General features: G+C 31.9%; 118 protein-coding genes and 2 tRNA genes (1 of these 120 running past the window's edge). 85 read left to right on the top strand and 35 right to left on the bottom strand.

Going from position 1 to position 115,343, the window contains the following annotated elements:
• The 3 genes in view from radC to SLH33_RS04690 are tightly spaced (at most 24 nt apart) and all read left to right on the top strand, a layout consistent with a single transcriptional unit that may run on beyond the window.
• On the top strand, positions 1 to 655 hold the 3' portion of the coding sequence (gene radC, locus SLH33_RS04700) for a RadC family protein (RefSeq protein WP_320417911.1). Its footprint begins 32 nt before the window's first position; only the last 655 of its 687 coding nucleotides appear in the window; its start codon lies beyond the left edge, outside the window; it ends in the stop codon at positions 653 to 655.
• Between the two features lie 24 nt (positions 656 to 679).
• The gene (locus SLH33_RS04695) at positions 680 to 1,987 is read left to right on the top strand and encodes a polysaccharide deacetylase family protein (RefSeq protein ID WP_320417910.1); all 1,308 of its coding nucleotides are present in this window, start codon (positions 680 to 682) and stop codon (positions 1,985 to 1,987) included.
• Positions 1,984 to 2,889: a hypothetical protein gene (locus tag SLH33_RS04690; protein ID WP_320417909.1), complete on the top strand. Its 906-nt coding sequence runs from the start codon at positions 1,984 to 1,986 to the stop codon at positions 2,887 to 2,889. Before SLH33_RS04695 ends, SLH33_RS04690 begins: the two co-directional genes overlap by 4 nt.
• Here SLH33_RS04690 and SLH33_RS04685 read toward each other — a convergent pair.
• Positions 2,869 to 4,137: an oligosaccharide flippase family protein gene (locus SLH33_RS04685; RefSeq protein ID WP_320417908.1), complete on the bottom strand. Its 1,269-nt coding sequence runs from the start codon at positions 4,135 to 4,137 to the stop codon at positions 2,869 to 2,871. The two genes, SLH33_RS04690 and SLH33_RS04685, sit on opposite strands and share 21 nt — an antisense overlap.
• Entirely contained in the window at positions 4,134 to 5,240 is a 1,107-nt protein-coding gene (locus tag SLH33_RS04680; RefSeq protein WP_320417907.1) for a glycosyltransferase family 4 protein, read from the bottom strand. The genes SLH33_RS04685 and SLH33_RS04680 overlap by 4 nt, the downstream gene beginning before the upstream one ends.
• 64 nt (positions 5,241 to 5,304) lie before the next feature.
• On the opposite strand from SLH33_RS04680, the gene SLH33_RS04675 reads away from it, so the two are divergent.
• Genes SLH33_RS04675 through SLH33_RS04660 form a run of 4 tightly spaced genes read left to right on the top strand, consistent with a single transcriptional unit; the run spans position 5,305 to position 8,712 of the window.
• The gene (locus SLH33_RS04675; RefSeq protein ID WP_320417906.1) at positions 5,305 to 5,994 is read left to right on the top strand and encodes a YjjG family noncanonical pyrimidine nucleotidase; all 690 of its coding nucleotides are present in this window, start codon (positions 5,305 to 5,307) and stop codon (positions 5,992 to 5,994) included.
• Between the two features lie 33 nt (positions 5,995 to 6,027).
• Positions 6,028 to 6,570, top strand: coding sequence for a hypothetical protein (locus tag SLH33_RS04670; protein ID WP_320417905.1), 543 nt, complete (start codon positions 6,028 to 6,030; stop codon positions 6,568 to 6,570).
• A complete protein-coding gene (locus SLH33_RS04665; RefSeq protein ID WP_320417904.1) occupies positions 6,567 to 7,958 on the top strand; it encodes a DUF5723 family protein in 1,392 nt (463 codons plus the stop codon). Before SLH33_RS04670 ends, SLH33_RS04665 begins: the two co-directional genes overlap by 4 nt.
• A gap of 1 nt (position 7,959) precedes the next feature.
• A complete protein-coding gene (locus SLH33_RS04660; RefSeq protein WP_320417903.1) occupies positions 7,960 to 8,712 on the top strand; it encodes a hypothetical protein in 753 nt (250 codons plus the stop codon).
• 30 nt (positions 8,713 to 8,742) lie between these two features.
• On the opposite strand, the gene SLH33_RS04655 is transcribed toward SLH33_RS04660, so the two are convergent.
• Positions 8,743 to 10,014, bottom strand: a complete 1,272-nt coding sequence (locus tag SLH33_RS04655; RefSeq protein WP_320417902.1) for a replication-associated recombination protein A — start codon at positions 10,012 to 10,014, stop codon at positions 8,743 to 8,745.
• A 22-nt stretch (positions 10,015 to 10,036) separates the two neighbouring features.
• Here SLH33_RS04655 and SLH33_RS04650 point away from each other — a divergent pair, with 22 nt between their 5' ends.
• Positions 10,037 to 10,795 (top strand): rhomboid family intramembrane serine protease, encoded by a 759-nt coding sequence (locus SLH33_RS04650; RefSeq protein WP_320417901.1) that lies wholly within the window; start codon positions 10,037 to 10,039, stop codon positions 10,793 to 10,795.
• On the opposite strand, the gene rlmB is transcribed toward SLH33_RS04650, so the two are convergent.
• From rlmB to SLH33_RS04620, 6 genes are all read right to left on the bottom strand, one after another.
• Positions 10,792 to 11,529, bottom strand: coding sequence for a 23S rRNA (guanosine(2251)-2'-O)-methyltransferase RlmB (rlmB, locus tag SLH33_RS04645; RefSeq protein WP_320418153.1), 738 nt, complete (start codon positions 11,527 to 11,529; stop codon positions 10,792 to 10,794). The genes SLH33_RS04650 and rlmB overlap by 4 nt on opposite strands.
• A 76-nt stretch (positions 11,530 to 11,605) precedes the next feature.
• On the bottom strand, positions 11,606 to 12,472 hold the full coding sequence (locus SLH33_RS04640; RefSeq protein ID WP_320417900.1) for a hypothetical protein: 867 nt from the start codon (positions 12,470 to 12,472) through the stop codon (positions 11,606 to 11,608).
• A 12-nt stretch (positions 12,473 to 12,484) separates the two neighbouring features.
• Entirely contained in the window at positions 12,485 to 13,282 is a 798-nt protein-coding gene (locus SLH33_RS04635) for a hypothetical protein (RefSeq protein ID WP_320417899.1), read from the bottom strand.
• Positions 13,283 to 13,314: 32 nt separating this feature from the next.
• On the bottom strand, positions 13,315 to 14,763 hold the full coding sequence (locus tag SLH33_RS04630) for a SusD/RagB family nutrient-binding outer membrane lipoprotein (protein WP_320417898.1): 1,449 nt from the start codon (positions 14,761 to 14,763) through the stop codon (positions 13,315 to 13,317).
• Positions 14,764 to 14,777: 14 nt separating this feature from the next.
• Positions 14,778 to 17,921 carry a SusC/RagA family TonB-linked outer membrane protein gene (locus SLH33_RS04625; protein ID WP_320417897.1) on the bottom strand — a complete coding sequence of 1,048 codons (3,144 nt, stop codon included), beginning with the start codon at positions 17,919 to 17,921 and terminating at the stop codon, positions 14,778 to 14,780.
• A 124-nt stretch (positions 17,922 to 18,045) separates the two neighbouring features.
• Entirely contained in the window at positions 18,046 to 19,707 is a 1,662-nt protein-coding gene (locus SLH33_RS04620) for a hypothetical protein (RefSeq protein ID WP_320417896.1), read from the bottom strand.
• 176 nt (positions 19,708 to 19,883) lie between these two features.
• On the opposite strand from SLH33_RS04620, the gene rpsL reads away from it, so the two are divergent.
• From rpsL to SLH33_RS04420, 40 genes are all read left to right on the top strand, one after another.
• Entirely contained in the window at positions 19,884 to 20,264 is a 381-nt protein-coding gene (gene rpsL / locus SLH33_RS04615) for a 30S ribosomal protein S12 (RefSeq protein ID WP_320417895.1), read from the top strand.
• Between the two features lie 30 nt (positions 20,265 to 20,294).
• Complete coding sequence (rpsG, locus tag SLH33_RS04610; RefSeq protein ID WP_320417894.1) at positions 20,295 to 20,771, top strand: 30S ribosomal protein S7; 477 nt, start codon at positions 20,295 to 20,297, stop codon at positions 20,769 to 20,771.
• 5 nt (positions 20,772 to 20,776) lie between these two features.
• Entirely contained in the window at positions 20,777 to 22,894 is a 2,118-nt protein-coding gene (gene fusA, locus SLH33_RS04605) for an elongation factor G (RefSeq protein WP_320417893.1), read from the top strand.
• 5 nt (positions 22,895 to 22,899) lie between these two features.
• Positions 22,900 to 23,205 (top strand): 30S ribosomal protein S10, encoded by a 306-nt coding sequence (gene rpsJ, locus SLH33_RS04600; RefSeq protein WP_075342599.1) that lies wholly within the window; start codon positions 22,900 to 22,902, stop codon positions 23,203 to 23,205.
• A gap of 251 nt (positions 23,206 to 23,456) precedes the next feature.
• Positions 23,457 to 24,074 (top strand): 50S ribosomal protein L3, encoded by a 618-nt coding sequence (rplC, locus tag SLH33_RS04595; RefSeq protein WP_320417892.1) that lies wholly within the window; start codon positions 23,457 to 23,459, stop codon positions 24,072 to 24,074.
• A complete protein-coding gene (gene rplD, locus SLH33_RS04590; RefSeq protein ID WP_320417891.1) occupies positions 24,074 to 24,703 on the top strand; it encodes a 50S ribosomal protein L4 in 630 nt (209 codons plus the stop codon). Before rplC ends, rplD begins: the two co-directional genes overlap by 1 nt.
• 9 nt (positions 24,704 to 24,712) lie before the next feature.
• Positions 24,713 to 25,000, top strand: coding sequence for a 50S ribosomal protein L23 (rplW, locus tag SLH33_RS04585; protein ID WP_320417890.1), 288 nt, complete (start codon positions 24,713 to 24,715; stop codon positions 24,998 to 25,000).
• Positions 25,001 to 25,015: 15 nt separating this feature from the next.
• Positions 25,016 to 25,840, top strand: coding sequence for a 50S ribosomal protein L2 (gene rplB / locus SLH33_RS04580; RefSeq protein WP_320417889.1), 825 nt, complete (start codon positions 25,016 to 25,018; stop codon positions 25,838 to 25,840).
• 6 nt (positions 25,841 to 25,846) lie between these two features.
• Positions 25,847 to 26,125, top strand: a complete 279-nt coding sequence (gene rpsS / locus SLH33_RS04575) for a 30S ribosomal protein S19 (RefSeq protein ID WP_320417888.1) — start codon at positions 25,847 to 25,849, stop codon at positions 26,123 to 26,125.
• 6 nt (positions 26,126 to 26,131) lie between these two features.
• Positions 26,132 to 26,536: a 50S ribosomal protein L22 gene (gene rplV, locus SLH33_RS04570; RefSeq protein WP_320417887.1), complete on the top strand. Its 405-nt coding sequence runs from the start codon at positions 26,132 to 26,134 to the stop codon at positions 26,534 to 26,536.
• A 12-nt stretch (positions 26,537 to 26,548) separates the two neighbouring features.
• Positions 26,549 to 27,265 carry a 30S ribosomal protein S3 gene (gene rpsC / locus SLH33_RS04565; RefSeq protein ID WP_320417886.1) on the top strand — a complete coding sequence of 239 codons (717 nt, stop codon included), beginning with the start codon at positions 26,549 to 26,551 and terminating at the stop codon, positions 27,263 to 27,265.
• Positions 27,266 to 27,284: 19 nt separating this feature from the next.
• On the top strand, positions 27,285 to 27,716 hold the full coding sequence (gene rplP, locus SLH33_RS04560) for a 50S ribosomal protein L16 (protein WP_320417885.1): 432 nt from the start codon (positions 27,285 to 27,287) through the stop codon (positions 27,714 to 27,716).
• Between the two features lie 11 nt (positions 27,717 to 27,727).
• Positions 27,728 to 27,919: a 50S ribosomal protein L29 gene (rpmC, locus tag SLH33_RS04555; RefSeq protein ID WP_320417884.1), complete on the top strand. Its 192-nt coding sequence runs from the start codon at positions 27,728 to 27,730 to the stop codon at positions 27,917 to 27,919.
• Between the two features lie 18 nt (positions 27,920 to 27,937).
• A complete protein-coding gene (gene rpsQ, locus SLH33_RS04550; RefSeq protein ID WP_075342609.1) occupies positions 27,938 to 28,195 on the top strand; it encodes a 30S ribosomal protein S17 in 258 nt (85 codons plus the stop codon).
• A 1-nt stretch (position 28,196) separates the two neighbouring features.
• Positions 28,197 to 28,565 (top strand): 50S ribosomal protein L14, encoded by a 369-nt coding sequence (rplN, locus tag SLH33_RS04545; RefSeq protein ID WP_132793408.1) that lies wholly within the window; start codon positions 28,197 to 28,199, stop codon positions 28,563 to 28,565.
• Positions 28,566 to 28,578: 13 nt separating this feature from the next.
• Positions 28,579 to 28,887: a 50S ribosomal protein L24 gene (rplX, locus tag SLH33_RS04540; RefSeq protein WP_320417883.1), complete on the top strand. Its 309-nt coding sequence runs from the start codon at positions 28,579 to 28,581 to the stop codon at positions 28,885 to 28,887.
• Positions 28,888 to 28,889: 2 nt separating this feature from the next.
• A complete protein-coding gene (rplE, locus tag SLH33_RS04535; RefSeq protein ID WP_320417882.1) occupies positions 28,890 to 29,441 on the top strand; it encodes a 50S ribosomal protein L5 in 552 nt (183 codons plus the stop codon).
• Between the two features lie 3 nt (positions 29,442 to 29,444).
• A complete protein-coding gene (gene rpsN / locus SLH33_RS04530) occupies positions 29,445 to 29,714 on the top strand; it encodes a 30S ribosomal protein S14 (protein WP_320417881.1) in 270 nt (89 codons plus the stop codon).
• A gap of 391 nt (positions 29,715 to 30,105) precedes the next feature.
• Positions 30,106 to 30,504, top strand: a complete 399-nt coding sequence (gene rpsH / locus SLH33_RS04525; RefSeq protein ID WP_320417880.1) for a 30S ribosomal protein S8 — start codon at positions 30,106 to 30,108, stop codon at positions 30,502 to 30,504.
• Between the two features lie 15 nt (positions 30,505 to 30,519).
• Positions 30,520 to 31,065 carry a 50S ribosomal protein L6 gene (gene rplF / locus SLH33_RS04520; protein ID WP_320417879.1) on the top strand — a complete coding sequence of 182 codons (546 nt, stop codon included), beginning with the start codon at positions 30,520 to 30,522 and terminating at the stop codon, positions 31,063 to 31,065.
• A gap of 14 nt (positions 31,066 to 31,079) precedes the next feature.
• The gene (gene rplR / locus SLH33_RS04515; protein WP_320417878.1) at positions 31,080 to 31,430 is read left to right on the top strand and encodes a 50S ribosomal protein L18; all 351 of its coding nucleotides are present in this window, start codon (positions 31,080 to 31,082) and stop codon (positions 31,428 to 31,430) included.
• A gap of 11 nt (positions 31,431 to 31,441) precedes the next feature.
• Positions 31,442 to 31,963, top strand: a complete 522-nt coding sequence (gene rpsE / locus SLH33_RS04510) for a 30S ribosomal protein S5 (RefSeq protein ID WP_413818257.1) — start codon at positions 31,442 to 31,444, stop codon at positions 31,961 to 31,963.
• 13 nt (positions 31,964 to 31,976) lie between these two features.
• Positions 31,977 to 32,159: a 50S ribosomal protein L30 gene (gene rpmD, locus SLH33_RS04505; protein ID WP_320417877.1), complete on the top strand. Its 183-nt coding sequence runs from the start codon at positions 31,977 to 31,979 to the stop codon at positions 32,157 to 32,159.
• Between the two features lie 11 nt (positions 32,160 to 32,170).
• Positions 32,171 to 32,623 carry a 50S ribosomal protein L15 gene (gene rplO, locus SLH33_RS04500; protein WP_320417876.1) on the top strand — a complete coding sequence of 151 codons (453 nt, stop codon included), beginning with the start codon at positions 32,171 to 32,173 and terminating at the stop codon, positions 32,621 to 32,623.
• A 12-nt stretch (positions 32,624 to 32,635) separates the two neighbouring features.
• The gene (gene secY, locus SLH33_RS04495) at positions 32,636 to 33,958 is read left to right on the top strand and encodes a preprotein translocase subunit SecY (RefSeq protein ID WP_320418151.1); all 1,323 of its coding nucleotides are present in this window, start codon (positions 32,636 to 32,638) and stop codon (positions 33,956 to 33,958) included.
• Position 33,959: 1 nt separating this feature from the next.
• Complete coding sequence (gene infA, locus SLH33_RS04490) at positions 33,960 to 34,175, top strand: translation initiation factor IF-1 (protein ID WP_004568721.1); 216 nt, start codon at positions 33,960 to 33,962, stop codon at positions 34,173 to 34,175.
• Positions 34,176 to 34,187: 12 nt separating this feature from the next.
• On the top strand, positions 34,188 to 34,304 hold the full coding sequence (ykgO, locus tag SLH33_RS04485) for a type B 50S ribosomal protein L36 (RefSeq protein WP_010181906.1): 117 nt from the start codon (positions 34,188 to 34,190) through the stop codon (positions 34,302 to 34,304).
• 2 nt (positions 34,305 to 34,306) lie between these two features.
• Positions 34,307 to 34,672 (top strand): 30S ribosomal protein S13, encoded by a 366-nt coding sequence (gene rpsM / locus SLH33_RS04480; protein ID WP_320417875.1) that lies wholly within the window; start codon positions 34,307 to 34,309, stop codon positions 34,670 to 34,672.
• 33 nt (positions 34,673 to 34,705) lie between these two features.
• Positions 34,706 to 35,092, top strand: a complete 387-nt coding sequence (gene rpsK, locus SLH33_RS04475) for a 30S ribosomal protein S11 (RefSeq protein ID WP_068703467.1) — start codon at positions 34,706 to 34,708, stop codon at positions 35,090 to 35,092.
• Between the two features lie 81 nt (positions 35,093 to 35,173).
• Entirely contained in the window at positions 35,174 to 35,779 is a 606-nt protein-coding gene (rpsD, locus tag SLH33_RS04470) for a 30S ribosomal protein S4 (protein ID WP_320417874.1), read from the top strand.
• Between the two features lie 98 nt (positions 35,780 to 35,877).
• A complete protein-coding gene (locus tag SLH33_RS04465) occupies positions 35,878 to 36,870 on the top strand; it encodes a DNA-directed RNA polymerase subunit alpha (RefSeq protein WP_320417873.1) in 993 nt (330 codons plus the stop codon).
• A 62-nt stretch (positions 36,871 to 36,932) separates the two neighbouring features.
• A complete protein-coding gene (gene rplQ, locus SLH33_RS04460) occupies positions 36,933 to 37,430 on the top strand; it encodes a 50S ribosomal protein L17 (RefSeq protein WP_320417872.1) in 498 nt (165 codons plus the stop codon).
• A 100-nt stretch (positions 37,431 to 37,530) separates the two neighbouring features.
• The gene (locus SLH33_RS04455; protein ID WP_320417871.1) at positions 37,531 to 38,274 is read left to right on the top strand and encodes a hypothetical protein; all 744 of its coding nucleotides are present in this window, start codon (positions 37,531 to 37,533) and stop codon (positions 38,272 to 38,274) included.
• A gap of 74 nt (positions 38,275 to 38,348) precedes the next feature.
• On the top strand, positions 38,349 to 39,464 hold the full coding sequence (gene carA / locus SLH33_RS04450) for a glutamine-hydrolyzing carbamoyl-phosphate synthase small subunit (protein ID WP_320417870.1): 1,116 nt from the start codon (positions 38,349 to 38,351) through the stop codon (positions 39,462 to 39,464).
• A 127-nt stretch (positions 39,465 to 39,591) separates the two neighbouring features.
• Positions 39,592 to 40,878 carry a phosphopyruvate hydratase gene (eno, locus tag SLH33_RS04445; protein ID WP_320417869.1) on the top strand — a complete coding sequence of 429 codons (1,287 nt, stop codon included), beginning with the start codon at positions 39,592 to 39,594 and terminating at the stop codon, positions 40,876 to 40,878.
• Between the two features lie 189 nt (positions 40,879 to 41,067).
• Complete coding sequence (locus tag SLH33_RS04440) at positions 41,068 to 42,354, top strand: citrate synthase (protein ID WP_320417868.1); 1,287 nt, start codon at positions 41,068 to 41,070, stop codon at positions 42,352 to 42,354.
• Positions 42,355 to 42,414: 60 nt separating this feature from the next.
• The gene (locus SLH33_RS04435; protein ID WP_320417867.1) at positions 42,415 to 43,329 is read left to right on the top strand and encodes a dimethylarginine dimethylaminohydrolase family protein; all 915 of its coding nucleotides are present in this window, start codon (positions 42,415 to 42,417) and stop codon (positions 43,327 to 43,329) included.
• A complete protein-coding gene (gene ctlX, locus SLH33_RS04430) occupies positions 43,330 to 44,268 on the top strand; it encodes a citrulline utilization hydrolase CtlX (RefSeq protein WP_320417866.1) in 939 nt (312 codons plus the stop codon).
• 68 nt (positions 44,269 to 44,336) lie between these two features.
• Entirely contained in the window at positions 44,337 to 44,996 is a 660-nt protein-coding gene (locus tag SLH33_RS04425; RefSeq protein WP_320417865.1) for a PrsW family intramembrane metalloprotease, read from the top strand.
• A 165-nt stretch (positions 44,997 to 45,161) separates the two neighbouring features.
• Positions 45,162 to 45,530 (top strand): hypothetical protein, encoded by a 369-nt coding sequence (locus SLH33_RS04420; protein WP_320417864.1) that lies wholly within the window; start codon positions 45,162 to 45,164, stop codon positions 45,528 to 45,530.
• Between the two features lie 32 nt (positions 45,531 to 45,562).
• Here the strand turns inward: SLH33_RS04420 and pafA are convergent, their stop codons facing one another.
• Positions 45,563 to 47,203: an alkaline phosphatase PafA gene (gene pafA / locus SLH33_RS04415; protein WP_320417863.1), complete on the bottom strand. Its 1,641-nt coding sequence runs from the start codon at positions 47,201 to 47,203 to the stop codon at positions 45,563 to 45,565.
• A 135-nt stretch (positions 47,204 to 47,338) separates the two neighbouring features.
• Here pafA and SLH33_RS04410 point away from each other — a divergent pair, with 135 nt between their 5' ends.
• The 5 genes from SLH33_RS04410 to SLH33_RS04390 all read left to right on the top strand — a co-directional run bounded on the left by SLH33_RS04410 (position 47,339) and on the right by SLH33_RS04390 (position 50,759).
• Positions 47,339 to 48,079, top strand: a complete 741-nt coding sequence (locus SLH33_RS04410; protein WP_320417862.1) for an ABC transporter permease — start codon at positions 47,339 to 47,341, stop codon at positions 48,077 to 48,079.
• Positions 48,079 to 48,843, top strand: a complete 765-nt coding sequence (locus tag SLH33_RS04405; protein WP_320417861.1) for an ABC transporter ATP-binding protein — start codon at positions 48,079 to 48,081, stop codon at positions 48,841 to 48,843. Before SLH33_RS04410 ends, SLH33_RS04405 begins: the two co-directional genes overlap by 1 nt.
• A 125-nt stretch (positions 48,844 to 48,968) precedes the next feature.
• Positions 48,969 to 49,041 (top strand) — tRNA-Lys (locus tag SLH33_RS04400).
• 41 nt (positions 49,042 to 49,082) lie between these two features.
• A tRNA-Tyr gene (locus SLH33_RS04395) sits at positions 49,083 to 49,165 on the top strand.
• Between the two features lie 127 nt (positions 49,166 to 49,292).
• Positions 49,293 to 50,759, top strand: coding sequence for a DUF389 domain-containing protein (locus SLH33_RS04390; RefSeq protein WP_320417860.1), 1,467 nt, complete (start codon positions 49,293 to 49,295; stop codon positions 50,757 to 50,759).
• A gap of 100 nt (positions 50,760 to 50,859) precedes the next feature.
• Here SLH33_RS04390 and SLH33_RS04385 read toward each other — a convergent pair whose 3' ends face one another.
• From SLH33_RS04385 to pdxH, 4 genes are all read right to left on the bottom strand, one after another.
• Positions 50,860 to 52,953, bottom strand: coding sequence for an OmpA family protein (locus SLH33_RS04385; RefSeq protein WP_320417859.1), 2,094 nt, complete (start codon positions 52,951 to 52,953; stop codon positions 50,860 to 50,862).
• Between the two features lie 127 nt (positions 52,954 to 53,080).
• On the bottom strand, positions 53,081 to 53,974 hold the full coding sequence (locus SLH33_RS04380) for an exopolyphosphatase (RefSeq protein ID WP_320417858.1): 894 nt from the start codon (positions 53,972 to 53,974) through the stop codon (positions 53,081 to 53,083).
• Between the two features lie 8 nt (positions 53,975 to 53,982).
• Positions 53,983 to 54,471 carry a SixA phosphatase family protein gene (locus tag SLH33_RS04375; RefSeq protein ID WP_320417857.1) on the bottom strand — a complete coding sequence of 163 codons (489 nt, stop codon included), beginning with the start codon at positions 54,469 to 54,471 and terminating at the stop codon, positions 53,983 to 53,985.
• 32 nt (positions 54,472 to 54,503) lie between these two features.
• On the bottom strand, positions 54,504 to 55,151 hold the full coding sequence (pdxH, locus tag SLH33_RS04370; protein ID WP_320417856.1) for a pyridoxamine 5'-phosphate oxidase: 648 nt from the start codon (positions 55,149 to 55,151) through the stop codon (positions 54,504 to 54,506).
• A 150-nt stretch (positions 55,152 to 55,301) separates the two neighbouring features.
• Here pdxH and SLH33_RS04365 point away from each other — a divergent pair, with 150 nt between their 5' ends.
• The 6 genes from SLH33_RS04365 to SLH33_RS04340 all read left to right on the top strand — a co-directional run bounded on the left by SLH33_RS04365 (position 55,302) and on the right by SLH33_RS04340 (position 61,387).
• Positions 55,302 to 57,458 carry a TonB-dependent receptor gene (locus SLH33_RS04365; RefSeq protein ID WP_320417855.1) on the top strand — a complete coding sequence of 719 codons (2,157 nt, stop codon included), beginning with the start codon at positions 55,302 to 55,304 and terminating at the stop codon, positions 57,456 to 57,458.
• Positions 57,459 to 57,689: 231 nt separating this feature from the next.
• The gene (locus SLH33_RS04360; protein WP_320417854.1) at positions 57,690 to 58,109 is read left to right on the top strand and encodes a DUF2141 domain-containing protein; all 420 of its coding nucleotides are present in this window, start codon (positions 57,690 to 57,692) and stop codon (positions 58,107 to 58,109) included.
• Between the two features lies 1 nt (position 58,110).
• A complete protein-coding gene (locus tag SLH33_RS04355) occupies positions 58,111 to 58,731 on the top strand; it encodes a hypothetical protein (RefSeq protein ID WP_320417853.1) in 621 nt (206 codons plus the stop codon).
• Positions 58,732 to 59,225: 494 nt separating this feature from the next.
• Complete coding sequence (locus tag SLH33_RS04350) at positions 59,226 to 59,699, top strand: hypothetical protein (protein ID WP_320417852.1); 474 nt, start codon at positions 59,226 to 59,228, stop codon at positions 59,697 to 59,699.
• A 290-nt stretch (positions 59,700 to 59,989) separates the two neighbouring features.
• The gene (yaaA, locus tag SLH33_RS04345; protein ID WP_320417851.1) at positions 59,990 to 60,748 is read left to right on the top strand and encodes a peroxide stress protein YaaA; all 759 of its coding nucleotides are present in this window, start codon (positions 59,990 to 59,992) and stop codon (positions 60,746 to 60,748) included.
• Positions 60,749 to 61,387: a vancomycin high temperature exclusion protein gene (locus SLH33_RS04340; protein ID WP_320417850.1), complete on the top strand. Its 639-nt coding sequence runs from the start codon at positions 60,749 to 60,751 to the stop codon at positions 61,385 to 61,387. It abuts the gene before it with no gap.
• On the opposite strand, the gene SLH33_RS04335 is transcribed toward SLH33_RS04340, so the two are convergent.
• Together SLH33_RS04335 and SLH33_RS04330 are read right to left on the bottom strand one after the other, a co-directional pair.
• The gene (locus tag SLH33_RS04335; protein WP_320417849.1) at positions 61,388 to 62,815 is read right to left on the bottom strand and encodes an L-serine ammonia-lyase; all 1,428 of its coding nucleotides are present in this window, start codon (positions 62,813 to 62,815) and stop codon (positions 61,388 to 61,390) included.
• Between the two features lie 86 nt (positions 62,816 to 62,901).
• Entirely contained in the window at positions 62,902 to 63,243 is a 342-nt protein-coding gene (locus tag SLH33_RS04330) for a DUF2853 family protein (RefSeq protein WP_320417848.1), read from the bottom strand.
• Between the two features lie 252 nt (positions 63,244 to 63,495).
• Here SLH33_RS04330 and SLH33_RS04325 point away from each other — a divergent pair, with 252 nt between their 5' ends.
• Positions 63,496 to 64,842, top strand: a complete 1,347-nt coding sequence (locus SLH33_RS04325; protein ID WP_320417847.1) for a tetratricopeptide repeat protein — start codon at positions 63,496 to 63,498, stop codon at positions 64,840 to 64,842.
• Between the two features lie 4 nt (positions 64,843 to 64,846).
• Here SLH33_RS04325 and SLH33_RS04320 read toward each other — a convergent pair whose 3' ends face one another.
• The 3 genes from SLH33_RS04320 to SLH33_RS04310 are packed head-to-tail and all read right to left on the bottom strand — an operon-like array spanning position 64,847 to position 67,831.
• A complete protein-coding gene (locus tag SLH33_RS04320) occupies positions 64,847 to 65,527 on the bottom strand; it encodes a leucine-rich repeat domain-containing protein (RefSeq protein ID WP_320417846.1) in 681 nt (226 codons plus the stop codon).
• Positions 65,524 to 66,102 (bottom strand): hypothetical protein, encoded by a 579-nt coding sequence (locus tag SLH33_RS04315; protein ID WP_320417845.1) that lies wholly within the window; start codon positions 66,100 to 66,102, stop codon positions 65,524 to 65,526. The genes SLH33_RS04320 and SLH33_RS04315 overlap by 4 nt, the downstream gene beginning before the upstream one ends.
• A gap of 4 nt (positions 66,103 to 66,106) precedes the next feature.
• Positions 66,107 to 67,831 (bottom strand): sodium:solute symporter family protein, encoded by a 1,725-nt coding sequence (locus tag SLH33_RS04310; protein WP_320417844.1) that lies wholly within the window; start codon positions 67,829 to 67,831, stop codon positions 66,107 to 66,109.
• A gap of 126 nt (positions 67,832 to 67,957) precedes the next feature.
• Here SLH33_RS04310 and pfkA point away from each other — a divergent pair, with 126 nt between their 5' ends.
• From pfkA to SLH33_RS04295, 3 genes are read left to right on the top strand one after another with little or no spacing between them, the layout of a single operon-like run.
• Complete coding sequence (gene pfkA, locus SLH33_RS04305) at positions 67,958 to 68,944, top strand: 6-phosphofructokinase (protein ID WP_320417843.1); 987 nt, start codon at positions 67,958 to 67,960, stop codon at positions 68,942 to 68,944.
• Positions 68,945 to 68,964: 20 nt separating this feature from the next.
• Positions 68,965 to 69,957, top strand: a complete 993-nt coding sequence (gene gap / locus SLH33_RS04300; RefSeq protein WP_320417842.1) for a type I glyceraldehyde-3-phosphate dehydrogenase — start codon at positions 68,965 to 68,967, stop codon at positions 69,955 to 69,957.
• A gap of 50 nt (positions 69,958 to 70,007) precedes the next feature.
• The gene (locus SLH33_RS04295) at positions 70,008 to 70,370 is read left to right on the top strand and encodes a methylglyoxal synthase (protein WP_320417841.1); all 363 of its coding nucleotides are present in this window, start codon (positions 70,008 to 70,010) and stop codon (positions 70,368 to 70,370) included.
• 65 nt (positions 70,371 to 70,435) lie between these two features.
• Here SLH33_RS04295 and SLH33_RS04290 read toward each other — a convergent pair whose 3' ends face one another.
• Together SLH33_RS04290 and SLH33_RS04285 are read right to left on the bottom strand one after the other, a co-directional pair.
• Positions 70,436 to 70,816 carry a RidA family protein gene (locus SLH33_RS04290; RefSeq protein WP_320418150.1) on the bottom strand — a complete coding sequence of 127 codons (381 nt, stop codon included), beginning with the start codon at positions 70,814 to 70,816 and terminating at the stop codon, positions 70,436 to 70,438.
• A 10-nt stretch (positions 70,817 to 70,826) separates the two neighbouring features.
• On the bottom strand, positions 70,827 to 73,409 hold the full coding sequence (locus SLH33_RS04285) for a putative LPS assembly protein LptD (protein WP_320417840.1): 2,583 nt from the start codon (positions 73,407 to 73,409) through the stop codon (positions 70,827 to 70,829).
• A 208-nt stretch (positions 73,410 to 73,617) separates the two neighbouring features.
• Here SLH33_RS04285 and SLH33_RS04280 point away from each other — a divergent pair, with 208 nt between their 5' ends.
• The 11 genes from SLH33_RS04280 to SLH33_RS04230 all read left to right on the top strand — a co-directional run bounded on the left by SLH33_RS04280 (position 73,618) and on the right by SLH33_RS04230 (position 84,030).
• Positions 73,618 to 74,967 (top strand): N-acetylmuramoyl-L-alanine amidase, encoded by a 1,350-nt coding sequence (locus tag SLH33_RS04280; protein WP_320417839.1) that lies wholly within the window; start codon positions 73,618 to 73,620, stop codon positions 74,965 to 74,967.
• Positions 74,968 to 75,033: 66 nt separating this feature from the next.
• A complete protein-coding gene (locus tag SLH33_RS04275; protein ID WP_320417838.1) occupies positions 75,034 to 75,999 on the top strand; it encodes an MlaD family protein in 966 nt (321 codons plus the stop codon).
• Positions 76,000 to 76,004: 5 nt separating this feature from the next.
• Entirely contained in the window at positions 76,005 to 77,321 is a 1,317-nt protein-coding gene (locus SLH33_RS04270; protein ID WP_320417837.1) for a 4Fe-4S dicluster domain-containing protein, read from the top strand.
• A 58-nt stretch (positions 77,322 to 77,379) separates the two neighbouring features.
• The gene (locus tag SLH33_RS04265; protein WP_320417836.1) at positions 77,380 to 78,159 is read left to right on the top strand and encodes a (Fe-S)-binding protein; all 780 of its coding nucleotides are present in this window, start codon (positions 77,380 to 77,382) and stop codon (positions 78,157 to 78,159) included.
• A 20-nt stretch (positions 78,160 to 78,179) separates the two neighbouring features.
• A complete protein-coding gene (locus SLH33_RS04260; RefSeq protein ID WP_320417835.1) occupies positions 78,180 to 78,764 on the top strand; it encodes an SPOR domain-containing protein in 585 nt (194 codons plus the stop codon).
• A 17-nt stretch (positions 78,765 to 78,781) separates the two neighbouring features.
• On the top strand, positions 78,782 to 79,705 hold the full coding sequence (menA, locus tag SLH33_RS04255; protein WP_320417834.1) for a 1,4-dihydroxy-2-naphthoate octaprenyltransferase: 924 nt from the start codon (positions 78,782 to 78,784) through the stop codon (positions 79,703 to 79,705).
• Positions 79,706 to 79,736: 31 nt separating this feature from the next.
• On the top strand, positions 79,737 to 80,414 hold the full coding sequence (locus tag SLH33_RS04250) for a metal-dependent hydrolase (protein WP_320417833.1): 678 nt from the start codon (positions 79,737 to 79,739) through the stop codon (positions 80,412 to 80,414).
• Positions 80,415 to 80,417: 3 nt separating this feature from the next.
• A complete protein-coding gene (locus tag SLH33_RS04245) occupies positions 80,418 to 80,933 on the top strand; it encodes an SRPBCC family protein (RefSeq protein ID WP_320417832.1) in 516 nt (171 codons plus the stop codon).
• 20 nt (positions 80,934 to 80,953) lie between these two features.
• A complete protein-coding gene (locus tag SLH33_RS04240) occupies positions 80,954 to 81,991 on the top strand; it encodes an o-succinylbenzoate synthase (protein ID WP_320417831.1) in 1,038 nt (345 codons plus the stop codon).
• Positions 81,992 to 81,994: 3 nt separating this feature from the next.
• Positions 81,995 to 82,945 (top strand): CPBP family intramembrane glutamic endopeptidase, encoded by a 951-nt coding sequence (locus SLH33_RS04235; RefSeq protein WP_320417830.1) that lies wholly within the window; start codon positions 81,995 to 81,997, stop codon positions 82,943 to 82,945.
• Between the two features lie 35 nt (positions 82,946 to 82,980).
• Positions 82,981 to 84,030, top strand: coding sequence for an AMP-binding protein (locus SLH33_RS04230; protein WP_320417829.1), 1,050 nt, complete (start codon positions 82,981 to 82,983; stop codon positions 84,028 to 84,030).
• 12 nt (positions 84,031 to 84,042) lie between these two features.
• Here the strand turns inward: SLH33_RS04230 and SLH33_RS04225 are convergent, their stop codons facing one another.
• On the bottom strand, positions 84,043 to 84,645 hold the full coding sequence (locus tag SLH33_RS04225) for a zinc-ribbon domain-containing protein (RefSeq protein ID WP_320417828.1): 603 nt from the start codon (positions 84,643 to 84,645) through the stop codon (positions 84,043 to 84,045).
• Positions 84,646 to 84,838: 193 nt separating this feature from the next.
• On the opposite strand from SLH33_RS04225, the gene SLH33_RS04220 reads away from it, so the two are divergent.
• Positions 84,839 to 86,617 (top strand): vWA domain-containing protein, encoded by a 1,779-nt coding sequence (locus tag SLH33_RS04220; protein WP_320417827.1) that lies wholly within the window; start codon positions 84,839 to 84,841, stop codon positions 86,615 to 86,617.
• Positions 86,618 to 86,653: 36 nt separating this feature from the next.
• Here the strand turns inward: SLH33_RS04220 and SLH33_RS04215 are convergent, their stop codons facing one another.
• From SLH33_RS04215 to SLH33_RS04200, 4 genes are read right to left on the bottom strand one after another with little or no spacing between them, the layout of a single operon-like run.
• A complete protein-coding gene (locus tag SLH33_RS04215) occupies positions 86,654 to 87,376 on the bottom strand; it encodes a YebC/PmpR family DNA-binding transcriptional regulator (RefSeq protein WP_320417826.1) in 723 nt (240 codons plus the stop codon).
• Positions 87,377 to 87,384: 8 nt separating this feature from the next.
• Positions 87,385 to 87,987: a hypothetical protein gene (locus SLH33_RS04210; RefSeq protein WP_320417825.1), complete on the bottom strand. Its 603-nt coding sequence runs from the start codon at positions 87,985 to 87,987 to the stop codon at positions 87,385 to 87,387.
• A gap of 15 nt (positions 87,988 to 88,002) precedes the next feature.
• Positions 88,003 to 89,646: an acyl-CoA carboxylase subunit beta gene (locus tag SLH33_RS04205; RefSeq protein ID WP_320417824.1), complete on the bottom strand. Its 1,644-nt coding sequence runs from the start codon at positions 89,644 to 89,646 to the stop codon at positions 88,003 to 88,005.
• Positions 89,647 to 89,703: 57 nt separating this feature from the next.
• Positions 89,704 to 91,182: a helix-turn-helix domain-containing protein gene (locus SLH33_RS04200; protein ID WP_320417823.1), complete on the bottom strand. Its 1,479-nt coding sequence runs from the start codon at positions 91,180 to 91,182 to the stop codon at positions 89,704 to 89,706.
• A 134-nt stretch (positions 91,183 to 91,316) separates the two neighbouring features.
• Here SLH33_RS04200 and aceB point away from each other — a divergent pair, with 134 nt between their 5' ends.
• Together aceB and SLH33_RS04190 are read left to right on the top strand one after the other, a co-directional pair.
• Positions 91,317 to 92,912, top strand: coding sequence for a malate synthase A (gene aceB / locus SLH33_RS04195; protein ID WP_320417822.1), 1,596 nt, complete (start codon positions 91,317 to 91,319; stop codon positions 92,910 to 92,912).
• An 80-nt stretch (positions 92,913 to 92,992) separates the two neighbouring features.
• Complete coding sequence (locus SLH33_RS04190) at positions 92,993 to 94,624, top strand: isocitrate lyase (RefSeq protein ID WP_320417821.1); 1,632 nt, start codon at positions 92,993 to 92,995, stop codon at positions 94,622 to 94,624.
• A 106-nt stretch (positions 94,625 to 94,730) separates the two neighbouring features.
• Here the strand turns inward: SLH33_RS04190 and SLH33_RS04185 are convergent, their stop codons facing one another.
• Together SLH33_RS04185 and SLH33_RS04180 are read right to left on the bottom strand one after the other, a co-directional pair.
• Positions 94,731 to 98,684: a T9SS type B sorting domain-containing protein gene (locus SLH33_RS04185; RefSeq protein WP_320417820.1), complete on the bottom strand. Its 3,954-nt coding sequence runs from the start codon at positions 98,682 to 98,684 to the stop codon at positions 94,731 to 94,733.
• A 273-nt stretch (positions 98,685 to 98,957) separates the two neighbouring features.
• The gene (locus tag SLH33_RS04180; RefSeq protein WP_320417819.1) at positions 98,958 to 99,917 is read right to left on the bottom strand and encodes a bifunctional helix-turn-helix transcriptional regulator/GNAT family N-acetyltransferase; all 960 of its coding nucleotides are present in this window, start codon (positions 99,915 to 99,917) and stop codon (positions 98,958 to 98,960) included.
• A gap of 152 nt (positions 99,918 to 100,069) precedes the next feature.
• Between SLH33_RS04180 and SLH33_RS04175 the strand changes: the two genes are divergently transcribed.
• The 4 genes from SLH33_RS04175 to SLH33_RS04160 all read left to right on the top strand — a co-directional run bounded on the left by SLH33_RS04175 (position 100,070) and on the right by SLH33_RS04160 (position 103,898).
• Positions 100,070 to 100,600, top strand: coding sequence for an NADPH-dependent FMN reductase (locus tag SLH33_RS04175; RefSeq protein WP_320417818.1), 531 nt, complete (start codon positions 100,070 to 100,072; stop codon positions 100,598 to 100,600).
• Between the two features lie 2 nt (positions 100,601 to 100,602).
• The gene (locus SLH33_RS04170) at positions 100,603 to 101,040 is read left to right on the top strand and encodes a MarR family transcriptional regulator (protein WP_320417817.1); all 438 of its coding nucleotides are present in this window, start codon (positions 100,603 to 100,605) and stop codon (positions 101,038 to 101,040) included.
• Between the two features lie 4 nt (positions 101,041 to 101,044).
• Positions 101,045 to 101,767, top strand: a complete 723-nt coding sequence (locus SLH33_RS04165) for a pirin family protein (RefSeq protein ID WP_320417816.1) — start codon at positions 101,045 to 101,047, stop codon at positions 101,765 to 101,767.
• A 103-nt stretch (positions 101,768 to 101,870) separates the two neighbouring features.
• Entirely contained in the window at positions 101,871 to 103,898 is a 2,028-nt protein-coding gene (locus SLH33_RS04160) for an NADPH-dependent 2,4-dienoyl-CoA reductase (RefSeq protein WP_320417815.1), read from the top strand.
• On the opposite strand, the gene SLH33_RS04155 is transcribed toward SLH33_RS04160, so the two are convergent.
• Positions 103,899 to 104,867: a hypothetical protein gene (locus SLH33_RS04155; RefSeq protein ID WP_320417814.1), complete on the bottom strand. Its 969-nt coding sequence runs from the start codon at positions 104,865 to 104,867 to the stop codon at positions 103,899 to 103,901.
• Complete coding sequence (locus SLH33_RS04150) at positions 104,868 to 105,842, bottom strand: hypothetical protein (RefSeq protein WP_320417813.1); 975 nt, start codon at positions 105,840 to 105,842, stop codon at positions 104,868 to 104,870.
• 160 nt (positions 105,843 to 106,002) lie between these two features.
• Between SLH33_RS04150 and SLH33_RS04145 the strand changes: the two genes are divergently transcribed.
• From SLH33_RS04145 to SLH33_RS04135, 3 genes are all read left to right on the top strand, one after another.
• Positions 106,003 to 106,179 carry a CAL67264 family membrane protein gene (locus SLH33_RS04145; RefSeq protein WP_320417812.1) on the top strand — a complete coding sequence of 59 codons (177 nt, stop codon included), beginning with the start codon at positions 106,003 to 106,005 and terminating at the stop codon, positions 106,177 to 106,179.
• 19 nt (positions 106,180 to 106,198) lie between these two features.
• Entirely contained in the window at positions 106,199 to 107,890 is a 1,692-nt protein-coding gene (gene ettA, locus SLH33_RS04140) for an energy-dependent translational throttle protein EttA (RefSeq protein WP_320417811.1), read from the top strand.
• A gap of 217 nt (positions 107,891 to 108,107) precedes the next feature.
• A complete protein-coding gene (locus tag SLH33_RS04135; RefSeq protein WP_320417810.1) occupies positions 108,108 to 108,458 on the top strand; it encodes a hypothetical protein in 351 nt (116 codons plus the stop codon).
• An 18-nt stretch (positions 108,459 to 108,476) separates the two neighbouring features.
• On the opposite strand, the gene SLH33_RS04130 is transcribed toward SLH33_RS04135, so the two are convergent.
• From SLH33_RS04130 to SLH33_RS04110, 5 genes are all read right to left on the bottom strand, one after another.
• A complete protein-coding gene (locus SLH33_RS04130) occupies positions 108,477 to 110,039 on the bottom strand; it encodes a PepSY-associated TM helix domain-containing protein (protein WP_320417809.1) in 1,563 nt (520 codons plus the stop codon).
• 2 nt (positions 110,040 to 110,041) lie between these two features.
• Positions 110,042 to 110,338 (bottom strand): hypothetical protein, encoded by a 297-nt coding sequence (locus tag SLH33_RS04125; protein WP_320417808.1) that lies wholly within the window; start codon positions 110,336 to 110,338, stop codon positions 110,042 to 110,044.
• A 2-nt stretch (positions 110,339 to 110,340) separates the two neighbouring features.
• The gene (locus SLH33_RS04120; protein WP_320417807.1) at positions 110,341 to 110,673 is read right to left on the bottom strand and encodes a hypothetical protein; all 333 of its coding nucleotides are present in this window, start codon (positions 110,671 to 110,673) and stop codon (positions 110,341 to 110,343) included.
• Positions 110,674 to 110,753: 80 nt separating this feature from the next.
• Positions 110,754 to 111,476 (bottom strand): DUF4198 domain-containing protein, encoded by a 723-nt coding sequence (locus SLH33_RS04115; protein ID WP_320417806.1) that lies wholly within the window; start codon positions 111,474 to 111,476, stop codon positions 110,754 to 110,756.
• A 65-nt stretch (positions 111,477 to 111,541) separates the two neighbouring features.
• Positions 111,542 to 113,914 (bottom strand): TonB-dependent receptor, encoded by a 2,373-nt coding sequence (locus SLH33_RS04110; protein WP_320417805.1) that lies wholly within the window; start codon positions 113,912 to 113,914, stop codon positions 111,542 to 111,544.
• Positions 113,915 to 113,991: 77 nt separating this feature from the next.
• Here SLH33_RS04110 and SLH33_RS04105 point away from each other — a divergent pair, with 77 nt between their 5' ends.
• Positions 113,992 to 114,993 (top strand): AraC family transcriptional regulator, encoded by a 1,002-nt coding sequence (locus SLH33_RS04105; RefSeq protein WP_320417804.1) that lies wholly within the window; start codon positions 113,992 to 113,994, stop codon positions 114,991 to 114,993.
• Positions 114,994 to 115,343 lie beyond the last annotated feature (350 nt).

Here is a 115,343-nt window from a genome sequence, read left to right as displayed (position 1 = left end):
AAATGACAGGCCAAGAGAAAAGTTGTTAGAAAAAGGAAAGACTATTTTATCAGATGCAGAGTTAATTGCTATTCTTATTGGTTCAGGAAATAGAGAGGAAACAGCAGTTGAGTTAGCTAAAAGAATTTTAGCTTTTGTAGATAACAATTTAAATAAACTAACTAAACTTTCTGTAGAAGAATTAATGCAATTTAAAGGAATAGGGGAGGCCAAAGCAATCTCTATAGTAACAGCTTTAGAGCTAGGAAAAAGAAGGCATTTTGAAGAAGAAGTTATCAATCCTAAAATTTCATCATCTGCAGATGTGAGCAAATTAATGCAACCAATTATCGGAGATTTACCTCACGAAGAGTTTTGGGTGTTGTATTTAAATAATTCAAACAAGGTTTTAGCAAAAGAACAGATAAGTAAAGGAGGATTAACGTCTACTTTGGTAGACGTTCGTCCACTTTTAAAAAGAGCCTTAGAACTATCATCAATAGCAATTATAGTTTGTCATAATCATCCATCTGGGAAAACAAATCCGAGTAATTCAGATATACAACTCACTCAAAAAATTAAAGAAGCAGGAAACACTTTAGATATAAAAATTCTAGATCATTTAATTATTACTGAAAAAACGTATTTTAGCTTTGCAGATGAAGGAATGATGTAACACTTCTCGCTAACCAAAGCCTAAATGATTTTAGTTTATACACATAAAATTACTCCTAGAGTTCGATACATTTTTAAGCATATTTTTACCAGAATTTTGCTTGTAGATGTTGACTTTACCAATAAAGTAGAAGATTTTGTAGCATTTAATGGTCCCAAAATATCTTACACAACAGTGGCACTTGGTAAAGAGTTTTTTATAAAAAGTACTAGCTTACTTTTTGAACAAGGAATAAGCGATGTAGAAATAAACATGGGAAAATGGGATAAAGTACCTTGTTTCTTCGAAGTAGGAACAAAATCATCAATTCCTTATGACATTTTTTCAGCAAGTTTTTATTTAATTACTCGCTATGAAGAGTATTTACCACATATTAAAGATAAACATAGTCGTTTTTCAGCAGAACAAAGTTTAGCATATCAAAATGATTTTTTAGAAAAGCCTATGATAGATGTATGGGCATATAAGTTGCGTAAAACATTAAAAGAACGTTTTCCGGAATATGAATTTAAAACCAGAAAGTACAATTACATATCTACTATAGATGTTGACAACGCCTTTGCTTATAAATATAAAAGTTTTATTAGAACCATTGGAGGCCTTTTAAATGATGTATATAAGTTACACATACTCAATATTTGGGATAGACTTGCAGTACGATTTAATTTTAAAAAAGACCCTTTTGATACTTTTCAAGAGCTATTGAAATTAAAAAAAGAGTATAATGTAAAAACCATTTTTTTCTTTTTAATAGGAGATTATACTTCCTATGATACAAATATTTCTGCATCTAAGGACAAGTTTAAGTTACTAATTAAAGATATGGTAGATTATGCTAGAGTGGGTTTGCATCCATCTTATTATACCATGCAAAATCTTGATTTGTTAAAAAAAGAGAAAGAAAGATTAGAAGCTATTACCAATATGCCAATGATAAGATCTAGGCAACATTATCTGCGTCTTTCTTTACCGTATACCTATCAGAAATTAATTGATCTAGAAATAAAAGAAGATTACTCTATGGGATATGCAAGTCATGTGGGGTTTAGAGCAAGCACTTGTACACCTTTTTATTTTTATGATTTAGATTATGAGATTCAAACACCATTGAGAGTTTTCCCATTTGCTTTAATGGATACTACCTTAAATGATTATATGAAACTAACACCCAAACAATCTTTAGGAAAAATAAGAGAGTTGATGCATGAAGTTAAAAGAGTAAACGGAACGTTTATAACTTTATTTCATAACGAAAGTTTGAGTAATTATTTACGCTGGAAAGGTTGGCAAAGAGTGTACGGTTCTATGTTAAAAATGGCTTCTAATAAATGATTAGTTTAATTTCAAGAGAAAAACTTGATGTAGACAAGTATAATGCATGCGTAGAGAACTCTATGCAAGCTAATATCTTTGGTTTTTCTTGGTATTTAGATATAGCTTGTGAGAATTGGAGTGTGTTGGTTTTAGATAATTATGAAGCAGTGATGCCAATTCCATGGCGAAAGAAATTCTTTATAAAATATGTGTATCCGCCTTTTTGGGTTTTACAATTAGGAATTTATTCGAAAGTAGTTGAAGACGAAAATGAATTTTTAATTGAGTTGTTTAGTGAATTTAAGTTTGTTGAAAGTCGTTTAAATACCCAAAACTCATTTTCTATGTTTTTGAATTATAGATTTCAAAAGCATTTTCAAATATTAGGTTTAGAACAAGATTATATTCACATTTTATCAAAATATCGAAAGGACAGAAAAAAAGATTTACAACGAGCAAAAAAAGCTGACTTAACAGAAAGATGGAACGATCAACCACAAAATTTGATTAAATTATACCATCAAAACGTTGGAGCTAGGGTAAGGAAAATTAAAGAAAAGGATTATGAAAACTTACTTAAATTAATGCAAAGATGTATTGATAAAAAAGTAGGTGAAATTCTTTCAGTATATGATAAAAACGGTCAAATTGTAGCATCCGGTTTTTTTATTAAATACAAAGGAAGAGTTAGTATTTTAGTTTCTTCTACCGATTTTAAAAGAAGAAAAAATGGAGCCAATACATTTTTAATTGATAGAGCTATTTATAAATATCAACCTACTTATAAAATTTTCGATTTTGGTGGATCTTCCATGAAAAGTATTTCAAAATATTTCTTAAGTTTTGGTTCTCATAACGAGAGTTATTACTTCTTAAAATATAATAACTTGCCTAAGTTTTTAAAGTTTTTTAAAAGGTAGTTTTTTATAAAATATAAAGAATAATATAAACGATGCAATTCCAGTTAACCACATTAAAATTGCTGAGGTTAAAGCAGCTCCTTTTATTCCGTATTTTGGAATCAAAAACTGATTGCTTATATAATTTAAAATTAATGCAGATAAGGAAATATAGTAGTTTATTTTTACTAAGCCAATGGATGATAATAGGTTGCCAAATAATCCTCTAAAAATCAAAATTCCACAAACCCCTATACAAAGAATTTGAAAGCTATCTGAAAATTTTATAAAATCAGAATCAAATAAAGAAAGGAGTTCTTCAGAAAAGAAAAAAGTAATAAGAACAAACAATCCACTAATCATTAAAAACAAAAGAATGTAACTTTTAATGTAATTAAAAATGTAATTTTTGTTTAAAATTTGTTCTGTAAAAGTTACAAAATCAGTAGTTATAAACACTCTTGGTATAAATAATACACTAAAAGGAATTAGTGATACATATTTGTATGCAGTAACTAATTCAGAATTCATTAAAATATTACCAATTAACAACAAGTCTATTGAAAAAAGTAAAATAGTAGCTACATTAGATAAGCCTCCAAAAAAACCATATTTCCAAAGTTCTTTAGGCTTTACAGTAAGTTGGTTATTTCTTTTAAAGTGATTTATTCCTATTTCTTTAAAGAATAATATTGAAACTAAAGAAGGAGCTAATACTAATGCAAAAGCATATCCCATTTCTTTATAAATAAAACTCAGGATGAGAACTAATATAACAAGTGCTATGTTATAGCTAATCTCTATAAGTGAATATTTTTTGTTTTGATGCTGTAAACGAAGTTGAATTTTTATAGTCTCAAACAAAAAAAAAGGCACAAAACTTAATGATAATAAGGGTAAAAATATTTGTGTATTTTTAATTGTGAAAGGAAACAGTAAGCCAAAAACTGCTATTAAAAAAGTTAAAAAAATACTGGCAAAAGTACCATTTCTAATTACAAAATTGAGAAGATCATTTTTGCTTTCACTTGAATTTTCAATAGCGCCATATCTAATTAAACTTTGTGGTAATCCCATACCAACAAAAGGAATCAAAAAAGAAATGATTGTCCAAGCATATAAAACTTCTCCTAAAGCTTTATTTTCAATAAACTGAACTGCAATCCAAGAAGCTAGGAAAGATAAAATTCTAGATAAAACTGTAGCTAAAAAAACATAGCTTCCTGCTCTATTTAAAAAGTTATGTATGTAATTATAAATCAGTTTCAACTAAGTGCTTTTTTGTAAAGATTAGTAAATTGCTCTGCTATACTTTGTCTACTGAATTTTTGTTTCGCATAAATATGCATTTTCTCTCTAATAGAAACTCTATTATTAAATAAATAAGTGAGGTTTTTTATTAATTCCTCTTCATTGTTTTTTTCAATTAAGAATCCAAATTCTTTAGGAAAAAATTCACTAATTCCACCCACATTTGTGGAAATAACGGGAGTGCCACATGCAAAACTTTCTAAAATTACACAAGGTAAATTTTCATAATTACTAAAAAGAACAAATACATCCGAAGTATTAAAATAATTCGGAATTTCTATATGGCTTATATGTTCAACAAATTCTATACGATTATAAATGTTTAAATTAGTAGCGATATTCTTATATTTAATAGAATTTTCACCAATAAGGACTAGTTTATATTCAAAATTAAGGTTTGAAATTGCATTAAGTAAGCCTGAAACATTTTTATGAGCATCAACCATATTAGAAATATGAAGAATAGTAAAAATAGAATCTCTCTTTTTTTTATGAGGAAAAAATAAATTAGTATCAACTACATTCGGAACAGTTTTATAGTTTCCTTTCAGGCCTAAAAGATTCATAGATTTTTGTAAATCTTTAGTAACGGGGCATATAAACTTTGATTTTTTAGCAATGAATTTTGATAAAAAAAGCTGAGAATTACTAATGTGTTTTGATTGAGGATTATGGTATCCTGTCCAGTGTTCAGTTATTATATAAGGTTTTTTTATTAAAAATGTAAACAACCCAAAAGGATAAAGCTCGTGTAGATGAATTAGGTCAAAATCATCAATCATTGAAACAAGTTGTTTAAAAGCTGTAAAAAATTTAAGCCCCTTTAAAAAAACATTTTTTTGAGGTTGAAGATATGCTATATAAGTGTCAACTCCATTAATTCTGTCAAAAGTATATTCAGTATCTTTTTTTAAATTAGAATCTGTAATAATATGGATTACTGATACTTTATGTTGTAAACTAACAGCTTCAGCATGTCGCTGAATAAAATCGCCATTAGTTGGTAAAACTCTTGAAGGATACCAACCACATAGAAAAAGTATATGAAGATTTTCTGGCAAAATTTGATATTAAAATTAAGTACGAAAATAGCTTATATTATTCAATTACCATTACATTTGAAATATGAACGATATCAAACACATTTTTTTCGATTTAGATCATACCCTTTGGGATTTTAATAAAAATTCAAAACTAACCTTTCAACAAATTTTTGAGCATCAAAAAATAAATATTGATGTAAATGATTTTAAAAAAGTATATACCCCGGTAAATGATGAGTATTGGAAATTGTATAGAGAAGAAAAAGTATCTCAAACAGCACTTAGGTATGGTAGATTAAAGGACACTTTTGATAAATTAAAATTCAATATTACAGATGATTTAATTGATATAATTGCCTTAGATTATATTACTAATTTGGCTAATTATAACAATTTAATAGAAGGCACAATAGAATTACTTGAGTATTTAAAAAATAATTATAAGTTGCACATCATAACAAACGGTTTTGAAGAGGTTCAGCATTTAAAATTAAAAAATTCTAACATCAAAAATTATTTTGATGTAATTATTACATCAGAAAGTGTTGGGGTTAAAAAACCAAATCCGAAAGTTTTTGAGTTTGCAGTACAATCAGTTGGAGTACAACCTCATAATTGTGTTATGATTGGTGATAGTTATGAAGCTGATGTTTTAGGAGCGTTTAAAAGTGGAATGTTACCTATACATTTTAATGATCAAAATAGTTATTCAATACCAGATAAATCTTTTATTTCTGTAAGTAGATTGCTAGACATTAAACAATATTTATAAATAAATTATCGTTCAAAAGAAAACAAATTATAAATGAAGACGTTTTTAAAGTTATTACTTCTATTTTTAACAATATCTTGTGTAAAAGACTTAGATTTTAATCAAGCAGAAGACTTAGAATTATATCCTGAAGTAGCAGTATCATTAGTCAAATTTGATCTAACAGAAAGTGAATTGTCTCCAGCAGGATCAGGAGTTTATCAATTATCTCAGGAAGTAGATTTTACTGCTTTTGATAATTCAACAGCTCAAGAAGATTTAACAAGAGTTGATTTAGATTTTGAAATTAGTAATGAGTTCAATAGAGATTTTACACTTGAGTTTACTTTTCTTGATGATAATGATGTTGCCACTTATATGCCAATTGTTTTAAACGTAGATGCAAATCAAACTGATTATGCATATCAAGAGCAAATAATAATTTCTAACAATCCAAATTTTTTAAATTCTCAGAAAATTCAAATTACAGTAACTATTTTAGCAAGTACAGATGGTTCAACCATTGACCCTACAATACCCAAAACATTTACTTTCAAATCTGGTGGAACTTTTCACTTTACAATTGATTCACTATGAGAAGAATAATAATTTTAGTTATGGTTCTGAGCATTGGTGTGTTAAAAGCTCAAAATAAGCAAATTTTATACGGTTTTGATAAAATTCCTCAAGGATTGTTATTAAACCCTGGTGCTGAAACTACCTATAAATATCATGTTGGAATACCTTTTTTATCTGGAGCATCAGCAAATGTAAATATATCAGGTATGACTGTGGCGGATGTATTCCGAGATGATGGGGTAGGGGTGTTTGTCGGAACAGATTTCAATATTAAATTAAGAAATGCCATTGCAGGACTAGATAAAAGTGATTACGCATATGCAAATACACAAATAGAAATTCTAAATGGAGGCTATAAAATAAACAATAGAGATTATTTAAGTGTTGGTTTTTATACAGAAGCAGATGTGTTTTTCACACTGCCTAAAGACTTGTTTACTTTGATTGATGAAGGAAACGCAGCCTACTTAAACAAAGTATTTTCTTTATCAGATGTGAGTGTAAAAGCTGATGTATTAGGAGTTTTGCACGCAGGAATTAGTAGGAGATTAAATTCACAATTAACTGTAGGAGCTCGTTTTAAAATTTATTCAGGTTCAGCAAACATAACATCCACATATAACTCAGGAACATTCACTACTAGACAAGGAGAAGATAATATTTATGTTCATACATTAAATAATGTTGATGCTGAGGTGAACAGTTCTGGTATTTATAATGAAGATGATGAGGTGGATATAACTGCAGGTAGTGCTTTTGGAGGTACCTTTTTGGGAGGTAATTTTGGATTAGGTTTTGATGTTGGGTTTACCTATCATTATAATGAGCAAGTTGAATTTACAGCAAGTTTAGTAGATATTGGTTTTATGAGTTATTCTAAGAATATTAGAAATGGAGTGGTAAAAGGCAATTATACTTTTTCGGGAGTAGAGTTTCAATATGACGGTTCAAACCCCGATTACTGGGCCGATTTAGAAAATGATTTTAATGATAATGTAAATAGAGAAGAAAACAATGATTCCTATACTGTTATGCGTCCTATTAAGTTTCATAGCTCTACGCGATATAGCTTTGGAAAAAGTAGAAACAATGCAAATTGTCATGATATAACATTTAAAGATTTTTATGATAATGCAGTTGGAGTGCAATTATATTCGGTGTTAAGACCTATTGGTCCTCGATTTGCATTTACAGGTTTTTATGAGAGAAAATTCTCTAAAAATTTAAACACAAAATTTACCTATACATTTGATGATTTTTCAGCAACCAATATAGGTGTGGGTCTTTCATTGAATGTATGGAAACTCAATGTTTATGGAATGGTAGATAATATATTTAAACTTTCCGATATTGCAGATGCTAATAGAGCAACGGCTCAAATAGGAATTAATTTAATTTTTAATTAAAATGAAAAAAATAACAGTTTTATTACTTTTTATAAGTACAACCTTTTTTGCACAAAAAAAGAATATCAATAATTATAAATACATTATTGTTCCAAAACAATTTGAATTTGTAAAGGAAGCAGATAAATATCAAACAAGTTCTTTAACTAAGTTCTTATTTAACAAATATGGTTTTACAGCTTTTATGTCTGATGAGGTATTGCCAGATGATTTAGCAGTAAACAGATGTTTAGCACTAACTGCTGATGTAAACGATAAATCCAGTATGTTTACCACCAAAACCGTTATTGAACTTAAAGATTGTTATAACAATGTGGTGTTTACATCAAAAGAAGGAAACAGTAAAGTTAAAGAATATAAAAAAGCATATCATGAAGCTATTCGTGAGGCATTTAACTCGGTCAGAGCATTAGGGTACAAGTATGTTCCTTCAAAACCAGTGACGCCCGTTACTGTTAAGAAAACTGAAGGCAATCCTTCTGAAGCACCAAAGGCAGTTTTACCAACTTCTGTAGAAAAAGTAACCAATGTAGCTTCAACATCTAATGTTTTATATGCACAACCTATGGCTAACGGATTTCAGCTGATAAACACAAAACCAGAAGTTGTTTTCTTGATCTTAAAAACCTCAAATCCTAATTTATTTATTCTAAAAGATAAAAACGGAGTTTTTTATAAACAAGGAAATATTTGGATAGCTGAATATTATAAAGAAGGAAATAATAAAACAGAAAGTTATCAAGTAAAATTTTAAAAGAAAAGAGAGCTTTTTTAGCTCTCTTTTTTAATAATTATATTTATCCTTCCAGCGTTGTTTTAACGTTTCTCTAAAGCCGTTTTCCCGAGTATTATTTCCCGGTTCGTAGAGCTTGGTATTTTTGATTTCTTCAGGGAGAAATTCTTGCTCAACAAAATTACCTTGATAGTTATGAGAATATAAATAATCTTTTCCGTAGTCTAAATCTTTCATCAATTTGGTAGGCGCATTTCGCAAATGCAACGGGACCGATAAATCACCCGTTTTTCGCACTAAATTTTGAGCCTCTCCAATGGCCATATAACTCGCATTACTTTTTGGTGAATTGGCCAAATACACTGCGCATTGACTTAAAATAATTCTCGATTCAGGATTCCCAATTACAGATACCGCTTGAAAAGTATTGTTGGCTAATATCAATGCGGTGGGATTTGCGTTTCCTATATCTTCCGAAGCAGCAATTAACATTCTTCGAGCTATAAATTTTACATCTTCACCGCCTTCAATCATTCGAGCTAACCAATATACAGCTGCGTTTGGGTCACTTCCTCTAATTGATTTAATGAATGCTGAAATAATGTCATAATGCTGCTCTCCGGTTTTATCGTATTTAACTGTGTTTTTTTGAACCTTTTCTAACACCATTTTATTGGTGATTTCTACTTTATCTTCCGAAGCAACCAATAATTCAAAAATATTCAACAGTTTACGAGCATCGCCACCTGAAACTTGTAGCAAAGCATCTGTTTCTGTTAAAATGATTTCTTTTTTTGAGAGAATCTCATCTTTTTCCATCGCTCTGTGGAGCAGTGCTATTAAATCTTCCTTATCAAAAGAATTTAAAATATATACTTGACAACGAGAGAGTAGGGCGGGTATTACTTCAAAACTAGGGTTTTCTGTAGTAGCACCAATTAAGGTAACCCAACCTTTTTCAACCGCACCTAATAATGAATCTTGCTGAGATTTGCTAAAGCGATGAATTTCATCAATAAATAAAATCGGATTTTTCTGTGTAAACAATCCACCACTTTTCTTCGCTTTTTCAATAACATCACGTACATCTTTTACACCAGAACTTATAGCGCTCAATGTATAAAAAGGGCGTTCAGATTCGTTAGCAATAATGTTGGCTAAGGTAGTTTTTCCAATCCCAGGTGGCCCCCACAAAATTAAAGAAGGAATAATTCCTTGCTTAATATGATTGGTTAAAATACCGTTTTTACCAACTAAATGTTGCTGACTAATATAATCGCTTAATGTTTTCGGACGAATTCTTTCTGCCAAAGGTGCATTCATAAAGTAAAAATACTAAAGATTTATGACAGAACTTCTGTTATTTAAAAATGGATGCATTTTTGTTATTTTAGGTTTCATGAAAAATGATGAACAGCTAAAATTTTCTAATTCTGTTTTTCTAATTCCTTTTGTATTTGTTTTTCTAATTTGGTTTGTGTACTGGTTAGAGATCAAATTAGGATGGAATTTTAATAAATACGGAATTTACCCCAGAAATTTGATTGGTTTTAGAGGGGTTTTTACGTCACCTTTTATACATAGTGACACCAAACATCTATTTAACAATTCGGTTCCTTTATTCGTTCTAGGAATGAGTATTTTTTACTTTTATAAAGAAGTTGCTGTAAAAGTTTTAGTATATGGAGGTTTTTTTACAGGATTGTTAACCTGGATTATTGCCAGAGAATCCTATCATATTGGAGCAAGTGGGATAGTATATTTATTGTTCAGCTTTATTTTTTTTAGCGGAATTATAAAAAAGCACTATCGTTTAGTTGCCATGTCATTAATTACCATTTTTCTCTACGGAAGTATGGTTTGGTATGTTTTTCCTGTAAAGGATGGAATTTCGTGGGAAGGACACCTTTCTGGGTTTATTATTGGACTGATATATGCTTATATTTATAGAAAAAAAGGAATTGTAAGAGGGAAATTTCAATTTTCAAAAACTGAATTTGATGATATGTTTGATGAAAATGGTAATTACATTCCTCCAGTAATCGAAGAGGAGGAATTAGTTCAAGAATTAAATTATAAATATATTTATAAAGAAGAAGATTAATTTCTTTGTCTCACAGTCTCATATAAAATGGCTCCACAAGCTACCGATACGTTTAATGATTCTATTTCTCCTAATAAAGGAAGTTTTGCTTTATAATCAACCATTTTTAAAACAGAATTACTTACACCTTTACCTTCTGAACCCATTACAATAGCTATTGGTTGATTAAAATTAATATCATATACAGAATCTTCTGTTTTTTCAGTAGCCGCTACAAGTTTAATATCAGCAGCTTTTAGTTGAAAAATAGCATCTTTAATATGATCAACTTTACAAATAGGAACTTTAAATGCTGCTCCAGCTGAGGTTTTGATAGTTTCGGCATTTACAGGAGCACTTCCGCTTTTTTGAATGATAATTCCGTTAACTCCAGTACATTCAGCAGTTCTAATAATAGCTCCAAAATTACGTACATCAGAAAGTTGATCGAGTAGAAGGAATAGAGGAATTTTATTTGAGTCAAGAATTTCTTCAATTAAAATTTCTAAATCAGCAAATTCAATAGGAGAAATTTTTGCAACAGCTCCTTGATGGTTGTTATGTTTAGAAAGTCTGTCTAATTTTTCTGTCGGAACAACACTAGTAGATATCTTATTCTTTTTAAGTAGCTTTTCTAACTCAAAATAGAGGTCGCCACGCAACCCTTTTTGAATGTATACTTTATTTACAGAAGAACCACTTTCTATTGCTTCAATAATAGCTCTAATTCCAAAAATATTTGTGTTTTGTTCCATGTCGCAAATGTAGTTCATTTTATGGTATAAAAAAACCACCTCGTAAGAGGTGGTTTATATTTTATAAAATTTAATTTTATAGAGGAGTTACGGTGTATTGATAACCGTTTACAACATTAATTTCAGCAATAAGTACTTGTCCTGAAGTATCTTCTGTAGTGAATCCATTGTAAGTAAATGAGCTTTCTCCAATAAAATATTCTTGAGAATAAGTAATATTCAAAGGTAAATCTTGATTAGCTCCTATACCAGCAAACGGGTTTTCATATAAATCTACAAGTAAATAATATGTACCATCAGCTAAACCAGAAATAGTACCATGTTCTGGACAGCTAGCTGTAGCAGCTGTATAATCAACTAAATTCATAGATTCATCTAATAAGATTAAATCAAAATCAATACCACAATAATCTATTGTAGTTTGAGCACTACCTTGATCTATAGTGTAAGAACCAGACCAATCAACAGTTACATCTAATATTTCGTTAATATAATCATCTTCAATAGTAACAGGAATAGTAAAATCTGAATAAAAATTTCCTCTAGATTTAAATCCTAATACTAGATTTTCATTACCCTCTATATCACCAGTCTGTAATATAGTAATTTTAGATGTAACAGATGTTGCACCTGCTGGAATTGTAACTGGTTCAGCTTGAAAATCAGAGGCTTCTCCATTTCCAGACTTAATTACTACGTCTAAAACAGCATTTACAGGTTGTGGTTCAGGTATTGTAGCTGTTACTTCAATAGTATTGGTAGCTTCATCATCAGGATTAATATCTGATTCACTAAATGTATAGCTACTACTAGCAGTTGTAAATTGTACGGTAACTGGAGTAAAATCAATCATTGAAGCTCCTGTATTATCTTCATCATCACAAGAAGTGAATACTAAAGATGCAATGGCAAATAAGCCAAATGTTTTTAAAATATTTTTCATAAATAATTTCTTTTAAAGTTTAGTATATCTAACTTCTAACCCAACATACCAATCAACTCCAGCTACATCTAAAGAAGGAAATACAAGATTTCCATCTTCATCAACATAACCTGGTTCATTTTGAGTAATAGGATTACTTGAAGCATATTGCCAATCAGTAATTGTTAAAATTCCACATACATCCTGAAATTCTATCCAATAACTACTTGCAAAATTACCTAAATAAGGCATTCTATATACACCTGGAGAAATTTCCTCTAATGTTAAAAGAGGTTGAGAAGAACCCCATGAGTAATCACCAGCTAAATCAGAAGAGCAATTAACTACTAAACTATAATTACCCATGCTTGAGTTATAGTAATATACATCACCATCTTTTTGTGTTACTTTTGTTCTAAAAGACAATACATCACCAATTCTAAGATCAGATTCAACCACACCAGTGTTTGATAATAAATCATCTAAATTGTCAATAACTAAATTATATGGTAAAGTAGTTGATTCTCCAAGAACAATCTCTTCTCCTCCATTAAAAGATTTAACAATCTCTATTTTTTCAAGGTTATCTAAACTACCACCAGTTTTACTAACAGTCATATTTAAATAAGCATTTGTAATTGAAACAGTAGCATCTTCTAGATCAACACCTACTTCAGGGGAACCTAGAATAGAACTATTTGATGTAGCAGAAACATTAATTAAAAAACCAGCCTCATCTTTAATTTCAGCAACTGTATCTGCATTTGTCTCACATGATGCTATGGTTAGTACCCCAACCATAGCTAAAAATATGTTTTTAAATTTTTTCATTTTAATACTTTTTTAGTTTATATATAAAAAGATTATTGCCACCACAATGATGTGGTTAAGTTATCCGTACCTTGAGCAGATACTGCATCAGTATAATTTAAGCCATTAACAGACTGTTGAGAGATAGGATAATTAAACCTTGAAGGAATAGATGATTCAACAGCATCTTGAGCTAAAGGTAAATTAGGAATTCCTGTTCTTCTCCATTCTGCAAATGCTTCAAATCCTTGCATATATAAAGCAACCCATGATTGTTCAGCAATTTGTTGCAAACCAGCTGCACCTCCATTATATGTTATAGGGAAGGTAGCAACACCATTTGCAGCACATGAAGCAGCAACTCCTTCATTAAAAAATGTAGCTGCATCTACAGGAGTAGCAATATAACCTTTTTCTGCAGCTTCAGCCATTAATAATTTTAGCTGAGCATTACTCATAAAATAAGCAGGTGCAGTAGCTTCTAAATATGCTTCACCAATCAATGATACATTATTAGAATCTCCAAATGGAGAGTTTGCAATATCTTCAATACCTGCAGGTTTTCCAACGTATCCATTTCCAGAACCATTACCACCTACTTCTTGAGCATATACAGGTAATCTTGTATCACCAGTACTTTTCATAAATTCTACAAGTTCTTCTCCTAAACACCATTCATTTGTTCTACCTCCATTTACAATTCCTTCAAAATAAGGATTTGCATTAGGTTCAGCACCAAGATAAACCAATTTAGCTTCATCATCATTACTACCAAATAAATTACCAGAGTTAACTAAAGCTGATAATTGAGCAGGAATGTTTCCTAAAGCAGGATTGTTTGAAGAAGAAGCTCTCATTAACACTCTAAATTTTAATGAAGCAGCAAACTTTTTCCATTTAGTATAGTCTCCAGCATATAATAAGTCTTGACTTGGATCAATATCTCCATTACCATTAAGTAAAGTCATAGCATTATCTAACATACTAAGTAATGTTGGATAAACTTGAGTTTCACTATCATCATATACAGGAGTAATGATTCCTTGATCTCCTTTTAAAGCTTCAGACATTGGAATGTTACCAAAAGCATCTGTTAGAACTTGATATGCGTAAGCTTTCATTACTAAAGCAACACCTTGAAGATTTGAGTTTCCTTCTTCAGCAGCCAATTGTTGCATTACATCTGCATCTTTTAAAACTCTAGAGTATAAAATACTCCATAAATTTTCAATAGAGTTTTGTCTTGGAATATAAAGTTCATTGTCATTATACACTGGTTTACCTAAATGTTGTACCCAACAAGAACCAGCTTCACCAGCTAAAAATGGACTTTGCACTTGGTCTCCAGCATTATAGATAACACTTGCTAATAATAAACTTGCAGGAACTGCTGAAGGATCATTAGGGTTTGTGTTAACTTCTTCAAAATCATTATTACAACTGGTTATGGTAAATAATTGAGCCACAACCATTATTGCTAATATTATTTTATTTATTTTCATCTTTTAAATTTTTTTTAAAATTTAACATTAAGGTTAAACCCAATACTTCTTGTAGAAGGGATTTGAGCATATTCTAAACCTTGTTGTCCAGTGTTACTACTAAATCCAGTTTCTGGATCAATATGAGGAACTTTCTTATATAAAATAGCTAAGTTTCTTACGGTTAACCCTAAAGTTACTTGATCTACTCCAGTATCACTTAATAATTTGTTTGGAATAGAGTAATTTAAAGCTAATTGTCTCCATTTAACAAATGAAGCATCATAAACTGATGATTCAGCAATATTTTGTGAATAAGTAGTACCAAAGAAACTTTGAGCTGATGTAACTACAGTGTTAGGAACATAACCCCCGTTACCGTCAGACATAACTCCATCACCAACAATACCAGTTTCTCTACCTTGGATAGTCTCTTCTAATACTCCAGCTAATTTACCCCAAGAGTTTGTTTGAGAATATATTTCACCACCCATTTTAACGTCAAATAATGTACTTATACTAAAGTTTTTATAAGACATATTTAATCCTAAACCACCGGTCCAATCAGGATTAATATTTCCTAAAACTTTTGCTGTTGGATCTCTTTGAGGTAAACCATTTGAATAGATAATTTCTCCTTCATCATTTCTTAAGAAACCTGGACCTACGATAGCACCAACAGCTTCTCCTTCTTTAGCAACAATATCAACATTCCATAATCCACCAAGAACAACTTGCCCATTATTAGTAGTAGGATCATCATCAATATTACTAGCTTCGTTTGTATTTTTAGCAAAGTTAATATTCATGCCTAAGTTGAAATCTTCACTTTTAATAAGATCTGCACTTAAAGCCAATTCAATACCTTTGTTAGAAATATCAGCAACGTTATCCCAATACCCTGTGTTACCACTTGCAGCGTCAATGTCTTTAAGCATAATAACATCAGAAGTTAATTTATCGTAATAAGTTAAATCAAAACGTAATCTGCTTTTAAATAATCTAGCTTCAATACCAATTTCTTTTTCTTCAGTATCCTGATTTTTAATATCTGGGTTCCATAGAGTGGATGGATATATAGCCGCAGGAGTTGTACCCCAAGGAGTATCACTGTATGCATATGAAGGTTCTATAGAATATGGAGCTAATGGACCTGCACTACCAACTTTAGACCAACCTCCTCTTACTTTTAAATATGAAACAGCACTTCCTTGGATGTTAAATATATCGCTAAGAATAGCACTAGCAGTAACACTAGGATAAAAGAAGCTATTGTTGTCAACAGGTAATACAGATGCCCAGTCATTTCTAGCAGTAAAATCTAAGAATAAATAATCTTTATACGATAAGTTAACAAAACCAAACAAACTGTTAATTTTTTGATCTTCTTGGTTTTGTTCTAATACTGGAGCTACACCATCTCTAGTATTTGAAATATTAAATAACCCAGGAATTTGTAATTCAGGAGCAATCATTGATAATCTATGATAGTTATTACTCATTAAGTTTGTACCAAAACTAGCACCTAAAGTAAAATCTTCATTTAAGTTACCATTATAGTTTAACATTGCTTGTGTGTTAACCTCGTATCTTGTACGTTGTATTTCTCTATAATAACCTCTAACATTTTCATAAGTACCAAATGCTCTTCTATAAGTGTCTAAAGAAGATGAATAATCGATACCTGTTTGAGCTGATATATTAAAGTTATCATTTATTTTGTAACCTAAAGTTACATTACCTAAAACTCTATTTCTGTCAAAAGTGTTAGTATTAGTATCTAATGCCCAGAAAGGGTTGTTGTTATATGCCAAATTCCAGTTAATTGGAGTAGCAACATCGGCACCTGCAGCATATCCTAAAGGTAAATTTCTCCAATCTCTTAAGGCATTAATATCTACATTTCTACCAGCCCAAACTAATTGACCAATTTGGTTGTTTGAATCTCCATAACCGACAGTAGGTAAGTTATCACTTTCAGACTTAATATAATTTACGCTAAATCCAGCATCCCACTTGTCAGATAAATTAAAGTTTAAACGTCCTCCGACATTATATTTTCTTAAATCTGTATTGTAAACAATACCAGTTTGATCTGTTAACCCTAAAGATAATCTTCCACTGTAACCTTCGCCTCCTTTAGAAAAAGAGATATTATTATTAGTTGTTACACCTGTTTCATAAAAATCTTTAACGTTGTTAGGTTGAGAAACCCAAGGTAATGGCTCTCCATCTACAGAATTCCATTGAATAAATTCTAAGCCTGCATCAAGAGCAGGACCCCAACTTTCATCAATACCTCCATCTCCAGTTACACCATCTACATACTCAAAATACTGAGAAGAACCTCCTTGACCATATGAGTTTTGATAATCAGGTAAAATAAAAGCATTATCAAATGAAATATTAGTAGAAATTTCAATTCCTAACTTATCAGATTTCTTAGCAGACTTAGTTGTTACAACTAAAACACCATTTGCACCTCTCATACCATATAGAGATGTTGCAGCACCACCTTTAAGAACGTTAATAGATTCTATATCATCTTGGTTTAAATCAGCTAAACCATTTGGAGTACTGTTCCCTCCACCTGATGTAGAATTACCATATGATGTGTTATCCATAACAACACCGTCTACAACAACTAAAGGCTGAGCACTACCACTAATTGTAGAAATACCTCTAATTACAATTCTACTTTCTGCACCAACTGCACCAGATGAACTTGTAACATTTACACCAGCTATTTTACCACTTAAAGAGTTAACAATGTTAGCATCTCTTACTTTGGTTAAGTCTTCAGAGTTAACACTTTGAGTAGCATAACCTAAAGCCTTCTCTTCTCTTTTAATACCTAATGCAGTTACAACTACTTCTTCTAGTACGTTATCTCCTTGCAAAACAATATTAAGAGTATTGGAAGAGCCTATAACTCTTTCTGCTGTTTTCATTCCAACAAAACTAAAAACTAATACGTCGCCAGTTTTTGCTTGAATAGAGTAATTACCATCAAAATCAGTTTCAGTACCACTTGTTGTACCTTTTTTCAGTATACTAACCCCAGGAAGTGGGCCTGTTTCGTCAGAAACCGTTCCTGAAATCATTCTGTCTTGTGCAAAGGAAATTTGCACAACCAACGCCAATAGTAGCGTTAAAATTCCATTAAACTTTGTCTTCATTGTATAATTATTTGAATTAATTGCCGCTAAAATCTTAAATTAATCTTAAATCAACAACTTTTTTAACAAAAAAAAAGCTAAAAAAATTAAAGAAAACTAAAACTTTTTTAATTATTGTGTAAAGTTAGAAATATGATTTTAAACCAATGTTTATGTTTAAGTAGGTGAATTTAGAATCGTCTTGATTATAAGAGTTTGTCAAGTTAATTACAATATTTGAATTCTTGATTTTTTGATAATAACCTAAGCCAAGACTTATTAAATTTTTATTTTTATTTCTTTGGGTTTTAATAACTCCATAATCAAAAATTGTATATAAATAAGAATTTTGATTGTTGATATATCTATATTCGGTGTTTAGTAGGCTATACTTGTGGGTTGAAAGACTTTCTTCAACGTATCCCCTTATGTTTTTTATTCCTCCAATCCTAAAAGACTCATTAATTAATATGTTGTTAGAAAACAGGGCAGCAGTTTCGTTTCGAATATAGAATTGGTGTCTCTTGCTAAATTTATGTAAGTAGCTACTCTCAAATTTTAATTTTATTTGAAAATCTTTTAAGTTTTCTAGATTTCTTGTTCCAAATTCAGGGTTGAATTTTAATAGGAGTTTTTTATTGTAAAAACTATCATTATAGGGTATAAAGTAGCTAATATATGATCCAATAAAATAATTAGAAAAATTACTATTATTTGTCTTGTTTATATTTACAAAAGAACTTTCTGTATTGTAAGTAATGCCGACTTTTGTATTGCTTGTGAAATCATAAAATAAATTAAAATTAAACTTAGTGTTTAAAAAAGTAGAGTCCTGTTTGTATACATTAAATTGGATTTCTGATATGAAAGGGCTGTTGAAAATATATGGAAAGCAGGTTAGCAGTTTGAAGCTTTGTCTTTCGTTACCGTTAGCTTTCCAGTCAATTAAAAATTTCTCACCTGTATTTAGTATATTGTTGAGCTCTAAATTTAGGTGCCCGTTAAATATTAAATTATTTGTTCCTGATGAGTTGAAATTTATAAGTCCATCAAAAGCGCTTGTTTTTTTTTTCTTTAAATAAATATAAACAATAGTGGAGTCATTTGTAAAGAGTGTCTCAGGAGTTTTTGTTTCAGTTATGAAATCTAATTGTTTTAGTGAGTTTGAAGTTTTTCTTAGGAAATTGTGATTTATTTTAGTTTTATTTTTAATCTTCAGATAATGTTTTATATATGAATCTGGGAAGTTCTCATATCCTTTTACTATAATTTTATTAATAGTTCGTTGTTTTGAATTTGTTATTTTTAAGTTAGTGAAAAGTGTGTCGTTCTTAATTCGGATGTTTTTTAAACAAAGCTCGGAGAATGGTTTACCTTCTTCGTCTAAAAAGTTGTTGATTTTTAGTAAATAACCCTTTAAGTCTTCTATTTTAAGGGTTATTTTCCTGTTAAGATTTAAGTTTTTGTTTGATTTTATTGTTTTTTGTGAGGCACTTAGAATAGCATGATTGATCTTTTTGTTTAAGGTAAGGTATAGGTTGGTTTTGTTGTTCGCTGTTGTTACACTATCTATAGTGTTGGTGAAGTAGCCGATGTATTTTAGGTTTTCAACGATTAATTGAATTTCTTCACTAATAGATTCTGTTGAATTATGAATCTTTTTAAATGATAGTGTGTTAATGAAACTGTTTTTGTTAATAGAGTCATTTACAATTACGTTTAAAGAGATATTTTGAGCCTTAGTATTTGATATTGAAATAAAATAACAGATGCTCATACATGCATGGATGAATAAAAATCTAATCAAAGCCTGTTTTATTAATATTCAAAAATAGAATAAATCCTCAATTACAACCTGTAAAAACTGTTTTTTAAAAAATAACTCATTGATATTTGAATAATTGGATATTAATCGTACATTTGCACTCTCTTAAAATGAGAGTAAAATTTTTAATACAAACGAAAAATAGTAATTAATTTAGTATGCCAACTATTCAACAATTAGTTCGTAAAGGAAGAACCAAAATAACTAAGAAGAGTAAATCGGCTGCTTTAATGTCATGTCCTCAAAGACGTGGAGTTTGTACTCGTGTTTATACAACAACGCCTAAAAAGCCTAACTCAGCAATGCGTAAAGTTGCTCGTGTTAGATTAACAAATGGTAATGAGATCAACGCGTACATTCCAGGAGAAGGACATAACTTGCAAGAGCACTCGATAGTATTAGTTAGAGGTGGAAGGGTAAAAGATTTACCAGGGGTTAAATACCACATTGTTCGTGGTGCATTAGATACTGCAGGTGTTGAGGGAAGAACTCAACGTAGATCTAAGTACGGAGCAAAACGCCCAAAAGACAAAAAGTAGTTTATTAAGTAACTTTTTTAATGTAGAGACATGAGAAAAAGAAGAGCTAAAAAAAGAGTTTTGTTACCGGACCCAAGGTTTAATGATCAATTAGTAACACGTTTTGTGAATAACTTAATGTGGGATGGTAAGAAATCTGTAGCGTTTAAAGTATTCTATGATGCAATTGACATTGTAGATCAAAAGAAAACTGACGAAGAAAAGTCAGCTTTAGAAATATGGAAAGATGGTTTGTCTAACGTAATGCCACACGTAGAGGTTCGTTCTCGTCGTGTAGGTGGTGCTACATTCCAAATTCCAATGCAAATTCGTCCAGATCGTAAGGTTTCTATGGCGATCAAATGGATGATTTCATATGCGCGTAAGCGTAATGAAAAAACAATGGCACAACGTTTAGCGGCTGAAATTTTAGCTGCTGCAAAAGAAGAAGGTGCTGCTGTTAAGAAAAGAGTAGATACTCATAAGATGGCTGAAGCAAACAAAGCATTCTCACACTTTAGATTTTAATAGAAATGGGTAGAGATTTAAAATATACAAGAAATATTGGTATTGCTGCGCACATTGATGCTGGTAAAACTACAACTACAGAGCGTATCCTTTATTATACAGGAGTATCTCATAAAATTGGTGAGGTACACGACGGTGCTGCTACTATGGACTGGATGGAGCAGGAGCAAGAAAGAGGTATTACAATTACTTCTGCTGCTACAACTTGTACATGGCAGTTTCCTACTGAAAACGGAAAGCCAACTGCAGACGCAAAAGGATATCACTTTAATATTATTGATACTCCAGGTCACGTTGACTTTACTGTAGAAGTAAACCGTTCATTACGTGTATTAGATGGATTAGTATTCTTATTCTCTGCAGTTGATGGTGTTGAGCCTCAATCAGAAACTAACTGGCGTTTAGCTGATAACTATAAAGTACCTCGTATGGGGTTTGTTAACAAGATGGATCGTCAAGGTTCTAACTTCTTAGCGGTATGTCAGCAAGTAAAAGATATGTTAGGTTCTAACGCAGTCCCAATTGTTTTGAATATTGGTGATGAAGCTGATTTTAAAGGGATAGTTGACTTGGTAAAAAACCGTGCTATTGTATGGCACGATGAAACACAAGGTGCAACTTTTGATGTTATCGATATTCCTGAAGATTTAAAAGAAGAAGCTAGAGAGTTACGTGGTAAGTTAATCGAGGAGGTTGCTGCTTATGATGAAAACTTGCTAGAGAAGTATATGGAGGATGAAGACTCTATTACAGAAGATGAAATTCACGCTGCTTTACGTGCTGCTGTAATGGATATGTCTATTATTCCTATGGTTTGTGGTTCTGCTTTTAAGAATAAAGGTGTTCAGTTCTTGTTAGATGCTGTATGTCGTTACTTACCATCTCCATTAGATAAAGATGCAATTGTAGGAACAGATCCTAATACTGGTGAAGAAATTTCTCGTAAACCAGATGCTAAAGAACCGTTTTCAGCTTTAGCGTTTAAGATTGCTACAGACCCTTTCGTAGGTCGTTTAGCATTCTTCCGTGCATATTCAGGTCGTTTAGATGCAGGTTCATACATCTTGAACAACCGTTCAGGTAAAAAAGAGCGTATATCTCGTATTTACCAAATGCACTCTAACAAGCAAAATGCTATCGATTTTATCGAAGCTGGAGATATTGGAGCTGCTGTAGGATTTAAAGATATCAAGACTGGTGATACTATGTCTGATGAGAAGAATCCTATTATTTTAGAATCAATGGACTTCCCAGATCCAGTAATTGGTATTGCAGTGGAGCCTAAAACTAAAGCAGATGTTGATAAATTAGGTATTGCATTATCTAAATTAGCAGAAGAAGACCCAACGTTTACTGTTAAAACAGATGAAGCTTCAGGTCAAACAGTAATTTCAGGAATGGGTGAGTTACACTTAGATATTATTGTTGATCGTTTAAAGCGTGAGTTTAAAGTTGAAGTAAACCAAGGTCAACCACAAGTAGAGTACAAAGAAGCATTAACTGCAACAGCAGACCACAGAGAGGTTTATAAGAAGCAATCTGGTGGACGTGGTAAGTTTGCTGATATCGTATTTACTATGGAGCCAGCTGAAGAAGGTAAGCAAGGTTTAGAGTTTGTTTCTGAAATTAAAGGTGGTAACGTTCCTAAAGAATTTATCCCTTCAATTGAAAAAGGATTTAAAGAAGCAATGAAAAATGGTCCTTTAGCAGGATACGAAATGGATTCGATGAAAATTACACTTAAGGATGGATCTTTCCACCCTGTAGATTCTGATCAGTTATCGTTCGAATTAGCTGCTAAAATGGGTTACAAAGCTGCTGCAAAAGCTGCAAGAGCTGTAATCATGGAACCAATGATGAAGTTAGAAGTGTTAACTCCAGAAGAAAACATGGGTGATATCGTAGGTGACTTAAACAGACGTAGAGGTCAAGTAAACGATATGAGTGACCGTGCTGGATCTAAAGTAGTAAAAGCTATCGTTCCATTATCAGAAATGTTTGGATACGTTACTTCATTACGTACTTTATCATCAGGTAGAGCAACTTCAACAATGGAGTTCTCTCACTATGCTGAAACACCTTCTAATATTTCAGAAGAAGTAATTGCAAACGCTAAAGGTTAATTAAGATGAGTCAAAAAATTAGAATAAAATTAAAATCTTACGATTACAACTTAGTAGATAAGTCTGCTGAAAAAATCGTAAAGACTGTAAAGAGTACAGGTGCTGTAGTGAACGGGCCAATTCCTTTACCAACTCATAAAAAGATTTTTACAGTATTACGTTCACCACACGTAAACAAAAAATCTAGAGAACAATTTCAATTATCTGCTTACAAAAGATTATTAGACATTTATAGTTCTTCATCAAAAACTATTGATGCTTTAATGAAGCTTGAGTTACCAAGTGGGGTTGAAGTTGAAATAAAAGTATAAGTAATTGATAACTTTCGGTTTAATTTGTTTAAACCGAAAGTTTTTTATACATTTGCACGCCCAAAAGATTTTTTGGGTAGTGTATTTTTAGTTTTGAAAGACTAAAAAATAACATGTCCGGAGGGTTTCGCGAAGGAAAAACGGTAAAACACAATAAGCAGAGCGAAAGTGTTTTACGCTCTTTTTTTATTTTAGAAATTTCAATGGAAATGATTAAAAAAAAGTAAACACATTAATAATTAATTATAAATATGTCTGGGTTAATAGGAAAAAAAGTAGGAATGACCAGCTTATTCGATGAAAATGGAAAGAATATTCCATGTACGGTAATCGAAGCAGGTCCTTGCGTTGTTACCCAAGTCAGAACCGAAGAGGTTGACGGTTATAACGCGTTACAACTTGGTTTCGATGACAAAAAAGCAAAAAGCTCTAATAAAGCTTTAGATGGTCACTTTAAAAAAGCTGGCACAACTGCTAAGAAAAAAGTCGTTGAATTCCAAGAATTTGAAGGAGAGTACAATTTAGGAGACTCTGTTACTGTTGAATTATTTACTGAAGGAGAGTTTGTAGATGTATCTGGAATTTCTAAAGGTAAAGGTTTTCAAGGAGTTGTAAAAAGACACGGTTTTGGTGGTGTAGGTCAAGCTACTCACGGTCAGCATAACCGTTTAAGAGCGCCAGGTTCTGTTGGTGCGGCATCATACCCTGCAAGAGTATTTAAAGGAATGCGTATGGCAGGACGTATGGGTGGAGAGAAAGTTAAAGTTCAAAATTTAAGAATTTTAAAAGTGGTTCCAGAAAAGAACTTAATCGTAGTTAAAGGTGCGGTTCCTGGTCATAAAAATTCTTATGTAACTATCGAGAAATAATGAAAGTAGCAGTATTAGATATTACAGGAAAAGATACTGGTAGAAAAGTTGAACTTTCTAACGAAGTATACGGTATAGAGCCAAATGATCATGCTATATATTTAGATGTAAAACAATATTTAGCAAATCAAAGACAAGGAACTCATAAAGCTAAAGAAAGAGCTGAGATTGCAGGAAGTACAAGAAAGATAAAAAAACAAAAAGGTACAGGTACTGCTCGTGCAGGATCTATCAAATCTCCTGTATTTAGAGGGGGAGGACGTATCTTCGGTCCAAGACCAAGAAATTATTCTTTCAAATTAAATAAAAACTTAAAGCGTTTAGCACGTAAATCAGCTTTAAGTATTCAAGCAAAGGATAACAATTTAGTAGTTGTTGAAGATTTCAATTTCGAAGCTCCAAAAACTAAAGAATTTGTAAACGTGTTAAAAGCTTTAGGGTTAGATGCTAAAAAGTCTTTATTCGTAGTAAGCGAATCAAGTAAGAACGTGTACATTTCATCACGTAACTTAAAAAACTCTAAAGTTGTAGATGCTTCAGGAATAAATACCTATAGTGTATTAAACGCTAATAAAGTGGTAATTTCTGAAAGCACTTTAGAAGGAATTGAATCTAACTTAAGTAAATAGGATCACAAAATGAGTATTTTAATAAAGCCTATTATTACAGAAAAAGCAACAAATGCAAGCGAAAGATTTAGTCGTTATACTTTTGTTGTGAAAAAAGATGCTAACAAAATTCAAATTAAAGACGCAGTAGAAGCTACTTATGGTGTAACTGTAGAGTCTGTTAGAACATTAAACCACCCTGCATTACGTAAAACCAAGTATACTAAAAAAGGTTTAGTTTCTGGTTTAACTAGTGGTTATAAAAAAGCAGTGGTTAAGTTAGCAGAAGGAGAAATTGATTTTTATAACAATCTATAAGAATAAGAGAGACAAATGTCAGTTAGAAAATTAAAACCAATAACACCAGGTCAGCGTTTTAGAGTTGTAAATGGGTTCGACACCATCACAGCTGATAAGCCGGAAAAGTCATTATTGGCTCCGAAAAAGAGATCTGGAGGTCGAAACAATCAGGGTCGTATGACAACACCTAATAGAGGTGGTGGTCATAAGAGAAGATATCGTATTATCGATTTTAAAAGAAATAGATTTAACGATCCTGCTACAGTATTAACTATTGAGTACGATCCAAACCGTACAGCGTTTATCGCTTTAGTTCAATATGCTGATGGAGAAAAGCGTTATGTAATTGCACAAAACGGATTAAAAGTAGGACAAACTGTGGTTTCAGGAAATGAAGCTACACCAGATGTAGGTAATGCAATGTTCTTAAGTGATATTCCTTTAGGAACCACTATTTCATGTATTGAATTACGTCCAGGTCAAGGTGCTGTTATGGCTCGTTCTGCAGGTTCTTTTGCTCAATTAATGGCAAGAGACGGTAAATATGCAACTGTTAAGTTACCTTCTGGTGAAACAAGATTAATCTTATTAACTTGTTTAGCTACTATCGGAGTTGTATCTAACTCAGATCACCAATTATTAGTTTCTGGTAAAGCTGGTAGATCTAGATGGCTAGGTAGAAGACCAAGAACGAATGCAGTTAGAAAGAACCCAGTTGATCACCCAATGGGAGGTGGTGAAGGACGTTCTTCTGGAGGACATCCAAGATCTAAGAATGGAATACCTGCTAAAGGTTATAAGACTAGATCTAAGACTAAGGCTAGTAACAAGTATATTATAGAACGTAGAAAGAAATAATAAACCATGGCAAGATCATTAAAAAAAGGACCGTACGTTCACTATAAATTAGAAAGAAAAGTGTTAGCTAACGTAGAGTCAGGTAGCAAATCTGTTATCAAAACTTGGTCAAGAGCAAGTATGATTACTCCTGATTTTGTTGGACAAACAATTGCAGTTCATAACGGAAAGCAATTTGTACCAGTATACGTTACAGAAAACATGGTAGGTCATAAATTAGGCGAATTTTCACCAACACGTTCATTCCGTGGACACGCTGGTGCAAAAAATAAAGGAAAAAAATAGTAGGAAATGGGAGTTCGTAAACAAAATATGGCAAAACAGTTAAAAGAAGCTAAAAAGCAACGTGCTTTTGCAAAGCTTACTAACTGTCCTACATCACCAAGAAAAATGCGCTTGGTTGCAGATTTAGTAAGAGGAGTAGAGGTTGAAAAAGCTTTACAAATCTTAAAATTCAGTCCAAAAGAAGCATCTCGTAACTTAGAAAAGTTATTATTATCAGCTATTGCTAACTGGCAAGCTAAAAATGAAGATGCAAGTATTGAAGACGCTGGATTATTTGTAAAATCTATTTATGTAGATAGCGCAGGTATGTTAAAAAGATTAAGACCAGCTCCGCAAGGACGTGCTCATAGAATTCGTAAGCGTTCTAATCACGTTACTTTAGAGTTAGGTGCTAAAAATAACAGTAATTAATCATTAGTAGAAATGGGACAAAAGACAAATCCAATAGGAAATCGTTTAGGAATTATCAGAGGATGGGAATCTAACTGGTATGGTGGAAATGACTACGGTGATAAATTAGCTGAAGACAACAAGATAAGAAAGTACATCAGTGCTCGTTTATCTAAAGCAAGTGTTTCTCGAGTTATTATTGAGCGTACTTTAAAACTTGTAACCGTTACTATCACTACTGCACGTCCAGGTATCATTATTGGTAAAGGAGGTCAAGAGGTAGACAAGTTAAAAGAAGAGCTTAAGAAAATTACAGGAAAAGAAGTTCAAATTAATATTTTTGAAATTAAGCGTCCAGAGCTTGATGCACAATTAGTAGCAGCAAGTGTAGCACGTCAAATTGAAAATAGAATTTCTTACAAGAGAGCTACTAAAATGGCTATCGCAGCTGCAATGCGTATGAATGCTGAAGGAATTAAAGTTCAACTTTCAGGTCGTTTAAACGGAGCTGAAATGGCACGTTCAGAGCATTATAAAGAAGGAAGAATTCCTCTATCAACCTTCAGAGCAGATATCGATTATGCACTTGTTGAGGCACATACTACATACGGAAGAATCGGTGTGAAAGTATGGATAATGAAAGGTGAGGTTTATGGTAAACGTGAATTATCTCCATTAGTAGGATTATCTAAACAAAAAGGTAATTCAGGAAAAGGAGGAGGAAAACGTCAACCTCGCAGAAGAAAATAATTTTTAAAAGAAATTAAAGATGTTACAGCCAAAAAGAGTAAAATTCCGTAGAGTTCAGAAAGGAAAAGGGAATATGACGGGTAACTCTGGTAGAGGACACCAACTTTCTAACGGAATGTTTGGTATCAAATCACTAGACCAGAATTTACTTACTTCTCGTCAAATAGAAGCAGCTCGTATTGCGGCAACTCGTTATATGAAAAGAGAGGGGCAATTATGGATTAAAATATTTCCAGACAAGCCTATAACTAAAAAGCCTTTAGAAGTACGTATGGGTAAAGGTAAAGGTGCTCCAGATCACTTTGTTGCTGTTGTAAAACCAGGAAGAATCTTATTTGAAGTTGGTGGTGTGCCAATGGAAGTAGCAAAAGAAGCTTTACGTTTAGCAGCTCAAAAACTTCCTGTAAAAACGAAGTTTGTGATTGCAAGAGATTTTGATTATAACGCTTAATTCTAAAAGACATGAAACAATCAGAAATTAAAGAATTATCAACAGCTGACTTACAAGACAAGCTAGGAGCGTTGAAGAAAAATTATACTGATCTTAAGATGGCTCATGCCATAACTCCATTGGAAAACCCATTAGAGTTACGTAGCTTAAGAAAAACTGTAGCAAGAATTGCAACAGAATTAACAAAAAGAGAATTACAATAATTCTAGTCAGTTTTAAAGATGGAAAAAAGAAATCTTAGAAAAGAAAGAATAGGTGTTGTATCTAGTAACAAAATGGAGAAATCTATAGTTGTTTCTGAGGTAAAAAGAGTAAAACACCCAATGTACGGAAAGTTCGTATTAAAAACGAAAAAGTACGTTGCTCATGACGAGAATAATGATTGCAACATTGGAGATACTGTAAAAATAATGGAAACTCGTCCATTAAGTAAATCTAAACGTTGGAGATTAGTAGAAATCCTAGAAAGAGCTAAATAATATGTTACAGACAGAATCAAGATTAAAAGTAGCAGACAACACTGGAGCTAAAGAAGTTTTAGTGATTAGAGTTTTAGGAGGAACAAAAAAGCGTTACGCTAGCGTTGGAGATAAAATCGTTGTAACGGTTAAGTCTGCAACTCCAAACGGAACTGTAAAGAAAGGTCAAGTATCTCGTGCAGTTGTTGTTCGTACTAAGAAGGAAGTTAGACGTAAAGACGGATCATATATCAGATTTGACGACAATGCTTGTGTATTATTAAATCCTGCAGAGGAGATGAGAGGTACACGTGTATTTGGTCCAGTGGCTCGTGAGTTACGTGAGAAACAATTTATGAAGATCGTATCATTAGCACCTGAAGTGCTTTAATATTGTATTTAAGATGAAGAAGTTCAAAATCAAATCAGGAGATACTGTTAAAGTTATAGCAGGAGATCATAAAGGATCTGAAGGAAAAGTTTTACGTATCCTTAAAGAAAAGGATAGAGTAGTAGTTGAAGGAGTTAATATGATATCTAAACATACTAAACCTAGCGCTACAAATCCTCAAGGAGGTATCGTAAAAAAAGAAGCACCATTGCATATTTCTAACGTTGCTTTAGTTGAAAACGGAGAAGCAGTAAGAGTAGGTTATAAAATGGAAGGCGATAAGAAAGTAAGAGTTTCAAAAAAATCAGATAAAGCAATATAACCATGAGTTACGTACCAAGATTAAAAGAAGAGTACAAGAGCAGAGTTATCAAAGCTCTTACTGATGAGTTCGGTTATAAAAATGTAATGCAAGTACCTAAATTACAAAAAATTGTTGTAAGTAAAGGTGTTGGTGCTGCAATTGCCGATAAGAAATTAATAGAATATGCTATTGATGAGTTAACAACAATTACAGGTCAAAAAGCTGTTTCAACTATTTCTAAAAAAGACGTTGCAAACTTCAAATTACGTAAAGGTATGCCAATTGGTGCTAAAGTTACGTTACGTGGAGATAAAATGTATGAGTTTTTAGATAGATTAGTTACAGCTTCTTTACCACGAGTAAGAGATTTTAACGGAATCAAAGCTAATGGTTTTGATGGTAGAGGTAATTATAATTTAGGAATTACTGAACAGATCATCTACCCAGAAATTAATATTGATCAAGTGAAAAAAATTAGTGGTATGGATATTACTTTTGTAACATCTGCACAAACTGATAAAGAAGCAAAATCATTATTAGGTGAATTAGGTTTACCATTTAAAAAGAACTAAAAGATGGCTAAAGAATCAATGAAAGCGCGTGAGCGCAAAAGAGCTAAAATGGTTGCAAAGTATGCAGAAAAGAGAAAAGCTTTAAAAGAAGCTGGAGACTATGAAGCATTACAAAAGTTACCAAAAAACGCATCTCCAGTTAGAGTACACAACCGTTGTAAATTAACAGGACGTCCAAGAGGATATATGCGTCAGTTCGGAATTTCACGTGTTACTTTCCGTGAAATGGCTAACCAAGGATTAATTCCAGGAGTAAAAAAAGCTAGCTGGTAACAGTAAGTTTTATATATGTATACAAAGGTGTATAACCAATTATGGTTGTACACCTTTTTTGTATATTTACAATTCTTTAAACTTCCTATATTTTAGGTTTACTTATACAGGTTTTGCCAACGTTTTTTAATCCGAAAAATCTAAATAAACAAAACACTTTGATTTTCAAAAAGTTTGTGTATATTTGCACACTGTTTTTGTGGGGTAATTATGTCCTGTTGTGAATGGGTTTTTTGATTTTAAAATTCATACTCAAAATGTACTTAATTAAGTATCAGTGTCAAAAACAAAAATAAATCAATATTAACTGGTTTCAGGTTTAGTGATTACGGCTATATATCCGTAGGAACAATAGAAATTACTAAATACCAAAACCGCAAATTAATTTTTTATGTATACAGATCCAATCGCGGATTTTCTTACTCGAGTGCGTAACGCCATCGGTGCAAACCACAGAGTAGTGGAAGTTCCTGCTTCTAAATTGAAGAAGGAAATGACGAAAATTTTGTTTGATCAAGGTTACATATTAAGCTATCAGTTCAATGACGAAAGTGTTCAAGGAACAATTAAAATAGCTTTAAAATATGACCGAGACACAAAAGAATCAGTTATTAGAAAGATTCAAAGAATCTCAACTCCAGGTTTACGTAAGTATGTAGGTGCTAAGGAAATGCCTAGAGTACTTAACGGACTTGGAATTGCTATTGTATCAACTTCTAAAGGTGTAATGACTAATAAGCAAGCACGTCAAGAGAATGTTGGTGGAGAGGTATTATGTTATGTTTACTAAAAAACATGTTGTAAAATGAGTAGAATAGGAAAAAATCCAATCGCATTACCACAAGGTGTTGAAGTTAAAGTAAACGGAAACGTGGTAACAGTAAAAGGTAAATTAGGAGAATTAACTCAAGAGTTAACTTCTGATATTACTGTAAAAGAAGAAGAAGGTACTATTGTGGTTGAAAGACCATCTGATGGTAGAGAGCACAGAGCTGCTCATGGTTTATACCGTGCCTTAATCAATAATATGATTGAAGGAGTTAGTAAAGGATTTACTAAAGAGTTAGAATTGGTAGGTGTTGGTTATAGAGCTTCTAATCAAGGTCAAAAGTTAGATTTAGCCTTAGGTTTTTCTCATAATATTGTTTTAGAATTAGCGCCAGAAGTTAAGATTGAAACCGTATCAGAAAAAGGTAAAAATCCAATCGTAAAATTAACTTCTCATGACAAGCAATTAGTTGGGCAAGTAGCTGCTAAAATCCGTTCTTTCCGTAAGCCAGAGCCTTATAAAGGAAAAGGGATTAAGTTTGTAGGTGAAGTAATTAGAAGAAAAGCAGGTAAATCTGCATAATAATATTTAGTGTTATGGCATTATCAAAGCTTGAAAGAAGACAACGTATAAAGTATAGAATTAGAAAAATTGTTGCAGGTACTGAAGCTAAACCAAGATTATCGGTTTTCAGAAGTAACAAAGAAATCTATGCTCAGTTAATAAATGATGTTGACGGTGTAACAATTGCATCTGCATCATCAAGAGATAAAGAAATTACATCTGGCTCTAAAGCAGAAGCTGCGGCAGCTGTTGGAAAAGCTATTGCTGAAAAAGCTACTAAAGCAGGAGTAGAAACTGTTGCTTTTGATAGAAACGGTTACTTATACCATGGTAGAGTAAAAGTGTTAGCTGATGCTGCAAGAGAAGCTGGTTTAAAATTTTAAGAAATTATATTATGTTAGGATATAAAAACGTAGAAAGAGTAAAACCAAGCGGATTAGAGCTTGTAGATAAATTAGTAGGCGTACAACGTGTTACCAAGGTTACTAAAGGTGGTAGAGCATTTGGTTTTTCTGCTATTGTAGTAGTTGGTGATGGTAAAGGAGTTGTAGGTCATGGTTTAGGGAAATCTAAAGATGTATCTTCTGCAATTGCGAAAGCAGTTGAAGAGGCTAAGAAGAATTTAGTTCGTATTCCTATTATTGACGGAACTTTACCACATGAGCAAAAAGGTAAATTTGGTGGAGCAAAAGTGTTTATTAAACCAGCTTCACACGGTACCGGGGTTATTGCAGGTGGTGCAGTACGTGCAGTATTAGAGTCTGTAGGTGTACACGATGTACTATCAAAGTCTCAAGGATCATCTAACCCTCACAACGTAGTAAAAGCAACGTTTGATGCATTATTACAGTTACGTAGTGCAGAAACAGTTGCAAGACAAAGAGGTATTTCTTTAGAAAAAGTTTTTAACGGATAAAAATTTTAAGACGATGAGTAAAATTAGAGTTACACAAGTAAAAAGTAAAATCGGTCGCCTTAAAAATCAAAAGAGAACCTTAGAGGCGTTAGGTTTACGCAAAATGAACCAAACTGTAGAGCATGATGCAACACCTACAATTTTGGGAATGGTAAATAAAGTTCAACACTTAATTTCTGTTGAAGAAATTAAATAAGATTTAACAACATGAGTTTACACAACTTAAAACCAGCTGCTGGATCAAACAAGAACAAAGGGAAACGTTTAGGACGTGGAGAAGGTTCTGGTAAAGCAACTACTGCTGGTAGAGGACATAAAGGAGCAAAATCTCGTTCAGGATATTCTCGTAAAATCGGATTTGAAGGAGGACAAATGCCACTTCAAAGACGTGTGCCTAAGTTTGGATTTACTAACATTAACCGTAAAGAATATGTTGGTATTAACTTAGATAAGTTACAAGAATTAGTTGACAACGGAAGAATTACTGATACAGTAAACATCGATGTTTTAGTTGAAAACAGATTAGCACGTAAAAATGATTTAGTAAAAATCTTAGGACGTGGAGAGTTAAAGGCTAAATTAAATGTTTCTGTACATAAATTTACTGCAACAGCAAAAGCAGCAATTGAAGCTGCCGGAGGTGAAGTAGTTACATTATAAGAATTGTAAATGATGAATTTTATAAATACTTTAAAAGACATTTGGAAGATTGAAGAGTTAAAAGAAAAATTACTTTTAACAATAGGTTTAATCGCTGTGTATCGTTTTATGGCAGCAGTTCCATTACCAGGAATTGATCCAACTCAGTTAGCCGCTTTAAAAGATAGCACTGAAGGAGGTCTTTTAGGAATTTTAAATGCATTTACAGGTGGGGCATTTGCTAGAGCATCAGTTATGGCTTTAGGTATAATGCCTTATATTTCTGCTTCTATTGTAGTTCAATTAATGGGTATTGCAGTACCATATTTGCAAAAACTACAAAAAGATGGAGAAAGTGGACGTAAAAAGATTACACAAATAACAAGATGGTTAACCATTGCTATTACGTTAGTTCAAGGACCTACGTATATTACAGCAATTAAAACTCAATTTGGATTGCCAGACTCTGCTTTCTTAGTAAGTGGTGCTACATTTTGGGTGTCATCAATGATTTTATTAACCGCAGGTACAATTTTTGCAATGTGGTTAGGAGAGCGTATTACTGACAAAGGTGTAGGTAATGGAATTTCATTATTAATTACCGTAGGTATCATCGCTAATTTTCCAGCAGCATTTATTCAAGAATTTATTTCTAAAGTAACCAATGCAGGTGGTGGAGGAATCATGATGATTTTAATTGAATTAATTGTTTGGTTTGTAGTAATTTTGTTAACCGTTTTATTAGTTACAGCGGTACGTAAAGTTGCAATTCAATATGCAAGACGTACTACAGTTACTAACATTAAAGATGTGGATGGTGCACGTCAGTACATTCCTTTAAAGTTGAATGCTGCTGGTGTAATGCCTATTATTTTTGCTCAAGCAATTATGTTTTTACCTATTGCTTTAGGTCAAAAATACCCAGCTTTAAATAGTTTAACTGATAATTTCGGGTTATGGTATAATGTTATATTTGCTATTTTAATCATTATTTTTAGTTATTTCTATACAGCTATTACTATTCCAACAAATAAAATGGCTGAAGACTTAAAAAGAAGCAATGGTTTTGTGCCAGGTTATAAGCCAGGAGAAGAAACAGCAAACTATTTAGATTCTGTATTGTCTAAAATTACTTTACCAGGATCTATATTTTTAGCAGCTTTATCTATTTTACCAGCTATCATTATTAAATTTGGTGTTACTCAAAATTGGGCAATGTTCTATGGAGGAACTTCATTAATTATTATGGTAGGTGTAGCAATAGACACTATTCAGCAAATTAACTCATACTTATTAAACAGTCGTTATGACGGTTTAATGAAGACTGGAAACAGTAATAGAAAATCATTAAAATAATATGGCTAAACAATCAGCAATTCAACAAGACGGAACAATTACAGAAGCGTTGTCAAACGCAATGTTCCGTGTAGAATTAGAAAACGGACATATTGTAACGGCTCACATTTCTGGTAAAATGCGTATGCACTATATCAAATTATTACCTGGAGATAAGGTAAAGTTAGAAATGAGCCCATATGATTTATCAAAGGCAAGAATTACTTACAGATATTAAAAAACAAAACTGATGAAAGTAAGAGCATCATTAAAGAAAAGAAGTGCCGACTGTAAAATTGTTCGCAGAAAAGGCAGATTATATGTAATTAACAAAAAGAATCCTAGATTTAAACAAAGACAAGGGTAGTTATGGCAAGAATCGCAGGTATAGATATTCCAAAGAATAAAAGAGGTGTTATCGCTTTAACTTACATCTTTGGTATAGGAAAAAGCAGAGCTAAAGAGATTTTAGCAAACGCAAAAATTGACGAAAATATCAAAGTTCAAGATTGGAATGATGATCAAATTGCAGCAATTCGTGAGCAAGTTGGTACTTACACTATTGAAGGTGAGTTACGTTCTGAAGTTCAATTAAGCATTAAGCGTTTAATGGACATCGGATGTCAAAGAGGTATTCGTCACAGACTTGGGTTACCATTAAGAGGTCAAAGAACGAAGAATAACTCTCGTACAAGAAAAGGTAAGAGAAAAACTGTAGCTAACAAGAAGAAATAATCGTTAGGTTATTTTTACTAATAGTAAAGAATTATGGCAAAGTCTAAAGTAACAAAAAAACGTAAAGTTGTAATTGAATCAGTAGGTGAAGCTCACGTTACTGCATCATTCAACAATATTATTATTTCTTTAACAAACAAAAAAGGTGATGTAATTTCATGGTCATCTGCAGGAAAAATGGGCTTTAGAGGTTCTAAAAAGAATACTCCTTATGCAGCTCAATTAGCAGCAGAAGATTGTGCAAACGTTGCTAAAGAAGCAGGTTTACGTAAAGTAAAAGTGTATGTTAAAGGACCAGGTAACGGTAGAGAGTCTGCTATCAGATCTATCCACAATGCTGGTATCGAAGTAACAGAAATCATTGATGTTACTCCAATTCCACACAACGGATGCCGTCCACCAAAAAGAAGAAGAGTATAATTTATATTTTAAACCAAGTAGGAAATAGGTTATCGAAGGAGTACGCCTTAATTCATAACCCCTACTTATAACAATTAAGAAATGGCAAGATATACAGGACCAAAAACTAAGATTGCTCGTAAGTTTGGAGAAGCAATTTTTGGAGATGATAAGAACTTTGAAAAAAGAAATTATCCTCCAGGACAACATGGATTAGCTAAAAGAAGAGGTAAAAAATCTGAATATGCTATCCAGTTAATGGAAAAACAAAAAGCTAAGTATACTTATGGTATCTTAGAACGTCAATTCCGTAACATTTTCAAAAAAGCTCAAGCTTCAGGAGGAATTACAGGTGAGGTTTTATTACAATTATGTGAGTCTCGTTTAGATAACGTTGTTTACCGTTTTGGAATAGCAAATTCACGTAGAGCAGCACGTCAGTTAGTATCTCACCGTCACATTACTGTAAATGGAGATATTGTTAACATTCCATCATATAGAATAAAAGAAGGAGATGTTGTTGCAGTAAGAGAAAAATCTAAATCTTTAGAAGCTATTGAAAATTCATTAGCATCTAACAGTAATGTTTATGAATGGTTAAGCTGGAATGCTGATCAGAAATCTGGAACTTTTGTTAAAGTACCAGAAAGATTACAAATTCCAGAAAATATCAAAGAGCAATTAATCGTAGAATTATATTCTAAGTAATAATTAACCATATTGGTATTCAGCTAAAGGGTCTGCTTGTTCTTCTTCAAACTTGCAGACCGCGCAACTGAATAACAATTAAAACGAAGAAAAAATATATGGCAATTTTAAATTTTCAAAAACCTGATAAAGTAATCATGATTGAATCTACTGATTTTTCAGGAAGATTCGAGTTTAGACCTTTAGAACCAGGTTTTGGATTAACAGTTGGTAACGCTTTACGAAGAGTATTATTATCTTCATTAGAAGGATTTGCAATAACATCTTTACGTGTTGATGGTGTTGAGCACGAATTCTCAACTATTCAAGGTGTTGTAGAAGATGTTACAGAAATCATCTTAAACTTAAAACAAGTACGTTTTAAAAAACAAATTGAAGAGTCAGATAGAGAAACTGTATCCATCGCTATATCAGGTAAAGAGCAATTAACTGCAGGGGATTTACAAAAATTCATTTCTGGTTTCCAAGTATTGAACCCAGATTTAGTTATTTGTAACATGGATAAATCTGTTAAATTAAATGCAGAAATTACCATTGAAAAGGGTAGAGGGTTTGTTCCAGCAGAAGAAAACAAAAGAGCAGGAGCACCTTTAGGAACTATTTTTACAGATTCTATTTACACGCCAATTAAAAACGTTAAATACGCTGTAGAGAATTTCCGTGTTGAGCAAAAAACTGATTATGAAAAATTAGTTTTTGACATCGATACAGATGGTTCTATTAACCCAAAAGATGCATTAACAGAAGCAGCAAAGATTTTAATCCACCACTTTATGTTATTCTCTGATGAAAGAATAACATTAGAGGCAGATGAAAAAGCACAAACTGAAACTTACGATGAAGAATCATTGCACATGCGTCAGTTATTAAAAACGAAGCTTGTTGATATGGACTTATCTGTTCGTGCTTTAAATTGTTTAAAAGCTGCAGAAGTAGATACTTTAGGAGACTTAGTATCATTTAACAAAAGTGATTTAATGAAGTTTAGAAACTTTGGTAAAAAATCATTAACTGAATTAGAAGAATTAGTGATTAGCAAAAACTTAAGTTTTGGAATGGATTTAAGCAAGTATAAATTAGATAGAGATTAAAAACCTTTCATAATTTGCTCCTCAAAAAGGGTTGAGCAAGATGAAAGCTAAAAACAAAGGTCATGAGACACGGTAAAAAAGTAAACCATTTAGGTAGAAAAACAGCGCATAGAAAAGCTATGTTAGCAAATATGGCTTGTTCATTAATTGAACATAAGCGTATTAACACAACTGTTGCTAAAGCGAAAGCTTTACGTACTTTTGTTGAGCCTTTAATTACAAAGGCAAAAGCAGAAAACAATACTACTACTGAACAAAATACTCACAACAGACGTGTTGTATTTAGTTATTTACGTAACAAATATGCTGTTACTGAGTTATTCAAAGAAGTAGCTGTTAAAATAGGTGACAGACCAGGTGGTTACGTTCGTATTATCAAGTTAGGAAATCGTCAAGGAGATAATGCTCCTATGGCAATGGTAGAGTTAGTTGATTACAATGAACTATACAACCCTAAAGGTAATAAAGCTAAAAAATCTACTCGTCGTAGCCGAAGAGGAGGTTCTAAACCAGCAGCTGCTCCAGTGGCTGATGTTGAAACTTCACAAGAAGAAGAATAAAAATGAAAATTTTTATAAATCATATAAAAAGGGACAAACATTTAATGTTTGTCCCTTTTTTTATATATTAGCATAACTTTTTAATTTTAAATTAATTACTATGAAGTTTTTTTTAACATTATTTTTAATTATTTCTAGCTTTGTATGCTTAAGCCAAAGAGGGCCTGCATCTATAAGTTCAGCAGCAAATTTACCTGGTGGATCTAATGGTTTTTCAGGAGGAACAAATAATTTTTTAAATTTAAATACAGGTAAATGGATAAAAAATAATAATAAAAAATTAGATATTGAGGGAACTACATATTTATTTAATAAGTGGAATAATGTTGTTGTAATTAATTCCTATGATGGTAAACAATATAAATTAAGAGATGTCAATTTTAATTTAAAGACTAATGGTATTGAAGCAAAGTTAAGTGATAATACTCAAGATTCAGTTTTTATTTTTAATTCTGGTAGTATTAATTATTTCAGTATTAATAATAAAAAATTTGTAAAAAAGATAATTGTAAAGGAAAAAAATAGTTTTTTTGTTGAAGAATTAAATAATGATGAAAAATTGAAATTGTTTAAATATTATCAAATAGGCATAATACAAGGCAGTTTTAACCCTATGACGCAAAAGAAAACATCTAATGATAAGTTTGAAAAGAAAGTTGCTTATTATATTGAAGAAAATAATAAAGAGAAAAAATTAAAAGAAATTAGATTAAGTAGATCTTATGCATTACAATACATGAAAGATAGAAAAAGTGAAATTAAAAGCTTTGTAAAAAAGAATAACCTAAGCTATAGAAAAGAAAAAGATTTTATTAGAATGATTAATTATTATAACTCATTATAATTCATAAAAAAAGGGACAAGCATTAAATGTTTGTCCCTTTTTTTATAATTTTACATTAAATAACAACGCACTAAATGAAATACGAACAACGCAAAAAAGCTTTAGTTTTATTAGCAGACGGAACAATATTCTATGGAAAATCTATAGGAATTGAAGGAACTGTTACTGGTGAAATCTGTTTTAATACAGGAATGACTGGATATCAAGAAATTTTTACAGATCCATCTTATTTTGGACAATTAATGGTTGCTACCAATGCGCATATTGGTAATTATGGTGTGAATAATGATGAAGTAGAATCGGAAGGAATAAAAATTTCAGGATTAATTTGCAGAAATTTTAGTTTTACACATTCAAGAGTAGATTCTGATAGTAATTTATTTGATTGGTTTGAAAAACATAATCTTGTTGCCATTTCTGATGTTGATACTAGAGCGTTAGTAGCTTATATTAGAGATAATGGAGCAATGAATGCTATTATTTCTACAGAGATTGATAATATCGACAAACTAAAAAAGCAGCTTGCTGAGATTCCGAATATGGAAGGATTAGAGCTAGCTTCAAAAGTATCAACTAAAGAGCCTTATTTTGTAGGAGAAGAAAATGCTACCTACAAAATCGCAGCTTTAGATATTGGTATCAAGAAAAATATCCTTAGAAATTTAGCAAAGAGAAATGCTTACATCAAAGTTTTTCCATACAATGCTACTTTTGAAGAAATGGAAGAATGGAATCCTGATGGTTATTTTATTTCTAACGGACCTGGAGATCCAGAACCTTTAAAAGATGCCCAAAAGTTAGCACAAGAAATCATCAAAAGAGATTTGCCTTTGTTCGGTATCTGTTTAGGACATCAAGTAATTGCATTAGCTAATGGTATTTCAACCTATAAGATGCACAATGGTCACCGAGGAATTAATCATCCTGTAAAGAACTTAATCACAGGCAAAGGAGAAATTACTTCTCAAAATCACGGATTTGCTATTAATCGTGAAGAAACTGAAGCGCACTCAGATATTGAGATCACGCATGTACATTTAAATGATAATACAGTGGCAGGAATCCGAATGAAAAACAAAAACGTTTTTTCAGTACAATACCACCCAGAAGCAAGTCCTGGACCACATGATGCAGAATATTTATTCGATCAGTTTATAGAAAACATTCAGAAAGCTAAAGTTGAAGCTTAAAAAAATCCCGCAATTGCGGGATTTTTATTTTTGGAAAACGTTTTCGCAAAATCCAGCAAAAAATAACACTAAACAAGGTAGCATTTTGTAAATTAGCTACCCTAAATAAAACTAAAAATAGACAACTATGAGTATGATTGTAAGCATTTACGCTCGTCAAATATTTGATTCAAGAGGAAATCCAACAATTGAAGTAGATGTTACTACTGAAAATGGAGTAAAAGGTAGAGCAGCAGTACCATCTGGAGCATCTACAGGAGAGCATGAAGCAGTTGAATTAAGAGACGGCGGAAAAGCATATATGGGTAAAGGAGTTTCAAAAGCAGTGAATAATGTTAACACTATAATAGCTGAGGGGCTATTAGGTGTTTCAGTTTTTGAGCAAAATTTAATCGACCAAATCATGATTGATTTAGACGGTACTCCAAACAAATCTAATTTGGGAGCTAATGCTATTTTAGGAGTTTCTTTAGCGTGTGCTAAAGCAGCGGCTAATGAATTAGGAATGCCTTTATACCGTTATGTTGGTGGTGTTTCAGCAAATACGTTACCTGTGCCAATGATGAATATCATCAATGGAGGATCGCACTCAGACGCACCAATTGCTTTTCAAGAGTTTATGGTAATGCCAGTAAAAGCTAAAAATTTCACGCATGCAATGCAAATGGGATCAGAAATTTTTCATCATTTGAAAAAGGTGTTGCACGATCGCGATTTATCTACCGCAGTAGGTGATGAAGGAGGATTTGCTCCAGCGTTAGACGGAACAGAAGATGCACTTGATACTATTGCTTTAGCAGTTAAAAATGCGGGGTATAAGTTTGGTGATGAAGTAATGATTGCTTTAGATTGTGCTTCGGCTGAATTCTATGTGGATGGTAAATACGATTATACCAAGTTTGAAGGCGATAAAGGGAAAGTACGTTCAAGTAAAGAACAAGCTGATTATTTAGCTGAATTGGCTGATAAATATCCAATTATTTCTATTGAAGACGGTATGGATGAAAATGACTGGGATGGATGGAAATATTTAACCGAAAAAGTAGGTGATAAAGTACAGTTGGTTGGAGACGATTTATTCGTAACCAATGTTGAGCGTTTATCACGTGGAATTGAAAATGGAATCGCAAACTCAATTTTAATTAAAGTAAATCAAATAGGTACGTTAACTGAAACGATTGCAGCGGTTAATATGGCACATAATGCAGGATATACTTCGGTTATGAGCCACCGTTCTGGTGAAACGGAAGATAATACCATTGCCGATTTAGCAGTAGCTTTAAATACGGGTCAAATAAAAACAGGTTCTGCTTCTCGTTCAGATCGTATGGCTAAATACAATCAATTACTTAGAATAGAAGAAGAATTAGATAATATTGCTTATTACCCTCAAAATAAAGCATTTAAGATTTAAGAAGAATTTTGTTATTTCTGTAATTAAAACCTTGTGTGCTATATCACAAGGTTTTTGTCTTTTTAAGACATTCTGAAATAAGAAAATGTTATTTTCAAATATTAAAAATCTATACATTAACATTTTTAAAATCTTGTAAAAAATGGTATCTTCGTGCCTCACTTCAAAATAATTAAACCATTAGTAAAAATGTCAGATATAGCAAAACTACAGATTGGTGAAAACACCTATGAGTTTCCAATAATTACAGGAACAGAGAATGAAAAAGCAATAGATATTAAAACATTGCGTGGAGCGACAGGAGGAGTAATTACAATAGATCCAGGATATAAAAACACAGGATCTTGTGAAAGTGCTATTACATTTTTAGATGGAGAAAAAGGAATTTTACGCTACCGCGGATATTCAATAGAAGAATTAGCAGAAAAAGCAGATTTTTTAGAAGTAGCATATTTATTAATTTTTGGAGAATTACCTACAAAAGCACAATTAGATAAGTTTTATAATGATATTTTAGATGAAGCTATTGTAGATGATGATATTAAAAAAATCTTAGATGCGTTTCCTAAAAATGCGCACCCAATGGGAGTGTTATCATCTTTAACTTCGGCATTAACAGCTTTTAATCCTTCTTCAGTAAATGTAGATTCTGAAGAAGATATGTATAAAGCTATTTGTAAAATTATGGGTAAGTTTCCAGTTTTAGTTGCTTGGACTATGCGTAAACAAAAAGGCTTACCATTAAACTATGGCTCACGCAAATTAGGATATGTTGAAAATGTATTGCGTATGATGTTTGAAAAACCAAACGAAGAATACGTGCAAAATCCAATTTTAGTGAACGCTTTAGACAAATTATTGATTTTACATGCAGATCATGAGCAAAACTGTTCTACTTCTACAGTAAGAATTGTAGGTTCTTCACACGCAGGTTTATTTGCGTCTTTATCATCTGGTATTTCAGCGCTTTGGGGGCCATTACATGGAGGAGCTAACCAAGCTGTATTAGAAATGTTAGAGGCTATTAAAGAAGATGGAGGAGACACTAAAAAGTACATGGGTAAAGCTAAAGATAAAGAAGATCCTTTCCGTTTAATGGGGTTTGGACATAGAGTTTATAAAAACTTTGATCCACGTGCTAAGATTATCAAAGTAGCTGCAGATGAAGTATTAGAAGATTTAGGTGTTGAAGATCCAATTTTAGATATAGCTAAAGGATTAGAGCAAGAAGCGTTAAGAGATGATTATTTTGTAAAACGTAAATTATATCCAAACGTAGATTTCTATTCAGGAATTATTTATCGCGCCATGGGTATTCCTGTGGAAATGTTTACAGTAATGTTTGCTTTAGGTCGTTTACCAGGATGGATTGCTCAATGGAGAGAAATGCGTTTACGTAAAGAGCCAATTGGACGTCCACGACAAGTATACACAGGAGAAAATTTACGTTCGTTCGTATCAATAGAAAAAAGGTAATAACTTTTTAATTATATAAAATGTCATTCGCTAATAAGGGAATGACATTTTCATTTTTATATGTTACAGTTAAATATTAAAAACGAAACTTCAAAACTTAGAGCTGTTGTGTTAGGAACCGCTGAAAGCAACGGACCTACACCAAAAATTGAAGAAGCTTACGATCCAAAATCATTAGAGCATATCAAAGCAGGAACTTATCCGGTAGAAGAAGATATGGTAAAAGAAATGGAAGCTTTTCATAAAGTTTTTGAAAAATATAATGTTAAGGTTTTTAGACCAGAAGTAATTAAAGATTACAACCAAATATTTTCAAGAGATATTGGGTTTGTGATAGATGATATGTTTATTAAGGCAAATATTCTTCCAGATAGAGAAAGAGAACTAGAGGCAATAAAGTATGTAATTGATCAAATGGATCCGAATAAAGTTGTTCGTCCTCCAGAGGAAGTTCATATTGAAGGAGGAGATGTAATGCTTTGGAATGATCATATTTTTATTGGAACTTACAAAGGTTCTGATTATAAAGATTACATTACAGCACGCACCAATATGGAAGGTGTTCAGTATATAAAAAAGATGTTTCCGAATAAAATTGTAAAAGAGTTTGATTTAGTAAAATCTAAAATTGAACCACGTGACAATGCATTGCATTTAGATTGCTGTTTTCAACCAGTTGGAACCGACAAAGGAATCATTTACAAAAGTGGTTTTAGAGAGGAAGCAGATTATATGTATTTGGTAAATTTATTTGGTAAAGAAAATCTTTTTCATATTCAAAGAGAAGAAATGTATCATATGAATTCAAATATCTTCTCAATTGCTCCTGATGTGGTGGTTTCTGAAAAGAATTTTACACGACTTAACAATTGGTTGCGTGAAAATGGTTTTACAGTAGAAGAAATTCCATATGCAGAAATTGCAAAGCAAGAAGGGTTATTACGTTGTTCAACATTACCTTTAATTAGAGATTAAATGCAACAAACAACTAATACCATATTAATGATTCGTCCAATTAATTTTAGGATGAATGAGCAAACGGCGGTAAACAATTACTATCAAAAAGTATTAGATAATTTATTGCCAGCTTCAGTAAATGCTAAGGCACAAGAGGAGTTTGATACGTATGTTGAAAAATTAACAAACCACGGTGTAAATGTGGTGGTTATTTCTGATACAGATGATTTTGATACACCAGATTCTATTTTTCCAAATAACTGGATCTCGTTTCATCAAGACGGTACGGTAGCTTTATATCCAATGTTTGCTGAAAACCGTAGGTTAGAAAGAAGAGAAGATGTATTGGATACATTGGAAGAAAAAGGGTTTATCATTGAAAATGTGGTAGATTATACTTCCGCAGAAGGAGAAAATATCTTTTTAGAAGGTACAGGAAGTTTGTTGTTAGATAGAGCTAATAAAAAAGCCTATTGCGCTTTGTCTCCACGTGCGGACGAAGAGTTATTTATCGAGTTTTGTGAAGATTTCGAATATACTCCAGTAGTTTTTACAGCAAATCAAACTGTAAATGGAGAGCGTAAAGCTATTTACCATACCAATGTAATGATGTGTTTAGCAGAAACCTTTGCGGTAATTTGTTTAGCTTCTATTGATGATAAGAAAGAAAGAAAAAATGTATTAAAGCATTTAAAAGAAGATGGAAAAGAAGTTATCGACATTACAGAGGCTCAAGTAAACAATTTTGCAGGAAATATGTTACAAGTAAAGGGCAAAAATGATGAATTGTTTTTAGTAATGAGTCAAGCAGCCTATGATAGCTTAACACAAGATCAAATTAAAAAAATAGAGAAACACTGTAAAATTATATCAAGCTCACTAGATACTATTGAAGCTTGTGGCGGTGGAAGCGCCAGATGTATGATGGCAGAGGTATTCTTGCCAAAACAATTGTAAACTATAAATAATCCGCCAAGTGCGGGTTTTTTATTTTTACGTAAATAAATTTACTATATCTTCCCTCAATGAATTTATTCTTCTTGGCTATAGCCCCTGTTATTGCAATTATACTTTACATTTATGTAAAAGATACTTACGAAAAAGAGCCTGTAATATTATTGTTTAAAAACTTTGTGTATGGTGCAACTGCTAGTGTTTTTATAACCACTATTTTAGGAGGAGCATTGAGCAAAATTTTTGTAGTCACTGATAGTTCAAATATTATTCAAACATTAATAAAAGCTTTTATAGTAGTAGGATTAGTAGAAGAATTATCAAAATATTTTGTGGTTAGATATTATTCTCAGTCCCATAAAGAATTCAATGAACCTTTTGATGGTATTGTGTATGCAGTTATGGTTTCAATGGGATTTGCTACGATAGAAAACATCTTATATGTATATAAATTTGGCGCACAAACAGGTATTATCAGAGCTTTTACCGCTGTGCCTGCTCATGCAACTTTTGCTATCTTAATGGGGTATTATATGGGAAAAGCAAAATTTTCTATACATAGAAAAAAACTCAATATACTAGGACTCCTTGCTGCTACATTTTTTCATGGTACGTATGATTTTTTCTTGTTTATTAATTATAAACCAGGTATTTCTGGAGGAGCTTTTGTTTCTTTAATTATAGGATTTGTATTAGCTAATAAAGCTATTAAAAATCATCAAAAAATATAGAAAAATTTAAGTGACAATTTTAAATTTTACGTGTCATACTAATAAACATATTTTATTAGTTAAGAAATAAAAATAAAAAAAGCACCAATAAATAACTTTTTTTTAGTATCTTTAGAAACATCTGTGAGAGCAGATAGTAATTTTCATAATTAATGTCCCCAACAAATGAAAAGAAGTAAAATAACAAGTTTAACAGTACTCCTGTTGATTTTTACAAGTCAATTGGTGTTAGCCCAATCTAATCCTAGCAATAGTTTAGATTTCGGAGAAGAGGCATCATCAGGAAATGATTTAAATTCCATTAAAATTATACCTGCTGAAGAGAGAGAAGGATCAATTAAAATTAAATCCTTTGATTATAAGTCTAAAACTACCCCTAAAAAGGTAAGCAACACAAAAAAAGGTCAAGATTTGTCTTTAGAAGACTTAGAGAGGATAGCTGCCCAAAGAAGTAATCTTCACTATAGAAACAAAAGAAAATTACCGGAAAAGTGTTTTAAAGAAGAATCAAATTGTGATAAAAAAGATAAATAGATTATTAAAAAGCGCTCATATGAGCGCTTTTTTTATTTCAACACTTCAGTAATAATTTTTCCTGAATTTCCATTAGGAAATTCAATATCAAGTAAATTACATATTGTGGGAGCTATATCAATAATTTTATAGTTGTTTTTAGAGTTACCTCTTTTTATACCAGCACCATAAAAAATAATAGGTACATGTGTGTCATAAGAATAGGCAGACCCATGTGTAGATCCTTTTTTGGAGTAACTTATGGTTGCTGGAGTTGGAATTAACATAACATCACCAGAAAATTTTTGGTTATAACCATTTTGAAGTGATTTAAGTAAGCCGCTATTAAAAGATGTAGATTGTAAAGTTTTAGCCGTTACAGTTTTGTAAATGCCTTTATAATTAATAGCTTCATTAGCTATTATTTCTGCTACTTCATGAACAGAAAGTTTTAAATCGTTGATTTTTTCTTTATTCAAGAAAATTTGAAAATTAGAGATGTTTTCAATTAATTCAGTTGATTTAAAATGCTTATCGGTTATCTCATTTATATAATCGTTAAACTTTTTATAGCTAAAATAATCTGCAGGTATTTTAATTGATTTTAAGTATGAAGGAACTTGAACCGCAGCATGATCGGCTGTTAAAAAAACAGTGTAATTATTTCTACCTACTTCTTTGTCTAAAAAGTTTAGAAAATCCTCTAAATCTTTATCTAAACGTAAATAAGTATCTTCAATTTCTTTTGAATCAACACCAAATTGATGACCTACATAATCGGTTGAAGAAAAGCTGACAGCTAGAAAATCGGTATAATCACTTTTCCCTAATTTTTCACCTAAAATGGCAGCTTTTGCAAAATCGGCAGTAATGGTATTACCAGCAGGAATTGCTTTTAAAATACTAAAGTTGTTGTTTTTGCTTCTTAAGTTAGGGATATCATGAGGGAAAACCGGTTTTTCTTCACCTTTAAAAGTTTCTTCAAAATTATTGTCATCAACTATACTTTCTGAATAGGTATTAATATCATACAGAGTTTCCCAAGGAGAATTTAAATAAGCATCTGCTTTACCCGAAGCATTAAAATCTTGCACCCATTTAGGTAATTCATTTAAATAAAAAGAAGAACTGATCCATTCTCCTTTACTACCTCCATCAAACCAATAAGCAGCATTTGCAGTATGACCAGCAGGTAAAACAGCAGACCTGTCTTTTATAGCAACCCCTATAGTTTTACCTTGCATGTTTTGTGCTAATTTTAGTTGATCTGTAACTGTGGTTGTTTGCATTCTGTAAGGAGATTTTTTTCCTCCATCACCATCGTTACCAATAGTTTTATAATTATTGTCATCAACGCAATAAATTGATCTTTTTTCATATTTATCATACCAATTGTTTCCAATTATTCCGTGATTAGTTGGGGTTGTTCCAGTATAAATAGAAGTGTGTCCTACAGCAGTGTAAGTAGGAATATAGTTGTAATGTGCATTTTCTAATGAAAATCCATTTTTTATCAAGCGTTTAAAACCTCCATTTCCGTATCGGTTTTCAAATCTGGTTAAATAATCATATCGCATTTGATCAACAACGATGCCCACAACTAATTTGGGTTTGCTTTCTTTTGTTGAATTGATATTACATCCTGTTAGGGTGAGAGTCGAAATAAAAAGTAGTAGATATATTTTTTTCATCATTTTAATTTTCAAACTAGATGTCAAAAATACTGAAAATTGGTAGTCCTTTTTTCTGTTAATTAAAATTTAATATACGTTGCAATTTCACCAATGGAATATTCTTTATTACATTAGCAAAAAATTGAATATAGGTAGATGAACTACATTGAGCATATTGGTAAGTATTTTATAATGCTTAAACAAGTTTTTACCAAACCTCAAAGAGCCAGAGTTTTTAAAGAGGTTTTGTTTAGAGAAATAGAAGAGTTAGGAATAAAATCTTTAGGAATTATATCCTTTATTTCATTCTTCATTGGCGGCGTAATTGCACTACAAACAGCATTAAACCTAGAAAGTCCGTTTATACCAAAATCACTAATAGGTTTTGCAGCAAAACGGTCTATTATTTTAGAGTTTGCTCCCACTTTTTGTTCAATTATTTTGGCAGGTAAAGTAGGGTCTTATATAACATCTAGTATTGGTACTATGAGAGTTACAGAACAAATTGATGCGTTAGAAATTATGGGTATTAATTCTTTGAATTACTTGGTGTTACCTAAGATTATAGCAACCATATTTTTTTATCCTTTCTTGGTTATATTAGCTATGTTTTTAGGAATATTAGGAGGGTGGATGGCAGGTGTTTTATCTGGATTATTTTCAGGTGCAGATTATGTAATTGGTGTTCAAACAGATTTTAATCCATTTTTAATAACCTATGCCTTAATTAAAACGGTAGTATTTGCTTTTTTAATTGCAACCATACCCTCATATCATGGGTATTTTGTAAAAGGAGGTTCTTTAGAAGTAGGTCAAGCCAGTACCCAATCTGTAGTATGGACTACAGTAGTTATAGTTATAGCTAACTATTTCTTAACCCAAATGCTATTGACTTAATGATAGAAGTTAACGATATATATAAAAGCTTTGGAGATACCGAAGTGTTAAAAGGAATTTCCACTTCTTTTGAAGCAGGAAAAACTAGTTTAATTATTGGTCAAAGTGGAGCAGGAAAAACGGTTTTCTTAAAAAGTTTATTAGGTTTACATACCCCTGAAAAAGGAACCATTGTATATAATGGTGTAGTTAATACAGAAATGACTATTGAAGATAAAAGGGAGTTTCGTCAAGAATTAGGAATGGTTTTTCAAGGAAGTGCATTATTTGACTCTCAAACAGTTGAAGAAAACGTAATGTTTCCTCTTAAAATGTTTACTAAAAAACCATTTGATGAGATGTTAGATAGAGTAAACTTTGTACTAGAAAGAGTAAACTTAGAAAACTCCAATAAAAAGTTCCCTGCAGAATTATCTGGAGGGATGCAAAAAAGGGTAGCCATTGCCAGAGCTATTGTAATGAAACCAAATTATTTGTTTTGTGATGAGCCTAACTCAGGATTAGATCCGAGAACATCAATATTAATTGACAACCTTATTCAAGAAATCACGGAAGAATATCAAATAACTACAGTTATCAATACCCATGATATGAATTCGGTAATGGAAATAGGAGATAAGATTGTTTTTTTAAAAGATGGAGTAAAAGCATGGGAGGGAAGTAGCAAAGAAATCTTCCGAACAGACAACCAAGCAGTGGTGGATTTTGTATATTCTTCTGATTTATATAAAAAAGTACGTCAAGCTTATTTAAATGACTATTAGTTTAAATAACTGATTTTAAGAAGATAGTAATTCTTCTGAAAAAATATTTAAAATAAATCCCAAAAAATATTTGCAGAACCGAAATAACCCACTATATTTGCACCCGCAAACAGCGAAATGATAATGACCGGGTAGCTCAGTTGGTAGAGCATCTCCCTTTTAAGGAGAGGGTCCTGGGTTCGAGCCCCAGCCCGGTCACTAAAGCTTCTCTCTCGAGAGGCTTTTTATTTGAAAAGTTTGGGGAGATTCCAGAGCGGCCAAATGGGACGGACTGTAACTCCGTTGTCTTACGACTTCGCAGGTTCGAATCCTGCTCTCCCCACATTTCAATTTTTTTAGGGGATTAACTAAAGCATTTAGGGAGACTGAATGCTTTTTTTTATTTCTAACACAATCACTATATCTCTGTTACTTTTTGTATCTTTCCCATTAAAAATTTAATTTAAAAAATGGAGAATAATAAGGGACAAGAAACTGTTGCTACACCTTCACAAGCAGATAGCAATTCCGCAAAAGAAGATATAACTAAAGACGCGCAAGGGCTATTTCAAAGTATAAAGAAATTTTTATTTGAGTTATTAGATTTTAGAAATGATACCGATCAAGAAGCCACTATAGAAGCAATAAAAAATGATATTTCATTTAAAGGAGCTACAGCGTGGATTTTAATATGTTCTATTTTTGTGGCATCTATAGGTTTAAATGCCAATTCTACAGCAGTAGTAATTGGAGCCATGTTAATCTCTCCTTTAATGGGGCCAATTTTAGGAGTGGGTATGTCTATTGCAATTAATGATATTGATACTTTACGAAAATCATTAATAAACTTAGCAATTATGATTGTTTTAAGTTTATTAACAGCATTTTTATTTTTCTTTTTATTTCCCCTTCGTGAAGAAACTTCAGAATTGTTAGGAAGAGTTCGACCAGATATTAGAGATGTTTTAATTGCTTTTTTTGGTGGATTAGCATTAATCATCGCTCGTACTAAAAGAGGTACTATTGCTTCTGTAATTTTTGGTGTTGCAATTGCAACTGCTTTAATGCCACCGTTGTGTACAGCAGGTTATGGATTAGCTATTGGTAATTTCGATTATTTTTTAGGGGCAATGTATTTGTTCACAATCAATGCTATTTTTATTGCTTTAGCTACTTTTTTAGTATTAAAATTACTTGGGTTTACAATGATAAGATATGTAAACTCTGTAAAACGTAAACGAATTGCTAGAATAGCTTCTGTAATAGCAATATTAGTAATGATTCCTGCAATTATGACCTTTATTGGAGTATATAAGGAAAGCATAATTAGTGCTAATTATAAGAAGTTTTTAAAAGATGAAATTGAAGCAAATAAAGATTTATGGTTGCAACGACAGAATATTGATATACAAGATAAAAAAATCAATTTGTTTTTCAATGGAGATGTTAGTGATGCAACCAAAACTTTTTTAAGAAATGAATTAAAAACGTATTCTAGAATAGATGGTTATGAGCTTTTAATCAATGAAAATAAAGCTAGAAGTGTTGACAGGGTTGTTGATGCATATGATAGAGCAATTGCTGAACTAGATGAAAAAGATAATATTATAAAAGGTTTACAAAAAGAAATTGAAGATTTAAAAATTACAGTAAGTAATTTAAACCAACGATTAGAACAAGATGCAGTATTACGAGATAAAAACACCATTCCTTTTAGTAGAATAGCAAAAGATGCAAAAATTAGATATAATGATATAGTTGAAATAAGTTTTTCAAAAGTGTTAACTTCAAAAGACTTTATTAAAGTTGATACTATACCTGTAGCTAGTGTAAAGTGGAATAAGAAGCTACCGGATTCTATTAAAGTTAAGAAAGAAATTGAACTTAAAAAATGGTTGCAGAAAGAGTTAAAGTTAGAATCGTTAAAACTAGAATAAACGAATAAAATTCAAAATTGAATAAAAAGTAAAACCCGAGCATCTGCTCGGGTTTTGTTATAAGGAAGTTTATAAAATGTTCTATACTACTAGTTAATCCTTATTTTTGATCAATAACTCTAAAAGTAGTTCTTCTATTGGCAGCGTGCTCACGTTCTGTACAAGATACCCCATCAGCACATCTGTTTGTTAATTTGGTTTCTCCATAACCATTTGCTGTTAATTGACTAGGATTGATACCTCTTGAAATTAAATAATTAACAACAGCCTGAGCTCTTCTTTCAGATAATGATTGGTTGCTTGTTTTAGAACCTCTAGAGTCAGTGTGAGATTCAATAGCTACGGCTACTCCATCTTTTAAAATAGGTAGTAAACGAGCATCAATGATACGTTTAGCACCTGGAGTTAAAGTAGCACTACCTAAATTCCAATTAATTGGTAAAGGAGTATTAGCAACTAATTTACATTCAACTTCTTTCCAGGTAGTTAATCCTCCTTTTGACACTAATACCTCTTTTGTAACTGTTTTGTATTTAGCAGGAATAGTTTCTTCATCGGTATAAGCATCTTTATCTAATATTGTTTTTTCAATTATCCCATATTTAGCATCTGTTTTAACAACTCTTGTGGTTGGTGGAGTTGCCATAACGGTTCTTTTCATTGTAGTGGTAACTTCAGGAATAGTAACTGCAGTAGTAGACTCTTTAGCAGGAACTGTTCTTTCAACAATAGTAGTTTCCTCAGGAATAACAATAGTTCTTGTAGTAGGAGGAGTAACCATTACTCTCTTTTTAACCACTTTAGTCACTGCTGGTATGTCAACCTCTCTAGTGGTAGGAGGAGTAACCATTACTCTCTTTTTAACTATTTTAGTTACGGCAGGTATATCAATAACTCTTGTAGTTGCTGGTACATCTACTACTGTTCTTTTAACTACTGTTGTTTCTTCAGGAATAACAATAGTTCTTGTAGTAGGAGGAGTAACCATTACCCTTTTTTTAACTATTTTAGTTACTGCCGGTATGTCAATAACTCTTGTAGTTGGTGGAGTTTTCATTACTCTTTTTTTCACTACTTTGGTTACTGCTGGTATTTCAATAACTCTTGTAGTAGGAGGGGTTTTCATTACCCTTTTTGTATATGACGCAAAGCATTTAGGGTCATTATCTCCGTCTTGACAAGGACCTTGAGTAGCAACAACAGCTGCATCTTTATTTAACACAGTTTTGTCAATAGAAGTGTATTGTGCCGGAACTTCTTTATAACACCAATAACGACAATCATTAGGGTCAGATGAAGTACAGTCGGGAGCTCTCTCGCTCATTTGCCATTGAGCTGATTTAGCTCTAACTTCAATAGTTTCTAAATCTTTACTAAAAGAAGCAGGTACTACACGTAAAGTAGAACCATAATCTCTCTTTTTATAAGTAATAGTTTCTGTAGCATAGGTTGCAGGTATAGCTTCTAAACGTTGAGAAGCTTCTTTAATTACTACTGTTACATCTTGCATTTCATATGTAGCAGGAACAACTTCAATGCGCTGACCAGCTTCTTTAACAGTAACAACTACATCTCGCATTTCATATTGAGCTGGTACTGCTTCTAAGCGTTGAGAAGCTTCTTTTGTTACTACGGTTTCTGTAACTGTTTTTAATTTGGCAGGAACAACTTCTAAACGTTGAGATGCTTCTTCAACTACAACAACTACATCTTGCATTTCATATTGGGCTGGTACAGGAACTAATTTTTTATATCCTTCTTTTTCAACCACTACAACATCTCGCATCTCATATTGGGCGGGTACAACTTCTAAACGTTGAGACGCTTCTTTGGTAACTACAGTTTCTCTTTCTAAAGAGGGTCTAGAAGCAGTTTTTTCTAACCGTTGAGACGCTTCTTTAGTAACTACTGTAAAGTTTTGTGTTTCATACTTTGCAGGAATTACTACTAAACTTTCTCCTCCCTCGTCTACTAAAACACGTTCAGTAACGGTTTTGTATTGAGCCGGGTGAGTAACAATTCTTTTGTAAGCAGGTGCAACTTCAATAGTTACATCTTCGTTTTTCCATACTTCCGGTGTTTTACAGCGGACGTAACATTTACCAGGTTCTGCATTTGTAGGTAAATCTTGTGCAGATACTGTAAATGTAAATCCGAACGCCACTAAAGCTCCAGATAACATTAGTTTCTTCATAATGAATAAGATTTGAATTTGATATTTATTTACCTCGGCTAGGTAAAGTGAGGGGGGGAGAGTTTTCTTACATAGCCATAACAAATATATAAAAAATATTTATGTTAAAGGCTTGTTAAAGAATATTTTAGAGTTTGTTAAAGTAAAGGCTTTTTATTATGCCATCAGATAAACCAATTTTAGGAACATAAATCTTACGGGCATTACTCCATTTCATAGCAGATAAATAAATTTTGGTAGCGGGTACAATAACATCAGCACGATCGGGGTTTAAGCTTAGTTCTGAAATTCTTTCTGAATAGCTCATTTTCTTTAAAAACTGATATTGAGCATTAAGGTAAATGTATGAAATAGGTTTACCCATTTCTCTACCAGACATTTTAAAAATTTTGTTAATATTTCCTCCAGATCCTATTAAAGAAATACGTTTAAAATCTTGAGTATGTTGTTTTATCCAAGCTTCTACTTTTTTAAATATTTTTTTGTTTTCTTCTTTTGTATTATTAATTAATCTTACGGTACCTATTTTAAAAGATTTTGAATTAATTATTTTTCCTTTTGAAAAAACAGTAAATTCGGTACTACCACCACCTACATCTACATATAAATAAGTGTCTTCGGAATTGATAAGGTTGTTTAAATCTGTAAAAGAAATAATAGCAGCTTCTTTTTTGCCATCAATAATATCAATTTCTACTCCTGTTTTTATAGCTATTTCTTTACCAACTTCTTTTCCGTTTGCAGCTTCTCTCATTGCAGAGGTAGCACATGCCTTGTAACGTTCAACCCCATGTACAGACATTAGTAGTTTAAAGGCTTCCATAGCGTCAATCATTCTTTTTTTATTACCTTCAGAAATTTGCCCAGACACAAAAACATCAGCTCCTAAACGGATAGGTACACGCACTAATGAAGATTTTTTGAATTTAGGTTCTTTGCCTTTTTCTTCAATAATGTTTGCTATTAAGAGTCTTATTGCGTTAGAACCAATATCTATGGCTCCATATTTTTTTATTTTCAATGGTAAAATTATTTATGATACTTAGGAAACTCAACTAATATGGTAGCTCCTTTTTTTATGTTTTTCCAATATTTTTCATCAAATTGAATGCCAATAACACCACATGTTGCTACATGGGCAATGGGTTTGTTACCGTATTTGTTTACAAAAGTGTTAATACCATGATCATGGCTAAATATAATAGCACTATCAAAATTATCATCAAGTGCTTTTACGGTTTTAACTAAATACCCATCGCTAAAACTATATAGCTGTTTGCTAATTTTTAAATTAGACATGGGGTAGCTAAAGTTTTCACAAAAAATAATTCCTGTATGTAATGCTCTGTTAGCACTACTAGAAATAAACACATCGGGTCTTTGAATGTTTTTTGCTAAAAATTTAGATATTAAATGAGCGTCATTTATTCCTCTTTCTTTTAAAGGACGATCATGATCTTTAACGCTGCTATAATCCCACGAAGATTTAGCATGCCTAACAATATAAAGTGTCTTCATTCAATTTTTAATCACTTCTCAAATATAAATATTTAAGGAGCTAATCGTTCAATTTTCCAAGAAAAATCTTTTTGAAGGGTATAACGTATCCTATCATGCATTCTGTTAGGACGCCCTTGCCAGAATTCTATAGAAACTGGTTTAACTATATAACCGCCCCAATGTTGAGGTCTTGGAATTTCTTGTCCTTTAAATTTAGTTTCAAAATCTCCAAGATTGTTGTCCAATTCTTCACGAGAAGTAACCACTTCACTTTGGTTAGAGGCCCAAGCACCTAATTTACTTCCGTCGGGTCTTGACTCAAAATACCCATCTGATAAATTCTCAGCAACTTTTTCAGCTTCTCCTTTAATAATGATCTGCTGCTCTAATCCCGACCAAAAAAAAGACAAACATACTTTATTGTTTTTTGCAATGGCTTTCCCTTTTTCAGAATTGTAATTGGTATAAAAAATAAAACCTTCATAGGTGTATCTTTTTAATAAGACCATTCTGTTTTTAGGATAACCGTCTAAACCTATCGAAGATATGTTCACTGCATTGGCTTCATCTACCAATTCAGATTCATCGGCTCTTAAAAACCAATCTCTAAACAGTTCAATTGGGTTTTCAGGACAATTTTCTTCTAGCAATTCATGCTTTTTATAGGTTTTTCTGTAATCACTTAAATCATGCGCCATTGTACTGGAATTTGTAATGTAAAATTACAACAATAAATGTAGGTAGTAAAACCAAATACAATTCGTCTTTCTTTTTTTACAGTTCGGTCATTCTTTTTATGTAACGCTGTAAAAGTATATAATCTTTGACCTATCAAAATCAATTAACCAATGAAACCACTATTTATTATAAGCTTTCTATTACTTTCATTTGCTTCAATAGCTCAAACTACCATTTCAGGAAAAGTTTTGGATGAAAAAGGCAACCCAATTGAAGGTGCCAATGTGTATTTAGAAGGATCCTATGATGGAGCTTCTACAGATGCGCAAGGAAACTTCAGTTTTTCAACCTCAGAACAAGGAAAACAAACCTTAGCAGTTTCTTTTATTTCTTATGAAACATTTACCAGAACAGATGAGGTTGTCAATTTTACAAATCTTAAGATAAAACTTCGAGAGGATGTAAATACTTTAGATGCTGTGGTTATCAACGCAGGAAGCTTTGAAGCAGGTGATAACGCTAAAGTAACAGCTTTAAAACCGCTAGATGTGGTTACAACGGCAAGTGCTTTAGGAGATGTAATTGGCGCTTTTCAAACGTTACCTGGTACATCTGCCAATGAAGAAGATGGACGATTATTTGTTAGAGGTGGTGATGCTGAAGAAACTCAAATTTTTATTGACGGATTAAGAGTATTCACGCCATTTTCTCCAACCGCTAATAATATTCCTACTCGCGGACGCTTTTCTCCGTTCTTATTTAAAGGAATGAGTTTTTCTACCGGAGGATATTCTGCGGAATTTGGTCAAGCATTATCGGGAGTGTTAGCATTGAATACCATAGATGAACCTGACCAAGAAAAGACTGATTTACAATTTATGACCGTGGGTGTTGGTGTTGGTAATACACAGATTTGGGGTGAAAATTCATTCAGTATTAATGCCTCGTACATCAATTTAGGTCCGTATCAGTGGGCGTTTCCTGATAGAAATGAGTGGAATAAACCATTTGAAGGAGCAGGAGGTGAAATGGTATATCGTTACAAAACCAACAATGACGGATTGCTAAAATTATACGGAGCTTTCGGTTACACCAATTTTGATTTGATTCAAGAAGATATTAATTATGAAAACGGTTTCCGTTTTGCGTTGCAAAACCTGAATTTGTATTTCAACGGTTCATACAAGCAACCGTTGGGAAATGATTGGACTATTTTTGGTGGATTGAGTTATACTAACGATAATTCTGATATTAAAATTGAAGAAAACAAAGTTGATGACAACGAAAACTCTGCGCATTTAAAAGTAAAATTTAACAAACGTTTTTCAAATCGATTTAAAGTAAGCTTCGGAACAGAATATTTTATCACCGACTTTTCTGAAGGGTATAATGAAAGTGGAGGAAACAATTTCAACTACGGATTTAACAACAATATTTTTGGAGTATTTACTGAAGCAGATATTTTTTTCTCTAAAAAATTGGCTGCCAAAGTAGGAGTAAGAGCAGAAAATGCTGAAGTTTTTAATCAATTTATGGTATCGCCCAGAGCTTCGTTGGCGTATAAATCGGGAAATCATACACAGTTTTCATTGGCGTACGGACGCTTTTATCAAAATCCGAAGAATGAATATTTAAAATTCAGTCAAGATTTAGAGGCTGAAAATGCTACACATTATATTGCTAATTATCAATATGTAAAAAACAAACAAATTTTACGAATTGAAGGCTATTATAAAAAGTACAATGATTTGGTAAAGTTTGACGATGCAATAGCTACTCCGCTTTCAACTTATTCCAATTCCGGAAATGGATTTGCCAAAGGTGTGGATGTATTTTGGCGCGATGGAAAAAATATTAAGTATTTAGATTATTGGGTATCGTATTCATATTTAGATACCAAAAGAGATTTTAAAAACTATCCACAACAAGCCACGCCTAATTTTGCTTCAAAACACAATGTATCAGTAGTGGGTAAGTATTGGGTTGACGATTGGAAAACACAATTGGGACTTTCGTATAGTTTTGCTTCTGGGAGATCGTATACCAACCCTAATGAAGGCGGATTTTTAAATCAGAAAACTAAAAATTACAATTCAGTAAGCTTAAATGCTGCGTATTTGATCAGTCAGCAAAAAATACTGTATTTTTCAGTAAACAACGTGCTGGGAACCAAAAATGTGTACGGATACAATTATAAAAATGAACTGAATAATAATGGTTTTTATGATAGACAAGCAATTATACCCGCTGCGGACAGATTCTTTTTTGTCGGATTTTTCTGGTCGATCAGTGATGATAAAAAGAGTAATCAGCTGGATAATTTATAAAAATTATTATTTGTTTATGAATGTCATTCCGAATTTATTTCGGAATCTCATATAGCAAACGTTAGGTTATTATGAGAACCTAAAACAAGTTCAGGTTGACATATTATTTTAAAAATATTTTTAAATATTAAAAAAAAACACAATTCGGACGTAAAAAATTACAGTTCGGTAAAAATTTTGAGGATACTACCTATAAACATCAGATATTTGAACTAACAAAAAACAATCATCATGCAACGAATCATTTTACTACTAGCACTATTAGTTTTTGGCCTTGTAAGCACATTTGCTCAAGAAACACACATAATTACGGTTGAATTCTCCGGAATGAAATCAGACACAGGAGATTTGTATGTGGCTTTGTATAATAAAGAAGCCGACTTTTTAAAAAAGGAAATAAAGGGAGCTATTGTAAAGGTTACCAACAAAAAAGCTACGGTAGTTTTTGAAGAAATTCCTGTTGGTGAATATGCCATTTCTGCATTTCATGATGAAAATGAAAACAAAAAAATGGATACAAGAATTTTTGGTATTCCAAAAGAGCCCATAGGTATTTCTAATGACGCCAAAGGTTTTATGGGACCACCAAAATATAAAGACGCAAAATTTATAGTGAAACAAAATACCAACTTAACAATAAACATTAACTAACATGAAACAAATAATAACACTAGTAGTTGCATTTATTACAATTACTGTTACGGCGCAATCAAAATACGAACAAGGAATGAAGAAGGCCTTTGATTTGTGGAAAGAAAACAAAACCACCGAAGCCTCTCAATTGTTTGAGCGTATAACCAAAGCAGAGAACGAGCAATGGTTACCACCGTATTATGTAGCAACTATAGAAATTGTAAGTAGTTTTGGGTTAAAAGATGAAACTGTTTTAAATGCTAAACTTACCAGAGCGCAAGAGTTTTTAGATATGGCAAAAACCATTTCACCTAACAACCCGGAAATTATTATTAACCAAGCTTTGTTAAATACTGCGTACATCGCTTTTGACGGACAAAAATACGGTATGACCTTATCTATGAAAAATACTGCCTTGTATGATGAAGCGTTGCAACTAGCACCTAACAATCCACGTGTAATTTTAGGAAAAGCAGAGTGGGGTATGGGTAGTGCACGCTACTTTGGGCAATCTACCGAACCGTATTGTAAAGATGTTGAAAAGGCGTTGGAATTATTTAACAAAGAAGAACTCCCACAGTTTTACCCAAGTTACGGAAAACAACGAGCCGAAACCATTTTACAACAATGTGGAAATTAAAAAACAAAAACGAACTCGAAAGAGTTCGTTTTTTTGTTTATATAAAATGTTTCGCTATCGTGTTTGTATATGTAAAGTAGTATTGTAGAAATACAATAATTTTCCGTTTAGAAAAAACATACTTAAAGATCATAAACTTTTTATTTTGCATTTTCCTGCTATTTTTATGTGCCTTGTTATGCCTATTTTTCTTTTATACCTCAAATTCTTGCTTTCTTGTATAAATATCAAACTGTTATGGCATTTTTTCAGAGTAAAGTCTATACTTTTCCGAACTTTAATTTGTCTAATAATAAGAGAATAATACAATTTAGGTAATTCTATCTGTTTTATTAAATCAGCTATTTATACTCTAAATAAATCTCAGTTATTAGACTATTGAAACGTAATCAAAAACAAATTATTCGATTAAGTAGCTACTATCAAATTTAGATTACAAAGGTAAAATCCGAAAAGCCTATACAAAAAGAGTAGGAAATTTAAATTTAAAAATTATGACTATAAGAGGATTACATAATCTTCAAATTCTTCGAGGATTAACTAATAACAGATCAATTCTTAGTTGTACTTCAGATGGGTCGAATGTTGATTTATGGAATGAAGATGATGGCAGTGGCAGACAACAGTGGGAATTTAAGCAATTAGAGAATAAACAAGGTGTATATAACATAATAATTACACAAGGAGTTACTGGTGATAATAAGTATTTAAGTAGTAATTCAGATGGTTCTAATGTAGATTTATGGCATGAAGATGATGGAAGTGGTAGACAACAATGGGAGGTTACCCTAATTAATAATTCATCAACATGTAATACTTATTTAATCCGAGTTCATGAAGGAGTTTCTGGTAATAAAAGATATTTAAGTTGTAGAGCAGATGGGACAAACGTAGATTTATGGAATGAAGATGACGGAAGTGGTAGACAAAGATGGCAGATTCAAGATATTTGGCCTACGTCTAAATAATGAAATTTGATATACATAAACCTTATAGGCAATAGAAAAAAAGTAGTATAGCTTAATTCTATTGCCTTTTTCTAATTATTATTGAAAGAATTTGATCTTATACAATAGAATAGTATCATGTATGTTTAAGTATTCCTTAATTATGAATTACTAAAATTTGATGCAAAAATAAAGTTTGTAATTTTCAGTAATGAAAATAATTAAAATTATGACCATATAAAATAATCTTATCAAAGGAGTTTGTATACTTTTTAAGTCCTTGTTATTTTTACAAAAAAGAATAGGTAATCATGAAAATCATAATATCTCCGGCAAAGTCGTTAGATTTTGAAACCAAAGCCCCAACTACGTTACATACGCAACCGCATTTTATAGAGCAGTCTAAAAAACTAAATAAGAAGCTTAAAACCTTATCAAGAAAAAAGTTATCTGAGTTAATGAGTATTTCAGATGACTTGGCAGCGTTGAATTATGACAGAAACCAAGAGTGGAATCCGCCATTTAGTTTAGACAACGCCAAACAAGCGGTGTATAGTTTTACAGGAGAGGTGTACAGAGGGTTAGATGTTACCACACTAGCTGAAGATAAATTACCCGATCTACAAGACAAACTTAGAATTTTATCTGGGTTATACGGTTTGCTACGTCCGTTAGATTTAATTCAACCTTACCGACTAGAAATGGGTACTAAATTAAAAGTAGGTAGAGCCGATAATTTATACAAGTTTTGGGGTGATGATTTGGCAAATGAGTTAAATGAAGATATGGATGATGGAGAATTATTAATAAACTTAGCCAGTGCTGAATATTTTAAAGCCTTACCTAAAAAAACATTGAAATCAACCATGATTACTCCGGTGTTTAAAGATTTTAAAAACGGACAATACAAAACCATCATGACCTTTGCTAAAAAAGCCCGCGGATTAATGGTACGTTATATTATTGATAACGATGTAGAAACATTAGAGCAATTAAAAGGTTTTGATGTAGGTGGATATGGTTTTTCCGAAGAAATGTCAACCGACACAGAATTGGTTTTTACAAGATAGATGAAGTTTAAAAGAGCAGGTAAAATAGTGTTATTCGGAGCAATTTTATCAGTTTTCTTGTGTTTTTTGGCAAATGAGATTATTGAGAAAAATGCAGCTGAAAAAGTTTTTTCAGAAATGAGTGCTGTTCCTAACAATAAAGTTGGATTGGTTTTAGGAACTTCTAAGCATTTATCTGACGGAAGAATTAATTTGTATTATAAGTACAGGGTTGAAGCAGCTATAGCATTATTTAGGGCAGGTAAAGTTGATATTATTATTGTAAGTGGAGATAATGGCTCAAAATCTTACGATGAGCCCACTGATTTCAAAAATGATTTAATCAAAGGAGGAATTCCAGAAGCAAGAATATTTTTAGACTACGCAGGTTTTAGAACATTAGATTCTGTGGTAAGAGTAAAAGAAATTTTTGGGCAAGAATCCATTACTATAATATCACAACCTTTTCATAATGAAAGAGCGATTTATTTAGCAGAACATTTCAATATACAAGCAGTAGCTTTTAATGCTAAAGATATTACAGGGAAATATGGTTTAAAGGTTAAATTACGCGAGTATTTAGCCCGCGTAAAAGTTTTTGTAGATGTATTATTTAATGTACAGCCTAAGTTTTTGGGAGATAAAATTACCATTAAATAATTAACAATCTACAATCTTTACCGAAACCGCTAAACCACCTTCAGAGGTTTCTTTATAGTTTTTATTCATATCCTTAGCGGTTTCCCACATGGTGTCAATAACCTTGTCTAATGGTACTTTTGATTCCTTCGGATTTGTATCTAGTGCCAATTCAGCAGCATTAATTGCTTTTATAGCACCCATGGCATTACGTTCAATACATGGTATTTGTACCAATCCCCCAATAGGATCACAGGTTAATCCTAAATGATGTTCCATAGCAATTTCAGCAGCTACTAAACATTGCGCAGGAGTACCGCCTAAAAGTTCGGTCAATGCAGCCGCAGCCATGGCAGAAGAAACACCAATTTCTGCTTGACAACCACCCATAGCTGCAGAAATAGTTGCGTTTTTCTTAAAAATACTGCCAATTTCGCCTGCAACTAATAAGAATTTTTTGATGTGTTCAAAATCAGCGTCATGGTTTTCAATCACCAAATAATACATCAATACCGCAGGAATTACACCTGCACTTCCGTTAGTAGGAGCAGTCACCACACGACCTAAAGATGCGTTTACTTCATTAACTGCTAAGGCAAAACAGCTTACCCATTTTAAAATTTCTCTGAATTTTACTTCGGTATTTCTAATGGCTGCAATCCATTCTTGTGGGCTATTATACGTTGCGTCTTTAATTAGTCTTTCATGAGTAGCAAATGCACGACGTTTAACGTTTAAGCCTCCAGGTAGAATACCTTCGGTATGACAACCAATATACATGCATTCTAACATGGTATCCCAAATACGATGTAGTTCAATATCAATTTCTGCAGCTGGTTTTAGCTCTAATTCGTTTTCAAAAACAATTTCAGAAATGGTTTTGTTGTGCGTTTCGCAATAAGCTTCTAGTTCTGTGGCTCTATTAATAGGAAACGGAAAGTTTTGTTTAGTAATTTCTATATCGGCATCTTTTTCAACTTCTTCTTGAATTACAAATCCGCCCCCAATAGAATAGTAAGTTTCAGTAGAGATTTCAGTTCCGAAAATATCAAATCCTCTAAAAGTTAATCCGTTAGCATGATAGGGAAGAAAATCTTTATGAAAAACAATATCTTGTGTAGTAAAATCAATTACTTTTTCAAAGTTGAAATGTAATTGTTTATTTTCATTAATTTGATTAATTATATTTTGAATTTCATTAATAGGAATGTACTCTGGGTCAGTACCACTTAAACCTAATAAAATTGCTAAATCGGTAGCATGTCCTTTTCCTGTTAATGATAAAGATCCATATAAATCTACTTTTACTGAAGTAATTGCTTCAAATATATTGGTTGATTTTAAAACTTGAATCCATTGTTGAGCTGCTCTCCAAGGTCCTAATGTATGAGAACTAGAAGGGCCTACACCTATTTTTAGCATATCAAATACGCTAATGAATTGTGCCATAAATTTAATAGTTGTTTGTAATACAAAAATAAAAAATCCCGTTTTGTAATACTCAAAACGGGATTAATTTATTTATTGAATTTGTATTACATTCCGTATACAGATTCTTTATCGAATTTTTTTACTAATAAATAGTAAACTACAGCACGATATTTATTTCTTTCAGATTTTCCAATCTTTTCTACCACTTCTTCAATAGCTTTGTCTAATTCCGGACTATCTTTTAAACCTAATTTTTTAATTAAGAAATTCTTTTTAACAGTTTCCAATTCTTTTGGATCTGATCCTGATACTGTTTCAGCATCTCTTTTGTAGATAGAAGGCCCCAAACCTTTTGTAACTGCTCTTAATAAATCAGTATTAGAACGTAAGTTTTTATCGTCCATAAACTTCTTGTACAGTTCTACTTTTTCATCAAATTTACTCATAATTATTTTTTAAAAGTTTATATTAAAATTAGTTAAATCTTGTTTAAACCTCTCAAATATATAAAATTAATCCTTCAATTCAAATATGCAGAGAAAGGAATAAAATAAAAAAGAGACAATTAAAACTAGCTATTATTGTTAATTATTTTGTTGAAAACTAAAAAATGTTTGTGTTTATAAAGGAGAATGATGTAGTAGATTTATAATGTAATTCAAATGTAATAGCCTATGTCACTATCAAAATTTGAATCAATGTTGAAAACCAACAACATTTTCTTCTTTGACGCCACTGAGTTTGAACAGATAATACAACATTACTTAAATATAGGTAAATTATCTTTAGCTAAAAAAGCTACTCAACTAGGTTTAGACCAGCATCCTGCTTCTATAGAATTAAAATTATTAAAGGTAGAGATTTATGTTTTTGAAGATAATTTAGAAAAAGCGGTAGAGTTACTTAATGAAATTGAAGCTGTAGAGCCTCATAATGATGAGGTGTACATTCAAAAGGCCAGTATTTTATCAAAGAACAGTAAACATAAAGAGGCTGTATTAATTTTAAAAGAATCACTAAAATTTGTACAAGACCCTGTAGATGTGTGGGCAATGATAGGAATGGAATATATGTACATGGATGATTATGAAAATGCCCGTTTGAATTTTGCTAAATGTATTGATGTTGATTATGAAGATTATTCTTCGCTTTACAACATTGTATACTGTTTTGAAATGCAAGAAAAGCAAGAAGAAGCTATCCGTTTTTTAAATGCATATGTAGATAAGAATCCATACAGTGAAGTTGCATGGCATCAATTAGGAAGGCAGTATTTTGAGCTAGAAATGTATAAAGAAGCTTTGACTTCTTTTGATTATGCTGTGTTAATTGATGAAGGTTTTTTAGGCGGATATATTGAAAAAGCAAAAACATTAGAAGAGTTAGGTCGGTTTGAAGAAGCCATTGAAAACTACTTAATAACCTTAGAGCTAGATGATCCTACGGCTTTTGCATATATAAGAATTGGAGAGTGTTTTAATGAATTAAATGATACAAAAGCAGCTATTAAATACTTTAAAAAAGCTGTTAATGAAGATCCTTTATTAGATAAAGGATGGGTAATATTAACAGATGCATATTTAGATCAAGAAAACCACCATAAAGCACTGTATTATATTACCAAAGCATTACAAATTGACGATTCTAACCCTATTTACTGGCGTAAGTATGCAAATATAAATGTTAAACTAAGTTTTTTTGATGAGGCTACAAAGGCTTTAGAAAGATGTATTGATTTGGGTGATGTTGATATTGACATTTATATTGCCTTAGCAGATGTTTTATTATTATTAGGAAATTATGAATACGCATTAAAAGTACTAGTTAAAGGGAAAAAAATATACCGTGAATTTGCTGAAATTGAATATCGTTTGTGTGGATTGTTCATGATTTTAAATAAACAAGATTATAGTATAATGCATTTAAAAAATGCGATAGCTATTGATTTTGAATATCATCAAGTCGTGAAGGAATTATATCCAAAGGTATTTGAAACTGAAGCTGTAAAAAAAACAATTACTAATTACCAAAAAGCTATCAAATAGCTACCTACTCCCAAATAATTTTACAGTTATTTGGGGTTTGAATTTTTATTCTACCTTGTTCGTAATCATCAAATTGATTATTACTCAATTCGAGTAATTGTAAACGTCTCAACCCGCCAATAACATCAGATATTTTATACAGATTATTACTTTTAAGTTTTAAAGCCCTTAAATTACTTAGTTCATTAAATGATGGAGGTAAAAAAGCCAGTACATTTTTTGAAGCATATAGTTTTATGAGTTGTTTAAGTTCGCCAATTTCTAAAGGTAAATCGGTTATTTTATTGTTTTGAATGTATAATTTTTCTAAAGAAGTCAACTCACAAATACCCTCAGGTAATTGTGTTAGCTCATTATAACTTATACTAAAATGTTCTAATTCTTGTAGTTTTTGTATTTGTGCAGGAAGCTCAGATATTTTATTTCTAGAAAGGTTAAGATAAGTGAGGTTTTTTAATTCAAAAAGTAAGGTGTCTATTTCAGAAATGATATTCTTTTTTAAGTTTAACTTTTGTAGATTTTTAAATTGAAATATTTCTTTTGGAATTTCACTTAAACCTTGCTCAGATAAGTTCAATTCAATAACCGTTTTTGGGTTTTGTAATGCCTCTTCTAATGAATTAAATTCACCATTTTGCGCTAAAGAAAAAATAGGGATTAAGATGAGAAGTAATGTTTTTTTCATTTTTTCAATTTAATTTTTTTGGTGTTTTCAAACCTAAACTCGTGTAAACTCAATAATTGTTCTTTAATTTTTAGTTTCCACTCATCTAATTGGGTCTTATTTCTTCCTGATTTCGTTTCATTAATAAAAAGCATTCTTTCTTTTGTGAATTCCTCAGATATCTCATTGTGAATTTTGTTAACTTCATCAAATCCTTTAGAAATTTTTTTCTTATTAATTAAAAGTCTTTTTCTAAATTTTCGGGTATAAATTTCAGATAAGTCAAATTGAAGCTGATGAAACTCAATATGCAAGTTTATATCATCGGTTTTTGAGCTGTCTATCCATGAAGAATTAGAGATGAATATGTTTTTTACTCTTTGATTTAAGTTTCTCTTTAAAAAATCGAAACCTTTAGCTTCATAAGAAATTAAAAACTGACTTCCTATTACATCGCTAGATTGATTTTCTAATTTTAATTTAAAATCTTCTGCTTTTAATTTGTTTGTTTCACTCCATAATTTTTGGTTAGAAATTAAGTCTTGACCAACTACACTATAACAAACTAATAATGCTAAAACTAAAATTTTATTCATGATGCTAAATCTTCTTCCAAATTCTTTGTAAAAAAACTACACAACCAATAGTTAACAAGGTTAAACCTATGGCTAATGCAGTTTTGCCGTAAATCCAGTTTCCTGTAGCAAATAAAAAACTATACACACCAATGGTGCCTGTTACAAAAGCCGCAATTTTTGCACCAATATTTTTAAACTTGTCTTCTCCTTCAAAAATTAAGTTATCAAATTTTTCAATAGTTTTAGTATTGGTAGGTTGAGTGAGTAGTGTAGTAATAATCCAACCCATGGTTGTAACAAATACTCCAATAATCAATTGCCAATATCCAGCAATTTCAAAAAAAGGAGTCTCCATTTTTCTGTTAATAAAGAAGAAGACTGCAATTACAAAAGAAATAGCCATAGCAGCAATTTCGCTATACGGATTAATTCTGTGCCAAAACCAACGTAAAATAAATAGTAAACCAGTACCAGCACCTATTTGTAATAGTAGGTCAAAAACATCTTTTGCCGATTGTAAGTAAAATGAAAATAAAGCAGCACATAACATCAATACCACAGTAGATATTCTACCTACTACTACTTTTTGTTTTTCAGTGGCGTTTTTATTGATAAAACGTGCGTAAAAATCATTTACTACATAAGAACTTCCCCAGTTCAATTGCGTGGAAATAGTACTCATAAATGCTGCTATTAATGAAGTTAATACAATTCCTAACAAACCAGCAGGTAAATAAGTCATCATTGCTGCGTAAGCAACATCATGTCCTTGCATTTCAGTTGTTAAACTAGGAAAAGCAGTATTCATGCTTTCTAAACTCGGAAATACAATCAAAGAAGCTAGCCCAACTAATATCCATGGCCACGGACGTAAAGCGTAGTGTGCAAAATTAAAAAATAAAGTAGCCCAGGTAGCATTTTTTTCATCTTTGGCCGCTAACATACGTTGAGCAATATAACCGCCACCACCTGGTTCAGCTCCCGGATACCAAGTGCTCCACCATTGTACTGCAAACGGAATAATGAACAAGGTAATCAAAGCCTCTGTATTAGAGAAATCAGGAAACATAGCTAATTTATCACTTACCGATGCATGAGTTAATAAATTATCTAATCCGCCAACTTCTGGTAAGTTCACGATATATACTGTTGCCCATATTGAACCGATCATTGCTATCAAAAATTGCACAAAATCTGTCAATAAAACACCTTTTAATCCGCCTAAAGAAGAATAAATTACTACGATAATTGAAGAGTATAGCAACATTTCACCTTGTGAAATCCCTAATAAGATATTTGCAATTTTAGCTCCGGCCAAACAAACACCCGCCATGGTAATTATGTTGAAGATTACCCCTAAATAAATAGCTCTGAATCCACGTAAAAAACTAGCCATTTTTCCAGAGTAGCGTAACTCATAAAACTCTAAATCAGTTGTAATACCTGATTTACGCCACAATTTTGCATAAAAAAACACGGTTAACATACCTGTTAGTAGCATTGCCCACCAAACCCAATTGCCAGAAACACCATTGTTCCTTACTAATTCGGTTACCAAACCAGGCGTGTCGGCAGCAAAAGTGGTAGCTACCATAGATACTCCTAAAAGCCACCAAGGCATATTTCTTCCAGATAAAAAGAATTCAGAACTGTTTTTTCCAGCAGATTTAGAAGCCCAAACACCAATGGCTAAAGAAAGTAAAAAAAAAGCGATAATAATTACGTAGTCAAGCGTGCTTAATGTCATATTTTAAGTTTATGTGCTAAAAGTAATTAAATATTTTAAAAGTTAATTCTTCATTAAATCGAAAACGATTTCGCATTTTTTTTAATAAAAATGATAAATATTAAGTAAATTTGATATTCGATTTTTATGGCAAAAAAGATAAAAAAAATAGCAGTAATGACCTCAGGAGGCGATTCTCCGGGGATGAATGCAGCCATTCGTTCAGTTGTTCGTACGTGTGCGTATTACCGAACAGAATGTGTAGGTATTTATAGAGGTTATCAAGGAATGATTGAAGGAGATTTTATTCCTATGACCGCAAGAAGTGTAAACAATATCATTCATAAAGGAGGAACTATTCTAAAGTCTGCTCGATCAAAAGAGTTTATGACTCCAGAAGGACGTAAGAAAGCTTATGAAAACCTAAAAGAACAAGGTATAGACGGTTTAGTGGTTATTGGAGGAGATGGATCTTTTACAGGTGGAGTGGTTTTCAACTCTGAATATAATTTTCCGGTAATTGGTATTCCCGGAACTATAGATAATGATATTTTTGGTACTTCGCATACGTTAGGGTATGATACCGCTTTAAATACCGCAATGGAAGCAATTGATAAAATTAGAGATACAGCTTCTTCTCATAACCGACTATTCTTTGTTGAGGTTATGGGGCGCGATGCAGGTTTCATAGCATTAAATGCCGGAGTAGGAGCTGGGGCTGAAGAAATTTTAATTCCTGAAGAAGATTTAGGGTTAGAAAGAATGTTAGAATCGCTTCAAAAAAGTCGTCGTTCAGGCAAATCGTCAAGCATTGTTGTAGTTGCCGAAGGAGATAAATCAGGTAAAAATGTATATCAACTAGCACAATATGTTGAAGAAAATTTACCTGAGTATGAGGTACGAGTTTCTGTACTTGGACATATGCAACGAGGAGGATCTCCAACATGTTTTGACCGTGTTTTAGCTAGTAGAATGGGAGTTAAAGCGGTTGAATTATTAATTGATGGACAATCAAACTTAATGGTAGGGTTACAAAATGATAAAATAACAACTACCGATTTAGATAATGCAATTAAAGGTCAATGTGATATAGATTTGGAATTATTACGAGTTTCTGATATCATGACCACATAAATATTAAACAAACAAAAGAAATGATTAAAATAGGAATTAACGGATTTGGAAGAATCGGGCGTTTAGCGTTCCGTTCTGCAATGGAAAGAGATAACGTGCAAGTAGTTGCAATCAATGATTTATTAGATGTAGAATACTTAGCTTATTTATTAAAATACGATTCAGTTCACGGGCGTTTTAAAGGAACGGTTGAGGTTAAAGACGGTCATTTAGTAGTAAACGGACAAACTATTCGTGTAACTGCTGATAGAAATCCTGAAAACTTAAAATGGGATGAAGCAGGAGCAGAGTATGTAATTGAGTCTACAGGATTCTTTTTAACTAAAGAAAAAGCTGAATTACACTTAAAAGGTGGTGCTAAAAAAGTAATTATTTCTGCACCTTCTAAAGATGCTAATATGTACGTAATGGGGGTAAATCATAAAGATTTATCTGCTGATGAAACTATTATTTCAAATGCATCATGTACAACAAACTGTTTAGCTCCGTTAGCAAAAGTTATTCATGAAAACTTCGGATTAGTTGAAGGATTAATGACCACTATTCACTCGGCAACATCAGGTCAAGATGCGGTTGATGGACCTAATAGTAATTGGAGAAGAGGACGATCAGTTTTAAATAATATGATTCCTACAACAACAGGGGCAGCAGTAGCAGTGACTAAAGTAATTCCTGAATTAAAAGGTAAATTAACAGGAATGGCAGTACGTGTACCAACTCCAGATGTTTCTTTAGTAGATTTAACTTTTAGAACAGAAAAAGCTACAAGCTTAAAAGCTATTTTAGCTAAGTTAAAAGAAGCTTCAGAAGCAGACATGAAAGGAATTTTAGGATATACTGAAGATGAAGTAGTTTCACAAGATTTTGTAACCGAAACAAGAACTTCTGTTGTAGATGCAGGTGCAAGTTTAGAGTTAAATGAAAATTTCTTTAAGGTGATTTCATGGTATGATAACGAGTACGGTTATGCCACAAAAATTGTAGATTTGCTGGAGCATGCAGCTTCATTATAATATAGATGAATCCCGCTGTCGCGGGATTTTTTATTTAGAAAAGAATTAATATGGAAATAGCTATTATAGCACACGATGGCAAAAAGGCAGAAATGGTTCAGTTTTTAAACGAGCACAAAAACTTTTTTCATCAAACAAACATTCATCTTATATCAACAGGTACTACTGGAGAAAAAGCAGAAAAAGCGGGTTTCAAAGTAGTTAAATTTTTATCAGGTCCTTTAGGAGGTGATGCTCAGATAGCAGGTAGGGTAGCGGAAGGAAAGTGTGATATGGTGCTGTTTTTTAGAGATCCGTTGGCGAAACATCCACATGAGCCAGATATTTTTATGTTAATGCGTTTGTGTGATGTTCATGACGTTCCGTTGGCAACTAATCCTTCTACAGCAGAACTTTTGATTAAAGCTATATAAAAAAGGGAAAACAATTTTATTGTTTTTCCTTTTTTTGCTATAAGCCATAAGCATAAAGCCTAGATCTATTTAACCGCAATCATACTTATTTCTACGTTAACAAACTTTGGTAAGTTAGCAACTTCTACCGTTTCTCTGGCAGGTGCAGTAGCATCATCAAAATAGGTAGCATATACTTCATTTATTTGAGAAAAGTTATGCATGTCAGAAATAAAAATAGACGTTTTAATAACGTTTTCAAACGTCATTTCCGCAGCTTCTAAAACAGCTTTCATATTTTCCATTACTTGCTTGGTTTCAGAAGCAATATCACCTAAAACTAACTCTCCCGTTTCCGGATTAATGGCAATTTGCCCAGAAGTATATAAAGTATTGCCACTTAAAACTGCTTGATTGTAAGGTCCGATTGGAGCCGGAGCTTTATCTGTAGTAATTATTTTTTTCATCATTTTTATTTTAGAATAGTCTTCTATCTGGTGGTTTGTTTTTATCCCATTTTAAATCGCTCAACATGGATGATTTTACACCAATAAAGAAGTTATATGAGGTTCTTGTTCCAAATGGAATCCAGTTAAAATTGAATCGCCAACTATCTAAATCTCTTGAAAAGTTTAAACGAGTGTAAGAAAAAGCACCATTTAAAATATCATAACCAGAAGCAAAACCAACTTTCCATTTTGGAGTAAGCTCAACATCACCACTAAATCCTAAGGTGTGAGATTGAATACCTACGGTACTATATCCGTTATTCGTATAGTTAGCAGAATATACAAAGCTAACATTCCAAGGAATATTGGCATGGTATAATTTTGCTACTTTTTCTTTATCTTCTTTATTACTATTTGCAGATTGATTGTGAAAACCATTAGTAGGGTTAATCTCTCGATTTAATACATCAGGAGGATTGTTTTGTGACCCATTTCCACTGTTGCTATCTTCTTTTTTGTCTTTTTTAAAATCGCTACTAGAAATGCTATAGTTAGCAGTTAAAGTAGCTTGGTTTACTCTGAAAATAGAAGGGTTGAACTTATCTATTTTAACTCCTTTTTCTGTTACTTGATACGGATCTAAATTTCCTGATAGGTTTACCGCCATTTTATCTTTAAACAAACGTGTTCCTGCAGAAAAAATAACGTTACTCCAGCGTAAACTATCTGCAGCTATGTTATAACTAGTGCTAAAATTTAAGTTATTTAGTAAAGTTATTTTTTCATCTTCTTTGTCACTATCAGGGTCTTTAGGAGCAACTTTAGCTTCTAATACATTATTTACGCTAATTCCAATAGAATTTGATAAGCCACCAGAAGGCCCTCTATAAATTCCTTCATCAAAAGGAGTATAAGTTATAATATCTCCAGGAGAAGAACTGCGTCTCACTCTTTTTTCGTAAGCTTGAGCAAAATCAGGTTTATAGTTCCAGGAAATAGAAGGACGAATGGTATGACGAATGGCTTTTAGCCTTCCTTTTTTAAAATTAAACATACCATAAATATTGGTTGACATAGAAACTCCAACATTGTATTCATTAAAGCGATTAAATCCGCTAATAGTATCATTTACAACAGCACCTAGATCACCGTTAGAGTTTAATTCGTTTATATCATATCTTTTATTAATCTTATCAAAATACCAAATATCTTTATAAGAAATATTTGGTGAGAGAGTAAAATATTTAAAAGCTTTAATATTAGTGTTTGCACTTACGTTATGTTGAACTCCTGTTTTGGCCTCTTTAAACATTTTTGAGGTGAAAAATTCATCATCTGTAGTGTTTATTCTGTATTCACCTTGCAAACTGTAATTAAGTCCTACTTTTTGTAAAGCATTCTTTTTTATACCTCCTTTTCCAGCAAAAGGATAAATTCTATCCATATTTACTTGAAGCGAAGGTAAGGTCATACTTATTGCTTCTGTGTTAGAGTTTTGACTATGAGTCATGGTCACATTCATATTAAACGGTGTGCCTACAAACTTTTTATAGTAACTAATAGAAGAATTAAATGTATTTGTAAGATATTGGTTAGCATCAATTTCATTTAAAGATTCCCTATAAAAACGACTACTTCCCATATTTACAGAGGCTGATAAGCGTGAATTTGGACTTGATTTAGTGTCTTGACTGTGAGACCATCTTATATTATAATTTGAGGTTTTTGAATAATCTGAAAATCCTCTAATACTATTGGTTAAGTTTTGATATCTAAAACTAAATCCTCCTGAGAATTTATATCTTACATAATAGTTTGAGTCAAAATTTACTCCCCAGCTTCCATTTGAATAAACATCTCCAGTAACTTGAAGATCAAAATAATCATTAATTGCAAAATAATATCCTCCATTTTGTAAGAAAAAACCTTGCTGATTGTTTTCTCCCCAAGAGGGTATAATAAAACCAGAGGTTCGTTCGCTAGTTAGTGGGAAGTAAGCAAAGGGTAAATAAACTGGAGTGGGCACATCTGCCAGAACTAAATTGCTTCCTCCAACAATAATTTTTTTACCAGGTACTAATTTAGCTTTGTTGGTAGCAATGTAATAATCAGGGTTTTTCTTTTTTGAAGTAGTGAATTTTAATTTACGCATGTAAATGGTTGAATCATTTACACGCTTTGTTTTTTCACCATACGTTATCATTTCTCCTTGTATGGTTTTCACTCCATACACCAATGCTTTTTCCGTTTTATAATTAAATAAGATAGAATCTTGCTCTGATTCCTGACTACCTTGTTTAAAAACAGGTCTTTGAATATAGCCTGTGCTATCTTTAATTCCGGTTGCGTAAACCGTATTTTTTCTATAATCAACAATAATTTTACCTGCCTTTAAATCTATATCTTGATAGGTTACGTGAGCTTGATTATATAAAGTTAAGGTTTTGTCTTTTGCGTTTTGGATAGTGTAATCTTCTGCATCATGAGTAATTATTCCTTCAATAACTTCCTTTGGTTTTTTGATAGAATCATTGGCTATAGTGTCAGCTTTTTTAGTGAGAATGCTGTCTTTTTTTATAGAAGGAATAGTATCATTTAAGTTAAAAGACACTGTTTTTTTTACGTTCTGATTGATAGGTTTTATCTTTTTACCAAGCTCTTGTGAACTACTTGATTGAAAACAAAAAAGATAAATAAATAAAAGTATGTACGATAGATTTGCTTTCAATACTATAAATACTATTTTTGTGTTTAGTAAAAGTATGGCTCAATATTTGGAGAACCAAATTCTAGAAGCCAAAATTAGTTAATTTTTATTGATGCAATTCTTAAAATTCAACAAATATAACACCAAAAGAGTAACTTTAATTTTTATACTATTTATTCCTCTTTTATTAACCTCTTCAAAAACAGCTGCTCAGAAACGATATAAAGTGGTTTTAGATGCAGGTCATGGAGGGAAAGATCCAGGTAACTTAGGAAACGGTTATCAAGAAAAAAAAATAGTGTTAAAAGTAGCCATGCTTGTTGGTAAGGAGTTAGAAAAAACCAAAGATATAGATGTGGTGTATACTCGAAAAAAAGATGTTTTTATTGAGTTACACAACCGTGCTAAAAAAGCAAATAAAGAAAAAGCAGATTTATTTGTATCTATTCATTGTGATGCTTTTCAAAGACCAGATCCACACGGAGCAGGTACATTTGTTTTAGGGCTCAGAGGAAATCAAGGAAATTTTGAAATAGCTAAACGTGAGAACGCCGTTATTTTATTAGAGGATGATTATAAGCAGAACTATGACTATGATCCAAATTCACCAGAATCTCTAATAGGGTTATCGGTTTTACAAGAAGAGAATTTAGATGAAAGTCTGTCGTTAGCAGGAATGATTCAAGGAAATTTCGTTACTATTAAACGCTATAACAGAAATGTTAAACAAGATAACTTTTTAGTGCTAAGAGAAACCGTGATGCCTAGTGTGTTAATAGAATTAGGTTTTTTAACAAATAAAGCAGAAGGAAAGTTTTTAAATTCTAAACAAGGGCAAGAAAGAATGGCATTGGCAATAGCAAAAGCTATTATAGGGTACGTTAATCAATTAAAGTTGAATACAGTTCAAGAAATTGTTGTTACAGAAAGAGGTGTTACTACTCAAACCGCTCAAAAAAACACTGCAAATACTAATGGTTCTTCAACTACAACACCTAAAGAAGAGAAAAACACACAAGCGAAGCCAGAACCTATAGTAGTTAAAAAGGAGGAACCTAAAATAGTAGTTGAGGTAAAACAACCTGAAAAGGTTGAAGAGAAAATAACAAAAGAAGAAAGTAAAAAAGAGAATCAAACAAAACCAACTTCTGTTTTGTCAGAAGAAAAAGTAGTAGTAAAAAAAGATCCTGTAAAAATTGAAAGCCCTATTCAATTTAAAGTGCAAATAGCTGCATCAAAAACTTTCTTAGCTACAGAACCATACAATTTTAAAGGGCTTCAAAATGTTGAGGTAATGCAAATAGATGAATACTATAAGTATTATTATGGTAAATCATCTAATTATGAGTCTATAAAACAAGTTTTAGAAGATGTAAAAAGTGCAGGTCATAAAGGTGCTTTTATAGTAGCTTTTGAAAATGGAGTTAAAATTCCGTTATACAAAGCCTTAAAAAAGCTGTAATTTAGATAAAATCTAATCTGTACTCCCAAAAATTATTAGTAATTTCGTTTTTGGTAAATTTTGTTTATGTCAAAGGAACTAAAAACAGGAATCATTTCAGTAATAATTATAGCCTTAGGTATTTGGGGGTATAATTTCTTAAAAGGCCAAGATTTATTCAGTCCTAATTCACGTCATTTTTATGTTGAATATAAAAACATTAATGGTTTAGATGAAGCAAGTATTGTTACCATTAATGGTTTGCAAGTTGGTAAAGTAGAGAAAATTTCCTTCAATACTGAAGGAGAGAAAAAAGGAACTTTACAAGTAAAACTATCTATTGAAAACGATTTTGAATTTTCAAAGAATAGTATTGCTAAAATCTATTCGGCAGGTTTAATGGGAGGTCAGAACTTAGCTATTGTACCAAGTTACGAAGGAGAAATAGCTGTTTCTGGAGATTATTTGCAAGGAGAAATAGAATCTGATTTGTTTTCATCAGTTGGAGAAAAATTGAATCCTATTCAAGCAAAACTAGAAAATGTTTTAGTAGGGGCAGATTCTTTATTAATTGGTTTTAATCAAGTTCTTAATGAAAAATCTCGTAAAAGCTTAAATAGGAGTATTCTAGCATTAGAGTACACGGTAAATGATGTTAGAAAAACATTAGGTTCTGTTAATTCAATCTTAGACAATAATAAAGGTAACATAGATGCAACACTCAACAATGCAAAAAAAATTACCGATGATTTTTCAAAAGTATCAGACGATTTAGCAAAAGCAAATCTTGGAGCTACGGTAAAAAAACTTGAAAGCACTTTAGAAGGAGTAAATGGAATCTTAGCAGAGGTTAAGAACGGTGACGGTACTTTAGGAAAACTCATGACCGATGAAAAAATGTATAATAACCTTACCAATGCTTCTAAAGAACTAGAAGAATTATTAAGAGAAATTAAGTTGAACCCTAAACGTTTTGTGCATTTTTCACTTTTTGGTAAAAAGGCAAAACCTTATAACGAAGAAAATAATCAACAAAACATAAGTAATCAATAATTCAAATGGAGAAATATTTACCAAACATCTTTTTTGCACTTATTTTAATTGCTGGTATCGGATATTTTGTAATGAATGTTCGCAAGCTTATCCGAAATATAAAATTAGGAAAAGACGTTGATAGAACTAATAACCAACCAGAGCGATGGAAAAATATGGCTAAAATTGCTTTAGGGCAATATAAAATGGTACGTCGTCCGTTATCAGGAATTTTACACATCATTGTGTATGTGGGTTTTATTTTAATCAACATTGAATTATTAGAAATTGTAATTGATGGTGTATTTGGTACCCATCGTGTATTTCAACCGTTATTAGGAAATGGATTATATGGTTTTTTAATAGGGTCATTTGAAATTTTAGCGGCTCTAGTACTAGTGGCAGTCACTATTTTTTGGCTACGTAGAAACATTCACAGAGTAAAACGTTTTTGGAATAAGGAAATGCTAGGGTGGCCTAAAAATGATGGAAACATTATTTTATACTTTGAAATGGTTTTGATGACTTTATTCTTAGTTATGAATGCTACAGATGCTAATTTTCAGCAAGCAGGAGCAGGAAATGTAATTTCTCAAATCATTGCTCCATGGTTTAATGAGTATTCTCCAGAAACATTACATACTATTGAAAAAACAGCTTGGTGGTTACATATTGTAGGTATTCTAATTTTCTTGAATTACTTATACTATTCAAAGCATTTACATATTTTATTAGCTTTTCCTAATACATTTTTTGCAAATCTGAAACCAAAAGGTCAGTTTAACAATTTAGAAGCCGTTACTAATGAGGTAAAGATGATGATGGATCCTGAAGCAGATCCGTATGCGATGCCAGAAGAAGGAGCCGAAGATGAAGAACCTGCTAAGTTTGGGGCTTCTGACGTTATGGATTTAAATTGGGTGCAACTAATGAATGCTTATACCTGTACAGAATGTGGACGTTGTACCTCATCATGTCCAGCTAATTTAACAGGAAAAGAATTATCTCCACGTGCTATCATGATGAAAACACGTGATCGTTTAGAAGAAGTAGGAAAAAACATTGATGCTAATAAAGGTGAGTTTAAACCTGACGGGAAGCAGTTATTAGATGATTATATTACTCGTGAAGAGTTATGGGCGTGTACAACATGTAACGCATGTGTGCAAGAATGTCCTGTAAGTATAGATCCATTATCTATTATCATGGAAATGCGTCGTTATTTAGTTATGGAAGAATCTGCAGCTCCACAAGAATTAAATATGATGATGACCAATATTGAAAATAACGGAGCACCTTGGCAGTATAGTCAAATGGATAGGTTAAATTGGAAAGACGAGTAGTTTTCAATCAACAATCACGAGCAAAAAAGTAAAAGTTTAACGTTTAAACGATAAAAAAATGAACATACCAACAATGGCAGATATGATGGCTCAAGGTAAACAACCAGAAGTGTTGTTTTGGGTAGGTGCTGCAGGTAGTTATGATGATAGAGCTAAAAAAATAACCAGAGCATTTGTAAAAATTTTACAAATGGCCAATGTAGATTTTGCAGTATTAGGAACTGAAGAAAGTTCTACAGGAGATGCAGCGAAACGAGCAGGAAATGAATTTTTATTTCAAATGCAAGCCATGACTAATATTGAAGTTTTAAATGCTTATGAAGTAAAAACCATTGTTACCTGTGATCCACATTCATTTAACACTTTTAAAAATGAATATCCTGAATTAGGAGGGAAATATGAAGTGTATCATCATACGCAATACATTAGTAAATTAATTGCAGAAGGTAGGTTAACTGTTAAAAACGAGAACTTAAACGGAAAACGTTTAACATATCATGACCCTTGTTATTTAGGTAGGGCTAATGAAGTATATGAAACTCCGCGTGATTTAATTCGTCGTTTGGGAGTGAACATGACTGAAATGAAACGCCATAAATCTACAGCGTTGTGTTGCGGAGCAGGAGGAGCACAAATGTTCAAAGAACCCGAAAAAGGAAATATGGATATTAACGTGCTACGTACAAAAGATGCTTTAGAAACGAATCCAGAAATTATAGCTACGGGATGCCCATATTGCAATACCATGATGACAGACGGTGTTAAGTTTCATTTAAAAGAAGATCAAATTGTTGTAAAAGATATTGCTGAGTTAATTGCTGAAGCAAATAATTTGTAGAGTCTAAAAAAGAATACAATATGCCTTTTATTGAACAAAATGATTTAGTTAAGTTATATGATGAAATTGAAGATCTTACAGAAAAAAAAGAAGAGCTAAGAAAAGGGTATATTGATCTAAAACTAGAAAATAACAAGCTTCTAAAAAAAGAAAAAATAAAAACTATTATACTAGTAGTATTGTTATTAGTGCTATTGTTTTTTGGTTTTATGCTATATCAACTAAAAAAAGGTTCACATAATGATTCTTTTGATAAGAATGAGTTTTTAAATCAAAAAATAGATAGTATAGAAGAGGTTTATTCTGCAAGACAAGAAGAAGATTTAATAGAAGAAAAGCATGATCTTATTTACACAATACAAATAGGAGCTTTCAAAGAATTAAACATACGTACTTTTGATGAAGAAGAATTAAAGAATTTTTTAAAAATTCCAAATAAAGACTTATATACGTATTCAATAGGGCAATTTTATACCTTTAACCAAGCAAACATTTTTTTAAGCGAAATAAAAAAAATAGGAATCAAAGATGCGTTTATTTTACCTCTTAAAAACAATGAAAGAATAAGTTTAAAAGAAGCTAAAGAAGAGGAGAATAATAAATAATTTGTAAGTGATTTATTTTGAAAAACTACATTAAAGCAGCTCGTTTACGAACATTACCACTATCAGTTTCTGGAATTATTGTTGGAAGTGCATTAGGCTATGAATTCGCATATTTAAATAATCCAAATTGTATAAAAGGTTACTTTTGGTTGACTCCAATTTTCTGGCTAGCAATCTTAACCACTATAGGTTTCCAAGTACTATCAAATTTTGCGAATGATTATGGTGATGGGGTCAAAGGAACAGATGCTGAGAGAGAAGGAGAACAACGTATGGTAGCGTCTGGAGCCATTTCGCCTAAGCAAATGAAAACTGCAATGATTGTAACCACAATCTTAACATTAATTGTTGCATTGCTTTTAATTTATGTTTCCTTCGGAAAAGACAATTTTTTATATTCCTTATTATTTTTTGGTTTAGGAATTGCTTCCATAGCTGCAGCAATCAAATATACAGTAGGGAAATCAGCCTATGGTTATAGTGGTTTTGGTGATGTGTTTGTATTTATTTTCTTCGGATTATTAGCAGTGGTAGGAACGTATTTTTTATACACTAAACGACTTAATTTCACCATTTTTTTACCGGCATTTTCAGTTGGATTATTATCAACAGCGGTATTAAATTTAAACAATATGCGCGATCGAAAAAATGATGCAAAAGCAGGAAAAAATACACTAGTGGTTAAGATAGGAAGTGAGTTTGCAAAATACTATCATTATTATTTAATCATCGCTTCATTTTTATTTGCGATGTTATATGTGGTAATCCATTTTCATAGTCCGCAACAATTTTTATTTGTGCTAGCCTATATTCCATTGATAAAACACATCATTTTTGTCTCTAAGAATAAAAACGAAGCGTTATTAGATGGAGAATTAAAAAAAGTGGCATTAAGTACTTTTTTATTCTCGATACTTTTTGGTCTAGGTAACGTTTTGTAAATTGCAATACAACTAAATTTCTTAAAAATTTATGAAAATTACTTTTTACGGTCATGCTTGTTTCGGAATTCAAGCAGGCAATACGCACATCTTAATAGATCCGTTTATTACAGGAAATCCGTTAGCTTCACATATCAATATTAATGATATCAAGGCCGATTATATTTTACTAACACATGCACATCAAGATCATGTGTTAGATGTTGAGGCTATTGCCGAAAGAACAGGAGCAACTATAGTATCAAATTATGAAATAGTGGCGTATTATGGAGCAAAAAATTTAAAAGGACACCCTGTAAATCATGGAGGAACTTTTAAAACAGATGATTTCTGTGCTAAATATGTAAACGCTATTCATACATCTTCTTTTGCAGACGGAACGTACGGTGGGCAACCTGGAGGATTTGTAATTACTGCCGAAAAAATTTCTATGTATTTTGCAGGAGATACTGCATTAACTATGGACATGAAATTAATACCAATGCATAATAAATTGGCATATGCCATTTTTCCTATAGGAGATAATTTTACGATGGGAGTTGATGATGCAATGTTAGCAAGTGATTTTGTGGAGTGTAACAGAGTCATTGGTTGTCATTACAATACATTCCCGCCTATACAAATTGATACAAAAGCGGCTCAAGACAAGTTTAAAAGAAGTCAAAAAGAATTAATTTTATTAGAAATAGGAGAGTCTATTGAAATATAGTGAATGAAAACAATTAAAATTATTTTAGGAATTATTACGCTCTTAGTTTTGGTGTTTTTTTCAACTGGACTCATAGTTAAAGAAACAAAATATACTACACAGGTCAACATCAATAAATCATTAGAAGAGGTTTTTACAAAGTTCAATGATCCTTCAAATATCAAAGAATGGATTCCAGAATTTAAATCTATAGATACCCTTGAGGAAAAACCAGGTAAAATAGGAAGTACTTACAAGTTAGTGGTTGATAATAAAGGAGAAGAAGTAGTTTTAAACGAAAAAGTACTGGCTTATGTACCAAATGAAAAAGTAACCTTGTATTATAATGCCGGAGATATGCTTAAGACGGATGATTATACTTTTAGTCATGCCAACGGTGTTACTACTATTGTAAACAAATCTAGTTGTAAGAGTAATAAATTTTTATTGAGCTGTTTATTTCCTTATTTTAAATCAACATTTAAACAACAAGATCAAGGATATTTAAATAATTTTAAAGACTTTGTTGAAAAACAATAGTTTATTGCCTTTCAAAAACTGTGATAAAAGCGAGTTTTCAAAAATATATTTTAGAGTTTAAGCGTCCGAGTGGTACTTCACGTGGAGTTTTAAAAACTAAAGAAACCTATTTTTTGACTTTACAAGAAGATGGAAAGCAAGGAGTAGGAGAATGCGGATTGTTTAGAGGTTTAAGTGTAGATGATAAACCCGATTATGAAGAAAAGCTACATTGGGTTTGTGATAATATAAATAGAGGATTGAAATTTTTATTGGAAGAACTAGCAAGCTTCCCATCAATTCAATTCGGTTTAGAACAAGCTTTTTTATCATTACAAAGTGATGATAAATTTTTATTATTTCCTTCGGATTTTACTTCTGGCACAGCATCTATCAATATCAACGGATTAATTTGGATGGGAGATAGAGATTTTATGAAATCTCAAATCCAACAAAAAATTAAAGACGGCTTTTCATGCATAAAAATGAAAATCGGTGCTATTGATTTTGATGAAGAAATCAATCTATTGAAGTTTATCCGTAGTCAATTTTCAGCAAAAGATATAGAGTTGCGCGTTGATGCAAACGGAGCTTTTGCTCCATCAGAAGCCTTAGAAAAGTTACAACGCTTATCAGAATTTGATTTGCATTCTATCGAGCAACCCATAAAACAAGGGCAATGGCAAGAAATGGCCAGTTTGTGTAAAAAAACACCATTACCAATTGCTTTAGACGAAGAATTAATTGGTGTTTTTTCTGTAACAAAAAAGCAAGAATTACTACAAACTATTAATCCACAATACATTATCTTAAAGCCAAGTTTAGTCGGTGGTTTTGGAGGAAGTGAAGAGTGGATTCGATTGTCTGAAAAGCAAAATGTTGGATGGTGGATAACTTCCGCATTAGAAAGCAATATTGGACTCAATGCTATTGCGCAGTGGACGTATACATTAAATAGTAATATGCCTCAAGGGTTAGGAACGGGAGGTTTATTTACTAATAATTTTGAGAGTCCGTTAGAGGTATCAAAAGGAAATTTACAATACAATCCAGCTAAAAAGTGGGATTTTAATTTATAAACTATGAATTTTATACAACAAGCTTATAAAGGAAAAAATGAATGGTATCACTACTTTGCTGCTATTTTGCTCGTATTTGTTGGTTGGCAAATAATAGGAATCATTCCATTGGTAATCGGCGCTGTTCTACATTCAAGTGATCTAGGAGAATTAATGGAAGCCGCAGGAAACAACTTTATGACCTTAGGTATCGATAAAAACCTATTCTTGTTTTTAATGATTCTTATGTTTGCTTTGGGTTTGTTGACTTTGATTTTATGTGTAAAATATATCCATAGGCGTAAGGTAAAAACGTTGATTACTAGCAGAAATAAAGTTGATTGGAAACGTTTTTGGTTTGCCCTTTTATTATGGGGAGGTATTGCTTCTTTGGTAACATTAGCAGGAGTGTTTTTGATGCCGGAAAATATAATAGCTAACTTTAAACCTATTCCTTTCTTTACATTATTAGCCGTTTCAGTATTGTTTTTGCCGTTACAAACAAGTTTTGAAGAATTGCTGTTTAGAGGCTATTTTATGCAAGGTTTTGGTACATGGTTTAAAAATAGATGGTTGCCTTTAATTTTAACCTCGGTAATTTTTGGATTGATGCATGGAGCAAATCCAGAAGTGGAAAAGTTAGGGTATATTTCAATGGTGTTTTACATTGGTACCGGATTGTTTTATGGTATCACAACATTGATGGATGAAGGAACAGAACTAGCTTTGGGTTTACACGCTGCTAATAATATTATTGTTGCTATTTTGGTGACTACTGATTGGACTGCTTTTCAAACTGATGCGTTGTATATTGATACCTCTGAGCCTTCTGTAGGTTTTGAAATGTTTTTACCGGTTTTTGTATTGTATCCATTGATGTTATTGATTTTTTCAAGAAAATATGGATGGAAAAACTGGCAAGAAAAGTTGTTGGGAAGGATTGAAAAACCATTCATTAAAGAAGAAAGTTTTTAGACTTGTCATTACTGCGAAAGCAGGAATCTGTTTTTATGGAAAAACAAATGCATCATAGCGATTTTCAATTAAATGGACAGTCATTTTCTTCGGTTGATGAATTGTTGAACTATTCACAGCAGTTGAATCCTTCTATTTTTAATTTTCTTACTGATTGGTTTTCTTCGGATGATTATATTGTTGTGCAAACATCAGGCTCAACAGGAAAACCTAAACCCATTCAGCTTAAGAAAGAATATATGAAAAACTCAGCCAAAGCTACTGGTGAGTTTTTTAATTTAAAAAAAGGAACCACTGCTTTATTATGTTTATCTACTGATTACATAGCAGGAAAAATGATGTTGGTTCGTGCGCTAACTTTAGGTTGGGAACTTGATGTGGTAGAAGTAGATTCAAATCCGTTATCTCAAATTGATAAAGTATATGATTTTTCTGCAATGGTACCCATGCAATTGCAAAATTCTCTAGCAGATTTGCATAAAGTAAGAAAGCTCATTGTTGGCGGAGGAGTGGTTTCTAACGAGCTTATCAATAAAATACAAGATGTAAAAACAGAAGTTTTTGCTACATACGGAATGACGGAAACGATTACTCATATTGCAGTCAAAAAACTCAATAATTTTACAATCACTCCGGTTTTTTATGAAGTGTTACCTAATGTAACCATTTATAAAGATCAACGGAACTGTTTATTAATTGAAGCTCCAAAAGTGAGTGATGAATTAATTGTAACCAATGATGTTGTTGAGTTGATTTCTGATACACAATTTGAGTGGTTGGGTAGATTTGATAACGTAATTAATTCGGGAGGAGTAAAATTGTATCCTGAGAAAATCGAAGAGAAACTATCAAAAATCATTTCTGAACGATTTTTTGTTGCAGGCATTCCTGATGGGGTTTTAGGAGAGAAATTGATTTTAGTTGTGGAAGGTATTACCTCAGGTGAAGTCGAGAAGTCTTTATCAGTCCTTGAAGGTCTTTCAAAATACGAAAAACCTAAAGCTATTTATTTTGTTGAGAGCTTTATAGAAACCGAGACAAAAAAAATCCAACGTAAAAAAACGCTGGATTTAATATCTTTTTAATTCTATTTTATCTTATCTATCAACGTCTAAAAAACGTTTGCTATCAAAAGCTTCTTTGTATTCGTTTAACGATAAACCAAATCGTTCTGCATTATAATTAGCTTCTTTGTCAATTTTATACAATTTTCTTTTTCGTTTAATTTCCATAGAGTTTGCCACTACAAAAACAGAATCTGCAGTAACCTTTGTAATTTTTAAAGTAGAGTAAGCATTATCTGAAGATTTATAATCTATAATGTCATTTACTTGTGGTGAGTTGATATAATCAACTACATTATTATCATGTTGTTTGGCTGAATAAATACCGAAAGCTATTAAAGCACCAATAACCAAAGAACCTGCCCAATGGGTGATAGGTGTTTTTGTATTTCTTTTTACATTGTCGTGTGCCAATTGTAATTGTTCGTTCATTTGCTTACGCTCATACGTAGCTTTACAATGATTGCATTCAGAAACCGCTTTTTTGCCTAATGGAAAAATAGGAATCCAATAAATATAAAAATATCTACCAAAAACACTAATAGTATGTGTGTTTTGTTGATTGCAGTGGTCGCATTTTACACCACTGACTTTTTCGCTGTGTAAGTGAGTTCCTTTAGTACCGTAGATAATCATGGTTAGAGGTTTATAGTCGAGGTAAATATATAGAAATATGTAGAAATAAAAAACCCAACCTTGAAAAGTTAGAGTTTAATAGTTTACTCATTAATATGTTGGTTTTACTTTTTAAATCAATCTGTTTACTCATTACTTATTTTTTTTAAACCTTATAATAAGTAGGTTTATATAAAATTTAAAACCTAAAACTATGCTAAAAAAACTATTTTATGTGTTGTTGTTGACAGTGTCAATGGTTTCACAAGCACAAGAAAAAATAATAAAAGGTATTGTTTCGGATGTGGCTGGACCGTTACCAGGAGTGTCAATTTTGGTTGAAGGAACAACTAATGGAACAGAGACAGATTTTGATGGAAACTATCAAATAAAAGCAGAAAAAGGGAGTGTATTGGTGTTTTCTTTTGTGGGAATGAAAACTGTAAGAAAAAAAGTTGGTAAATCAACAGTTATTAATGTTTTAATGGAAGAAGATAGTCTGTTAGAAGAAGTGGTTGTTACCAGTTTAGGAATTAAGAGAAGTTCAAAATCATTAGGTTATGCTTCTTCTGTAATAAGAATTAGAGGAAGAAATCAAATTCAAACTAGAGATTCATATAAAAAAATAAATGAAAATGAATTTAAGAAAACTGAATATTCACCTTTGTCTACTTTTTCTATAGATGTTGATAAAGCTTCTTATAGTAATATCAGGAGAATGATTAATAATGGACAAAAAATTCCAAAGGATGCTGTTAAAATAGAAGAAATGATTAATTATTTTGACTATAACTATCCGCAACCAAAAGGAGAGGATCCTTTCTCAATCAATACAGAAGTAGTTCAAACACCATGGAACAAAGACACTCGTTTGGTTAGAATTGGTTTAAAAGGAAAAGAATATAAACAAAATGATTTACCAGCATCTAACCTTACTTTTTTAATAGATGTTTCTGGTTCAATGGGAAACTCAAATAAATTACCGTTATTAAAATCTGCTTTTAGGTTATTGGTAAATCAATTAAGAGAACAGGATAAAGTAGCAATTGTTGTTTATGCTGGTGCAGCTGGAGTTGTTTTAGAGCCAACATCAGGAGTTAATAAAGAAAAAATTTTAACAGCTTTAAATAATTTAGAAGCAGGTGGGTCAACTGCTGGTGGTGAAGGAATTGAGTTGGCATATAAGTTGGCTGAAGAAAATTTTTCAAAAAAAGGAAACAACAGAGTGATTTTAGCAACAGATGGAGACTTTAATGTAGGGGCAAGCAGCAACGAATCTATGGAGAAGTTAATTGAAGAAAAAAGAAAGAGTGGAGTATTTTTATCTGTTTTAGGTTTTGGTTATGGAAATTATCAGGATGATAAATTAGAAATTTTAGCTGATAAAGGAAATGGTAATCACGCTTATATTGACACTATGCAAGAGGCTCAAAAAGTATTTGGTGAAGAGTTTGGAGGTACATTGTATACTATTGCAAAAGACGTTAAAATTCAGGTAGAATTTAATCCCAAAAAAGTCCAAGCTTATAGATTGATCGGTTATGAAAACAGATTGTTAAATGATGAAGATTTTGTTGATGATACAAAAGATGCGGGTGAATTAGGAAGTGGTCATACAGTTACTGCATTATATGAGGTAATTCCTGTTGGAGTTAAAAGTAGGTTTTTAAAGAAAATTCCAAAATTGAAGTACACTAAAAATTTAATAGAGAAGAATTTTAGTGATGAATTGTTTACTGTGAAAGTTCGATATAAGAAACCATCAGGAACAAAAAGTAAAGAATTGGTTAAAGTGATAAAGGATAATGTTGTTAATCCTACTAGTGATATGAATTTTGCATCAGCTGTAGCTTTATTTGGTATGTATTTAAGAAAATCAGAATATAAAAATGGAGCAAAAGTTAAAGATATACTTGAGTTAGCTCAAAACGGGAAAAAGGGCGATGAATTTGGTTATAAAGCAGAGTTTATAAGGCTAGTGAAAAGTATGTAACAAAAAAGCCAGTGATTCACTGGCTTTTTAAAATTCTTACTCTTCCATTGAATGGTAAACCGAGTTTACATCATCATCTTCCTCTAAGCGTTCTAATAACTTGTTTACCTCTTCTTTTTGTTCGTCAGTCAAGGCAGTTGTGGTCGCTGGAATTCGTTCAAATTCTGAAGAAATAATTTCAATGTTATTTTCTTCTAAATATTTTTGTATTGATCCGAATTGATTAAAAGGCGCATATAACATCACACTGTTGTCTTCTTCATCAGTGAAAACTTCTTCTACTTCAAAATCAATCATCTCCATTTCAAAATCTTCTAAATCCATACCAAGGCTATCTTCTTTTACTTTGAAATTTACCACATGGTCAAACATAAAAGCAACAGAACCCGAGGTACCTAAGTTTCCGTTACATTTGTTAAAAGCAGCACGTACATTAGCCACCGTACGATTGTTATTGTTAGTAGCTGTTTCTACTAAAACAGCTATTCCGTGAGGCGCATAACCTTCAAATAATACCTCTTTATAGTTTTCGGTATTTTTATCACTTGCTTTTTTTATAGCACGTTCTACGTTGTCTTTAGGCATGTTAGCTGCCTTTGCGTTTTGAATTACAACACGTAAACGCGAGTTGGTTTCAGGGTTAGGACCGCCTTCTTTAACGGCCATAACAATATCTTTACCAATACGTGTAAAGGTTTTGGCCATTGCTGACCATCGTTTCATTTTTCTTGCCTTTCTAAACTCAAATGCTCTTCCCATTTCTGTTTTTATTTATTATTACAATTGCTATTGTAAAACTCTACAGCTTCTACAATATCTTTATTTTTATATTCTTTGTTTTTTATTTTTTTTACTAATTCAGGACAGTCTTCAAAATATTTAAGTAAGCCTTTTTTAATACTTTTCCTTCCAACAGTAATGCTCTTAGCTCCAATAAATTCGACTAAATTACTTTCGTTATTTCCAATATAGAAGTTTGCACCTTTGTAGTTGTATGTTGCTGATAGAGGAAAAGTACTAGGATTACCTAGGCTTGTTTCATGCTCTAATTTATAGAGAGAGGCTTTACCCACAACAACTACTTTTAATAATTTAATTTTACCTTTTTTCTTTCCTTTAATGATTTTATAATGATATTCAGAATCTTTACCATCTTCATTAATAATAACTTTCTTAATTTTTTTATAAGATAATTCAGATGTTTCTTTGTCCGTAATTTTTTTCTTAAACTTTATTTTTGAATTCTTGATTTTTAAATAACCTTTTTCAGATCTTCCATCTCTGTAAAATAAATTCCCTGATTCAAAAAAAGATTGACTAAAACAACTTAATGAACATATAAAAATTAATATAAATAAAATTTGCTTCATAAATAAAGTAAATACTTAAACTTGAATAACTCCCAAATTAAAAGGTTTCTCTATAGGAGCATGATTTGCTGCTTCAATTCCCATAGAAACCCATTTTCTGGTATCTAACGGATTGATCACTGCATCTGTCCATATTCTTGCAGCTGCATAATATGGAGAGATTTGCTCATCATAGCGAGACTTTATTTTGTCAAATAATTCGGCTTCTTTTTCCTTGGTGATCTCTTCGCCTTTTTTCTTTAAAGCGGCAGTTTCTATTTGTAATAAAACCTTAGCAGCAGAGGCTCCACTCATAACAGCTAATTCTGCACTTGGCCATGCAGCTATTAATCTTGGGTCATAAGCCTTACCACACATTGCGTAGTTTCCTGCTCCGTAAGAATTTCCCACTACAATAGTAAATTTTGGAACTACAGAGTTGCTTACAGCGTTTACCATTTTAGCTCCGTCTTTAATAATTCCTCCGTGTTCAGATTTGCTTCCAACCATAAATCCTGTAACGTCTTGTAAAAATACTAGCGGAATTTTTTTCTGATTACAATTGGCAATAAAACGAGTAGCTTTATCGGCAGAATCAGAATAAATAACTCCTCCGAATTGCATTTCACTTGGTTTAGTTTTAGCTCCTTTAGATTTTACAATTTTACGTTGATTAGCCACAATACCAACTGCCCAACCATCAATACGAGCATAACCTGTAATAATTGTTTGTCCGTATCCTGCTTTATATTCATCAAATTCAGAATTATCAACTAAACGCTCTATGATTTCCATCATGTCATATTGTTCGTTGCGAGCCTTTGGTAAAATTCCGAAGATTTCATTTTCATCTTTTCTCGGTGGATGAGCTTCTGAGCGGTTGTATCCCGCTTTTTCAAAATCACCGATTTTGTCCATTACGCTTTTAATTCTGTCTAAAGCGTCTTCATCGTCTTTTGCTTTGTAATCAGTAACTCCAGAAACTTCACAGTGTGTTGTTGCTCCACCTAAGGTTTCGTTGTCAATACTTTCTCCAATAGCAGCTTTTACCAAGTAGCTTCCTGCTAAAAAGATGCTTCCAGTTTTATCAACAATCAACGCTTCATCGCTCATAATAGGTAAGTAGGCACCACCTGCCACACAGCTTCCCATAACAGCAGCAATTTGAGTAATTCCCATGCTGCTCATTACTGCATTATTCCTAAAAATTCTTCCGAAGTGCTCCTTGTCCGGAAAAATTTCATCCTGCATAGGTAAATATACTCCAGCTGAATCTACTAAATAAATAATAGGAAGTTTGTTTTCAATGGCTATCTCCTGAGCTCTTAAATTCTTTTTTCCGGTGATTGGAAACCAAGCTCCGGCTTTAACAGTAGCGTCATTGGCAACTACTATACATTGTTTGCCTTTAACGTACCCTATTTTTACAACCACTCCACCAGACGGACAGCCACCATGCTCTTTATACATGCCTTCGCCTGCAAAAGCACCGATTTCTATGGAATTTGAATTTTTGTCAAGTAAATAATCAATACGTTCACGAGCAGTCATTTTGCCTTTTTCATGATGTTTGGCAATACGCTTTTCGCCACCGCCTAATTTTACTTTGGCTAATTTTTGACGTAATTCAGAAACTAATAATTTATTGTGGTCTTCGTTCTTGTTGAAGTTGATGTCCATAGTTGTTTGTTTGGTTCGCTAAAATAAGAAAATAGCTTAAAACCATCAATGGTAAATCTATTCGTATGATTTGATAATTTTATCTACTGATTTTTCTATTTTTTCGTTATTCAAAGCTTTTTCTAAGCGCCAAGGTTCGGCAACTCTTTCTTTGCAATTGCTTACCGAGCAAGTTTCGCAAGTAACGCCTACCAATCGTTTTTTAAAAGTATCTTCTTTAAAAAACTGAAGTTTCCTTTTTAAATGAGGAGATAAAAGTAATCCAATACTTATGCTTCTGTAAATGTCCTTTTTAAAAGGATCTTTGTTGGCAGCTGCTAATACTAAATATTCATTATTGGAGTTTTCATAAGATGAAATTTGAATTCCAAAAGCAGATTTTTGTTGAGGTGAATGTTTAAAATCCTCAATGGTTTTTAAAGAAATCCATCTTCTGCAATAATGTTCATTGTTTCTATTGGCATGAGGAGATTGTTGCTGAGTAATATGAAGTTCTTTACTTAATCTATAAGTGTTGGAATTGTCTTTATGTGTAAAACGTAAAAAAAACAAATTTTTGATGTTAAACACCTTTGGTAAAATGTTGGTCAAACGCTGATAAAAGGTTTCGTCTGAACAGTTGTAGCTTTTAATAATTTTATGTAAACGCAAAGGTTGCCATTCTTCTTGTGCAAAAAGAGCGGTTAGTTTTTCTGATAGACTTTCTTTTGGGATAATTAATGCACCAGCAAAATAGGATGCTATAAAGTTGTTTAAAACCTGATCAAAACTGTCAAATTTTATCCACGGAAAAGTGTACAGTCTGTCTTCAATTTCTAAGAAGTTATAGGCAATTTCTTTGGCGTAAATAAATGTTTTTTGGGCTTCAGTGATATCATTACTGAGTAATAAAGTCTTATTCTTTGGAATGAAAATGTTTCTAAGCTCAATTAGATCTTTGTGTTTAGAAAGCTCTTTGGTATCAATTTTATAATTGAACTCTTCCATCAAAATTTCTTCCAAATCAGTAGAAGTAATTCTTTTACTCAAATCTAATTGATAGGCCTTGGCAAACTTCTCAACACTTTCTTCAATATCTTCAAAATAATTGTTATGAGCTTCTTGGTAGGAGCGAAGTGAAGCAAGGAAAAAGCTTTCTCTTGTTAGATTATAATTCTGGGCAATTTTAATAATGGTGCTGATGAATGCATTGACTTTTGCAGGAGCATTGGCAACAATATCGATTAAATTGTTTTCTTGAATTCCAAATAGATCTAACGGAATTTCTTTTAAAATTTTTGATTGTAAAATCTCACCAATAGGAGCTAAGTTCTTGTCAAGTTTCAAAGAAACTAAATGATCATAAGGAACTTCTAAACTTTCAGCAAGAATAACAATTTTATCTGTTTTAGGATATTTTTTTCCTTTTTCAATCTCGTTCAAGTATGATTTTGATAAACCTGTCAATTTTGCCAACCCAAATAAAGATAGCTTTTTGTCGGTTCTTATTTGTTTTAGTTTAAGCCCGAAAATAAGGCGGATATAGTCGTCTTCCATAATCATAAATCAAATATAAAAACAAAAGCGAACAATAAAAAAATAAAATTTTTACAAAAAATAGCGAACGTTCGCTTGTGGCGTTCAAAATTATTTCATAAACTTGTAGTGTAATTTTAAAACAACACAACATCATGGAGGCAAATGTAATAGCAAAAGGGATTCATTTTAAGGGATTTAATCAGCAGGACTATGCAAATGTTTTAACAAAAGAAGCAGTTGATTTCTTAATTGCGTTACATCAAAAATTTGATAAGAGAAGATTATCATTGTTAGAAGATAGAGAGGTAACGCAAGCATATTTTGATGCAGGGAATTATCCAAATTTCCCTGAAGAGACGAAAGAAGTAAGAGAGTCAGATTGGGTTTGTGCTCCGCTTCCGAAAGATTTATTAGATAGAAGAGTTGAAATTACAGGGCCGGTGGAACGTAAAATGATTATTAATGCATTAAATTCTGGTGCAAAAACGTTTATGGCCGATTTTGAAGATAGTAATTCGCCAACAATTGAAAACATATTAAACGGTCAGCAAAATTTATTTGATGCAAATACGAAATCGATTTCGTATTATAATGAAGTGAAAGATAAAACCTATAGCCTAAATGATGAAACAGCAGTTTTATTGGTTAGACCACGAGGATTGCATTTAAATGACAAACATTTTGAAGTGGAAGGTGAGCAAATGTCAGGTTCGCTAGTCGATTTCGGATTGTATTTCTTTCATAATATTAAAACCTTATTAGAGCAAGGTTCTGCCACTTATTTTTATTTACCGAAGCTTGAGCATTATTTAGAGGCACGTTGGTGGAATGATGTTTTTGTGTTTGCTCAAGAGTATGTTGGAGTTCCTCAAAAAACAATCAAAGCTACTGTTTTAATTGAAACGATTACTGCAAGTTTTCAGCTAGATGAAATCATTTTTGAGTTGAAAGATCATATGGCAGGATTAAACTGTGGGCGTTGGGATTATATTTTCTCATACATCAAAAAATTTAGAAATCATAAAAACTTTGTAGTTCCAAACCGTGATCAGGTAACGATGAGTTCACCTTTTATGAAGGCGTATTCGTTACGTGTAATTCAGCGTTGTCATAAACGTGGCGTACATGCTATGGGAGGTATGGCGGCTCAAATTCCTGTGAAAAATGATGATGCTGCAAATGAAAAAGCATTTACTAAAGTGTACAATGATAAATTACAAGAAGTTAAAAATGGGCATGATGGAACATGGGTAGCGCATCCAGGATTGGTAAAAGTAGCGATGGATGTTTTTAATGAATATATGCCGGAAGCTAACCAAATTGCTAATAAAAGGGAAGATTTATCAATCACCGAAGAACAATTGGTTGAAGTACCTGGTGGAACGATTACAGAAGAGGGAATCAGAAAAAATATTAACGTAGGTATTTTATATATCGAGAGTTGGTTGTCGGGTAACGGAGCAGCAGCGTTGTATAATTTAATGGAAGATGCTGCTACAGCAGAAATTTCAAGAACTCAAGTATGGCAATGGATAAAAAATTCAGAGATGCTTGAAGATGGAAGAACTTTGACAAGACCAATGTATGAAGGTTATAGAAATTCAGAAATAAATAAAATAAAAACCTTGGTAGGAGAAGAGGCTTTTAAAAACGGAAAGTTTGAACTAGCAATTCAGTTATTTGATGATTTGGTAGTATCTGAAGATTTTACTGAGTTCTTAACACTACCAGCATATCAATATTTATAAAAAGAAAAAGCCCCCAAAATGCGGCAACATTATAAGGGGCAAGCTATTAATAAATCAATAACTTATAACAACACAAAATTATGAAAAATTTAGCACAAGCTAGTTATGGTTCTGCATTAGAAACCGTAAAAATGTTGAAAGAAAAATACGGTAATACATGGAATGCAGTTAGTGCTCACAACGCTGCAAGAATGATAACTCAAAACCGTTTTAAAACAGGTTTAGACATCGCTAAATATACTGCATCTATCATGCGTAAAGACATGGCGGCATATGATGCAGATCCTTCAAATTATACACAATCTTTGGGCTGCTGGCACGGATTTGTGGCACAACAAAAAATGATTGCAGTTAAAAAGCATTATAAAACAACCGATAAAAAATATTTGTACTTATCAGGTTGGATGGTTGCGGCATTACGTTCAGAATTTGGTCCGTTACCAGATCAATCCATGCATGAAAAAACAGCAGTTCCGGCACTTATTGAAGAAATTTATGATTTCTTGCGTCAAGCAGATGCTATAGAGCTTAATGATTTATATAGAAGATTAGAAGCTGGAGAAGATGTTCAAGCTGAGATTGATAATTTTGAAACGCACGTAGTGCCTATTATTGCTGATATTGATGCTGGTTTTGGAAACGAAGAAGCTACTTATTTATTAGCAAAAAAGATGATTCAGGCGGGAGCATGTGCTATTCAAATTGAAAATCAAGTTTCTGACGCTAAGCAATGTGGACATCAAGATGGAAAAGTAACGGTGCCACACGAAGATTTTATAGCAAAATTAAATGCAGTTCGATATGCATTTTTAGAGTTGGGGGTTGAAGATGGGGTAATTGTTGCCAGAACAGATTCTGAAGGAGCAGGTTTAACTCAAAAGTTACCGGTAAGCAAAGAACCAGGAGACTTAGCTTCAAAATATTTAGATTTTATAGAGGCTGAAGAAGTTACTTTGGCAGATGTTGCTGATAATGATGTATTATTAAAAAGAGATGGTAAGTTGGTTCGTCCAGTACGCTTACCAAACGGATTGTACAAATTTAAAGACGGGTCAAACATTGATAGAGTGGTGTTAGATTGTATTACAAGTTTACAAAATGGTGCTGATCTATTATGGATTGAGACTCCAACGCCTCATGTTGGTCAAATTGCGCATATGGTAAACAGAGTGAGAGAAGTAGTGCCTAATGCTAAATTAGTGTATAATAATTCACCTTCATTTAATTGGACATTGAATTTCCGTCAGCAAGTGTACGATGCTATGGTAACAGCAGGAGAAGATGTTTCTGCTTATGACAGAAATAACTTAATGGAAGTTGTTTATGATGCTTCTGAATTATCAAAACGCGCTGATGAGAAAATTCGAAGTTTCCAAATGGATGGTGCAAAAGAAGCAGGTATTTTCCACCATTTAATTACGCTTCCAACCTATCATACTACAGCATTACATATGAATGATTTAACTGAAGGTTATTTTGGTGAAGAAGGAATGCTAGCTTATGTAAAAGGTGTGCAAAGACAAGAAATTCGTAAAGGAGTAGCTTGTGTAAAACACCAAAGAATGGCAGGTTCTGATCTGGGAGATGATCATAAAACATTCTTTTCAGGAGATAATGCATTAAAAGCGGGAGGATCTAAAAACACCTCTAATCAGTTTGAAAATAAAAAGAAATCAACTACACGCTCAGAAGAAGAGCCAGTAGCAGTATAAAAACACTAAAACTGTAGGGGTTTTAGTTAGTTGTTTGTTTACATATATTTCTAATTTGAAGTAAAAACGCTACCAATTTGGTAGCGTTTTTCTATGTTAAGGCTTTTTACTTCCTCAGCAGGGAGAAGTGCCCTTTTTTATTTTTGATATTTCCGTTGTTATCGATAAGTTGTATGTTAAACCAATAATCGTTAGAAGGTAGTGGTTTTCCGTTGTAGAGTCCGTTCCATCCTTCACTATCAATAGGGAAGCTAGCTAGTGTTTTACCATGTCTATCAAAAATATAAACAGTACTTTGTGGGTAAAAATCGGTATTAGCTCCTTTGATGGTCCAAGTGTCATTATATCCATCATTATTAGGGGTGAAGAACTTAGGGAATTCAATGACTGAGACTTCAATTTGGGCAAGGCCACAACCGTTTTTATCTCGTACTAAAATGGTATATATTCCTCCTTCTAAACCTTCAAAATAGGGTTCGTCTTGGAAGTTTTGTACAATAAAACCTTGTTCGTTTTGAAGTGCAAATTCATAATCTCCTACACCTAAATTATTATCTTCATTATTGATAGAGATGGAGTTGTTGTTAGAATCATCTATAATAGTAATATCCTCTTCTTCAATAGAAGCGATGATAGATTCTTCTACAATAATAGTTCTGGTACGAGTACAGCCAGTAGTTGTATTGGTAGCAGTTATATGATAGTGTCCGCCAACATCCACATTTAATTGCTCTGTTGTACCCAATACTGTAGGATCTGTATCTTTTGTCCAGATGTAATCATACGTTCCGTTAGGATTTTCTACTTGTAAAACTACCGGAGGATTGTTTAAACATACAATTTGTGGAGAGGTTACCTGAAAATCAGGAAGTGGATTGATAATAATGTCAAAAAAAGTATCATCATTTACACATCCTGTATCATTGTAAACTACTCTTATATATATGCGTTGCGGATTGCTGATATTGGTATATGCACTAGTTTCTGTATCAGGAATTACATCTGTATTATTAATAGCTCCATCTTGGGTTAAGTGATAGGTGATGGTAAAATCATCGTGTTGAGCTACGGGGTAATTTGTTAAAATTTCCGTTTCTTTAGTAGTTAAATCGATAGTTTGAATAATACCATTGGTATCATCGCTATCATCATCATTATCACATTCGGATATGTTAGAAATATCAGTAAGTAAGATGTTAGGTTCAGGTTGCACACGGATAAGCAATGAGTTAATTCCATAACGACAACCGGTTACGTTGTTTAAAATACTAATCCATAGTGTTTCTTCTCCTATATTGTCGGTTACCGTAGTGGTAAGAGGGTTGTTGTCATAACTAATTTTATTTACCGGATTCACACCGTCAATAGCATCCTGTTGTGATGTGTGATAGCTAACCTCAAACTGAGCAGGATCTCTACCGTCAAGGATTTCAGCATCTTTTACACTTAAATCGATTTGTTGTTCTAATCCATTACGTGTGTCATTATCAACAGCACCGGTATCACATACTTCAAGAGGCTGAATTGTATTGTTGATAGTAGGTAGTGGATTTATAACAATATCAAACGATAGATGATCGTTAAAACAAGCTGTTGTATTGTTTTCAATTCTTACATATATGGTTTGTGTACTAACATCTCCAACAGTAAAACCTGCAGGAGCAGTATTTCTGAAGTTGGTGTCATTAGTAATAGGGTTGTTGCCCACATTTGCATCAGTTGAAGAAGTGTAAAAAGTAATGGTATAGTCTGCAGGGTTTTGAGTTCCTAAGATACCTGAGTTTTGTGTTGTTAAATCGATACCGACATTTTCTCCATCAGTATAACTTCCACTATCAAAATCATCACAGAGGGTAATGTTGTTAACAGGATTAGCTTCGGGAACGGGTTGCGCTAAGATATAGAGTTGACCAATACCTGTACAATCATTGTTTACTGTATTTATAATTTTAATGTAAATAGGTTGTTGTGTTGTAGCAGGAACATTCGTATTTCTGTAATTTGCTAAATCGGTTATTTGATTGATAACCGCATCTCTATCGGCTATAGTTTCAAAGAAAAGTATGTCTAGATCTTGTTGGATAGTCACAGGAAAAAGTGCTTTTACTTCATTTTCAGCATCGCTGATGTCAAAATAAGAAATACCATCGGTATCGTTATTATTAGCAGTATCATTTCCGTCAGTATCTAAGAAGTCGTCACATACTTGAAAAAGCCTGTCGTAAGCTACATCACCTGCATAGGAAACAGTAATATCTAGCTGAGAAATACGATAACATCCTTGTGAAGTAATGGTTCTTATCCATACGCTATCTCCGTCAGAAACATTGTAGGAATAGGTGTTGGTAATAGCATTGGTGTCAGCAATTGCATCTGCTTGTGTTGGATAGTAGATGAAAGTTTCGTTGGTATAATCGGCTGAAATATTGATTTCTGCTTGTGTTAAATTGACGTTTGTATTTAAATCGGCATCTGTATCACACTGAGTAAGTTGTGCAGGGTCATTGGTAATAACTGGTAGCGGATTTACAATTAAATTGAATGGTTCAAAGGTAGTACCGTTTTCAGAAACAGCACTACAATTGGGATTATCTACATTCTCCACACGTACAAAAATGGTTTGCTGGTTTGCTGTGGTATTACGGTAAGGGTTGTTTTTATCAATTACATCTGTAAGAGCATCGGTTTGCGCTCCAGTAAGTGTTGTGTGGTAGGAAACAGAATATTGAGTAGGAGATAGGCTTCCTAGTACTTCAATATCTTTAGTAGACAAAATAAAATTATTGAAAAATCCATCAGTATCTCCTCCATTAGCAGTATCATCACATTCAGCATAGTCGGTTGGTTGAGAGGGTTGAGGATATCCTGTAACTACTAAATTAAACTGTGTGGTATCATAGCAAGCATCGGGAGCATCAATATTATGGATACGAGCAAAAATGGTTTGTGAGCTGAATGCTGAGGGATTTGTATATGGATTAGGTAATGCGTTAGCCGTAACGTTATTATCTGCATCTGCTTGAGTTAAGAAATACAATACTTCAAATTGAGCAGAATCTTGAGTGCCTAATACTTGAGGAGTAACATCTGCTTGTAAATCAAAAATGTTGAAGCCGTCTCCATCAGTGTCGCAAAATAATAGGTCATTAGCAGTGTTAGCAATTGGAATAGGATAAAAAGTTATAACAACCTCATCAGTAGCAGTATTGTTATTTTCATCTGTTATGATTACTTTATAAATACCAGATAAATTGTTACTTATTTCTATAGTTGCATTAGTTTCTCCAGTTATGGTTGTAAATCCAGAGCCTGTGTCAACTTGCCATTCATAAGAAATAGCAGTTCCAGTTGTAGGTGTACCATCTAAAGTAACAATTGTGCCTTCACAGATATCTTGATCAAAACCAAGTTCTCCTGCAACAATGGAACAGTCTGTAGTACCAGAATTAGGTAACCCAAAATTTGTTTGTTCCAATTTTATTTGACCGTCAGCACCGTTAAAATTTGTAATAAGTAATATGTAAAACTCATCAGCTTGTGCATTTATAATAGTAAAGTTTTCTTGAGGAGCTCCATCATAACTACAATCAATAATATTAGTATTGTCTATATTATTTAAGTAAAAATTAGGATTAGAAGTGTTATTAGGGCACTCAATGGTGTTTCCAAATTGATCAAAACAATTTTCAGCTAATCTATCACAGTTAGAGTCTGATGTATTAAATGGACCCCAAGCAATGAAGTCAACATCTAGAGGAGTTCCAATAGCATTTCCATTAGAATCAAATTGAGTATTTTGGACAATTTGGAATTCTAAATCTCCTGTTTGATCAACTTTAATAAAAAACCAAGAAGGATTAGGAGTAGATATAAGACAGCCTATTGTTCCAGCTCCAGGCACGCCATCTGAAAAATCAACATTATCAAAAATTTTCACGCCAGTATTATCAGAGCACATAGGTTCTGCCCCTTCACATATAGGTGAACCATTTTGAGAAAAAAGACCACTGTTAAAACAAAGCAATAAAATAAATATTAAAGTAAATTTATTTTGTTTCATAAGTTTTTTTGCAATCTACATATTAATTGTGACAGATTGTTTATAATAAGTTAACAAAATTAAAAAATAACTAATTTATTAACTTTTAATCACATTATGGTTTATCTAAAATAGATAATAAAAATATTAAATGTAATGAAGAATAATTATATAATAAGATACAGAAAATATACCTAATATTCAAATAGAGATTAAAATATTATGCTAAAAAGTTGTATAGGAAAACTTATTTAATACGATAAATATTTATACCCTTAAAGAGTTATCAGGTTGTTATTTATTTAATAACTTCAATTCCATTTTAATATCACCGCGTTTATACGGTGAGTTTGGTTCCATAGCTACTTCAACAAAACCATATTTTCTGTAGATATAAATAGCATTTTCAAGAATTCGGTTAGAGTATAGTACTAGTTTTTCAAATTTGTTTTCTTTTGAAAAGTTAATACAATGTTGCATTAATTGTTGCCCTATTTTATGTCCGCGATGGTTTGGGGAAACGGCCATTTTTGTAAGTTCAAAAACATTTGTTTCTTCCATAGGCATTAAAGCGACTGTACCCACAACTTCGTTGTTGAGTTTAGCAAAAAAGATATGCCCGCCTTTGTTTACAATATACTTTTCCGGTTTGCTTAAAACTTCTTCGTCATAAGGTTCAACATAAAAATAGGTTGTTAGCCATTCTATGTTTAAATCATAAAAATTCTTAGCGTAAGAATTTTTATAGGTTACAATTTCTAAGTTACTACTGTTGTTCATTTTTACATGTTCTATAATTGCTGCACTAAAATCTTTTTTATCGAATTTTTTCTCTAAAATATTGATATGTTCTACCAATGAATTGGATGTTATAGAGGTATACTCTACAAGTGTATGTTCTATGCTTTTCCAAATCGGACTCATTTTTTCAATTAATTCTTTTCCTTTTTTTGATAGGGAAATAATCTTCTTTCTTTTATCGTTTTTATCTTCTTTTAAATTCACTAGTCCTTTTTTAACCAGTTTGTTAATGGCTTGTGTGGTAGCAGGTTGAGTGGTTTTTAAGCTTGAGTTGATTTCAGTATTCGTTACTTTTTCTTTATTCATAATAACTTTAAGAGTAGGAAACAAATACGGATCAAAATCAATATTAAATTCATCATACACCACTTGAGTTTCTCTCATTAAATATTCACTTAATCTTTTGAGTCTTGATCCCATTCCTGTTTCACCTAAACCTTGCAATGCATCCATATTATAAATAATTATATAAGTACTTATGCAAATTTATATAAAAATGATAAATTCAAACATATATTTTTAAATTTTTAATTCGCCTAGAAAATATATTCCTTGGAAAATAAATTATTATTTTATACCTTTGTATCGTTAAAAAAAGAAAAGACATGAAGAAAGTAGCAGTATTTGGGGGAAGTTTAAGTAAAAAATCAATAAATAAACAATTGGCAACATTTGCTGGAGAGCAATTGCAAAATACCAATTTTGAAGTGTTGGATTTGAATGATTATCCACTTCCGATTTTTAGTGTGGATTTAGAGCAAGAAGAAGAATATCCAGAATCTGCACAAAAGTTTAATGATAAATTGGATACTTTTGATGGTTTTATTGTTTCACTGTCAGAGCATAATGGAATTTACACAGCGGCTTTCAAAAACCTGATAGATTGGGTTTCAAGAAAAAATTTGAAAATTTTTAGAGAAAAACCAGTATTGTTAATGGCCACTTCACCAGGAGCTAAAGGAGGAGCATCTGTATTAAACTTTGCAGAAAAATCTTTTCCAATTTTAGGAGCTGACATTATAACTACCTTTTCATTATCAAAATTTTATGATAACTTTAAAGAAGGTGAAATAGTTGATGAATCTTACCTAAACGAATTAAAATCAGCAGTAAATAAGTTTGAAAAATCTTTATAATTATGGGAGATATTGCTAAAGATATCAATTCAAAATTTCCAAATAACAGAATAAAAGCACATATAAATATTAGGTATACCGCTAATTGGATCAATAGTAAAGAAAGTGAATTTTTTAAACCGTATGGTATTTCTCCGCAACAATATAATATTCTACGAATTTTACGTGGTTCAGGAGATAAAATAAAAGTACAAACAGTAAAAAATAGAATGATTGAACGTGCACCTAACGCAACACGTTTAATGGATAAATTACTTGAAAAGAATTTAATTGAAAGAACGCGTTGTGAAGAGGATAGAAGAGTGGTGTATGTAAATATAACTGAGGAAGGGTTGTTGTTGCTTTCTGAAATTGATCAGTCTTTTAATCTAAGTCTTTTAAAAAATTTAACAGATGAAGAAGCGAAACAATTAAGTGATTTATTAGACAAAATAAGATAAGAAAATGAAATTAGAAAAACATATAGCAAGCTCAAGAGGCTACGCAAATCACGGTTGGTTACAGGCAACACATTCATTTAGTTTTGCCAATTGGTTTAATCCAAATCGTTTACATTTTGGTGCTTTGCGCGTGTTGAATGATGATTTAATAGCGCCAAGTATGGGCTTTAGTACGCATCCGCATCAAAATATGGAAATTATAACCATTCCGTTAAAAGGAGTATTAAAGCATAAAGATAATATGGCAGATGAATGGTTGTATGTAAAACCCAATGAAGTACAAGTAATGTCAGCAGGAACAGGAGTTTATCATTCCGAAGTAAATGGATCTGCCAACGAACATTTAAGTCTCTTTCAAATTTGGATTATTCCTGACAAAGAAGATGTAACGCCTCGATACGATCAAATGGCATTTAATCCTGAAGAAAGAAAAAACAAGCAACAAATTATAGTAAGTTCTATTGATGATGATAAAAAAGGATTAAAAATTCATCAAGACGCTTTAATTTCTAGAATAGATTTAGAAGAAGGAAAAGAGTTTACGTACCATATAAAATCAGAAAATCATGGTGTATATCTTTTGAATATTTCAGGAGATGTTACTGTTGATAAAGAGAAATTAACTACTCGAGATGCTTTGGGAATATCACAAACCCAAGAATTTAAAATAAAAGCAAACGAATATTCAGAGTTGTTAATGATTGAAGTTCCTATGATTGGAATTTAAGATTGTTAGAAGCCTCGTTTAAAACGAGGCTTTTTTATTTTTAAAAAATTGTATCTTGCAAACTATTATGCATGCATAATAAATTAACCAAAAACTAACAACAATGAGCAAATACAAACATATTTTTGAGCCTTTAGATCTTGGTTTTACTACCCTTAAAAACAGAATTTTAATGGGGTCTATGCATACCGGTTTAGAAGAAGAAAAGAACGGATACGATAAAATTGCAACATTTTATGCTGAGCGTGCCCGTGGTGGAGTTGGATTAATTGTTACCGGAGGAATTGCACCGAATGTTCAGGGTTGGACAGCACCTTTTTCTGCAAGAATGAGTACTAAAAAACATGCTCAACATCATAAAGTAATTACAGAGGCGGTTCATAAAGAAGGTGGTAAAATTTGTATGCAAATTTTGCATGCAGGTCGTTATGGATACCATCCGTTAAACGTAGCTCCGTCAGCAATAAAATCACCCATAACACCTTTTAAACCTTTTAAGTTAAAAGAATCAGGAATCAAAAGAACCATTAAAGATTTTGTAAATTCAGCAAAATTGGCTCAAGAAGCTGGTTATGATGGAGTTGAAATTATGGGTTCTGAAGGGTATTTAATCAATCAATTTATAGCTAAAAGAACCAATCATCGTGATGATGCTTGGGGCGGGAGGTATGAAAACCGCATGCGTTTACCCATACAATTGGTAAAGCAAACACGTGAAGCTGTTGGAGAAAATTTCATAATTATTTACCGATTATCAATGTTAGATTTGGTAGAAAAGGGAAGTACTTGGGAGGAAATTGTAGAATTAGGAAAAGAAATTGAAAAAGCAGGAGCTACCATTATTAATACAGGAATTGGTTGGCATGAAGCAAGAATTCCAACTATAGCTACATCAGTGCCAAGAGCAGCATTTACATGGGTTACTCAAAAAATGAAAGAAGAAGTCTCTATTCCGTTAGTTACTTCTAATAGAATCAACATGCCTACTACTGCTGAAAAGGTATTGGCAGAAGGACATGCAGATATGATTTCAATGGCGCGTCCGTTTTTAGCTGATCCAGAATGGGTAAATAAAGCCGAAGCTGAAAAAGAAGATGAAATTAACACCTGTATAGCGTGTAATCAGGCGTGTTTAGATCATGTATTTGAACAAAAAGTGGCAAGCTGTTTGGTAAATCCGAGGGCATGTCATGAAACAGAACTAAATTACAATCCGACCGAACATAAAAAGAAAATAGCTGTTGTTGGGGCAGGACCTGCTGGTTTAGCAGCTTCAACAGTAGCGGCACAAAGAGGACATGAGGTAACATTGTTTGATAGTGAAAGTGAAGTAGGAGGACAGTTTAATATTGCAAAACAAATTCCAGGAAAAGAAGAGTTTTATGAAACGATTAGATACTTCAAAAAGCAATTAGAACTTCATAAGGTAAATGTTAAGTTAAACACAAGAGTTACTGCGGAAGATTTAGCTAATGGTAATTTTGATGAAGTTGTGTTAGCAACAGGTATTTCGCCAAGAACCCCAAGAATCGAGGGGATTGACCATGAAAAGGTGTTGAGTTATATAGATGTATTAAAACTTAAAAAACCTGTGGGTAAGAAAGTAGCGGTAATTGGCGCTGGTGGTATTGGTTTTGATGTTTCTGAATACTTAGCTCATGAAGGAGAAAGTACAAGTCAAAATATTGATGCTTGGTTAAAAGAATGGGGAATTGATAAAACCATGGAAGCTCGCGCAGGAATTGAAGGAATGAAACCAGAAGTTCATCCGTCTCCAAGAGAAATATTTATGTTTAAGCGTAGTAAGGGAAAGTTTGGAGGCAATTTAGGGAAAACTACAGGTTGGATTCACCGTACTAATTTAAAAAAGAAAAACGTACAGTTTATAGGTGAAGTTCAGTACACTAAAATTGATGATGAAGGCTTACATTATGTTCAGGCAGAAGAACAAAAAACACTTGCTGTAGATAATGTTGTTATATGTGCGGGGCAAGTTCCTTTTAAAGAATTATTAGAACCTCTACAAGCTAAAGGAATTACTGTTCATGTTATTGGAGGCGCTGATGTTGCTGCAGAATTAGATGCAAAAAGAGCGATTGACCAAGGAAGTAGGTTGGCAGCTAGTTTATAATTACCTAACCATTTTTACAGAATTTATATGACCATGCCCGTCAAATTCTTTAACAGGATTTGTCGGGTCTACAGTCCATTTTCCATCAACTATATATTTGTAGTGATGCTTGCCTGCTGATAATTTTGTTTTATATATCCAACCATTTTCTGTTCTTTCCATACGGAAAGAATGTTCGGACCAGTTGTTAAATGAACCAGCTAAAATAACACGTTTCGCATCCTTAAAATTATCTAAAATAAACTCTACGTCAACTTGTATATCAATTAAAGAGTTATGTTCTCCAAATTCATTCGGAACTTTATTTGGGTTTTCAGGATCTTCCATCCAATGGCCATCAACAATAAATCTATACTCATATCTGTCAGGTTTCATCTGAAGAGTTAATTCCCAACCGTCATCAGTCTTTTCCATTTCAAAATGATCTTCATTCCATTTATTAAAAGAACCAGTAACAATTACTTTTTTAGCTTTTTTATAGCCTTTTAATTTAAGATGAGTATTGCCTGTTTTAGAAGGGAACGCACTATACATTTTTAGATTGTATGTATGTAAATTAAATCCCTCAGGATTTTTTGCAGGAACTATATTACTTATTTTTTCTGAAGGTTCTGCCCAAATAGAGTTGTTAATCACAAACTTAAATTCCCAATTAAAATCATCATTAAAGTCATCTATTCTTTTCTTTAATTCATACACATATTCATTAATCTTATTCATTTTCCAATGGTTTCTAGACCAATTGTTAAAATTACCAGCTACAACTACTTTTTCAATGTTAAAATCATCAAAATCTAAACGTCTATGAGTTCTTTCATTAGTAGCTTTAGAATAATCTCTTTTATCAAAAGTAAAGATTACATAATCTCCTTCAATTCTATATCCCTTAACAGATTTTTCTTGTGAAAAACCGGAAAGAGTAACAAAACTAAAGAGGAGTAGAATTATGTAAATATATTTAATGTTCATTTATCGTAGTAAAGGATACTTTATAAAGTAAAGTTTTTGCTTTTGATAATTAATTATTACCCTTTTTTGAGCAAAAAAGTCATACCCTAAAACACCATCTAAATTTGTGCCAAAAGCTTTATTCATATTATGAAGACTTGTTAAAATAGTTTTCATGGGGCCAAAATAAATGGTTTTACTCAAGTTAACCCTAAAAAGATTGCCATAAAGCACCTCAATTTTTTTTCCGCTAGCACCAGAGAGTTTAACACGTTGTTTTGGATAAAAATGTTTTAAGGCTCTTTTATTGATTTTTCTGTTAATTTGATTGAATTCTGCTCCAGAATCTAAGCCAAATCTAACGTTTTCTTTTCCAATAAAACCATCAATTACTATGGTGTGTTTTTTTAGTTTAAAATCTAGACTATCAACAATTTTTTCTAAATAAACATCTTTACCTAAAGTATTACCAGATTTATCAATTTTAGTTAAAGTTATCTGGTTCAAATATAAATCTATGAAAACTTCATAATCCTTTAAAATATTGAAACCAATAATACCCAGTAGTTTCATTTTTTTGCTTTTCTCAATATGAGATAAATCAATAATATCAGAATTTCGGTTCTCTAATGTTAAATTTTTTATAGATAAGCTTTTTATTGTTTTTTCCAGTGGATTGTCAACCATACTTAAAATACCAGATGTTTTAGTTTTCTTTTCTCTTAAATACGGATGAATTTTAAAATGAACTTTATTTAAAATCATTGTTTCTGATCCCGTATCAATAATAAAATCGCCCTTTTTATTCTTTATAGAGCCTTCTATCACAATTAATCTATCCACTAATTTAAAAGGAATTCGGGTAGAGTATTCATTAACAATTACAGCATTACTAAAACGAATAGGAATATTATGGAAGTTAAATTCAATTATATCATTAGCATAACTAAAAAAACTAACCCATAATAAAAACAATAAGCTTATAACTTTACACATACTATAAAGACTATGTTTTTAATGAAATTGTTACAATATAACTACTCATGTGTTGGTTTACAGGTAATTATAATTAAAATAAAAAAACGATATTTGTAGCCTACTTTTGTGTAAAGTTAATTACAAACAATTAAGTTTCTACACTTTAAATTTACAAAAAATGAATAAAAATACAGTATTAGGTTACGCAACCTTAATTATGATATTAATGGGAATGCTTTTAATTGCCTTGGCAGTTTTTAAATATGACGAAATTGCAGGTTACGGTTTTGGAGCTGTAGGTGTTGGTTTTTTTGCTAACGCATGGGTTTTTAATGCACTAAAAGGACGTGTGTAACTTTTTAATTTTATAAATAATGAGCGACGATAAAAAAGTGATTTTTTCCATGAATAAGGTTTCTAAAACCTATCAAAGTACTGGAAAACAAGTTTTAAAAGATATTTATTTAAGTTTTTTCTACGGAGCAAAAATTGGTATTTTAGGTCTTAACGGATCGGGTAAATCTACCTTATTAAAAATTATTGCCGGAGTAGAAAAGAATTATCAAGGAGATGTTGTTTTTTCTCCTGGTTATAAAGTTGGATACCTTGAGCAAGAACCACAGTTAGATGAAGATAAAACTGTTTTAGAAATTGTAAAAGAAGGTGTAGCTGATGTGGTTGCTGTTTTGGATGAATACAACAAAATCAACGATATGTTTGGTTTAGAAGAAGTGTATTCAGATCCAGATAAAATGGATAAACTCATGGCACGTCAAGCTGAATTACAAGACCAGATAGATGCTTCTAACGCTTGGGAATTAGATACCAAGTTAGAAATAGCTATGGATGCGTTAAGAACTCCTGATTCTGATAAGAAAATTTCGGTACTATCAGGAGGAGAGCGTCGTAGAGTTGCTTTATGTCGTTTATTATTACAAGAACCAGAAATTTTGTTATTAGATGAGCCTACTAACCATTTAGATGCTGAATCGGTACATTGGTTAGAGCAACATTTAGCGCAATACAAAGGAACTGTAATTGCTGTAACGCACGACCGTTATTTCTTAGATAATGTTGCGGGTTGGATCTTAGAATTAGATAGAGGAGAAGGTATTCCATGGAAAGGGAACTATTCATCTTGGTTAGATCAAAAAGCAAAGAGATTAGCACAAGAAAGTAAAACAGAAAGCAAACGTCAAAAAACCTTAGAACGAGAATTAGACTGGGTACGTCAAGGAGCAAAAGGGCGACAAGCTAAATCAAAAGCTCGTTTAAAGAATTATGATAAATTATTGAACCAAGACCAAAAACAAGCAGAAGAAAAATTAGAGATTTTTATTCCTAATGGTCCGCGTTTAGGAACCAATGTGATTGAAGCAAAAGGAGTTTCAAAAGCATTTGGCGACAAGTTATTGTATGAAAATTTAGAGTTTAATCTTCCGCAAGCAGGAATTGTGGGGATTATTGGTCCAAACGGAGCAGGAAAAACCACTATTTTCAAAATGATCATGGGAGAAGAAACTCCAGATAACGGAACATTTACCGTGGGCGAAACAGCTAAAATAGCCTATGTAGATCAAACCCATTCAAATATTGACCCTGAAAAATCTATTTGGGAAAACTTTTCTGAAGGTCAAGATCTAGTAATGATGGGAGGAAAGCAAGTGAATTCAAGAGCTTATTTAAGTCGATTCAATTTCTCTGGAAGCGAACAAAATAAAAAAGTTTCAACTTTATCAGGTGGAGAGCGTAACCGTTTGCATTTAGCAATGACCTTAAAAGAAGAAGGAAACGTTTTATTACTAGATGAGCCTACCAACGATTTAGATGTTAACACACTTCGTGCCTTAGAAGAAGGTTTAGAAAACTTCGCAGGTTGTGCTGTGGTAATTTCTCACGACCGTTGGTTTTTAGATAGAATTTGTACACACATTTTAGCTTTTGAAGGAAATAGTGAAGTATATTTCTTTGAAGGTTCATTCTCTGAATACGAAGAGAATAAAAAGAAACGACTTGGAGGCGATTTAATACCAAAACGTATTAAGTATAAAAAGCTGATTAGATAATTGTTAAAAACAATAAAATATGTTAAAGGTTTGCAAATTTGCAAACCTTTTTTATTTAAAATGTTAAAAATCAGTTAATTAAAGAAATAAAAAAAGTACAAGATGCGTTGTGGTTTTTGTAGACAAGAAAATTGCGCAATTTATTTCTGAAGCTACCCCCGGATCTTTACTTGTTAATTAACAAGAAGCAATTTTTAACAATTTTAAAACGATTAAAATGAAAAACTACGTAAAAACAATCACAGGTTTTTGTATGCTATTGAGCATATCGTTATTTGCAACTTCACCAGATGTAACAACTAATTTTAGTTCTAATTGGGTTGCAAATCAAGAGCAAATTACTACTGCTGTTTATCAGGGATATTCAGAAGAAGAGGGTTACAAATTTTTGACAGATGCTGGAAATGAAATTGCATTTCATTCAGCTACAGATGAGGTTTTAAAAGAATTTGAATTACAAACAGATTCTTTAGAAGGTAAAAAGTTTACAATTAAATATACCTCTACCAAACAAAATGATGGAGCGCTTATTTTTACAATTGTAGAACTTATAATTGAAAAAACATAAATTAAAATTTAAAGCTCGTTACTTTGTAGCGAGCTTTTTTATAGCTTGTTTATTTTTTATTTTAAAATAGGTAATGAATGTTAAGAATGATAATACAAGCCAAAACGTATCAATAAATAAAATTTGTTGTTTATTTTCTAAATAAGATGTCCAAATCCAATTTCCGGTAGTAATTCCGTTAATAATAGGAATTAGAAACCCAAAAATGCTTCCAAGTAAAAGTGAGCTTTTAGTTGTAAACTTATTGTCTTTTTTGATGATAAAAAACAATGATATTAACAACCATCCCACGAAATAAAAACGATAAATAAAAGGCATTCCGTTACCTAATGTTTTTACAGCTATAAAAGATAAGCCAGTAATGGGATACATACTTAAACAAATAGCTAAATAAATTCGTACTAACCATTCATTAAATTGTCTTTTTTTCTCCGGAATATGTTTTTTGTCCCTTGCCACCAACCAAATCATAACACCAGAAATAATTACTACACAGGTAATAATGCCTAAGATAAAACTAATTAATTTTAAAGCATATCCACCATAATCTCCGTAGTGTATTCTGTATAAAATATTTTTTACACCTTCTAAATAGGTTGTTTTTAGTTGAGGTTCTTTTTTTGAAATTAGTTCACCGCTACTCACTTTATAAATAGCTTCACCCATTCCGTTAAATTTTGTTTTATAGTTTAAATGACCACTAACTAAAACATGCATATTGGTATCACCATAATTAAAAATATGTATTTCAGATACCTGAAAATCTTTCCATAATTCTTTTGTTTTTTGGGTAAATGTATTGATACTGAAATTGGTACTTAAGGTGTTGTTTTCAAAATTAAAATGAGGGTGAGCATAACCCAAATCTTCATAAAACTTGGTTTGATTTCCGTCATATAAAAGCATAACACTCGGAGCTACCAGTATTGCTTTTATCATAAAAAAAGCACCCGTAACAGCATACACAAATTGAAAAGGTAGGCCTATTACTCCGAGTGCTGTATGAGCATCTGTCCAAAGAGTTTTTAGTTTAGCCCACGGCCTAAATTGGTAAAAATTAGATACAATTTTATTCCAATGAACCAGAATTCCGGTTATGATTGCAAATAAGAAAAAGAAAGCAATGAAACCAGATAAATAATATCCGAATGGATAAGGAATTTGAGCTAAAAAATGTAAGCGATATAAAAATTCTCCTAAGGTATATGAATTAATATACGTATGATTTGATAACTCTTTAGTATCTATAGATAAATAGGAAGAAACATTCGTTTCTTTAGGCGCTAGAGAGTCTTTTGAAGCAGATAAAGATACTCCAACTCTTTGTTCAATATTGTATTTTCTAAATTCTACATCTCTACCATACAGCTTGTGCTGTTTATCAAGAGCAATTAGTGCGCTGTCAATATCCAGAGTCATATCATCGGTATATTCAACCGTGTGATTGCGTTCCCAGTTTACAATTTCATCTCTAAAGAAAGAAAAAGAACCTGCAAAAAATATTACATAAAGAACTGCACTGATAATTATACCGCTAATGGTATGTGTATGAAATAAAATATTATAGGGTCTATTTTTCATCTTTATATAATTGGATTGTAAGTTTTACCAAGGTAGATAGCCACAGAAAAGAGTAAGGTAAGTAGTATGTAAACTCCCCAAATTTTCCATCCATTTTTAGAAAGAAAAGCTAAGATCATTAAAACAGACCACAAAATAAAACCGGTAAAAGTTGAGGTAATCATAACAGATGTATGATTAAAAAGAAAGGCTAAAGCTAAGTGTAAACTAATTGTTACTAAGTATCCTCCAATAAATCCAGCAGTTATTTTTGAAAAACGTTGCCAATTAGATGATAAATATTTTTTGTTTGCAGGCATATTTAAAACAGTAAATATTCAATAAAAAAAAGAGTTATGATAATAATACTAAAGTTTGAATAGGTAATAAGTTTTAGTGGTGCCATTAATATGATGATACTTCCAAAGGTCATTAGTACTATGCAAAAAAATAAAATTCCGGAAGCTATTCCGAATACAGTTGTCATTAACAACAAAGAAAAAATAAACAAGAAAAGAGCTACAATTTTTGTTACGGTTTTAAATTTATAAGCTAAATTTTCAAAACCTAAAAATGATTGAATTTCTACTTTTTTAGAAGTGTTGTAAAATAAATAAAACCCCAGTATATTTAATATAATTGCTGTTGATATCATACTTATATTTTAATAAGAACAACTCTGAAATTTACTTTCAGAGTTGTAAAAAATCAATTTAAATGAAGTACACGCTTTTTTTAATTATCAGGAAAACAATATGTTGCGCAATGCCAAATAAATTGATAATCTTTTCCATTGTATTTTCCTGGAACTTCTTCTTTTGTTGTTGTTTCAATAGTGTATTTTGTTTTCCAAGGTAACTTGAAAGAAACAAAACCATCTTTATCTGTATGTAAAGTTTTTGACCATAAATCAGTAACAAAAACTTTAACTTCATTTTTTACTAAAGGTTTATTTTTATATAAAACTTGTAGTTTTTTTTCTTCAGTTGATGTAGCGATTTCTTTTATTACAATTCCGGTATCATTTAAAGTAGCTGTATTTTCGTTTTTGTTTCCTACTATTATTTTTGCAGTTGAGTGATAATGTGTTTTAAAAATTCCAAAATCGTATTGCGTGTAATCTATTACATCAATTTCATTATTATTCAATACAACTGTATAAGTTCCTTTAGTTTTTGGAGTAAATTTTGCTGAAAAATAATTATCGAAAGCTTTGGTGTTTAATTGAGTTTTCTTTCCAGAAGGATCCACAATCCAAAGCGTGAAATTTTTTACTTTTCCAAAAGCTTCTTCGTTAGCTTTTTCAATAACTCCGTAAGTATATTCGCCAAAATACACTCTAACTTCTTGTTCTTTATTCAGTTTACCAGTAGTTTTTGTTTCTATCCATAAATAGTGAGCAAAACTCTGTATAGAAGCAAAAAGAACTAATAAAAAGGTTAATATTGATGTTTTCATTTTTATAAAATTAAACTCCTCTTGGAGTATTAAAAAACTACCAAGAGGAAAGATTTAACAAACAATTAAAAATTATAAGAGAAACTAGCTGAAACGCTCCTTAAGTTTTGAGGTGATACTGTAGACCAACCTGTATAGTATTTTTCATCAGTAATATTATCAAGCTTCAAAATAATTCTGTATTTGTCAGCTGTGTATGATAGAGAACTATTAAATACAGTGTAACTTGGTAAAGTAAACGAACCAGTTGTTCTTCTGTTTAAAGTGTTGAACTCACTAGCATGATTTCCTCCGAAACCTAATCCAAAACCTTTAATGCTTCCTTCTGAAAAAGTATAACTTGCCCAAAAGTTTAATAATTCCTCAGGACCTGCTTCTTCTGGTCTTAAACCTAAATAACCAGCACCTTCGGTTTCTTTTAAAACCTCACTTTTATTGTTACTATAACCAGCAATTATATTCAATCCTTCTAAAGGATTAGCTATAAAGCTTATTTCAAAACCTTTACTTTCAACTTCTCCACCTTGAATAGAATTGTTAATATTATTAGGATCTGTCATTAATTTATTAGAAACGGTAATGTCATAATAATTTACAGTAGCCGCAAGTTTGTTATTAAACAGGTTTGTTTTAAATCCAACTTCCCATTGATTAGCTTTTTCAGGCTCAAATGTTTTTATTCTAGGATTAGATCCGTCTATATCTGAAACAGTAGTTGGAGATACATTAGAGAAACCGTTCATGTAGTTTGCGAAAACAGATAACTTATTTTTTAAAGGTTGATATACTAATCCAAATTTTGGAGAAAATGCGGTTTGATCATCGTCATCATTATGTTTTTCACCTTCAAATTTATCAACTCTTAAACTTGCCATTGCAGATAAAGAAGGAGTAAAGTTGATTACATTTGATATATATGCGCTGTAGATTTCTTGTTCTACTTCTGTATTTCCAACAGCTGTTTCAGCCAAAATATTATCTACAGAAGCTTGAGATAACACAGCAGAATTTGTTCCTTGACTTATAGAAACCTCACCTATTTGTAACCAACCAGTACTATTGTCTTTTTGAGTTGTATGTAAATAATCTAAACCAATAACAACTCTGTTTCTAAGATTTCCTAATTTGAAATCACCAATAAAATTTTGTTGAATATCCGTTGTTCTTGTTTCTCCTTTTATTTTAGCTATATAATGAGCAAAAGTATCTCCGTCAGATAAATCCCATAAATAAGAATAATATCCATCTGTTTTTGCAGTACCTTTAGATAATACAGTTTGTGATGTCCATTCATCAGAAATCTTATACAAAGCTTGTGCTTGTAATGTATATGTAGGATTTTTTATAGATAAATTATTACTTGTAAAAGAGTTCTTATAATTTTGATCAAAAATATCAATATTATTATAAGACAAAGGAGCATTTCTATTTAGAAATAGCATAGGGGCATTTACAGATTCTTTGTTTAAAAATTCTGTGTTGATTAAAAAAGTAAGCCTTTCGTTAGCTATAAATTTTAATGAAGGAGCAACATAAAAAGATGTACTTTCTCCAGCATCTTGAAAACTACTTTCTGTATGATAAGCTGTGTTTATCCTTAAAAAAGCACTATCACTTTCTCCTAAAGGAGTGTTTACATCCGCGGTAATTCTACTTAATCCATTAGAACCAGTTGTGTAGTTTATTTCACCACCAAAAGACTCATATGGCTTTTTAGTAACTACATTAATTAATCCACCGTAAGAAATTAAACTACTTCCATATAAAGTTCCTGAGGGTCCTTTTATAACTTCAACGCTTTCTATGTTTGCAGGATCTAATCCACCATTATTTAAACCTGGTAAGCCGTTAATCATTGTAGGTTGTACAGAGAAACCTCTTAACGAGAAAAATTCTGCTCCATCACCTCCACGACCTGTAGATTCCCATAGTCTACTAATACCAGTAGCATTTTTTAAAGCATCATTAAAGTTTGTTACAACTTGTTCTTTTAATAACTCAGAAGAAATTGAATTGTAAACCTGCGGATTTTCAATGTCAGCTAAAGGTAATTTAGAAACATTTATACTCTTTCTATTATAAAACTTATTCTCTTTATTTCCATCAATAGTTACTTCACTTAATTGTTCATCACTTTCTTGTAATGAAATAGAAGAAATGGTGGTTGTTTCATTGCCAATTACTGTAGCCGTAGCAGTTTTTGTAGCAAAACCAATAGAAGATATTTTTATTTTATACGTTCCTGCTTTTAAGTTTTTAATAAAAAATTCACCATCAAAATTTGTGGTAGTTCCTTTGTTTGTTTTTAAAACAAATACATTTACACTTGCTAAAGGATTATTGTCACTATCAACAACAGTTCCTTTTATGTTCCCTTTTTGCGCAAAAATTACACCTGCGCTAAATATAATTACTGTTAAAAATAATTTTTTAAGCATTAGATTTGTTATTTATAATTAGTCTAAATAAATTTGTTGCAAAAATAAAAAGGGCACAATATAAAAAATGACGAATTTTGGATAAAAAAAGACGCGAAGGGAAAAACTATGAGTATGTAGATTTAGCCACGTTAAAAACAACCTTTAAAGAGTTTTTAACTACTCATGCTATAAGCTATACAGATGAGGGTGTACATTGTAAAGAAAGTAGTATAAAAAGTCAATTTGGAAAGGGTAAAGTGACTGATTTTATTTTTGACGGAGTTGAGCTAACTATTTTTGATTATGTTTTAAATAAAGATTTTAGGTTTTTTAATAAAAGAAGTGAAGATGTTGTTCAACTGTCGTTTTTATTTGAAGGAGAAAAAATAGCTAAGGTAAGTGGAAGTAAGCATGATTATTTATTTGAATCTCATGAGTGTTATTTAATGAATTTAACTTCGTATGAAGTTAATGTATTAATTTCTGGTAATAAACCAGTAAAAGAAGTTCAAATTAAAATACCTCAACAGTTTTTATTACAACACGGCTTTTCACAAAAATTTAATTTTAAAAATAGTGGAGATGCTAAAGTAATTGTACCTATAACTAACCATCAAATATTAGCTTTAAGAGATATAGAACAGCTAAATTTTAAAGGAATTACAAGAAAAATATTTTTAGAAGCAAAGGTTTTAGAGCTCTTAGCTCTACAAATAGAAAATTATAATAATATAGATGTTAATGTGTTAAAAGAAGTTCAGCCCAAATTAATTAAGAAAATGTATAAGTTAAAACAATATTTAACTGAAAATCTGCAAAACAACTATACTCTTAAAGATCTTTCAGATAAGTTTTTGTTAAATGAGCATATACTCAAAAACGACTTTAAAAGAGTATTTGGCTTTTCAGTAAACGATTTTTTTAATGAAGAGAAAATGTTAAAAGCTAAAGAATTACTTAAAAACACTAAAAACCCTGTTTACCAAATAGCTGAAGAAATAGGTTATAAAAATGCAACTCATTTTAGTGCTGCTTTTAAAAGAAAATTTGAAATAACTCCTAAAGAATTTAGAGAAGGGGTTAATGTAAAAGAATAATAAAAAAAGCTCCAAATTTACATAGTAAATTTGGAGCTTTAATCATAGATAATTTGGGGATTATGATTTAAAAAACTCATTTAGTTGGCTCTGTATAATTTTCAAAGTGTTGTTATTTTGATTTATACTTCTCTCAAGTAATGACATTTACAGATACACTTATTTTACCAACAGAAATTTTTAAAGATTGGGGGATGTTATATAGTTTAATGGAATTTCTTTAAATAATTTCGTTATCTATACTGTAAAAGTACTGCTGAAGATTAGTTTATTTTAGTTTTTTCGATTATTACAATGCAATTGAAGGATAAACGGTAGGCAAAAGTCGGTAAACAGTAATTTGTTGAATT

This window comes from Tenacibaculum sp. IB213877 (assembly GCF_034043975.1).
Classification (GTDB): Bacteria; Bacteroidota; Bacteroidia; order Flavobacteriales; family Flavobacteriaceae; genus Polaribacter.
This window is presented reverse-complemented; position numbering and strand designations above follow the sequence as displayed.

What these genes read in the sequence shown, in the direction of transcription:
- SLH33_RS04670 (WP_320417905.1), top strand. Translation starts at nt 6,028, where the DNA reads ATGAAGACGTTTTTAAAGTTATTACTTCTATTTTTAACAATATCTTGT.
- SLH33_RS04420 (WP_320417864.1), top strand. Translation starts at nt 45,162, where the DNA reads ATGAAAAGAAGTAAAATAACAAGTTTAACAGTACTCCTGTTGATTTTT.
- SLH33_RS04115 (WP_320417806.1), bottom strand. Translation starts at nt 111,476, where the DNA reads ATGAAAACATCAATATTAACCTTTTTATTAGTTCTTTTTGCTTCTATA.
- SLH33_RS04650 (WP_320417901.1), top strand. Translation starts at nt 10,037, where the DNA reads ATGACAGAACTTCTGTTATTTAAAAATGGATGCATTTTTGTTATTTTA.
- SLH33_RS04325 (WP_320417847.1), top strand. Translation starts at nt 63,496, where the DNA reads ATGTTGAAAACCAACAACATTTTCTTCTTTGACGCCACTGAGTTTGAA.
- rpsJ (WP_075342599.1), top strand. Translation starts at nt 22,900, where the DNA reads ATGAGTCAAAAAATTAGAATAAAATTAAAATCTTACGATTACAACTTA.
- SLH33_RS04135 (WP_320417810.1), top strand. Translation starts at nt 108,108, where the DNA reads ATGAAAAACTACGTAAAAACAATCACAGGTTTTTGTATGCTATTGAGC.
- SLH33_RS04200 (WP_320417823.1), bottom strand. Translation starts at nt 91,182, where the DNA reads ATGGAAGACGACTATATCCGCCTTATTTTCGGGCTTAAACTAAAACAA.
- yaaA (WP_320417851.1), top strand. Translation starts at nt 59,990, where the DNA reads ATGAAAATCATAATATCTCCGGCAAAGTCGTTAGATTTTGAAACCAAA.
- rplV (WP_320417887.1), top strand. Translation starts at nt 26,132, where the DNA reads ATGGGAGTTCGTAAACAAAATATGGCAAAACAGTTAAAAGAAGCTAAA.
- SLH33_RS04390 (WP_320417860.1), top strand. Translation starts at nt 49,293, where the DNA reads ATGGAGAATAATAAGGGACAAGAAACTGTTGCTACACCTTCACAAGCA.
- SLH33_RS04385 (WP_320417859.1), bottom strand. Translation starts at nt 52,953, where the DNA reads ATGAAGAAACTAATGTTATCTGGAGCTTTAGTGGCGTTCGGATTTACA.
- SLH33_RS04215 (WP_320417826.1), bottom strand. Translation starts at nt 87,376, where the DNA reads ATGGGAAGAGCATTTGAGTTTAGAAAGGCAAGAAAAATGAAACGATGG.
- SLH33_RS04270 (WP_320417837.1), top strand. Translation starts at nt 76,005, where the DNA reads ATGGAGAAATATTTACCAAACATCTTTTTTGCACTTATTTTAATTGCT.
- SLH33_RS04145 (WP_320417812.1), top strand. Translation starts at nt 106,003, where the DNA reads ATGAATAAAAATACAGTATTAGGTTACGCAACCTTAATTATGATATTA.
- SLH33_RS04185 (WP_320417820.1), bottom strand. Translation starts at nt 98,684, where the DNA reads ATGAAACAAAATAAATTTACTTTAATATTTATTTTATTGCTTTGTTTT.
- SLH33_RS04220 (WP_320417827.1), top strand. Translation starts at nt 84,839, where the DNA reads ATGCTAAAAAAACTATTTTATGTGTTGTTGTTGACAGTGTCAATGGTT.
- rlmB (WP_320418153.1), bottom strand. Translation starts at nt 11,529, where the DNA reads ATGGAACAAAACACAAATATTTTTGGAATTAGAGCTATTATTGAAGCA.
- SLH33_RS04250 (WP_320417833.1), top strand. Translation starts at nt 79,737, where the DNA reads ATGAAAATTACTTTTTACGGTCATGCTTGTTTCGGAATTCAAGCAGGC.
- SLH33_RS04360 (WP_320417854.1), top strand. Translation starts at nt 57,690, where the DNA reads ATGCAACGAATCATTTTACTACTAGCACTATTAGTTTTTGGCCTTGTA.
- rplB (WP_320417889.1), top strand. Translation starts at nt 25,016, where the DNA reads ATGTCAGTTAGAAAATTAAAACCAATAACACCAGGTCAGCGTTTTAGA.
- rplP (WP_320417885.1), top strand. Translation starts at nt 27,285, where the DNA reads ATGTTACAGCCAAAAAGAGTAAAATTCCGTAGAGTTCAGAAAGGAAAA.
- SLH33_RS04150 (WP_320417813.1), bottom strand. Translation starts at nt 105,842, where the DNA reads ATGTGTAAAGTTATAAGCTTATTGTTTTTATTATGGGTTAGTTTTTTT.
- SLH33_RS04130 (WP_320417809.1), bottom strand. Translation starts at nt 110,039, where the DNA reads ATGAAAAATAGACCCTATAATATTTTATTTCATACACATACCATTAGC.
- SLH33_RS04280 (WP_320417839.1), top strand. Translation starts at nt 73,618, where the DNA reads ATGCAATTCTTAAAATTCAACAAATATAACACCAAAAGAGTAACTTTA.
- rpsM (WP_320417875.1), top strand. Translation starts at nt 34,307, where the DNA reads ATGGCAAGAATCGCAGGTATAGATATTCCAAAGAATAAAAGAGGTGTT.
- SLH33_RS04245 (WP_320417832.1), top strand. Translation starts at nt 80,418, where the DNA reads ATGAAAACAATTAAAATTATTTTAGGAATTATTACGCTCTTAGTTTTG.
- rpsL (WP_320417895.1), top strand. Translation starts at nt 19,884, where the DNA reads ATGCCAACTATTCAACAATTAGTTCGTAAAGGAAGAACCAAAATAACT.
- rpmD (WP_320417877.1), top strand. Translation starts at nt 31,977, where the DNA reads ATGAGTAAAATTAGAGTTACACAAGTAAAAAGTAAAATCGGTCGCCTT.
- rpsS (WP_320417888.1), top strand. Translation starts at nt 25,847, where the DNA reads ATGGCAAGATCATTAAAAAAAGGACCGTACGTTCACTATAAATTAGAA.
- SLH33_RS04405 (WP_320417861.1), top strand. Translation starts at nt 48,079, where the DNA reads ATGATAGAAGTTAACGATATATATAAAAGCTTTGGAGATACCGAAGTG.
- SLH33_RS04155 (WP_320417814.1), bottom strand. Translation starts at nt 104,867, where the DNA reads ATGAACATTAAATATATTTACATAATTCTACTCCTCTTTAGTTTTGTT.
- SLH33_RS04625 (WP_320417897.1), bottom strand. Translation starts at nt 17,921, where the DNA reads ATGAAGACAAAGTTTAATGGAATTTTAACGCTACTATTGGCGTTGGTT.
- ykgO (WP_010181906.1), top strand. Translation starts at nt 34,188, where the DNA reads ATGAAAGTAAGAGCATCATTAAAGAAAAGAAGTGCCGACTGTAAAATT.
- SLH33_RS04655 (WP_320417902.1), bottom strand. Translation starts at nt 10,014, where the DNA reads ATGAATGCACCTTTGGCAGAAAGAATTCGTCCGAAAACATTAAGCGAT.
- SLH33_RS04110 (WP_320417805.1), bottom strand. Translation starts at nt 113,914, where the DNA reads ATGCTTAAAAAATTATTTTTAACAGTAATTATATTTAGCGCAGGTGTA.
- SLH33_RS04175 (WP_320417818.1), top strand. Translation starts at nt 100,070, where the DNA reads ATGAAGAAAGTAGCAGTATTTGGGGGAAGTTTAAGTAAAAAATCAATA.
- rplN (WP_132793408.1), top strand. Translation starts at nt 28,197, where the DNA reads ATGTTACAGACAGAATCAAGATTAAAAGTAGCAGACAACACTGGAGCT.
- rpsC (WP_320417886.1), top strand. Translation starts at nt 26,549, where the DNA reads ATGGGACAAAAGACAAATCCAATAGGAAATCGTTTAGGAATTATCAGA.
- SLH33_RS04375 (WP_320417857.1), bottom strand. Translation starts at nt 54,471, where the DNA reads ATGAAGACACTTTATATTGTTAGGCATGCTAAATCTTCGTGGGATTAT.
- eno (WP_320417869.1), top strand. Translation starts at nt 39,592, where the DNA reads ATGAGTATGATTGTAAGCATTTACGCTCGTCAAATATTTGATTCAAGA.
- SLH33_RS04690 (WP_320417909.1), top strand. Translation starts at nt 1,984, where the DNA reads ATGATTAGTTTAATTTCAAGAGAAAAACTTGATGTAGACAAGTATAAT.
- SLH33_RS04355 (WP_320417853.1), top strand. Translation starts at nt 58,111, where the DNA reads ATGAAACAAATAATAACACTAGTAGTTGCATTTATTACAATTACTGTT.
- SLH33_RS04160 (WP_320417815.1), top strand. Translation starts at nt 101,871, where the DNA reads ATGAGCAAATACAAACATATTTTTGAGCCTTTAGATCTTGGTTTTACT.
- aceB (WP_320417822.1), top strand. Translation starts at nt 91,317, where the DNA reads ATGGAGGCAAATGTAATAGCAAAAGGGATTCATTTTAAGGGATTTAAT.
- SLH33_RS04440 (WP_320417868.1), top strand. Translation starts at nt 41,068, where the DNA reads ATGTCAGATATAGCAAAACTACAGATTGGTGAAAACACCTATGAGTTT.
- SLH33_RS04435 (WP_320417867.1), top strand. Translation starts at nt 42,415, where the DNA reads ATGTTACAGTTAAATATTAAAAACGAAACTTCAAAACTTAGAGCTGTT.
- SLH33_RS04340 (WP_320417850.1), top strand. Translation starts at nt 60,749, where the DNA reads ATGAAGTTTAAAAGAGCAGGTAAAATAGTGTTATTCGGAGCAATTTTA.
- SLH33_RS04190 (WP_320417821.1), top strand. Translation starts at nt 92,993, where the DNA reads ATGAAAAATTTAGCACAAGCTAGTTATGGTTCTGCATTAGAAACCGTA.
- SLH33_RS04290 (WP_320418150.1), bottom strand. Translation starts at nt 70,816, where the DNA reads ATGAAAAAAATAATTACTACAGATAAAGCTCCGGCTCCAATCGGACCT.
- rplR (WP_320417878.1), top strand. Translation starts at nt 31,080, where the DNA reads ATGGCATTATCAAAGCTTGAAAGAAGACAACGTATAAAGTATAGAATT.
- rpsH (WP_320417880.1), top strand. Translation starts at nt 30,106, where the DNA reads ATGTATACAGATCCAATCGCGGATTTTCTTACTCGAGTGCGTAACGCC.
- infA (WP_004568721.1), top strand. Translation starts at nt 33,960, where the DNA reads ATGGCTAAACAATCAGCAATTCAACAAGACGGAACAATTACAGAAGCG.
- SLH33_RS04635 (WP_320417899.1), bottom strand. Translation starts at nt 13,282, where the DNA reads ATGAAAAAATTTAAAAACATATTTTTAGCTATGGTTGGGGTACTAACC.
- SLH33_RS04125 (WP_320417808.1), bottom strand. Translation starts at nt 110,338, where the DNA reads ATGCCTGCAAACAAAAAATATTTATCATCTAATTGGCAACGTTTTTCA.
- SLH33_RS04180 (WP_320417819.1), bottom strand. Translation starts at nt 99,917, where the DNA reads ATGGATGCATTGCAAGGTTTAGGTGAAACAGGAATGGGATCAAGACTC.
- SLH33_RS04235 (WP_320417830.1), top strand. Translation starts at nt 81,995, where the DNA reads ATGAATTTTATACAACAAGCTTATAAAGGAAAAAATGAATGGTATCAC.
- rplO (WP_320417876.1), top strand. Translation starts at nt 32,171, where the DNA reads ATGAGTTTACACAACTTAAAACCAGCTGCTGGATCAAACAAGAACAAA.
- rplC (WP_320417892.1), top strand. Translation starts at nt 23,457, where the DNA reads ATGTCTGGGTTAATAGGAAAAAAAGTAGGAATGACCAGCTTATTCGAT.
- rpsG (WP_320417894.1), top strand. Translation starts at nt 20,295, where the DNA reads ATGAGAAAAAGAAGAGCTAAAAAAAGAGTTTTGTTACCGGACCCAAGG.
- SLH33_RS04640 (WP_320417900.1), bottom strand. Translation starts at nt 12,472, where the DNA reads ATGAAAAATATTTTAAAAACATTTGGCTTATTTGCCATTGCATCTTTA.
- pfkA (WP_320417843.1), top strand. Translation starts at nt 67,958, where the DNA reads ATGGCAAAAAAGATAAAAAAAATAGCAGTAATGACCTCAGGAGGCGAT.
- rplQ (WP_320417872.1), top strand. Translation starts at nt 36,933, where the DNA reads ATGAGACACGGTAAAAAAGTAAACCATTTAGGTAGAAAAACAGCGCAT.
- SLH33_RS04335 (WP_320417849.1), bottom strand. Translation starts at nt 62,815, where the DNA reads ATGGCACAATTCATTAGCGTATTTGATATGCTAAAAATAGGTGTAGGC.
- SLH33_RS04630 (WP_320417898.1), bottom strand. Translation starts at nt 14,763, where the DNA reads ATGAAAATAAATAAAATAATATTAGCAATAATGGTTGTGGCTCAATTA.
- pdxH (WP_320417856.1), bottom strand. Translation starts at nt 55,151, where the DNA reads ATGGCGCATGATTTAAGTGATTACAGAAAAACCTATAAAAAGCATGAA.
- fusA (WP_320417893.1), top strand. Translation starts at nt 20,777, where the DNA reads ATGGGTAGAGATTTAAAATATACAAGAAATATTGGTATTGCTGCGCAC.
- SLH33_RS04120 (WP_320417807.1), bottom strand. Translation starts at nt 110,673, where the DNA reads ATGATATCAACAGCAATTATATTAAATATACTGGGGTTTTATTTATTT.
- rpsE (WP_413818257.1), top strand. Translation starts at nt 31,442, where the DNA reads ATGTTAGGATATAAAAACGTAGAAAGAGTAAAACCAAGCGGATTAGAG.
- SLH33_RS04465 (WP_320417873.1), top strand. Translation starts at nt 35,878, where the DNA reads ATGGCAATTTTAAATTTTCAAAAACCTGATAAAGTAATCATGATTGAA.
- SLH33_RS04230 (WP_320417829.1), top strand. Translation starts at nt 82,981, where the DNA reads ATGGAAAAACAAATGCATCATAGCGATTTTCAATTAAATGGACAGTCA.
- SLH33_RS04320 (WP_320417846.1), bottom strand. Translation starts at nt 65,527, where the DNA reads ATGAAAAAAACATTACTTCTCATCTTAATCCCTATTTTTTCTTTAGCG.
- rplE (WP_320417882.1), top strand. Translation starts at nt 28,890, where the DNA reads ATGAGTTACGTACCAAGATTAAAAGAAGAGTACAAGAGCAGAGTTATC.
- SLH33_RS04410 (WP_320417862.1), top strand. Translation starts at nt 47,339, where the DNA reads ATGAACTACATTGAGCATATTGGTAAGTATTTTATAATGCTTAAACAA.
- SLH33_RS04675 (WP_320417906.1), top strand. Translation starts at nt 5,305, where the DNA reads ATGAACGATATCAAACACATTTTTTTCGATTTAGATCATACCCTTTGG.
- SLH33_RS04660 (WP_320417903.1), top strand. Translation starts at nt 7,960, where the DNA reads ATGAAAAAAATAACAGTTTTATTACTTTTTATAAGTACAACCTTTTTT.
- rpmC (WP_320417884.1), top strand. Translation starts at nt 27,728, where the DNA reads ATGAAACAATCAGAAATTAAAGAATTATCAACAGCTGACTTACAAGAC.
- SLH33_RS04275 (WP_320417838.1), top strand. Translation starts at nt 75,034, where the DNA reads ATGTCAAAGGAACTAAAAACAGGAATCATTTCAGTAATAATTATAGCC.
- pafA (WP_320417863.1), bottom strand. Translation starts at nt 47,203, where the DNA reads ATGATGAAAAAAATATATCTACTACTTTTTATTTCGACTCTCACCCTA.
- SLH33_RS04295 (WP_320417841.1), top strand. Translation starts at nt 70,008, where the DNA reads ATGGAAATAGCTATTATAGCACACGATGGCAAAAAGGCAGAAATGGTT.
- SLH33_RS04330 (WP_320417848.1), bottom strand. Translation starts at nt 63,243, where the DNA reads ATGAGTAAATTTGATGAAAAAGTAGAACTGTACAAGAAGTTTATGGAC.
- ctlX (WP_320417866.1), top strand. Translation starts at nt 43,330, where the DNA reads ATGCAACAAACAACTAATACCATATTAATGATTCGTCCAATTAATTTT.
- SLH33_RS04265 (WP_320417836.1), top strand. Translation starts at nt 77,380, where the DNA reads ATGAACATACCAACAATGGCAGATATGATGGCTCAAGGTAAACAACCA.
- rpsK (WP_068703467.1), top strand. Translation starts at nt 34,706, where the DNA reads ATGGCAAAGTCTAAAGTAACAAAAAAACGTAAAGTTGTAATTGAATCA.
- SLH33_RS04665 (WP_320417904.1), top strand. Translation starts at nt 6,567, where the DNA reads ATGAGAAGAATAATAATTTTAGTTATGGTTCTGAGCATTGGTGTGTTA.
- rplD (WP_320417891.1), top strand. Translation starts at nt 24,074, where the DNA reads ATGAAAGTAGCAGTATTAGATATTACAGGAAAAGATACTGGTAGAAAA.
- SLH33_RS04260 (WP_320417835.1), top strand. Translation starts at nt 78,180, where the DNA reads ATGCCTTTTATTGAACAAAATGATTTAGTTAAGTTATATGATGAAATT.
- SLH33_RS04210 (WP_320417825.1), bottom strand. Translation starts at nt 87,987, where the DNA reads ATGAAGCAAATTTTATTTATATTAATTTTTATATGTTCATTAAGTTGT.
- SLH33_RS04350 (WP_320417852.1), top strand. Translation starts at nt 59,226, where the DNA reads ATGACTATAAGAGGATTACATAATCTTCAAATTCTTCGAGGATTAACT.
- SLH33_RS04205 (WP_320417824.1), bottom strand. Translation starts at nt 89,646, where the DNA reads ATGGACATCAACTTCAACAAGAACGAAGACCACAATAAATTATTAGTT.
- SLH33_RS04425 (WP_320417865.1), top strand. Translation starts at nt 44,337, where the DNA reads ATGAATTTATTCTTCTTGGCTATAGCCCCTGTTATTGCAATTATACTT.
- SLH33_RS04170 (WP_320417817.1), top strand. Translation starts at nt 100,603, where the DNA reads ATGGGAGATATTGCTAAAGATATCAATTCAAAATTTCCAAATAACAGA.
- gap (WP_320417842.1), top strand. Translation starts at nt 68,965, where the DNA reads ATGATTAAAATAGGAATTAACGGATTTGGAAGAATCGGGCGTTTAGCG.
- SLH33_RS04225 (WP_320417828.1), bottom strand. Translation starts at nt 84,645, where the DNA reads ATGATTATCTACGGTACTAAAGGAACTCACTTACACAGCGAAAAAGTC.
- SLH33_RS04365 (WP_320417855.1), top strand. Translation starts at nt 55,302, where the DNA reads ATGAAACCACTATTTATTATAAGCTTTCTATTACTTTCATTTGCTTCA.
- rpsD (WP_320417874.1), top strand. Translation starts at nt 35,174, where the DNA reads ATGGCAAGATATACAGGACCAAAAACTAAGATTGCTCGTAAGTTTGGA.
- rpsQ (WP_075342609.1), top strand. Translation starts at nt 27,938, where the DNA reads ATGGAAAAAAGAAATCTTAGAAAAGAAAGAATAGGTGTTGTATCTAGT.
- SLH33_RS04310 (WP_320417844.1), bottom strand. Translation starts at nt 67,831, where the DNA reads ATGACATTAAGCACGCTTGACTACGTAATTATTATCGCTTTTTTTTTA.
- SLH33_RS04455 (WP_320417871.1), top strand. Translation starts at nt 37,531, where the DNA reads ATGAAGTTTTTTTTAACATTATTTTTAATTATTTCTAGCTTTGTATGC.
- SLH33_RS04165 (WP_320417816.1), top strand. Translation starts at nt 101,045, where the DNA reads ATGAAATTAGAAAAACATATAGCAAGCTCAAGAGGCTACGCAAATCAC.
- SLH33_RS04315 (WP_320417845.1), bottom strand. Translation starts at nt 66,102, where the DNA reads ATGAATAAAATTTTAGTTTTAGCATTATTAGTTTGTTATAGTGTAGTT.
- secY (WP_320418151.1), top strand. Translation starts at nt 32,636, where the DNA reads ATGAATTTTATAAATACTTTAAAAGACATTTGGAAGATTGAAGAGTTA.
- ettA (WP_320417811.1), top strand. Translation starts at nt 106,199, where the DNA reads ATGAGCGACGATAAAAAAGTGATTTTTTCCATGAATAAGGTTTCTAAA.
- rpsN (WP_320417881.1), top strand. Translation starts at nt 29,445, where the DNA reads ATGGCTAAAGAATCAATGAAAGCGCGTGAGCGCAAAAGAGCTAAAATG.
- rplW (WP_320417890.1), top strand. Translation starts at nt 24,713, where the DNA reads ATGAGTATTTTAATAAAGCCTATTATTACAGAAAAAGCAACAAATGCA.
- rplF (WP_320417879.1), top strand. Translation starts at nt 30,520, where the DNA reads ATGAGTAGAATAGGAAAAAATCCAATCGCATTACCACAAGGTGTTGAA.
- rplX (WP_320417883.1), top strand. Translation starts at nt 28,579, where the DNA reads ATGAAGAAGTTCAAAATCAAATCAGGAGATACTGTTAAAGTTATAGCA.
- SLH33_RS04695 (WP_320417910.1), top strand. Translation starts at nt 680, where the DNA reads ATGATTTTAGTTTATACACATAAAATTACTCCTAGAGTTCGATACATT.
- carA (WP_320417870.1), top strand. Translation starts at nt 38,349, where the DNA reads ATGAAATACGAACAACGCAAAAAAGCTTTAGTTTTATTAGCAGACGGA.